The organism is Proteus sp. LHD240705 (genome assembly GCF_047921555.1).
Classification (GTDB): domain Bacteria; phylum Pseudomonadota; class Gammaproteobacteria; order Enterobacterales; family Enterobacteriaceae; genus Proteus.
In genome coordinates, this window is sequence record NZ_JBLRMI010000004.1 from 288,358 (window position 1) to 397,004 (window position 108,647).

At 36.2% G+C, this 108,647-nt stretch carries 98 protein-coding genes, 1 other RNA gene and 1 pseudogene (1 of these 100 running past the window's edge); 42 read left to right on the top strand and 58 right to left on the bottom strand.

All coding sequences use genetic code 11. The annotated features are described in order from the left end of the window. The 7 genes from ACNART_RS10400 to purL form a co-directional block, all read right to left on the bottom strand. A protein-coding gene (locus ACNART_RS10400) for a hypothetical protein (RefSeq protein WP_198629846.1) crosses the window boundary here: on the bottom strand, positions 1-532 show its 5' portion. It extends 116 nt beyond the left edge of the window; only the first 532 of its 648 coding nucleotides appear in the window; its start codon is at positions 530-532; its stop codon lies beyond the left edge, outside the window. 265 nt (positions 533-797) lie between these two features. Then, positions 798-1,136, bottom strand: a complete 339-nt coding sequence (gene glnB, locus ACNART_RS10405) for a nitrogen regulatory protein P-II (RefSeq protein ID WP_006533462.1) — start codon at positions 1,134-1,136, stop codon at positions 798-800. A 15-nt stretch (positions 1,137-1,151) separates the two neighbouring features. Next, positions 1,152-2,768, bottom strand: coding sequence for an NAD+ synthase (locus ACNART_RS10410; RefSeq protein WP_368927696.1), 1,617 nt, complete (start codon positions 2,766-2,768; stop codon positions 1,152-1,154). A gap of 73 nt (positions 2,769-2,841) precedes the next feature. Next, positions 2,842-4,179 carry a two-component system response regulator GlrR gene (glrR, locus tag ACNART_RS10415; protein WP_023581612.1) on the bottom strand — a complete coding sequence of 446 codons (1,338 nt, stop codon included), beginning with the start codon at positions 4,177-4,179 and terminating at the stop codon, positions 2,842-2,844. 11 nt (positions 4,180-4,190) lie between these two features. Beyond that, positions 4,191-5,234 (bottom strand): two-component system QseEF-associated lipoprotein QseG, encoded by a 1,044-nt coding sequence (gene qseG / locus ACNART_RS10420; protein ID WP_368927694.1) that lies wholly within the window; start codon positions 5,232-5,234, stop codon positions 4,191-4,193. Continuing rightward, positions 5,234-6,682, bottom strand: coding sequence for a sensor histidine kinase (locus ACNART_RS10425; RefSeq protein WP_196534119.1), 1,449 nt, complete (start codon positions 6,680-6,682; stop codon positions 5,234-5,236). Before ACNART_RS10425 ends, qseG begins: the two co-directional genes overlap by 1 nt. A 690-nt stretch (positions 6,683-7,372) precedes the next feature. Then, on the bottom strand, positions 7,373-11,263 hold the full coding sequence (gene purL / locus ACNART_RS10430; protein ID WP_368927692.1) for a phosphoribosylformylglycinamidine synthase: 3,891 nt from the start codon (positions 11,261-11,263) through the stop codon (positions 7,373-7,375). Between the two features lie 264 nt (positions 11,264-11,527). Between purL and mltF the strand changes: the two genes are divergently transcribed. The 6 genes from mltF (at position 11,528) to ACNART_RS10460 (ending at position 19,384) form a co-directional block, all read left to right on the top strand. Then, the gene (mltF, locus tag ACNART_RS10435; RefSeq protein WP_109370972.1) at positions 11,528-13,000 is read left to right on the top strand and encodes a membrane-bound lytic murein transglycosylase MltF; all 1,473 of its coding nucleotides are present in this window, start codon (positions 11,528-11,530) and stop codon (positions 12,998-13,000) included. Positions 13,001-13,731: 731 nt separating this feature from the next. Continuing rightward, complete coding sequence (locus tag ACNART_RS10440; RefSeq protein WP_109370973.1) at positions 13,732-14,280, top strand: fimbrial protein; 549 nt, start codon at positions 13,732-13,734, stop codon at positions 14,278-14,280. A 178-nt stretch (positions 14,281-14,458) separates the two neighbouring features. Next, complete coding sequence (locus ACNART_RS10445; RefSeq protein WP_416303591.1) at positions 14,459-16,945, top strand: fimbria/pilus outer membrane usher protein; 2,487 nt, start codon at positions 14,459-14,461, stop codon at positions 16,943-16,945. A 30-nt stretch (positions 16,946-16,975) separates the two neighbouring features. After that, positions 16,976-17,740: a molecular chaperone gene (locus ACNART_RS10450; protein WP_198619724.1), complete on the top strand. Its 765-nt coding sequence runs from the start codon at positions 16,976-16,978 to the stop codon at positions 17,738-17,740. A gap of 25 nt (positions 17,741-17,765) precedes the next feature. Next, a complete protein-coding gene (locus ACNART_RS10455) occupies positions 17,766-18,836 on the top strand; it encodes a fimbrial protein (protein WP_198619723.1) in 1,071 nt (356 codons plus the stop codon). After that, on the top strand, positions 18,836-19,384 hold the full coding sequence (locus ACNART_RS10460) for a fimbrial protein (RefSeq protein WP_109370977.1): 549 nt from the start codon (positions 18,836-18,838) through the stop codon (positions 19,382-19,384). The genes ACNART_RS10455 and ACNART_RS10460 overlap by 1 nt, the downstream gene beginning before the upstream one ends. A 7-nt stretch (positions 19,385-19,391) precedes the next feature. On the opposite strand, the gene tadA is transcribed toward ACNART_RS10460, so the two are convergent. Both tadA and ACNART_RS10470 read right to left on the bottom strand, forming a co-directional pair. Continuing rightward, the gene (gene tadA / locus ACNART_RS10465; protein ID WP_196735119.1) at positions 19,392-19,922 is read right to left on the bottom strand and encodes a tRNA adenosine(34) deaminase TadA; all 531 of its coding nucleotides are present in this window, start codon (positions 19,920-19,922) and stop codon (positions 19,392-19,394) included. 107 nt (positions 19,923-20,029) lie between these two features. Beyond that, positions 20,030-20,665: a LysE family translocator gene (locus ACNART_RS10470; RefSeq protein WP_198619722.1), complete on the bottom strand. Its 636-nt coding sequence runs from the start codon at positions 20,663-20,665 to the stop codon at positions 20,030-20,032. Positions 20,666-20,871: 206 nt separating this feature from the next. Here ACNART_RS10470 and ACNART_RS10475 point away from each other — a divergent pair, with 206 nt between their 5' ends. The 3 genes from ACNART_RS10475 to ACNART_RS10485 all read left to right on the top strand — a co-directional run bounded on the left by ACNART_RS10475 (position 20,872) and on the right by ACNART_RS10485 (position 22,004). Next, a complete protein-coding gene (locus tag ACNART_RS10475) occupies positions 20,872-21,189 on the top strand; it encodes a type II toxin-antitoxin system RelE/ParE family toxin (protein ID WP_115350077.1) in 318 nt (105 codons plus the stop codon). A 3-nt stretch (positions 21,190-21,192) separates the two neighbouring features. Beyond that, positions 21,193-21,501 (top strand): addiction module antidote protein, encoded by a 309-nt coding sequence (locus ACNART_RS10480; RefSeq protein ID WP_196569581.1) that lies wholly within the window; start codon positions 21,193-21,195, stop codon positions 21,499-21,501. A 242-nt stretch (positions 21,502-21,743) separates the two neighbouring features. After that, a complete protein-coding gene (locus ACNART_RS10485) occupies positions 21,744-22,004 on the top strand; it encodes a YfhL family 4Fe-4S dicluster ferredoxin (protein ID WP_198619721.1) in 261 nt (86 codons plus the stop codon). Between the two features lie 40 nt (positions 22,005-22,044). Here the strand turns inward: ACNART_RS10485 and acpS are convergent, their stop codons facing one another. From acpS to trmN, 12 genes are all read right to left on the bottom strand, one after another. Continuing rightward, positions 22,045-22,425: a holo-ACP synthase gene (gene acpS / locus ACNART_RS10490; RefSeq protein ID WP_069367826.1), complete on the bottom strand. Its 381-nt coding sequence runs from the start codon at positions 22,423-22,425 to the stop codon at positions 22,045-22,047. Next, complete coding sequence (gene pdxJ, locus ACNART_RS10495; protein ID WP_075673670.1) at positions 22,425-23,156, bottom strand: pyridoxine 5'-phosphate synthase; 732 nt, start codon at positions 23,154-23,156, stop codon at positions 22,425-22,427. The genes acpS and pdxJ overlap by 1 nt, the downstream gene beginning before the upstream one ends. A 69-nt stretch (positions 23,157-23,225) precedes the next feature. Continuing rightward, on the bottom strand, positions 23,226-23,966 hold the full coding sequence (gene recO / locus ACNART_RS10500; RefSeq protein ID WP_099073674.1) for a DNA repair protein RecO: 741 nt from the start codon (positions 23,964-23,966) through the stop codon (positions 23,226-23,228). Positions 23,967-23,975: 9 nt separating this feature from the next. Next, positions 23,976-24,884 carry a GTPase Era gene (era, locus tag ACNART_RS10505; protein ID WP_023581601.1) on the bottom strand — a complete coding sequence of 303 codons (909 nt, stop codon included), beginning with the start codon at positions 24,882-24,884 and terminating at the stop codon, positions 23,976-23,978. Further along, positions 24,881-25,561 carry a ribonuclease III gene (gene rnc, locus ACNART_RS10510; RefSeq protein WP_075673668.1) on the bottom strand — a complete coding sequence of 227 codons (681 nt, stop codon included), beginning with the start codon at positions 25,559-25,561 and terminating at the stop codon, positions 24,881-24,883. The genes era and rnc overlap by 4 nt, the downstream gene beginning before the upstream one ends. A 195-nt stretch (positions 25,562-25,756) precedes the next feature. Continuing rightward, entirely contained in the window at positions 25,757-26,728 is a 972-nt protein-coding gene (gene lepB / locus ACNART_RS10515; protein ID WP_198619720.1) for a signal peptidase I, read from the bottom strand. A 14-nt stretch (positions 26,729-26,742) separates the two neighbouring features. Further along, on the bottom strand, positions 26,743-28,539 hold the full coding sequence (lepA, locus tag ACNART_RS10520; protein ID WP_109370984.1) for a translation elongation factor 4: 1,797 nt from the start codon (positions 28,537-28,539) through the stop codon (positions 26,743-26,745). Positions 28,540-28,840: 301 nt separating this feature from the next. Then, complete coding sequence (gene rseC, locus ACNART_RS10525) at positions 28,841-29,305, bottom strand: SoxR-reducing system protein RseC (RefSeq protein ID WP_165122850.1); 465 nt, start codon at positions 29,303-29,305, stop codon at positions 28,841-28,843. Between the two features lie 13 nt (positions 29,306-29,318). Next, positions 29,319-30,287, bottom strand: coding sequence for a sigma-E factor regulatory protein RseB (gene rseB, locus ACNART_RS10530; RefSeq protein ID WP_198619718.1), 969 nt, complete (start codon positions 30,285-30,287; stop codon positions 29,319-29,321). A 44-nt stretch (positions 30,288-30,331) separates the two neighbouring features. Continuing rightward, the gene (gene rseA, locus ACNART_RS10535; protein ID WP_232797511.1) at positions 30,332-30,958 is read right to left on the bottom strand and encodes an anti-sigma-E factor RseA; all 627 of its coding nucleotides are present in this window, start codon (positions 30,956-30,958) and stop codon (positions 30,332-30,334) included. Between the two features lie 38 nt (positions 30,959-30,996). After that, a complete protein-coding gene (gene rpoE, locus ACNART_RS10540; RefSeq protein WP_006533574.1) occupies positions 30,997-31,575 on the bottom strand; it encodes an RNA polymerase sigma factor RpoE in 579 nt (192 codons plus the stop codon). A 296-nt stretch (positions 31,576-31,871) separates the two neighbouring features. Then, complete coding sequence (gene trmN, locus ACNART_RS10545; protein ID WP_368927684.1) at positions 31,872-32,627, bottom strand: tRNA(1)(Val) (adenine(37)-N(6))-methyltransferase TrmN; 756 nt, start codon at positions 32,625-32,627, stop codon at positions 31,872-31,874. Between the two features lie 264 nt (positions 32,628-32,891). On the opposite strand from trmN, the gene srmB reads away from it, so the two are divergent. After that, positions 32,892-34,256, top strand: coding sequence for an ATP-dependent RNA helicase SrmB (gene srmB, locus ACNART_RS10550; RefSeq protein WP_232805398.1), 1,365 nt, complete (start codon positions 32,892-32,894; stop codon positions 34,254-34,256). 137 nt (positions 34,257-34,393) lie between these two features. Here the strand turns inward: srmB and grcA are convergent, their stop codons facing one another. After that, complete coding sequence (gene grcA, locus ACNART_RS10555; RefSeq protein ID WP_023581591.1) at positions 34,394-34,777, bottom strand: autonomous glycyl radical cofactor GrcA; 384 nt, start codon at positions 34,775-34,777, stop codon at positions 34,394-34,396. 334 nt (positions 34,778-35,111) lie between these two features. On the opposite strand from grcA, the gene ung reads away from it, so the two are divergent. After that, positions 35,112-35,792 (top strand): uracil-DNA glycosylase, encoded by a 681-nt coding sequence (gene ung, locus ACNART_RS10560; RefSeq protein ID WP_196534132.1) that lies wholly within the window; start codon positions 35,112-35,114, stop codon positions 35,790-35,792. Positions 35,793-35,910: 118 nt separating this feature from the next. Here the strand turns inward: ung and grpE are convergent, their stop codons facing one another. After that, on the bottom strand, positions 35,911-36,522 hold the full coding sequence (gene grpE, locus ACNART_RS10565; protein ID WP_160230558.1) for a nucleotide exchange factor GrpE: 612 nt from the start codon (positions 36,520-36,522) through the stop codon (positions 35,911-35,913). Between the two features lie 100 nt (positions 36,523-36,622). On the opposite strand from grpE, the gene nadK reads away from it, so the two are divergent. The 3 genes from nadK to bamE all read left to right on the top strand — a co-directional run bounded on the left by nadK (position 36,623) and on the right by bamE (position 39,747). Continuing rightward, the gene (nadK, locus tag ACNART_RS10570) at positions 36,623-37,522 is read left to right on the top strand and encodes an NAD(+) kinase (protein WP_109370993.1); all 900 of its coding nucleotides are present in this window, start codon (positions 36,623-36,625) and stop codon (positions 37,520-37,522) included. 87 nt (positions 37,523-37,609) lie between these two features. Beyond that, on the top strand, positions 37,610-39,271 hold the full coding sequence (gene recN, locus ACNART_RS10575; protein ID WP_109370994.1) for a DNA repair protein RecN: 1,662 nt from the start codon (positions 37,610-37,612) through the stop codon (positions 39,269-39,271). Between the two features lie 113 nt (positions 39,272-39,384). Continuing rightward, on the top strand, positions 39,385-39,747 hold the full coding sequence (gene bamE, locus ACNART_RS10580; protein WP_198619714.1) for an outer membrane protein assembly factor BamE: 363 nt from the start codon (positions 39,385-39,387) through the stop codon (positions 39,745-39,747). Positions 39,748-39,952: 205 nt separating this feature from the next. Here the strand turns inward: bamE and ACNART_RS10585 are convergent, their stop codons facing one another. Next, positions 39,953-40,249: an RnfH family protein gene (locus ACNART_RS10585; protein WP_369961909.1), complete on the bottom strand. Its 297-nt coding sequence runs from the start codon at positions 40,247-40,249 to the stop codon at positions 39,953-39,955. Further along, positions 40,239-40,673 (bottom strand): SRPBCC family protein, encoded by a 435-nt coding sequence (locus tag ACNART_RS10590; protein WP_006533588.1) that lies wholly within the window; start codon positions 40,671-40,673, stop codon positions 40,239-40,241. Before ACNART_RS10590 ends, ACNART_RS10585 begins: the two co-directional genes overlap by 11 nt. A gap of 155 nt (positions 40,674-40,828) precedes the next feature. On the opposite strand from ACNART_RS10590, the gene smpB reads away from it, so the two are divergent. From smpB to ACNART_RS10605, 3 genes are all read left to right on the top strand, one after another. Next, positions 40,829-41,311 carry an SsrA-binding protein SmpB gene (gene smpB / locus ACNART_RS10595; RefSeq protein WP_109370996.1) on the top strand — a complete coding sequence of 161 codons (483 nt, stop codon included), beginning with the start codon at positions 40,829-40,831 and terminating at the stop codon, positions 41,309-41,311. 59 nt (positions 41,312-41,370) lie between these two features. Then, positions 41,371-41,737, top strand: a transfer-messenger RNA (tmRNA) gene (ssrA, locus tag ACNART_RS10600). A gap of 236 nt (positions 41,738-41,973) precedes the next feature. Next, positions 41,974-42,198, top strand: coding sequence for a hypothetical protein (locus tag ACNART_RS10605; protein WP_311747474.1), 225 nt, complete (start codon positions 41,974-41,976; stop codon positions 42,196-42,198). A 534-nt stretch (positions 42,199-42,732) separates the two neighbouring features. Here ACNART_RS10605 and ACNART_RS10610 read toward each other — a convergent pair. The 5 genes from ACNART_RS10610 to ACNART_RS10630 all read right to left on the bottom strand — a co-directional run bounded on the left by ACNART_RS10610 (position 42,733) and on the right by ACNART_RS10630 (position 46,829). Further along, entirely contained in the window at positions 42,733-43,341 is a 609-nt protein-coding gene (locus tag ACNART_RS10610) for a Bro-N domain-containing protein (protein WP_311747475.1), read from the bottom strand. Between the two features lie 320 nt (positions 43,342-43,661). Then, the gene (locus ACNART_RS10615; protein WP_349442977.1) at positions 43,662-45,308 is read right to left on the bottom strand and encodes a hypothetical protein; all 1,647 of its coding nucleotides are present in this window, start codon (positions 45,306-45,308) and stop codon (positions 43,662-43,664) included. Further along, entirely contained in the window at positions 45,305-45,898 is a 594-nt protein-coding gene (locus ACNART_RS10620; protein WP_368927679.1) for a hypothetical protein, read from the bottom strand. Before ACNART_RS10620 ends, ACNART_RS10615 begins: the two co-directional genes overlap by 4 nt. Positions 45,899-46,266: 368 nt before the next feature. After that, entirely contained in the window at positions 46,267-46,626 is a 360-nt protein-coding gene (locus tag ACNART_RS10625; RefSeq protein WP_198619710.1) for a hypothetical protein, read from the bottom strand. 32 nt (positions 46,627-46,658) lie between these two features. Continuing rightward, a complete protein-coding gene (locus ACNART_RS10630; RefSeq protein ID WP_156171085.1) occupies positions 46,659-46,829 on the bottom strand; it encodes a hypothetical protein in 171 nt (56 codons plus the stop codon). A 107-nt stretch (positions 46,830-46,936) separates the two neighbouring features. Here ACNART_RS10630 and ACNART_RS10635 point away from each other — a divergent pair, with 107 nt between their 5' ends. From ACNART_RS10635 to ACNART_RS10645, 3 genes are all read left to right on the top strand, one after another. Next, positions 46,937-47,248, top strand: a complete 312-nt coding sequence (locus ACNART_RS10635; RefSeq protein ID WP_198619709.1) for a helix-turn-helix domain-containing protein — start codon at positions 46,937-46,939, stop codon at positions 47,246-47,248. 460 nt (positions 47,249-47,708) lie between these two features. Beyond that, positions 47,709-48,848 (top strand): DNA cytosine methyltransferase, encoded by a 1,140-nt coding sequence (locus ACNART_RS10640; protein WP_198619708.1) that lies wholly within the window; start codon positions 47,709-47,711, stop codon positions 48,846-48,848. Beyond that, positions 48,784-49,860: a restriction endonuclease gene (locus ACNART_RS10645; protein WP_232806257.1), complete on the top strand. Its 1,077-nt coding sequence runs from the start codon at positions 48,784-48,786 to the stop codon at positions 49,858-49,860. The genes ACNART_RS10640 and ACNART_RS10645 overlap by 65 nt, the downstream gene beginning before the upstream one ends. A gap of 302 nt (positions 49,861-50,162) precedes the next feature. Here the strand turns inward: ACNART_RS10645 and ACNART_RS10650 are convergent, their stop codons facing one another. Then, complete coding sequence (locus tag ACNART_RS10650; RefSeq protein ID WP_409339351.1) at positions 50,163-52,370, bottom strand: SEC-C metal-binding domain-containing protein; 2,208 nt, start codon at positions 52,368-52,370, stop codon at positions 50,163-50,165. Positions 52,371-53,438: 1,068 nt separating this feature from the next. On the opposite strand from ACNART_RS10650, the gene hprR reads away from it, so the two are divergent. From hprR to ACNART_RS10670, 4 genes are all read left to right on the top strand, one after another. Continuing rightward, positions 53,439-54,131 (top strand): response regulator transcription factor HprR, encoded by a 693-nt coding sequence (gene hprR / locus ACNART_RS10655; protein WP_099074890.1) that lies wholly within the window; start codon positions 53,439-53,441, stop codon positions 54,129-54,131. Then, the gene (locus ACNART_RS10660) at positions 54,106-55,464 is read left to right on the top strand and encodes a heavy metal sensor histidine kinase (protein ID WP_198632673.1); all 1,359 of its coding nucleotides are present in this window, start codon (positions 54,106-54,108) and stop codon (positions 55,462-55,464) included. The genes hprR and ACNART_RS10660 overlap by 26 nt, the downstream gene beginning before the upstream one ends. A gap of 108 nt (positions 55,465-55,572) precedes the next feature. Next, entirely contained in the window at positions 55,573-56,583 is a 1,011-nt protein-coding gene (gene msrP / locus ACNART_RS10665; RefSeq protein WP_098942268.1) for a protein-methionine-sulfoxide reductase catalytic subunit MsrP, read from the top strand. After that, positions 56,583-57,194, top strand: coding sequence for a protein-methionine-sulfoxide reductase heme-binding subunit MsrQ (locus ACNART_RS10670; RefSeq protein ID WP_368927677.1), 612 nt, complete (start codon positions 56,583-56,585; stop codon positions 57,192-57,194). The genes msrP and ACNART_RS10670 overlap by 1 nt, the downstream gene beginning before the upstream one ends. A gap of 113 nt (positions 57,195-57,307) precedes the next feature. Here ACNART_RS10670 and ACNART_RS10675 read toward each other — a convergent pair whose 3' ends face one another. The 4 genes and pseudogenes from ACNART_RS10675 to ACNART_RS10690 form a co-directional block, all read right to left on the bottom strand. Continuing rightward, positions 57,308-59,545 carry a TonB-dependent hemoglobin/transferrin/lactoferrin family receptor gene (locus ACNART_RS10675; RefSeq protein WP_196534134.1) on the bottom strand — a complete coding sequence of 746 codons (2,238 nt, stop codon included), beginning with the start codon at positions 59,543-59,545 and terminating at the stop codon, positions 57,308-57,310. A 174-nt stretch (positions 59,546-59,719) separates the two neighbouring features. After that, positions 59,720-59,809 (bottom strand): annotated as a pseudogene (locus ACNART_RS10680) (hypothetical protein); the annotation flags it as partial. Positions 59,810-60,583: 774 nt separating this feature from the next. Then, complete coding sequence (locus ACNART_RS10685) at positions 60,584-61,471, bottom strand: PhzF family phenazine biosynthesis protein (protein WP_198619705.1); 888 nt, start codon at positions 61,469-61,471, stop codon at positions 60,584-60,586. Between the two features lie 67 nt (positions 61,472-61,538). Next, on the bottom strand, positions 61,539-62,120 hold the full coding sequence (locus tag ACNART_RS10690; RefSeq protein WP_198619704.1) for a histidine phosphatase family protein: 582 nt from the start codon (positions 62,118-62,120) through the stop codon (positions 61,539-61,541). A 506-nt stretch (positions 62,121-62,626) separates the two neighbouring features. Here ACNART_RS10690 and ACNART_RS10695 point away from each other — a divergent pair. Then, on the top strand, positions 62,627-64,177 hold the full coding sequence (locus ACNART_RS10695; protein WP_198632675.1) for a methyl-accepting chemotaxis protein: 1,551 nt from the start codon (positions 62,627-62,629) through the stop codon (positions 64,175-64,177). Between the two features lie 109 nt (positions 64,178-64,286). Here the strand turns inward: ACNART_RS10695 and ACNART_RS10700 are convergent, their stop codons facing one another. The 3 genes from ACNART_RS10700 to ACNART_RS10710 all read right to left on the bottom strand — a co-directional run bounded on the left by ACNART_RS10700 (position 64,287) and on the right by ACNART_RS10710 (position 66,659). After that, positions 64,287-64,865 (bottom strand): NAD(P)H-dependent oxidoreductase, encoded by a 579-nt coding sequence (locus tag ACNART_RS10700; protein ID WP_311747482.1) that lies wholly within the window; start codon positions 64,863-64,865, stop codon positions 64,287-64,289. A gap of 357 nt (positions 64,866-65,222) precedes the next feature. Further along, entirely contained in the window at positions 65,223-66,122 is a 900-nt protein-coding gene (yafC, locus tag ACNART_RS10705) for a DNA-binding transcriptional regulator YafC (RefSeq protein ID WP_349442975.1), read from the bottom strand. 246 nt (positions 66,123-66,368) lie between these two features. Further along, the gene (locus ACNART_RS10710) at positions 66,369-66,659 is read right to left on the bottom strand and encodes a putative quinol monooxygenase (RefSeq protein WP_196533439.1); all 291 of its coding nucleotides are present in this window, start codon (positions 66,657-66,659) and stop codon (positions 66,369-66,371) included. A 299-nt stretch (positions 66,660-66,958) separates the two neighbouring features. On the opposite strand from ACNART_RS10710, the gene ACNART_RS10715 reads away from it, so the two are divergent. The 5 genes from ACNART_RS10715 to ACNART_RS10735 all read left to right on the top strand — a co-directional run bounded on the left by ACNART_RS10715 (position 66,959) and on the right by ACNART_RS10735 (position 74,390). Then, complete coding sequence (locus ACNART_RS10715; protein ID WP_198619700.1) at positions 66,959-68,119, top strand: MFS transporter; 1,161 nt, start codon at positions 66,959-66,961, stop codon at positions 68,117-68,119. Positions 68,120-69,884: 1,765 nt separating this feature from the next. Beyond that, on the top strand, positions 69,885-71,411 hold the full coding sequence (locus tag ACNART_RS10720) for an L-lactate permease (protein ID WP_109371008.1): 1,527 nt from the start codon (positions 69,885-69,887) through the stop codon (positions 71,409-71,411). 119 nt (positions 71,412-71,530) lie between these two features. Further along, positions 71,531-72,250 carry a (Fe-S)-binding protein gene (locus ACNART_RS10725; RefSeq protein ID WP_099659343.1) on the top strand — a complete coding sequence of 240 codons (720 nt, stop codon included), beginning with the start codon at positions 71,531-71,533 and terminating at the stop codon, positions 72,248-72,250. Positions 72,251-72,262: 12 nt separating this feature from the next. Beyond that, the gene (locus ACNART_RS10730) at positions 72,263-73,684 is read left to right on the top strand and encodes a LutB/LldF family L-lactate oxidation iron-sulfur protein (RefSeq protein WP_198620775.1); all 1,422 of its coding nucleotides are present in this window, start codon (positions 72,263-72,265) and stop codon (positions 73,682-73,684) included. 1 nt (position 73,685) lies between these two features. Continuing rightward, a complete protein-coding gene (locus ACNART_RS10735; RefSeq protein ID WP_198620776.1) occupies positions 73,686-74,390 on the top strand; it encodes a LutC/YkgG family protein in 705 nt (234 codons plus the stop codon). 123 nt (positions 74,391-74,513) lie between these two features. Here the strand turns inward: ACNART_RS10735 and umoC are convergent, their stop codons facing one another. Beyond that, a complete protein-coding gene (umoC, locus tag ACNART_RS10740; RefSeq protein WP_100159051.1) occupies positions 74,514-74,918 on the bottom strand; it encodes a lysozyme inhibitor LprI family protein in 405 nt (134 codons plus the stop codon). 398 nt (positions 74,919-75,316) lie between these two features. On the opposite strand from umoC, the gene ACNART_RS10745 reads away from it, so the two are divergent. Then, entirely contained in the window at positions 75,317-75,661 is a 345-nt protein-coding gene (locus tag ACNART_RS10745) for a DMT family protein (protein ID WP_075670926.1), read from the top strand. Positions 75,662-76,067: 406 nt separating this feature from the next. Further along, the gene (locus tag ACNART_RS10750) at positions 76,068-76,451 is read left to right on the top strand and encodes a YkgJ family cysteine cluster protein (RefSeq protein ID WP_109371014.1); all 384 of its coding nucleotides are present in this window, start codon (positions 76,068-76,070) and stop codon (positions 76,449-76,451) included. A 476-nt stretch (positions 76,452-76,927) separates the two neighbouring features. Here ACNART_RS10750 and ACNART_RS10755 read toward each other — a convergent pair whose 3' ends face one another. From ACNART_RS10755 to galE, 10 genes are all read right to left on the bottom strand, one after another. After that, positions 76,928-77,506: a DUF1287 domain-containing protein gene (locus tag ACNART_RS10755; protein WP_232797532.1), complete on the bottom strand. Its 579-nt coding sequence runs from the start codon at positions 77,504-77,506 to the stop codon at positions 76,928-76,930. A gap of 228 nt (positions 77,507-77,734) precedes the next feature. Further along, complete coding sequence (locus ACNART_RS10760) at positions 77,735-78,901, bottom strand: MFS transporter (RefSeq protein ID WP_109371020.1); 1,167 nt, start codon at positions 78,899-78,901, stop codon at positions 77,735-77,737. Between the two features lie 398 nt (positions 78,902-79,299). Then, positions 79,300-80,157 carry an alpha/beta hydrolase gene (locus tag ACNART_RS10765; RefSeq protein ID WP_232799455.1) on the bottom strand — a complete coding sequence of 286 codons (858 nt, stop codon included), beginning with the start codon at positions 80,155-80,157 and terminating at the stop codon, positions 79,300-79,302. Positions 80,158-80,270: 113 nt separating this feature from the next. Then, positions 80,271-82,307: an IreA family TonB-dependent siderophore receptor gene (locus ACNART_RS10770; protein WP_368927673.1), complete on the bottom strand. Its 2,037-nt coding sequence runs from the start codon at positions 82,305-82,307 to the stop codon at positions 80,271-80,273. A gap of 257 nt (positions 82,308-82,564) precedes the next feature. Further along, positions 82,565-84,199, bottom strand: a complete 1,635-nt coding sequence (locus ACNART_RS10775; RefSeq protein WP_368927672.1) for a sodium/sugar symporter — start codon at positions 84,197-84,199, stop codon at positions 82,565-82,567. A gap of 322 nt (positions 84,200-84,521) precedes the next feature. Beyond that, the gene (locus tag ACNART_RS10780) at positions 84,522-85,532 is read right to left on the bottom strand and encodes a substrate-binding domain-containing protein (protein WP_198620780.1); all 1,011 of its coding nucleotides are present in this window, start codon (positions 85,530-85,532) and stop codon (positions 84,522-84,524) included. Positions 85,533-85,715: 183 nt separating this feature from the next. After that, on the bottom strand, positions 85,716-86,786 hold the full coding sequence (gene galM, locus ACNART_RS10785; RefSeq protein WP_198629859.1) for a galactose-1-epimerase: 1,071 nt from the start codon (positions 86,784-86,786) through the stop codon (positions 85,716-85,718). Beyond that, positions 86,786-87,946, bottom strand: coding sequence for a galactokinase (gene galK / locus ACNART_RS10790; protein WP_198620782.1), 1,161 nt, complete (start codon positions 87,944-87,946; stop codon positions 86,786-86,788). Before galK ends, galM begins: the two co-directional genes overlap by 1 nt. Positions 87,947-88,204: 258 nt before the next feature. Beyond that, entirely contained in the window at positions 88,205-89,260 is a 1,056-nt protein-coding gene (locus ACNART_RS10795) for a UDP-glucose--hexose-1-phosphate uridylyltransferase (RefSeq protein ID WP_198620783.1), read from the bottom strand. A 45-nt stretch (positions 89,261-89,305) separates the two neighbouring features. Then, positions 89,306-90,322 (bottom strand): UDP-glucose 4-epimerase GalE, encoded by a 1,017-nt coding sequence (gene galE / locus ACNART_RS10800; protein ID WP_368927669.1) that lies wholly within the window; start codon positions 90,320-90,322, stop codon positions 89,306-89,308. Positions 90,323-90,955: 633 nt separating this feature from the next. Here galE and ghrB point away from each other — a divergent pair. Further along, positions 90,956-91,915, top strand: coding sequence for a glyoxylate/hydroxypyruvate reductase GhrB (gene ghrB / locus ACNART_RS10805; protein WP_198620785.1), 960 nt, complete (start codon positions 90,956-90,958; stop codon positions 91,913-91,915). A gap of 82 nt (positions 91,916-91,997) precedes the next feature. On the opposite strand, the gene ACNART_RS10810 is transcribed toward ghrB, so the two are convergent. Continuing rightward, positions 91,998-92,912, bottom strand: a complete 915-nt coding sequence (locus tag ACNART_RS10810; protein ID WP_109371479.1) for a cation diffusion facilitator family transporter — start codon at positions 92,910-92,912, stop codon at positions 91,998-92,000. A gap of 534 nt (positions 92,913-93,446) precedes the next feature. On the opposite strand from ACNART_RS10810, the gene ACNART_RS10815 reads away from it, so the two are divergent. Next, a complete protein-coding gene (locus ACNART_RS10815) occupies positions 93,447-93,884 on the top strand; it encodes a universal stress protein (protein WP_151435692.1) in 438 nt (145 codons plus the stop codon). A gap of 88 nt (positions 93,885-93,972) precedes the next feature. Here the strand turns inward: ACNART_RS10815 and eco are convergent, their stop codons facing one another. Beyond that, on the bottom strand, positions 93,973-94,464 hold the full coding sequence (gene eco / locus ACNART_RS10820; protein WP_255311068.1) for a serine protease inhibitor ecotin: 492 nt from the start codon (positions 94,462-94,464) through the stop codon (positions 93,973-93,975). 252 nt (positions 94,465-94,716) lie between these two features. Between eco and ACNART_RS10825 the strand changes: the two genes are divergently transcribed. Both ACNART_RS10825 and ACNART_RS10830 read left to right on the top strand, forming a co-directional pair. Then, complete coding sequence (locus ACNART_RS10825) at positions 94,717-94,932, top strand: DUF465 domain-containing protein (RefSeq protein ID WP_416303592.1); 216 nt, start codon at positions 94,717-94,719, stop codon at positions 94,930-94,932. A 110-nt stretch (positions 94,933-95,042) separates the two neighbouring features. After that, positions 95,043-95,282: a YecH family metal-binding protein gene (locus tag ACNART_RS10830; RefSeq protein WP_023581559.1), complete on the top strand. Its 240-nt coding sequence runs from the start codon at positions 95,043-95,045 to the stop codon at positions 95,280-95,282. A 121-nt stretch (positions 95,283-95,403) separates the two neighbouring features. Here the strand turns inward: ACNART_RS10830 and ACNART_RS10835 are convergent, their stop codons facing one another. Beyond that, a complete protein-coding gene (locus ACNART_RS10835) occupies positions 95,404-95,649 on the bottom strand; it encodes a DinI-like family protein (RefSeq protein WP_036934877.1) in 246 nt (81 codons plus the stop codon). Between the two features lie 178 nt (positions 95,650-95,827). On the opposite strand from ACNART_RS10835, the gene ACNART_RS10840 reads away from it, so the two are divergent. Then, complete coding sequence (locus ACNART_RS10840; protein WP_098942243.1) at positions 95,828-96,178, top strand: nitrous oxide-stimulated promoter family protein; 351 nt, start codon at positions 95,828-95,830, stop codon at positions 96,176-96,178. Here ACNART_RS10840 and ACNART_RS10845 read toward each other — a convergent pair. Together ACNART_RS10845 and ACNART_RS10850 are read right to left on the bottom strand one after the other, a co-directional pair. Continuing rightward, a complete protein-coding gene (locus ACNART_RS10845) occupies positions 96,156-96,713 on the bottom strand; it encodes a GNAT family N-acetyltransferase (RefSeq protein ID WP_109371044.1) in 558 nt (185 codons plus the stop codon). The two genes, ACNART_RS10840 and ACNART_RS10845, sit on opposite strands and share 23 nt — an antisense overlap. Positions 96,714-96,794: 81 nt before the next feature. Then, positions 96,795-97,310, bottom strand: a complete 516-nt coding sequence (locus ACNART_RS10850) for a bactofilin family protein (RefSeq protein ID WP_232797515.1) — start codon at positions 97,308-97,310, stop codon at positions 96,795-96,797. A gap of 1,165 nt (positions 97,311-98,475) precedes the next feature. Between ACNART_RS10850 and ACNART_RS10855 the strand changes: the two genes are divergently transcribed. Together ACNART_RS10855 and ACNART_RS10860 are read left to right on the top strand one after the other, a co-directional pair. Beyond that, entirely contained in the window at positions 98,476-99,312 is an 837-nt protein-coding gene (locus ACNART_RS10855) for a helix-turn-helix transcriptional regulator (RefSeq protein ID WP_198620787.1), read from the top strand. An 84-nt stretch (positions 99,313-99,396) separates the two neighbouring features. Continuing rightward, complete coding sequence (locus ACNART_RS10860) at positions 99,397-100,272, top strand: T3SS regulon anti-activator ExsD domain-containing protein (RefSeq protein ID WP_311747757.1); 876 nt, start codon at positions 99,397-99,399, stop codon at positions 100,270-100,272. Between the two features lie 59 nt (positions 100,273-100,331). On the opposite strand, the gene ACNART_RS10865 is transcribed toward ACNART_RS10860, so the two are convergent. After that, positions 100,332-103,034 carry a sugar transporter gene (locus ACNART_RS10865; RefSeq protein ID WP_416303593.1) on the bottom strand — a complete coding sequence of 901 codons (2,703 nt, stop codon included), beginning with the start codon at positions 103,032-103,034 and terminating at the stop codon, positions 100,332-100,334. A gap of 5 nt (positions 103,035-103,039) precedes the next feature. Further along, the gene (locus ACNART_RS10870) at positions 103,040-103,531 is read right to left on the bottom strand and encodes a hypothetical protein (RefSeq protein ID WP_232797516.1); all 492 of its coding nucleotides are present in this window, start codon (positions 103,529-103,531) and stop codon (positions 103,040-103,042) included. A gap of 438 nt (positions 103,532-103,969) precedes the next feature. Between ACNART_RS10870 and ACNART_RS10875 the strand changes: the two genes are divergently transcribed. The 3 genes from ACNART_RS10875 to ACNART_RS10885 all read left to right on the top strand — a co-directional run bounded on the left by ACNART_RS10875 (position 103,970) and on the right by ACNART_RS10885 (position 105,742). Further along, entirely contained in the window at positions 103,970-104,518 is a 549-nt protein-coding gene (locus ACNART_RS10875; RefSeq protein WP_198620791.1) for an NADPH-dependent FMN reductase, read from the top strand. 501 nt (positions 104,519-105,019) lie between these two features. Continuing rightward, positions 105,020-105,229 (top strand): sigma-S stabilization anti-adapter protein IraP, encoded by a 210-nt coding sequence (locus ACNART_RS10880; protein WP_109371058.1) that lies wholly within the window; start codon positions 105,020-105,022, stop codon positions 105,227-105,229. 309 nt (positions 105,230-105,538) lie between these two features. Then, a complete protein-coding gene (locus tag ACNART_RS10885; RefSeq protein WP_198620792.1) occupies positions 105,539-105,742 on the top strand; it encodes a hypothetical protein in 204 nt (67 codons plus the stop codon). 396 nt (positions 105,743-106,138) lie between these two features. Here the strand turns inward: ACNART_RS10885 and ACNART_RS10890 are convergent, their stop codons facing one another. Both ACNART_RS10890 and ACNART_RS10895 read right to left on the bottom strand, forming a co-directional pair. Next, a complete protein-coding gene (locus ACNART_RS10890) occupies positions 106,139-107,689 on the bottom strand; it encodes a methyl-accepting chemotaxis protein (protein ID WP_198620793.1) in 1,551 nt (516 codons plus the stop codon). Between the two features lie 347 nt (positions 107,690-108,036). Beyond that, on the bottom strand, positions 108,037-108,438 hold the full coding sequence (locus tag ACNART_RS10895; protein WP_232797517.1) for a GNAT family N-acetyltransferase: 402 nt from the start codon (positions 108,436-108,438) through the stop codon (positions 108,037-108,039). Positions 108,439-108,647: the final 209 nt, after the last annotated feature.

Genomic DNA, 108,647 nt, shown 5'->3' on the forward strand with positions numbered 1-108,647 from the left:
CCACCATGTTTTTAACAGCACGGTTATAATCCTCACCCAATAGTTTATGCCAAAGTATTCCCATGCCAAATAAACGAGAGAACAGTAAAACACATAATAGACCAGCAACTAACATTCCATGGCTTGGATGAGTAATAAAGTGAATTAAGCCTTTTAACGTTCTTTTGCCTTCTCTAATTGCAATAGCAATACAAATAAACGTGACCGTTAGAGCAAACCAAACCCAAGAGCCGTGTGCAATCTGATCAAATACACCATCTAACTCACGAATTAAAATACATAGAAAAAAGCCCAGAATAAGTGTGAATGCTCCCTGTTGTTCACATCCTTGGCACGCTTTAACGAAAAAGAATAAACAGACAATGGCAACGATAATTTCTTGACCTAATTCAGTTACCGACGTTTCAGAAATACCATTATCAAGAACCAAAATATCAAGAAAAATAAATCCCGTAGTGATAGCGATTAACACTGCTGCACATAAAAATAAAGCGAGACGCTTTAATAAATAATTAAACACTATTTTGCCCATACCTTAATGATTTTTTAATATTGATGATAATAACTTTCCTTAAAAGTTATTGAATAACATTTTGTGCCTTAAAGTTTATAAAAAATAGTAAAATAAATTGCTCAGTATCATCAATAGACTTGTATAAGATATAAATAGCATTATAGGCAAAACATTAAAAAATTAATTATGCGCAAAAAAAGAAAAAGCCCGATATCTTGATTAAAAAATATCGGGCTTTAATAAAAATGAAAAATATAATTATTTGGCTTAAATTAATTAATAACTAAATAGCCTCTTCGTCTTGTTCGCCAGTACGAATACGAATAACGCGATTCACATCAAAGACAAAAATCTTACCATCACCAATTTTACCTGTTTGTGCCGTTGTCATAATTGTATCTACACAGGTTTCAACAATTTCATCAGAGACAACAATTTCAATCTTCACTTTAGGTAAAAAATCGACCATGTATTCAGCACCGCGGTAAAGCTCAGTATGCCCTTTTTGGCGACCAAAGCCTTTCACTTCTGTTACAGTCATTCCCGTGATACCCACTTCGCCGAGCGCTTCTCTTACATCATCTAATTTAAACGGCTTAATTATCGCTTCAATTTTTTTCATCGTATTATCCTGCTATTACCAGTTGTGGCGACCAAAACCGCTTGTAATTGGGTATCTGCGATCTTTACCAAAATTACGACTTGTAATACGTGGCCCTACAGGGGCTTGACGTCGCTTGTATTCATTAATATCGACTAATTTTATCACTTTACGGACTGTCGCTTCATCAAATCCTGCTGCAACTAAATCAAATACAGATTTATCTTGCTCAACATAACCTTCAAGAATAGCATCCAGAATGTCATAAGGAGGTAAATTATCTTGGTCTGTTTGCCCCGGTGCAAGTTCTGCTGATGGTGGTCTATCAATAACACGCTGAGGAATAGCAGGTGAAAGTGTATTACGATATTTAGAAAGCTCGAAAACTAATGTTTTAGGTACATCTTTTAGTACATCAAAACCACCCGCCATATCGCCATACAATGTGGAATACCCCACTGCTGATTCACTTTTATTGCTTGTGGTTAACACTAAACGACGGCGTTTATTCGACATTGCCATCAAAATAACAGCGCGGCAACGTGCTTGTAGATTTTCTTCTGTGGTATCTGCGGCAGTATCTTTAAACATAGGCGCAAGCTGAGCCATAAAAGCATCAAACATAGGTTCAATAGAAACCGTATCAAACTCAACACCTAATAAATCAGCCTGTTCTTTTGCGTCATGAATGCTCATTTCTGAAGTATAACGAAATGGCATCATAACAGCCTGAACACTCTCTTTGCCTAAGGCATCAACTGCGATAGCAACTGTTAGTCCAGAGTCAATACCACCAGATAACCCTAGAATTGCCCCTTTAAAGCCGTTTTTAATTACATAATCACGCGTTGCAAGCACTAACGCTTGATAAACTTGCGCTAAAGGCGAAAGTTCCGGAGCAGGATCTGCCATCGGAATAATATTTAATTCATCGAACTCAACGATAGTGGTTTGTTCATCAAATGCAGCTAGACGATGCGTAATAGTACCGCGTTCATCAAATACTTTTGAACAACCATCAAATACCAACTCATCTTGGCCACCAATTTGGTTAAGATAAATCACGGGAAGATGTGTTCTTTGGCAATGTTCTTTAATTAGCTGTGTACGAACATGAGGTTTTTCACGGTTATAAGGTGATGCATTAATAGATAGAACAAGATCAGCACCCGCTTGTTTTAATGCATCGATAGGTTCATTGATCCAGATATCTTCACAAATTAACAAGCCTAAGTGGTAACCTTTAAATGGCACCACACAGCGCTCATTTCCTTGTTGGAAATAACGCTTTTCATCAAACACACCATAATTAGGCAATTGCTGTTTGAAATAACGCGCTTGTAATTCACCTTTATAGAAAAATGAAAGTGCGTTGTAAATTTTGCCGTTTTGCCACCAAGGATGCCCAACAACAATCGCCGTTTTTTTACTTGCTTGTTCTAAACGCGTAAGTTGTGTTTCACAACGCTGTTGGAAATCAGGACGAAATAGCAGATCTTCAGGAGAGTAACCGCATAAAGCCAACTCAGAAAACATGACCAAATCGGTATCTTCTTGTGCTTTTACGGTAGATAACATGCGTTCGCAGTTACCTTCAATATCGCCAACAACCCAATTAAGTTGAGCCATGGTGAGTTTTAGTTTACGACTCATAAAAATTAGTCTCTCCGCTATCTTCCGCATAAAAGGAAAGTTAGTTTAAAAATATATTCGTTATCTGAAAAGGTTATTCTTTAAAATCATTCGCATCTAGCTCATGACGAGATAACAATTTATAAAACTCAGTTCGATTGCGCCCAGCCATACGTGCGGCTTGGGTCACATTGCCTTTTGTCATTTGCAAAAGCTTTCTCAAATAGGTCATTTCAAAATGCCCTCTCGCTTCTGCAAATGTGGGCAGTGCCGTATTTTCACCTTGTAATGCCTGTGTTACAAGCGCTTCACTGATCACAGGTGCTGTTGTTAACGCAACACATTGCTCAATAACGTTAACCAATTGACGCACATTACCCGGCCAACTTGCTGTCATTAAGCATTTCATCGCATCGGTTGAAAAACTTCGAACAAAAGGTTTATGGCGTTTAGCAGACTCTCTCAATAAGTGATTAGCAAGAATAGGAATATCTTCTGCTCTCTCACTTAATGTCGGAATACGTAAGTTAACCACATTTAAACGATAGAACAGATCTTCTCGAAATTCATTACGTTCCATCGCTTTAGGTAAATCACGATGCGTTGCAGAAAGAATTCGTACATCAATATCAATATCGCGATTACTGCCTAATGGGCGAACTTTTCGCTCTTGTAAAACACGTAATAACTTAACTTGCAATGCCATTGGCATATCGCCAATTTCATCTAAAAATAATGTGCCGCCTTCAGCTGCCTGAAATAGACCTTCACGGCTACTCACCGCGCCTGTAAAAGCGCCTTTCGCATGGCCAAATAATTCAGACTCTAGAAGTTGCTCAGGTAAAGCACCACAGTTAATGGCAATAAAAGGTTTTTTCGCTCTAGGGCTTGCGCGATGGATAGCTTGAGCAAGGACTTCTTTACCCGTACCACTTTGGCCATTGATAAGTACACTGACATCAGATTGGGCGACTAGCTTTGCTTGCTCTAATAAACGTAGCATTTGCGGGCTACGTGTCACGATATCTTTTGACCACTCTTCATCTGAAACAATAGTCACAAGCTCAAGTGCTTCATCAATCGCTTTATAAAGTGCGTCTCTATCAACGGGTTTGGTTAAAAAGCTAAATACGCCTTGCTGTGTTGCGGCCACTGCATCAGGAATAGAGCCATGAGCCGTAAGAATGATAACGGGCATGCCCGGCTGCTGACGTTGTATTTCAGCAAACAGCGCCATACCATCCATTTCATCCATTCGGAGATCACTAATAACAAGGTCTATTTTTTCTTTTAAGAGAAGTTTTAGTGCTTCTTGTCCACTTTCAGCGGTGAAGATATGAAAACCCTCACTTGTTAATCGCATACCAAGTAACTTTAATAACCCAGGATCGTCATCGACAAGTAAAAGATTTGCTGATTTATGGCCAGCCATGCACATTCTCCTTATTTAGAACCTGCTTCAGTCGGTTTTGAGCCTTGTGTGTCAGTATCTGTTTTGACAGGTTCTGGTTTTACCGCCTCAGTTTTCGTAGATTCGGTTTTTGTAGATTCTGGTTTGGAAGGCTCTGGTTTAACCACTATTGCAGGCGGTTGTTTTTCCTCACCTTTTGACTTCTCTGTTATCGATTGCGTCGAAACGGGTTTTTCATTCGTTTTTTCAACGGCTGGTTTTTCAGCAGCAGGTTTCTCTGCATTCACTTTTTCTGTTTCCGTTACGCTCTCAGCTAAATCTTCATTTTGCGATAGCGAATCAACAGAGCCACTCTGTTTTCTATTCGATAACTGCCGTTCAATTTGGGTAAGACTTTCAAGCTTTTTCAGGGTGAGACTCAGTTCATGCTGTAACGCATTATTCTCTTTTCTTAGTGCATCAATTCTATTATCTGTATCTGTGATTAAACGGCGATAACGACTCTTTTCTTCTGCTAAAGAGAGAATAAGCGTTTGGTTCTCAATCCATGTTGATAATAGAACTCGCATAGAACTTGGAAATTGTAATTGATAGCTTTCTAATAATACTAATTGTGTTCGACGATCGGCAATCGTCATTCCAGCACGCTCTAATAGAATACTTTTATAAAATGCATCATCCCAACCAGTGACGACAACACTGCTGGCTTGGCGTTGTGCTTCGGTCGTCATTATGCGGTTTGTACATTCAATGGCACGTAACCAATAAAGCGCGTTATTGATGCCTTCATCATAAAATGAGCTTAATGTTTTACATTCAGCCCAACGATAATCAATCGTTTTTTGCTTAACAACGGGGATTTCTGGCTCAGGCTCTTGTGTCTCAGTGAGCGACTTTGGTGTACACCCTGAAAGAACCAGTGGAAACATAATAAACAAGAAACACTGCTTCCAATTTAATGCAATTTTTCTAGTTGATGCAGGGGCCATAGATAACAATTCAATACCAAGCATCTTCTTATTTATTTTTTTATACTCATGATGAGGAGATGCTTGTTTTTGTGACCTGATTTGCATTATTTAATCTCAGAAAGTAGCGGTAATTCAATACGAAAACAGACATCGGCATAGTCAGAAGGAACAACACTTAGTTCACCTTCCATTCTTTTGATACAGTCATGAGCAATACTTAAACCTAAACCACTTCCTTTGACAGCCCCTTTGCGTAGCAAAGATCCTTGGAAAAAGGGTTCAAAAATCATTTTTTGTTCAGATTCAGGAATAGGTGTTCCTTTATTGGCTATATCAATAACTATTTTCTGTTCAACTTGATAACTAGAGATCCAGATATTACCTGATTCAGCACCATAGTGCACCGCATTCGAGTAGAGATTGTCGATAACTCGCGATAATAACGTCGCTTCTGCTCGACATGTGGTTAGATTAAGTGAAATTATCGTTTTAATATCTTTTGCTCTCGCGGGTAAACTGTGGGCTAATACCACATCATTTACTAAATCAGTCAAGTTAATTTCTTCGATTTGTTGAGGAACTTCAGAAAGTTTTCGATTGTAATCAAGTAGTTGTTCAATTAATAACTGTAACTGCTTACTGCTATTATCGAGAATTGAAACGACTTCTTTTTGATCAAGAGTTAAAGGACCCGCAACTTCATCAGCTAATAATTCCGTACCTTCTCGCATACTCGCTAACGGTGTTTTTAACTCATGAGAAATATGACGCAAAAATTCATGTCGTTGTGACTCAAGCCATGCTAAACGCTCACTTAACCAAATAATACGTTGTGCTAATGAACGAAGTTCTCGCGGCCCTTGAAAAGTATCTAGATTATTACTCAGTGTTCGACCTTCACCTAATCGATTGATCATCTTCTCAATCCCTTTAACAGGGCCAATAATCATTCGAGTAAATAGCGCAATGAGGATCAAACTGAAAACAAAAACGATAAGACTTTGCCAACCAAAATAGCGCCCTTTCTCAGCGATTGCCATTTGAAGTTGTTCACCACGGCTAAAAATAATCTCTTTAGTTAATACAACGATACGGTTATTGGCATAAGAGAATTGCTCTAAAGCTTGTTGCATCTCTTTTGTGGGTTCACTGCTTTCACATTGAATCGATTTTAGTTTTTCAAGTGAGGTATTAAGTACATCGGCTTCTTTAGATGCCGAAAGAGGAATAATGGTTTGCTGTAATGTTGAGAAGAGTTTGGTGTATTGCTGGTAGCGTTGCTGATACATATCATCATCAGTTTTATCTCTTAAAACACAATACCGACGATAGTTTCCTTCCATTTCAATCGCAAGATTTCGCATTACTTCACTGCGTTCAGTATCTGCGAGTGCATTTTTATTGGTAATAGCAGCCTGATTACTTAATTGATCGAGACTTTGATAAGCCTGATAAGCAAGCACAAGTAAAGGTAATAGCACCATCCAAAATGCCATTATCACGAGCTGTCTTAAAGAACGGGGGAAAACACGCCACTTTTTCAATGAAATCATCTCAACACCTATTAGAGTAATGCGATGCTACATGACTTGATAACAAGAAAAAAGTCCGACATTGGGAAAATTAGGTAAGAGAACAAACACAAACGAGGAAATGCGACAGGCTCTAGAAGTGGGAGAGCGGAATATCTTATTGAGATATTCCGCTCGTCAATATTTCATCTCTTTTTTCTCTAAAAGAGAATGAAGGTGGTGCCTCACTCCACGTGTCGCCCTGTGTTTGATAAGGTCCGAAGACGAGTATCATGATGTTGGACGGTAGGCACCTTACTCTGGCGTCATTCCTGGCTTATGTGGTATGTTCCCACCCATATTGTGGACCGACATAAAAAGTTGAATGAGCAACTGATTTATATAATGCACAAGGCGTGCCAACTTTTCAAAAAATCCTCTAACAAACTGAAAATAAACAAAAAATAAAAATACCTCTCTGATATTTTATTTATAACTCTTTTTTATCTAGTTATAAAACAACCAAGCTGTCTCCATATCCAGACAGAGTTACCCTAAATTTAATAATTACTTATATTTCAATAAATTAAATGTCGCCAAAAAGAGACAAGCAAACTAGTAAGTGTCGCCGTTTTTACACAACAAAAAATAATTCTTTTATTATCAATAAAATAAAGCCTCTAACAATGTAGAGGCTTTATGTATTTATCTCTAAGATAATATTACATTTGATTAATCAAATTGTTTTCTTGCATTGCGGAATAAACGCATCCAAGGGCTGTCTTCACCCCAATTATCTGGATGCCAAGAATTACTGACTGTTCTAAACACACGTTCTGGGTGAGGCATCATAATGGTTGAGCGACCATCTTTTGTAGTGACAGCCGTGATCCCTTTTACAGAGCCATTAGGATTTAATGGATATTGTTCTGTTGGATTACCGTAGTGATCCACAAAACGTAATCCCACTAAATTTTGTGCTTCTAGTTGTGCTAGTTGCTCAGCATTACGGAATTCAGCAAAACCCTCACCATGAGAAACTGCGATAGGCATTTGTGAACCCACCATACCTTGTAGTAATAATGATGGGCTTTCTGTCACTTTCACTAAACTAAAGCGCGCTTCAAAACGCTCAGAACGATTGCGAACAAAACGAGGCCACAAATCTGCACCTGGAATAAGTTCTGATAATGTCGACATCATTTGGCAACCATTACAGACCCCGAGAGATAAGGTATCTTGACGTTCAAAGAATTGAGCAAATTCATCGCGTAAGCGAGAATTAAATAAGATGGACTTCGCCCAGCCTTCCCCCGCACCTAATACGTCACCGTAAGAGAATCCACCACAAGCCACCAGCACATCAAAATCACTGAGTGAACGTCGTGATGAATGTAAGTCACTCATATGAACGTCGATAGCATCAAAACCAGCCCTGTCAAAAGCAGCCGCCATTTCAACATGAGAGTTAACACCTTGCTCTCTTAAAACTGCAATACGAGGGCGACTCCCTGTTGCAATATAAGGTGCAGCAATATCTTCATTTGGATCAAAGGTTAACTTCACATTTAACCCAGGATCGTTGAGATCTTGTTTTGCTTGATGCTCTTCATCCGCACACTCTGGATTATCACGTAAGCGTTGCATTTGCCATGTTGTTTCTGCCCACCAAAGACGCAATGTGCTGCGTTTTTCGTTGTAAACTTCCGTTTCACGGCTTTGGATAATAATGGCATCATTTTCTGTTGCTTGACCTAAATAATGTAAACAATCCGATAAACCATATTCGGCAAATAATGCTTCGACAACTTCTTGATGTTCAGCACGAATTTGGATCACACCACCGAGCTCTTCATTAAAGAGTCCAGCTAAAATATCTTCATCATAAGCACTGATATCAACGTGTAAGCCACAATGGCCTGTAAATGCCATTTCTGCAAGAGTGACAAATAACCCACCATCAGAGCGATCGTGATAGGCCAACAATTTGCCTTCATTGACCAATTGTTGCATCACATTGAAGAACTGTTTCAACTGTTCAACATCTCGAAGATCAGCCGCTTTTTGACCTAATTGGCGATAAACTTGCGCTAGTGCCGTTGCACCTAATGCATTATGACCATTACCCAAATCAATTAAATACAAGCGGTTTCCAGCTTGTGTTGATAATTCAGGCGTCACTGTTTTACGCACATCTTCAACACGAGAGAATGCTGTAATAACTAAAGATAGTGGAGAAGTAACCTCTTTGGTTTTCCCATCTTTATCTTGCCAGCGCGTCTTCATTGACATCGAATCTTTGCCCACAGGAATAGTAATACCTAGCTTTGGACATAACTCTTCACCAATGGCTTTCACTGCGTCATATAAACCTGCATCTTCACCCGGATGACCTGCTGCTGACATCCAGTTAGCCGAAAGCTTAATGCGATTAAGTGCTTCTACATCACAACCCGCCATATTTGTTAGTGCTTCACCGACAGCCATACGTGCAGAGGCAGCAAAATCTAACAGTGCGATAGGTGCTCGTTCACCAATAGACATCGCTTCACCATAATAGCTATCTAATGTTGCTGTGGTAACGGCACAATTGGCAACAGGAATTTGCCAAGGCCCGACCATTTGATCACGCGCAACCATTCCCGTTACAGTACGGTCACCAATGGTAATTAAGAAGGTTTTTTCAGCAACGGCTGGTAAATGAAGAACACGATAGACGGCATCTTTTAAATCGATATCTTTACGGGAGAGATACTCACCTTCTGTTTTAAGTGATTTTACATCACGCAACATTTTAGGTGCTTTACCTAATAATATGTCTAATGGCATATCAATCGGCTTATTATCAAAGTGTGTATCATTGAGCACTAATTCACGCTCTTGCGTTGCTTCACCGATCACAGCATAAGGTGCTCTTTCACGCTGACATAACGCATCAAAAAGAGGCATTTTTTCAGGCGATACCGCCAATACATAACGCTCTTGAGATTCATTACACCAGATCTCAAGTGGGCTCATACCCGGTTCATCATTAAGAACATCACGTAATTCAAAACGACCACCACGACCGCCATCATTAACTAATTCAGGCATTGCATTAGAAAGACCACCAGCACCAACATCATGAATAAATAAGATCGGGTTATCGTCACCTAATTGCCAACAACGGTCGATAACTTCTTGGCAACGGCGTTCCATTTCTGGGTTATCACGCTGAACAGAGGCGAAATCTAAATCAGCATCTGATTGACCTGATGTCATAGAAGAAGCGGCACCACCACCAAGACCGATGTTCATAGAGGGTCCACCAAGTACAATTAACTTAGCGCCAACAGTGATTTCGCCTTTTTGTACGTGATCTTCACGAATATTACCGATACCCCCAGCTAACATGATGGGTTTATGGTAACCGCGAATTTCAACACCATTGTGGCTATTTACTTGTTCTTCATAGGTTCTGAAATAACCTAATAATGCCGGACGACCGAATTCATTATTAAATGCCGCACCACCTAGTGGACCTTCAGTCATAATGTCTAATGCATTAACAATACGCTCTGGTTTGCCAAAATCTTCTTCCCAAGGCTGTTCAAATCCCGGAATACGTAAGTTAGAAACCGAAAATCCAACTAGACCAGCTTTAGGTTTTGCACCACGCCCCGTTGCGCCTTCATCTCGAATTTCACCGCCTGAACCCGTTGCAGCCCCTGGCCAAGGTGAAATTGCTGTTGGGTGGTTATGTGTTTCTACTTTCATCAAGATATGTACGGGCTCTTGATGATAGTGATAATGCCCTTTTTCTGTATCAGGATAAAAACGCCCCGCCACAGAGCCTTCCATTACTGCCGCATTATCTTTATAAGCTGACATGACATAATCAGGCGTTTGCTCAAACGTATTTTTAATCATTTTAAATAATGATTTATCTTGAGCTTTACCATCAATTATCCAATCAGCATTAAATATTTTGTGGCGACAGTGTTCAGAGTTAGCTTGTGCAAACATATAAAGCTCAACATCTGTTGGATTACGCTGTAAGCGGCTAAAAGCATCGACTAAGTAATCAACTTCATCGTCTGCCAGCGCTAATCCCATTTCGATATTCGCTTTTACTAGTGCATCTTTGCCTTTTGCAAGCACATCAATCGTTTTTAGTGGTGCTGGCGTTTGCTCGGCAAAAAGTGCATTTACATCTTGATAATTTAAGAAGATGGTTTCCATCATTCGATCATGAATAAAACCATAAAGCTGTTGCCACTGATTGTCTGTCATCGTATCGCACTCAATAAAGTAGGCGATACCACGTTCAATTCGGACAACCTTGGCTAAACCACAGTTATGTGCAATATCTGTCGCTTTAGAAGACCAAGGTGAAATTGTTCCCGGGCGAGGTGTAACAACTCGCATTTCCCCAACAGGCTCATGTTCTGTTAATGAAGGTCCATAATGCAGTAGTTGACGTAATTTAGTTTGATCATCTTCAGATAACTGCCCTTCCACTTTCGCGAAATGGACAAATTCCGCGTATATACCTTGTACAGGAAGATCATTTTCCTGACATAGAGTGAGTAATTTATTAATACGAAACGCGGATAAAGCGGGGGAGCCACGCAGGATTTCCATAGTATTGAGTTCTCTCTTTTAGCAGCTAACCTGACCAATCATTCAGGGGAAACGCGCCTAGTATAATAGAATAACCGTTCAGACGAAACCGTTTGCGTGAACAAAATAACGGCATTTAACTTAGAGTGTTTTAATGATTAATTGGTGTAATCAAGTTGCGTCTTGCCAATATGTTAAGCAAAATGCTCGATTACTGGAAATTTATCCATGTTAAAATGACGATTTTACACACAACAATAAACAACGTTAACGAGAACCAACCTATTGAATAATATAAGGATAAACTATTTCGTTATCGTTATCATAGCGCTCTTTTCAGCGGCTATTATCGCGTTGAATATTACATGGCCAGATAGGCAAAAAGCGCAGATAAATAAGATTTTATCTCGTGGTGAGTTAAGAATTAGTACGATACCTTCACCATTGATAACGATGAACGATAAAAAGGACCCCGTAGGTTTCGATTATGAATTAGTGAAACGCTTTGCAGATTACCTAGGCGTGAAACTTGTCGTTAATATGCGGACAAATATCAACCAAATGTTTGATGATCTGGAGAATAATAAAGCTGACTTTATCGCCGCCGGATTACTTTATAATAAAGAGAGATTAGATACGACACGCAGTGGCCCTGCTTATTTTTCAGTTTCTCAACAGCTGATTTACCGTAAAGGGACATTAAGACCACGTAGTTTTGATTCGTTAGATGGGCGGCTTGTTGTCACTGCTGGCTCAGCTCATGCAAGTTTATTGCGAACATTAAAAGAGACGCAATACCCCGAGCTTGAATGGGAAGAATCAGATAATCAGACGACCTCGCAACTGCTAGAAGCATTATCAGAAGGTAAAATAACCTATGTTTTAGCAGATTCCATCAGTGTTGCAGTACAACAACGCATTCATCCTAATGTTGCCGTAGGGTTTGAAGTCACTGAAAGCCGTCCACTAACGTGGTATTTGCCAGATGGTGAAGATAATAGCTTATATGCAGCGATGCTCGATTACTTTAATCAATTATCTCAAGAAGATGTGTTAGCAAGACTTGAAGAAAAATATTTTGGCCATGTAGGTACATTTGATTACTTCGATACTATCTCTTTTATTACGGCGATAGATTCTATTTTGCCAAACTATCAACCTCTTTTTGAAAAGTATGCAGATACTTTCGATTGGCGGTTATTGGCAGCTATGGCATGGCAAGAATCACATTGGGACCCTCATGCTACATCACCAACTGGAGTTAGAGGATTGATGATGTTAACTCGCCCTACTGCATCAAGTATGGGCGTTACTGACAGGCTTGATCCCGAAGAGAGTGTTCGAGGAGGAGCACAATATCTTAAGCATCTCCTTTCGCGCTTACCAGATTCTATTCCAGAAGATGAAAAAATTTGGTTTGCATTGGCAGCATATAATATGGGATTTGGTCATATGCTTGATGCCAGAAGGCTTACGGAGCAACAAAATGCCGATCCTGATAGTTGGCTAGATGTAAAATCAAGATTACCTCTACTTAGCCAAAAGAAATATTATGCAGACCTCCCTTATGGCTATGCCAGAGGCCATGAGGCTTATCGCTACGTTGAAAACATTCGACGATATCAACTTAGCCTTGTCGGTTACCTTCAAGCCAAAGAGAGCAAAAATAAAATATTATCTAAAGATAAAGAGAATGATAACGATGAAGAGCAAGAAAGCTCATCATTATCATTGACTCAAGATATGGCTTATCAATAATTTTTGTACTTAAAAACAGCCTATTAAACAACATAGCCTCTTTTATAGAGGCTTATTTATTTCATTTCTACTATTCAAAAATCACTCCAACCAATTAAAGCAATCCCTAAATTAATATTTTCTTAATATTAAAAATTGTTACATTTTGTCATGCCATTTTTTACCCAAAATAGGGAAAATTCATGTGTTAAAAAATGTAACACTCATTAGCCAAAACACTCACCCAATGAGTAAACTGTGTTTAAAATGATCCAATTAGTCATTTTATGATTGTTATTTTTGGAGAAACTTTTTTCACGATAAAAATTAACCTAAAGGTGTCATTATTAACATCTAACTTATTGAATTATATATATTGCGATAATCTATAATTGATTTTATTAATTTTTCTAACCTAATGTTAATAACATTACTTTTTGTAAAGTTAAAATAATGTTAATTGCATTGTCTATTAAATTTATCTGCCTGATAAACTTTTTCACCCATAAATTGAGTAATAAAAAGAATAAACCTACATAAAACTCTATTAATATGGAATAGGCAAGATTAAATATGAAAATTGAGTAAATCAACAAAATGTTATATCAAATAGAATGCCTTTGTTGATATCATATAAACCAGTCATTATTCGAAACAACTCGAAATATAATGCAAATCAATTTTTATATTCCGACACTAATATTATTTTTCTATAAATAATAATACGCACGATCTTCAAGGGATTATCTATAATGAAACTGAGTAAAATTGCTTTAGCTGCTGCTTTAGTATTTGGTATTAATTCTGTTGCAACTGCTGAAACTTCTGCACCAAAAGTTGGCGCAACTAAAGGCGAAATTCAATTAAAAGGTGAAATTGTTAATTCAGCTTGTGGATTAGCAGCTTCTTCAAGTCCTGTTATTGTTGATTTCAGTGAAATCCCAACTTCTGCATTAGCAAATATGCAGAAAGCAGGTAACGTTAAAAAAGATATCGAATTACAAGACTGTGATACTACCGTAGCAAAAACAGCTACTGTTAGCTATACACCAAGTGTTGTTAATGCAACAAATAAAGACTTAGCATCTTTCGTATCTGGCTCAGCTTCTGGTGCAGGTATCGGCTTAATGGATGCTGGCAGCAAATCAGTAAAATGGAACACAGCAACAACACCAGTACAATTAGTTAATGGTGTTTCTAAGATCCCATTCGTTGCTTACGTTCAAGCTGAATCAGCAGACGCAACTGTAACTCCAGGTGAATTCCAAGCCGTAATCAACTTCCAAGTTGATTATCAGTAATCGTTTTATTTATTTAAATTAATTAAATAATAAATTAATTACTGCATTAACGCAGGGGACTTCCTCTGCGTTAAATTTGATAAAACACTTCAATTTAATAAGAATAAAATAAAAAGTAATAAAATAAATATTCATTATTTAATTACTTTTTATTTTATTAATAATTAGGCGTTTATTCATGTTAATTTCTTTTTTTCACAGCACAATATGGAAAAACATTTGTGCCATTTTGCTATTGTGCTTAGCGCTTTTCGCTCAAGCCGAGCCTGATGATTCTGTGGAATTTAACATTCATATGCTAGATGCCGAAGACAGAGATAATGTCGATTTATCTCGTTTTGCAACCTCTAACTACATTATTCCGGGTATGTACTACTTAGATATCCGTATAAATGGTCGTGACTTCCCTCGCCAAAACATTAATTATGTTGAAGTAAAACCCAATTACTCCATCGCTTGTATTGACCCTACTCTTCTAAAAAAGTTAACAGTTAACGAAGAAAATCAAAAATTTATCGAAGAAATCTCACCAGATTGTTTCAATATTAGTCAATTACCAGGTATCTCTATCAAAAATGATGGCGGTATTCTCGATATTGTTATGCCTCGCTCACTAATGAAATATGAAGATGCGGATTGGACACCACCTGAATTGTGGGACCCAGGTGTATCTGGGTTATTAGTTGACTATACCCTAACAGGTATATCAACTCGCCCAAATCAAGGCAATAATAACAACTCATTAACAGGATATGGGCAAGCTGGAATTAACCTTGGTGAATGGCGACTACGTGCTGAATATCAAGGAAACTATTCATCTGAATATTCATCAAATAATAGCTTTGATTGGAATCAGATATACGCCTATAAACCATTACCTAGCCTAGCTGCAAAATTAACGCTTGGTGAAACTTATTTAAACTCTCAAGTTTTTGATAGTTTTCGTTTTACAGGTGCCAATATACAAAGTGATGAAAGAATGTTGCCCCCTTCTTTGCAAGGTTATGCACCTGAAATTCATGGCATCGCAAACACTAATGCCAAAGTGACTGTAACGCAAAACGGTCGCTTAATTTATGAAACTACGGTACCTGCGGGCCCTTTTGCTATTAAACATTTACAAGATACAGTACAAGGCCAATTAAATGTCAGAGTCGAAGAGCAAAACGGTAAAGTAAGCGAATTCCAAGTACAAACAGCCAATCTACCTTATATGACTCGCCCAGGTTCAGTGCGTTATAACACATCAATGGGTCAGTCGTCGCTCAACAACCATAAAATGCAAGGCCCTGTTTTTTATCAAGGCGATTTTTCATGGGGTATGAACAACACATGGTCGCTGTATGGTGGGGTTTTGTTGACAGCTAAAGATTACAATGCGTGGTCATTAGGTTTAGGTCACGATATAGGGCGTTTAGGTACGCTTTCAGGTGATATTACTCAGTCTTATAGCAAAACCTATGATAATGAAAATATCAATGGTATGTCCTTCAAACTGAACTACGCTAAAACCTTTGATGAGTACCATAGTACGATTACTTTTGCAGGTTATCGCTTTTCAGAGAAAACATTCCGATCTTTCTCTCAATATATGGATGAGCGTTACAACGATATTAATAACAATGGTTATGAAAAAGAGATGTATACCATTACAGGTAACAAAACTTTTTGGGCTGATGATATTGAAAAATCGACAACACTTTATCTCTCTTATCGACACCAAAACTATTGGGATAAAAAGACACAAGAACAGTATGGTGTTACGGTAAGCCGTAATTTTTCTATTATGGGTATAGAGCAGATTAATACTAACTTATCTGCCTTCCGTACTCAGCATAAAGATAATACTGATGACAGTATTTCTTTTAATATTTCAGTTCCATTAGGAAGTGGTAAAAGCATTGGTTATAGCTTGCAAGACAGTAACGGAAAAGTGAACCAAATGGCCTCTTATTCTGATAATAGCAATTATAATAATCTATGGCGTGTCCGTGCAGGTTTAAGCTCAGACAATAAAGCCAATACTGATGGTTATTATCAACACCGTTCGCAATATGCAGAAATTAATGCCAATGCGAGCTATCAACAAGATAATTATGTTGCACTAGGTGCAACAGTTAAAGGCGGATTTACTGCAACACGCCACGGCGCTGCATTACATAGCAGTAGCATGACATCAAGTACTGCTCGCATGATGGTTGATACTGATGGCGTTGCAGGCGTACCATTTAATAATCAAAGCACAACGACAAACCTATTCGGTATTGGGGTATTAACTGACTTAACTAGTTATAACAATGTTGATGCTCGTATTGATGTTGATAAAATGGATTCAGATATTGAAACACACAAAGCCATTACTTCTGCCACATTAACTGAAGGCGCAATTGGCTACTATAAATTCCCTGTTCGCCAAGGTGAGCGCCTAATGGCCATCTTACAAACAGTCGATCAAAAACACCCACCATTTGGTGCCGAAATCACCAATAAAAACGGTGAAAATATGGGAATGGTGATGGAAGATGGTTTAGTTTATATCGCCGGTGTTAACCTTAATGAATCATTAAACGTGATCTGGGGTGGTAAAACCCAGTGTACGATTACAATCCCAGCTGCAATTAACGATCCACTAAAACATGAATTGTTATTATGTCAGGGATTTTAATGAATAAAATGAATTACTAGAGATAATTGTATGAACTCATTCAACACACTTAAAACGCTTTTTTGTGGCTCATTAATTGCACTTAGCATTGTGAGTACGACTCAAGCGGGCGTGTCATTAGATAGAACTCGCATTGTACTAATGGGCAACGAAAACTCAGCTAGCGTAAACCTAAAAAATACTAGCCCTGATATTCCTTTCTTAGCACAATCATGGGTTGAAAATGAACACGGACAAAAAATCGCTTCTCCTTTAGTCGCATTGCCACCTTTACAGCGTCTTGATGGTGATCAAAAAGGCGTGGTTAGAATTACCAAAACAGCAGAAATTGGTCTTTTGCCACAAGATAGAGAATCACTGTTTTATTTAAATGTGCGTGAAATTCCACCAGCACCAAAACAAGCTAACGTGTTGCAAATGGCAATGCAGTCTCGCATTAAATTATTCTACCGCCCAACAGCCATTATTCCTGAAAAGCCAGGCATGGTTTGGCAAGATCAATTAGTGTTTAAAAAACAAGGCAATCAATTTATTGCAGAAAATCCGACACCTTATTACATCACAATTATCGGGCTTTCTAATAAGTTGAATGGTGAGGATAGCGATAAGTTAACTACCTTCCCTGGTTTAATGGTTGCGCCTAAAGCATCACTGGAAATTCCAGTTAAAAGCAGTAACGTCAATCAATTTTACATGATGTATGTAAATGATTACGGCGGACATCCAGAATTAAAATTTGCTTGCCAACAAAATAGCTGTAAAGCAGCACCTAAAGAACAACAACCCAAATATTAATTAACTTGACGCCGGTAGGAATAAAATGAAATTAACAACAGCAAATTTTTATTTCAATACGCTAAAATTACTTTTTACTGGCGCAATGTTATGTACTCCAGTTGTGGCATCTGCTTATATTCATGGTGAAGTTCGCACTGTTGGAGGCCCTAATATTTTTAGAGTTGCATTAAATAACGCAACATTTCCTAATAACCGACCTGGCGAAACGGCCACAGTAAACTTTTCTTTGCCTGACAGATATTTAGCAACGGTTTATTGTCCTAAAGATCCTTTAGTTCCGAATTCTCGCACTTATTATATGGCAAATTCTGACCTACGCTATTTAGGCAATAATTACTATGAACTGAATGAATATGTCGATGTTCAGATCAAGTTTTCTATTTGGGGTCCTGAATCACTTCCTACTGTTCCTTTTATTGAAAAACCGAACAATCGAAATGGGCAACAAGGCTGCAGTGTCCCTGAATCACCAAAACCCAACATGTCATCAGGAAGTAGTGGTGTATTAGTCTTTCGCTTGAAAAAACCGATTATTAATGGGGTTTCATTAACAGGACAAGCTGTAGCTCAAATGTATGCACGTGTAGGTAATGGCTTATATCAAGAATATGGCCCTGAGCCAATTTCAAAATTAGTGATTAGTTCAGGAATATTAACCACGGAAGATAGATGTACATTTAATAATGGCTCTCCAATTACCTTTGATTTTGGCAATGTCGGTAATACCTCTGACTATTTAAATGGTCAAAACTACAAGATCACGCGCAATATTCCCATCAAGTGTGAAGGTGGTAGTTTTACTAACCCTAACAGTAGAATTATGTTCAAAATTCAAACTGGGAGCTCAGGTATCGCTAGTTTTAACCCTAATTATCTTGGCACAACAGGACCTGTAGATAGAACTAATTTAGGTATTGTTTTAAGAGACAAATCAGGAGCGATTGTGCCACCTAATCAATATTTTTCTGTCGGGAAACTGAATAATTTTAAAGGAAACTGGGAAGTCACAGCAGCTCCTATCGCAAAAACAGGTAGCAAAATTACAGAAGGTGAATTTTCAGCACATGCCACATTAGTTGCGGAGTTTATGTAATGGAAAACCCAATAACAAAATCTGCTATTTCTCTTTTATTATTACTTTCACCTTCCGCTTTTGCTGTGACCGAGCTTATTGGTGGTGATATGGAATTTAAAGGTGTTGTGGTTGCACATGGTTGTACTATTGTTGCTGGTGATGAAAATAAAGTAATTGATTTCAAACAGATATCAGCAAAAGATCTCTATACTTTTCAAAAAAGTGAACCTGTTGCTTTTAGTATTAGTTTAGAAAATTGCAGTCAGGATATTTATAAAAGCGTCACGATTACGTTAGATGGGAAAGAGCATCCTACAATGCCCGATCACCTTGCTGTTGTTGGCACAGGATCTGAAGATCCTAAAAGTATCGGGATTGTATTTACAGATGTTCAACGCAATGTTATTCAATTAAAAAAGCCGAGCTCAACTCGACTTCTTAATAATAAACGTATTCAGTTTAATTTTATGACATATGTTGAGGCATCACCCTCTGCACTGAAAAATCAAACATTGCTCACTGGCCCATTCCAAGCACAAGCAACGTATACCCTTAATTATCAGTAAACAGGTATTATTCTTTTATGGCTGGTTCAGTATTGATTATAACTGGACTGGTTTTTTGCTTTTTAAGTTGTTTCTTTTCAGCCCTTCTCATTTTAAAAAATTGGCTTAAAAGCTGTGAACACTCCTCACCTAATACACCTGATGTTATCTCAACTTTATGGTTCATTCCGGGGTGCTGTAAAATATCAATAAATGAACCAGCTGCACCTGTTTTTAAATCTGAGGCGCCATAAACTACGCGTTTTACCCGACTATGCACAATCGCTCCTGCACACATCACACAAGGTTCTAGGGTAATATAAAGAGTTGCATCGAGTAGACGATAATTTTGTAAATGCTTTCCCCCTTTGCGTAATGCCATAATTTCTGCATGTGCAGTGGGGTCGTTATCGATAATTGAATGATTCCATCCTTTAGCAATGATTTTATTATCAACGACTAATACTGCGCCCACTGGTATTTCACCGATTTCTTGTGCTTTTTGCGCTTGCTCAATCGCTTTATGCATCCAATAAATATCATCTTTAACTTTATTCACAAGGATATCTCTTCATGATCATATAGCGGGATATTGTACCCTGTTTTCTATTGATAACTAAAGAGATTGTCTTGAATTGTTTATGACAAAGATAGCAAGATGAAACTTTAGTTTACGCGCGCTTCTGTGGCTAATTTGATAGCTAAAGCCCCTAAGATTGTTGCCATAAACCAACGTTGAATGAGTGCCCAACGAGGCCTTTGCATAAAGAACCCTGCAATAGAGCCAGCGGCAATAACAATCAATGCATTTACTGCGATGCTAATAATAATTTGAATACTCCCTAACACTAATGATTGATTTAAAACGCTGCCATTTTGAATGCTAATAAATTGAGGCAACAGTGATAAATACATCAATGCAATCTTAGGATTCAATAGATTGGTAACAAACCCCATAACAAAGAGCTTTGTTGTATTACCTGAAAGCAATTTTTTGGGATGAAAGATAGAACGCCCACCAGGTTTAATAGATTGCCAAGCTATATAAAAAAGGTAAATCGCACCACAAATCTTCAACGCATCATAAGCATAAGGTACAGCCATAAAAATGGCCGTAATACCAAATGCCGCTAATAACATATAAAAAATATAGCCGACAGCCACACCGATTAGTGAAATAAATCCGGCTTTTTTCCCTTGAGAGATTGAACGTGAAATCAGGTAAATCATATTAGGACCTGGAGTTAATACTAATCCCAAAGATAAAAGCGCAAACGTCCACATATTAAACAGTGTTGGCATAGAATACCCCTTATGTTATTGCATTATTTAACATCAATAACAGAGTATTAGGTGTGCGGAATACCACAAAACATACTCTTTATAATTAATATTTACTCGCTTCTACCTAGGATTTTTGATTTTTATATATATTACTGATAAATTATCGTAGCTTATAAGCTACAAATATAGTTGTTGATTCGTAGCTTTTAAGCTACATTTTGCCAATGAAAACGATCAAACATTACTTAACAATAGATGGCAAAGACTTATATGCTGACTATTTCAAAAAAATACGCGATCCTGTTGCTAAAGCAAAAATTGCATCAAGAGTAAATAGAATGGCAAGTGAGCATTTTGGCGATCATAAACCTTGCCGTGATAGTGTTTGGGAATTACGAATTGATCAAGGAGCTGGATATCGGGTTTACTATAGTTTAATCGATGGCGAAATTATATTGCTACTTCTAGCTGGAGATAAGCGAACTCAGGATACTGATATTAATAAAGCTATCCTATGTCTAAAAGATTATTTGAAGAGGTAGATTATGCCAAATTCTCGTTTGCATGATGATGCAATGGTCGAAATTTTACGTGAAGACCCCGATTTTGCTAAAGCTTATTTACATCAAGCCTTCCTTGATATAGATGAAGATGGTGGGCAAGAAGCTTTTCTTATGGCATTACGCCATGTCGTAGAAGCCCGTGGAGGCATGGCAACCATTGCAAAAAAAGCAGGTGTTTCACGTGAAACACTTTACCGAACACTATCACCAACAGGTAACCCTACATTAAAAACACTACGCCATGTCATTAATGCTACTGGTTTTCATTTCTCCTCATTGGCAAGCGCTTAATATTTTATTTATATAATCTGATAAGCCATTTGAGTGATGTTACTTTAGGAAATGTCATATAAATGGTAATCTTACCCTCCCTTGCTTATCTCTCATCAAGCAAGAAGATTTGGGCGATATCCCCATTTGAATGATAAAACGCTATTTTATCGGATATAGCTACATAAAACTGATAGATGGTAACATATAAGTGCAAGATATAAGTTACTGAAATTTAATAATTTATATATTAAGTGACTGATATGGCTTTACTAATTACGAAGAAATGCATCAACTGTGATATGTGTGAACCCGAATGTCCTAATGATGCTATTTCAATGGGGGATGAAATTTATGAAATTAATCCTGATCTTTGCACTGAATGCGTAGGACATTACGATAAACCGACTTGCCAATCGGTTTGTCCGATTACTAACACGATCATCACTGATCCTACTCATACTGAATCTCAAGATGAATTATGGGAAAAATTTGTGTTGATCCACCATGCAGATAAGCTCTAAACCTTAGTCAATGATTTTGTGGGTGATAAATCTAAGAGAGCTATTTTTCTAAAATAACTGTCGCACAGGCATAACGCTGTTCATCAGCAAGTGTTACGTGAATAGAGTTTATCCCCGCTTTCTCTGCCATCTCTTTTGCAACCGCTAAAAAATGCAGTGTAGGTTTGCCTAACTCATCATTACGCACTTCAAAATGATTAAAAGCCAATCCTAAACGGATCCCTGTTCCTAATGCTTTTGCCGCCGCCTCTTTTACTGCAAACCGTTTAGCTAAAAAGCGTATTGGCTGTTTATGGGATTGATAGATTTCCCATTCGGTATCAGTAAGAATGCGACGAGCAAGGCGTTCACCAGAACGCCCTATAATATCTTCGATACGCGATATCTCGACGATATCCATACCTAAGCCAACAATAGCCATTAGCGACGCGCTTCTCGCATTAAGCGTTTCATTTCTTCAACCGCTGGTGCTAATCCACTAAATACGGCTCTACCAATAATTGCATGACCAATATTCAGTTCATAAAGTTCAGGTAATGCGGCAATACGTTGTACGTTGTGGTAATGCAAACCATGTCCCGCATTCACTTTTAAGCCTTTAGATGCGGCGTAAGTCACTGCATCACGAATACGGACAAACTCTTTTTCTTGAGCCATTTCATCTTCAGCGTCAGCATAAGCACCAGTGTGGATCTCAATAAAAGGTGCACCAACACGATCGGCTGCGTTAATTTGCTCATGGTCAGGGTCAATAAACAGAGAAACTTTGATACCCGCTAAAGATAAGCGTTTAATTGCATCAGCAACTTTTGCTTCATTGCCAACAACGTCTAAACCACCTTCCGTTGTCACTTCTTGGCGTTTTTCAGGTACTAAGCAGCAAAAATCAGGCTGAGTTTGACAAGCTATCTCAATCATCTCTTCAGTAACTGCCATTTCCAGATTTAATCTTGTCTGAACCGTTTGGCTTATCAACATTAAATCGCGATCAGTGATATGACGCCTATCTTCACGTAAATGGATAGTAATACCATCAGCACCAGCTTGTTCTGCAATAAAAGCCGCTTGAACAGGATCGGGATACGTTGTGCCTCGGGCATTACGAAGGGTGGCGATATGGTCAATATTAACGCCAAGTAGAATATCAGACATGCTCTTCTCCTGAAAAATAACGTTGCATTACCTTAGTTTACACATTCCATAGAGAAGAAAAAGACAATATTACTGTTCTGCCATCAATGCTCTTTTCTTTGGGGATTTTTTAATAGCAAATTGTCTAAAAAGTTCTCTACTTTTTAATGGTTTTCCGCCTAAATAGGGCTTCAATGCCATTCGAGTAAACCTTTTCGCCGCTTTTAATGTTTCAACAGTAGGAAATTCGCGACTGGCTAAGGATTTTAATTCAAATCCCGTAAAACTATTATGATCAACCACTAAACTCGCAATAAAACCTTTTTCTTCCCGATAACGATAGGTCATCGAATCTGAAACAGGCTCTCCACTTCCGGCACAATGCAGAAAATCTAATCCATAGCCAAGTTGTGTTAATAACGCAAGTTCAAAGCGTCTTAGTGCCGCTTCGGGTGTGGTATCGCTAGCAGCAAGAATTTGCAAACAGGAGAGGTATTCAAAAAAAAGTACACTATAAGACGTACCATTTTCTAAAACGCGAGACAATAACTCATTAAGATACAAGCCACTGTATAGTACAGAGCCTGTCAGTGGTAATGCTAAAGAGATAGGTTCAGCATCACGAAGTGTTTTAACTTCTCCTCGCCCACTCCAACGAATGAGCAAAGGAGTAAAAGGTTGAAGTGCCCCTTTTAAGGGTGAACGACGGCCTCGCGCACCTTTTGACAATATGCGTACTCGCCCTTCATTTTCAGTGAAAAAATCGAGTAATAAACTCGTTTCACTGTAAGGTCGAGCATGGATAACGAATGCACGTTGCCAGCCATCCACTTCAGTTACCTACTTTAAATCGTCCACATAGCCAAGGCTACGTAAAGCACGTTCATCATCAGCCCAGCCCGCTTTGACTTTCACCCAAAGTTCTAAGTGAACTTTGTTTTCAAATAAGTCTTCCATATCCATACGGGCTTCAGTACCAATTTTCTTGATTTTCGCACCTTTATTACCAATAACCATTTTCTTCTGGCCTTCACGTTCAACCAGAATTAATCCGTGGATATCATAGCCACCACGCTCATTGGTAACGAATTGCTCAATTTCAACAGTGACAGAATAAGGTAATTCTTCACCTAAAAAGCGCATCAATTTTTCACGAATAATTTCTGATGCCATAAAACGCTGAGAGCGATCAGTAATATAATCTTCAGGGAAATGATGAGTCGCTTCTGGTAAACATTTACGTACGATTTTCGCTATCGTATCTATATTCATGTCTTTTTCAGCACTAATTGGCACAACATCAAGAAAATCCATTTGTTGGCTTAAAAAGCCAATATGTGGAAGTAACTTGGTTTTATCAGTCACGTTATCCACTTTATTAATTGCTAATAAAACAGGGCAACGTAATGATTTTAATTTATTTAACACCATTTCGTCATCAGGCGTCCAATTGGTGCCTTCAACAACGAAAATAACCAATTCAACATCACCAATTGAACTGCTTGCTGCGCGATTCATTAGTCTGTTGATTGCTCGCTTTTCTTCGATATGCAAGCCCGGTGTATCCACATAAATCGCTTGGTAAGCACCATCTGTATCAATACCCATGATACGGTGACGCGTAGTTTGCGGTTTACGTGATGTAATAGAAACTTTCTGCCCCAGTAATTGGTTCAGTAGTGTTGATTTTCCCACATTTGGGCGACCGACTATCGCAATAAATCCGCAATAGGTTTGTTCTTCGCTCATTCAAGCTCCAGTTGTATTAATGCCTGTTCAGCAGCGGCCTGTTCAGCTTTACGACGGCTTGTACCCATCCCTTTGACAGGTTGTTCGATACCGCTTATCTGACAATGGATCGTAAACTCTTGATCATGGGCTTCGCCACGAACCTGTACCACAATATAAGAAGGTAATGGTAAATGACGGCCTTGCAGATACTCTTGCAAACGAGTTTTAGGATCTTTTTGCTTATCGCCTGGACTAATTTCAGCCAAACGATTCTCATACCAGTTTAAAATAATTTTTTCGATATTTTGAATATCACTATCGAGGAAAATTGCACCAATTAAAGCTTCCACCGTATCCGCTAAAATTGATTCGCGACGAAAGCCACCGCTTTTTAATTCCCCTGGGCCTAAACGTAGACATTCACCTAATTCAAATTCACGCGCTAATTCAGCGAGTGTATTTCCACGAACAAGTGTTGCTCTCATTCGGCTCATATCACCTTCATCAACACGAGGAAAGCGATGATAAAGTGCGTTAGCAATTACATAGCTTAGAATTGAATCACCTAAAAATTCTAAACGTTCATTATGTTTACTGCTGGCACTGCGATGCGTTAAAGCCTGTAGTAATAATTCATTTTGCGTAAAAGTATAGCCCAGTTTCTTTTGTAACTGGTTTATTAATAAAGTATTCATGTGCGATCAATTTCCATAACTTAATTTGAAGCACACGCAACAAATCTGTTTAAGACAACGAGAAATTATCGAGTTGGATAACAGAACTGTTGCGTTTGCACTGGCTCCTGTCAATAACAGGAGCCAATCATATTTAAAGAAGCGACACATTCTACACTTAGATAAGAAGGAATGCTGTCGCTATTTTGTTAATAATTACTTAATGCCACCGATACGGCTAAAACGAACGCCTGTTGGCCATTCATTCTCTACTTTTTCAAAGCTCATCCAAATTGTTGTCGCTTTACCTACTAAATTTTTCTCAGGAACAAAGCCCCAGAAGCGACTATCTGAACTACCGTCTCGATTATCACCCATCATAAAGTAATGACCTTCAGGAACAATCCACGTACCGACAGGTAATCCAGGTTGGATAAACTCAGGCATCGTCATATCACCAGGTATTGTCATAATACGGTGAGAGACTTTATCAATAGTTTCTACTCTTTCTTCTTCACGTAATTGAGTTGCTGTTGAAATAGGCTCCTCAATTGGAATAGATTTCATACCATTAATACGCTGACCACCCGGTACATTTTGTAATAATAACGTCCATTCACTTGGATAAGCAGTACCATAATTTACTGATATTTCCTCATTACAAATGGCTTTATCACAATTTGGATAGATATGAAGTTTTTTCGACACCATATCATAAACAATTTTATCGCCCGGTAATCCAATAACACGTTTAATAAAGTCAGTAGAAGGATCACGAGGATATTTAAATACAGCGATATCGCCTCGTTTAGGTTTCCCTGTATTAATTAACGTGGTTTGTGTAATTGGATCTTTTAATCCATAAGCAAACTTTTCAACCAAGATAAAATCACCAACCAACAAAGTTGGCATCATGGAGCGAGAAGGTATTTGAAACGGCTCATACACAAATGAACGCAGAACCAAAACAATAATCAAAACTGGGAATAAAGAGCCTAATGTCTCTGCCCAGCTTGGTTTATTAATTGATTTTGCTAACTCTTGCTGATCCTCGGTCCCTTGCGTCATCTCTTGAAGACGCTTTAGTTTTGCTTTTCGGGCTGGCTTGAGCTTAAAGCGCTCAATTCCCCAAAAAACTCCCGTTATTAGCGTTGCCAGCGTTAGGATCAAGGCAAACGTGTTAGCCATGTTTTCTCCTTAAATTATTTATCTTTACCAACATGAAGAATGGCTAAAAACGCTTCTTGTGGTAGCTCTACGTTACCAATTTGCTTCATACGTTTTTTACCATCTTTCTGTTTCTGTAACAGTTTTTTCTTACGGCTAACGTCACCGCCATAACATTTGGCTAATACGTTTTTACGTAACTGTTTAACAGTTGAACGAGCAATAATATGGTTACCAATTGCCGCTTGGATAGCGATATCAAACTGTTGGCGTGGAATAAATTCTTTCATTTTTTCCACCAGCTCACGACCACGATAAGGTGCATTATCGTTATGTGTAATCAATGCTAAAGCATCAACGCGATCACCATTAATCAAGACATCGACACGTACCATGTTAGAGCCTTGGAAACGAATAAAGTTATAGTCTAAAGAAGCATAACCGCGTGATGTTGATTTTAAACGGTCAAAGAAATCTAATACTACTTCAGCCATCGGAATTTCATAAGTTAATGAAACCTGATTACCATGATAGACCATATTGGTTTGAACGCCGCGTTTTTCGATACATAAAGTAATTACGTTACCTAAGTATTCTTGCGGTAATAACATATGACATTCAGCAATAGGTTCTCTGATTTCTTCGATATTATTCAGTGGTGGTAATTTAGACGGGCTATCCACTAACACAATATCACCGTTAGTCATTTCAACTTCATAAACTACGGTTGGAGCTGTTGTGATCAGGTCGAGGTCATATTCACGTTCTAAACGTTCTTGAATAATCTCCATATGAAGAAGACCCAAGAAACCACAACGGAAACCGAAACCTAACGCTGTTGAGCTTTCTGGCTCATAGAATAATGAAGCATCGTTCAGGCTTAATTTGCCTAATGCATCACGGAATGATTCATAGTCGTCAGAGCTAATTGGGAATAAACCTGCATAAACTTGTGGCTTAACTTTTTTAAAGCCAGGCAATGGCTTATCTGCTGGTTTTTGCGCTGCTGTTAAAGTATCCCCAACAGGTGCACCTAAAATATCTTTAATACCACAAACAACCCAGCCTACTTCACCACAATTAAGCGTGGTTGTATCAATTTGTTTTGGCGTAAAAATACCAATACGGTCAATGTTATAAACCTGTCCCGTACTCATTACCTTGATTTTATCGTTTTTGCTGACTTTACCGTTTTTAACACGGATCAGTGAAACAACACCAAGGTAATTATCAAACCAAGAGTCAATAATCAGTGCTTGTAATGGAGCGTCTGCATCACCTTCAGGTGCTGGAATTTCTTTAACAAGACGTTCGATAACTTCTTTAACACCAATACCTGTTTTTGCCGAGCAACGCACTGCATCTGTGGCATCGATGCCCACAATGTCTTCAATCTCTTCAGCAACACGCTCAGGCTCTGCTGCTGGTAAGTCTATTTTATTTAAAACAGGAACGACGGTGAGATCCATATCCATCGCGGTATAGCAGTTTGCTAATGTTTGCGCTTCAACCCCTTGCCCAGCATCTACGACCAATAACGCGCCTTCACACGCAGCGAGTGAACGAGATACTTCATAAGAGAAGTCAACGTGTCCTGGGGTATCGATAAAGTTAAGCTGATAAACTTCACCGTCATCAGCGGTGTAATTCAAGGTTACGCTTTGCGCTTTGATTGTAATACCACGTTCACGCTCAAGATCCATAGAATCAAGAACCTGCGCAGCCATTTCACGATCTGATAAGCCACCACAAATTTGAATAATTCGATCTGATAACGTCGATTTACCGTGGTCAATATGTGCGATAATGGAAAAGTTACGTATGTTTTTCATTCTGAAATTATTTTTCTCTATTGCTTTGCTCTATAAATCTGGCTTTGGCGTCATTCATGGACACAAAGCGAAAACTCTATATTGCAGGAGTTATTATTGATGACGCATTCTACACACTAGAGACATTATACTCAAAGAAACGTTCATCAAACACAAACATTTATGCTAAGACTTGCATTTATTTGTAATTTTTTGCGGGTAATTTCCAGATATAGAAACGTGTTAATTTAAGATAGATATTATTACAAAAGCAGCATGACAAGAATAATGGGGCTGATGCCCCATTATTTTTATCAACTCATTATTCTTGAAACTGAACTTTAAGTTCATGAGGAGGAAGCCCTATTTGCAATACAATAGGTTCAAAACCTTCATCTTTGCTCCACCAAGTCGCCACTTTTTTGGCAAATAAAAAACCAAGAGCCCCCCCCACAAGTCCACTGCAAAAAATAGCAAATTCACTCGAAAGCCAAAGGCTCGCAATGCCTGCGACAATAAATAAGCCAATAAGTGGCGTTAAATACACTAGCATTGCGGAAAGAAGTAGATTATTTTCAGGAATACCGACTTCCACTTTTTGCCCTTCAACTAAAGGTTGTGCAACGGGAAGTTCGAGTTGATGAACTGTCTCTGGCCCTATTTTATTTAATAAATAAGAGCCACACGCAGCGCGAGCTTGGCAACTACCACAGCCAGAAGAAGATCCGTAGCGTAATAACGCCCGTCCTTCATGCCAATGTATAACTGTTGCCCACTCTTTAACCATAACTTATACCCTTTTACTTTTTCGTAAATACAACACTATTAACTATTGCTTGTGCCGTAGGAAATGGTAGCTGACCAATAAAGGTAATTTCATTACCTTCTTTGTCATAGGTATAAATTGTATTACGACCATACCTCAACATTTTATCGCGTTCGGGCGAATTAACGTGTTGACCACTTTTATTAACATAAATAGAGAAGTCAAATAATCCATCACTAAATAAAATAGACTGACTAAACTCAGTCTCAGAAATTTGATGATTACTGCGTTTTACCTCTTTAAAACCTTCAGGCAATTGGCTAACCGACCAGTTATAAACCAAGGGCTTAGCTTTTGGTACAAGTAATAAAGGTGGCATATTGACGGTACGTAACGAATTAAGTTCTGCTCCGACTTCACTCCCTTCATTAACTGTAATCACTCGAAATTGTTCAATGATGTCATTATTCTTATCTAGTAGATCGACTCTTAAAGGTAGATATCTTTCTTCATCTATAAACAAGACATAATCATAACGGTCATTATTTTTTGATAGCACGCGAACAACTCGGCTTGGAATATCACCAATATGCGTTCTACCTGCATCAATAAAATTATAATAACCTGATAATTCATTGAAATCTTGGTAAATGATAGAAGGGATATAATCAACGATATGATCATTTCTTAAGCTGAAAGCATCTAAGCCCGGCTCAAAATAGCTGATCTCATCACCACGTTGAACTATTTCACGGCGAGTACTATCCATTTGCATTAATTGTGCAAGCGGTTTGCCATCGATAAGAGTGTGGCGGTAGCGAATAGGAACAATACCTTGAGAATTGATATTGATAAAAGATAATTCATAGGTAGAGCTTTGACTTGTCTGACCCATCTTTTGCAACAAAGCCTCGACACTACCTGTTTGAGGTTGCGCCAAGGCTTGTATCGGCATTGACAGGCTGCCCACCAGCAATAAGGTGGATAACCATGATTTTTTCATTACGACTATTTCATTCCCACACGTTATTTATACATTCACATCTATTACTGTGCAGCTACGGGTTGAGTTTCACCTTGAGCGCTAACTGGCGCTTCATTTTGTGGTGCATTATAAATGCGACGATCTAACTCATACTGTTGCAACATTAATCCAAGGCGCTGATTACGCTCTTGTAAACGTGTTTGCTGGTCTTTACCTAAAGTATCATTTTGAAGATTTAAGCTTACTGGTGAACCTGAACCCATAATAGGTTGAGTATTAAATACAGGTGTATCTACTTGGAAATCTTCAGAACCACTTTTTCCATTATATTGCTGAACACCAACAATAACAGCTAATGAAACACAAGCCGCGACACCGATTTGAGTTAACTGACTTGCCCAAGGACGTAACGTTTGTAAGAAAGAGTGCTGACGCCATTGTGATGGCGCAGGTTGCTGCTCTTGTTGTTGTTCAGGACTTATGCGAACAGGTTCATTCTCTAAAGCGAGCGCAACGCGACTTGCGATATCGAAGTGGACTACTTCACCTACATCACCACGCATTGTGTCACGAATTAAATGGTAGCGTTGCCATGTCTCTTTCATGGAGTCATCACGAGCAATTGTACCCATTAATTCTTTATCAAGAACTTCGCCATCCATAAATGCAGAAAGTTTTTCTTTTTGCATGTAAAAGTACCCTTCAGTCAATGATGGTTCACCCACAATTAAAACTCTTGTATTAATGGTTGAACCTTATTATCAATAGCTTCTCGCGCCCTAAAAATACGTGAACGTACTGTTCCGACAGGGCAATCCATAATGACCGCTATCTCTTCATAGCTTAGCCCGTCAAGTTCCCGAAGTGTAATAGCAACCCTTAAATCTTCAGGTAATGACTCTATGGTGTGAAAAACCACTCTCCGTAACTCTTCAGACAACATTAAATTCTCAGGGTTCGAAATTTCTTTTAGTGCATTGGGTGATTCGAAATTTTCAACATCACTCGCATCTAAATCATTCGAAGGCGGACGTCGCCCCTGTGCGACCAGATAATTTTTTGCTGTATTCACAGCAATGCGATAAAGCCATGTATAAAAAGCACTATCTCCACGGAAAGAACCGATGGCACGATAAGCTTTAATAAAGGCTTCTTGCGAAACATCTGGTACATCGCCCTGTGGTACATAACGGGAAATCAGGCTTGCTACCTTGTGTTGATAGCGGATAACCAGCAAATTAAAGGCTTTCTGGTCACCATTTTGTACCTTTTCAACCAACATTTGGTCCGTTAACTGCTCGCTCATTAGAGATGGACTCTCCCGAAGTCAAGCTTCGCACTATTTTTAAATGACTCCGTCATATTTACTCTCGTTATTCCTTCTCGTTTTTATGAGCTACAAGACTTAGAGCGCAAAAATAGTATGAAGTTCAATTCAATCATTATTTTAAGAGATGAATCACAAAAAAATCATCATGATGATCACCCAACCAAAATGCAATCTGCCAATAAAAAAACGATAACACAATGATATTATTTGAATATATACGATTACTTACAACAATATATATTATCTTAAACAAGATATTATTAAATATAGATTTAATAATATAAATAAAAGTCAGTCACCCAAGATTGGAACTTGTCGGTATAGTGCCCTTCATTATTACGAATAATAAGTTCATCTATACTACATGCAACACTGCCTTGATTTTGTCTTTGAAATGCTAACAAAACTCGATGATAAGGCTTATCTGCACTGTCTTTAATATTAACGCGTTTCGCAACATTCCACTCTTTTTTTTCTGCAATTTCAATAAATTGCTCACCAATAGAATAAGGTAATACAACACAGAACAAACCATCTTCGGTGATAAGTGATTGCGCACTATTCAGTAATCCCTCATGCGTTAAAGTTTTGGTATAACGCGCTTGCTCACGAACATCATTACGACAAGCAATTGCTGGCTCAAAATAAGGAGGATTACTAACAATCAAATCATACTTATTTTGCGTTTGCTCTGCATAATGATGAATATCACTATGATGGATATGAATAAATGAATGCCATTGTGACTCCTGAGCATTTTCCGTCGCTTGTAATGCGGCTTTCTCATCAAGTTCAATGCCATCAATACACTCAATTTTAGTCACTCGTTGAGCTAGCATTAATGCAATTAGTCCACTTCCTGTACCAATATCAAGTGCTCTTTTTACATTATCGATAGGCGCCCAAGCCCCTAATAAAACACCATCTGTACCCACTTTCATTTCACACTTATCATGAGCAACAAAAAATTGTTTAAATGTAAAACCACCTTTGCGTAATCCTGCTTTTTTCACTTTCTTTTGATTCATCTATTGGCTCTATTGATTTGTACAGCAATCTCTTTTTTATTGCTTATCAATCATGTCACGGAAAAAGAGATATATGATAAGATAACGTTTCTACAACCCCTATCTTAACATTAAACTATTTGTATACGATGCACGCTTATTTAGATTAAGCCTAAAAACAACGAATACCTTCGTCTATCGGTAATATATAATGTGATAGCGGTAAATCCTCTGGCTTTTAGCGGGGGATAATGTCAAAATCCGCGCCCTAAACAGAGGTATACAATGACAGCCACGACATTTTCCAGTCTTGAACTTGATGAAAGTTTATTGACCGCATTAGAAGAAAAAGGATATCAACGTCCTACAGCTATTCAAGCAGATGCAATTCCTGCTGCAATGGATGGACGCGATATTTTAGGCTCTGCGCCAACAGGCACAGGGAAAACTGCGGCCTTTTTGCTTCCGGCAATTCAACACTTGCTTGATTATCCACGTAAAAAATCAGGCCCGCCGCGTATTCTTATCCTGACACCAACACGCGAACTTGCTATGCAAGTTGCCGAGCAGGCAAAAGAATTATGTGCGCACACACATTTAGATATCGCCACAATCACGGGCGGTGTTGCTTATATGAATCACGCTGAAGTCTTCAGTGAGAACCAAGATATCGTTGTTGCGACAACAGGTCGTTTATTACAGTACATCAAAGAAGAAAACTTTGACTGCCGCGCAGTGGAAATGCTGATTTTAGATGAAGCAGACCGTATGTTAGATATGGGTTTCGCTAACGATATCGAAACTATTGCAGGCGAAACTCGCTGGCGCAAACAGACATTACTGTTCTCTGCAACACTGGAAGGTAATGCGGTTATTGATTTTGCACAGCGCATCCTCAACGAACCTGTTGAGCTTAATGCCGATCCTTCTCGCCGTGAACGTAAAAAAATTCAGCAGTTCTATTATCATGCTGATAATCTTGAACATAAAACAGCGTTACTTGCTGCATTACTTAAGCAAGACGATGTTAAAAAATCGATTGTCTTTGTTCGTAAAAGAGAGCGTGTAAGAGAGCTTGTCACTGCGTTAGAAAAACAAGGTATTAAATGCAGCTACCTTGAAGGTGAAATGGCGCAAACACAGCGTAACGATGCAATCAAACGTTTAGAATCAGGCAAAATGAATGTGCTTGTTGCCACAGACGTTGCTTCTCGTGGTCTTGATCTAGATGATATCACACACGTTTTCAACTTTGACTTACCTCGTACTGCGGATGTTTACTTGCATCGTATTGGTCGTACAGGACGTGCGGGCCGTAAAGGTATCGCAATTTCATTAGTTGAAGCTCATGATCACCCATTATTAGGGAAAATTGGCCGTTACGTTCAAGAGCCAATTAAATATCGTGTTGTTGCTGAACTACGTCCAGAAACCAAAGCACCAAGCCTGAAAGCAACATTCAAACCTTCTAAAAAAGTACTTGCTAAACGCAAAGCGAAAAAAGAAGAAGAGAAAAAAGCAGTTAAAGAAAAAGTGCGAACTCGCGATCGTAAAAATATTGGTAAACGTCGCAAAGCAGTTGCTGAACATACAGAAAAAAATGTTGCACCTACTGCACCAGTAAAAGAAACGAATACTAATAACGAATAATCTGTGCTCTTTCTGAACCTATAAAAAAACCGTAGCTATATAATATAGTTACGGTTTTTTATTTTTTTCTTTTGTATAGAAAAAAAGCCCGATATTTTCATATCGAGCTTATTATTAACTTATTACTTTAGTGAAAATTACAGACTTTCTGTGAAAGTACGAGTAATAACATCACGTTGTTGTTCTGGAGTCAGTGAGTTAAAACGCACAGCATAACCAGAAACACGAATAGTTAATTGAGGATATTTCTCAGGATTGTTAACAGCATCTTCCAGTGTTTCACGGCTTAATACGTTAACGTTAAGGTGTTGACCACCTTCTACACGAACAACCGGTTTAGATTCTACAGGCACTTCACGATATTCGATATTGCCTAACTCTTTACGGTTAATCACTTGGCCTTCTTCAAAACCTTTTTTAGCACAGATGCAACGAGCTTCGCCGTTTTCATCATCTAATAACCAGAAAGAGTGTAATAAATCGTCGTTATCAGCTTTAGTAATTTGGATACCAGTAATCATTTCGACCTCCAATTTGGGCACAAAATCAAATTCCAATCTCATATCAGAACTTGGGTATTTGGTCTAACCAATGTTTCTGTTTACTTATATACCAGTATAAATGGCGCCATTCTTTGATAAATATCAACAAAATTCATAAGCACTTTATCCAAGAGGGTGCAAAGTGTTGTTTTAAATCAATAATCATTCATCACTGATTTGCAATTTTTTTTGTAAATTTTCAAATAAAAGTTGATGGCTCAATTAATTTTTATTTTTAGCCCGTAATATTTTCATTCCCTTGATGAAATCGGTAAGCTTAGACACTATAAGATATCAACAAGGATTTTAGGTTATGACTACACCATTAACTTGGCATGATGTGATAGGCGCTGAAAAAGAAAAGCCTTACTTTCATCAAATTATGTTTCAAGTCGCACAACAAAGAGCCGCTGGTAAAATTGTTTATCCTCCTCAAGAAGATATTTTTAATGCTTTTCGTTTTACGCCTTTTGATAATGTGAATGTAGTTATTTTGGGGCAAGATCCTTATCACGGCCCTAATCAAGCACATGGACTCTCTTTTTCAGTACGACCAGGCGTGCCAGCACCACCTTCATTAGTCAATATGTATAAAGAACTAGAAAAAGAATACCCTGATTTTAAACGCCCTAACCACGGCTATTTAGAAAGCTGGGCAAAACAAGGTGTTTTATTACTTAATACCGTATTGACGGTAGAGAAAGGCCAAGCACATTCTCACGCTAACTATGGTTGGGAGATCTTTACTGACGCAGTAATCGAACAGATCAATCAGCGTAGAGATGGGGTTATTTTCTTACTTTGGGGCGCTCATGCTCAGAAAAAAGGACGTTTTATTGATACAAATAAACACGTTATTTTAAAAGCACCTCATCCATCCCCGCTTTCTGCTCATAGAGGCTTTTTAGGTTGTGGTCATTTTAAACAAGCCAACGATATTTTACAGCAGCAAGGCCGCAAACCAATCAATTGGCATCTTGATCCCATTGAATAAAATTCCCCTATAAAACATAAAACCGCACAATAACAAGAATATTGAATAATCTTCGTATTGTGCGGTTTACTTTATCTACATGTAATAACTCATGTGATAACGAATGTTTTAATCAATGTTATTTAGAAACGATAACCATAGCTGGGCGCAGTAAACGGCCGTTTAAGGTGTATCCTTTTTGCATAACATCAACAACATGATTAGAGTCATGTGCTGGGCTATCAATTAATGTCATCGCTTGGTGAACTTCAGGGTTAAATACCACATTTTTTTCTTCAACCACTTCAATGCCAAATTTATGAACAGCATCTAAGAATGATTTCAGCGTTAACTCTAACCCTTCAATCATAGGTTTTAGCGATTCATTTTCATGATCAGCCGCAGATAAAGCACGCTCTAAATTATCAAGTACAGGCAGTAACTCATTAGAAAATTTCTCAAGCGCAAATTTATGTGCTTTCTCAACATCTTGTTGAGTACGGCGACGAATGTTCTCAACTTCAGCTTGAGCGCGGATCATTGCTTCACGCTCTGTCTTTTGAGATTGCTCAAGTTGTTTTTCAAGAGAATCAACACGCGCTAATGCTTCCACTAATTCAGCTTGAGCATTAAAGTCCGCTTGTGCTTCTTCGGTCATTGTTGGCTCTTGAGACTCATTCATTGCAGATCCCATTCCTTCTTTTTCTTTTGAGGCTTGCTCTTCATGTACATTTTGTTCTTTACTACTCATGAACATCTCCGCGTAGTTTTGGTATTCATCTTCATATTTAGTTTATTATGGGGATCAATAAACGGGTTTCAAGGAATTGGCGCAAAACGAGGGTAAAAAAATGCCAGATAATACCGTAACAGAAGAAAAACACTTTAAATGCATTGGCATTGTCGGCCATCCCCGTCATCCTGAAGCAATTTCAACGCATGAAATGCTCTATCATTGGCTATTGGCTCAAGGTTATGACGTTATTATTGATACACAAGTTGCTCAAGAACTAAAACTAGAAAATGCACAAACAGGTGATTTAACACAAGTGGGCAAAGTTGCTGATCTTGTCATTGTTGTTGGTGGTGATGGCAATATGCTTGGCGCTGCGCGCGTTTTATCTCGCTATAACATTAAAGTAATTGGCGTTAACCGAGGTAATTTAGGTTTTCTTACCGATCTCGACCCTGATAATGCCTTACAGCAATTAACCAATGTGTTAGCTGGGCACTATCATGAAGAAAAGCGTTTTTTACTTGAAGCACGCGTCTATGCTGAAGGTCAAAGAAATCGCATTGGTACAGCAATCAATGAAGTCGTGCTTCATCCTGGCAAAGTTGCTCATATGATCGAGTTTGAAGTTTACATTGATGATCGTTTTGCTTTCTCTCAACGTTCTGATGGCTTAATTATCGCAACACCAACAGGATCAACGGCCTATTCACTCTCTGCCGGTGGTCCTATTTTAACACCCAATCTTGATGCTATTGCGCTTGTGCCTATGTTTCCACATACCTTGTCAGCACGCCCTTTGGTTATCAGCAGTGATAGCCAAATTCGCTTAAAATTCTCACAAACAAATATCGATTATGAAGTCAGTTGCGATAGCCAATTAGTGTTACCCATTAAAGAAGGTGATGAAGTTATTATTAAGAGAAGTCGTCAAAAACTCAATTTAGTTCATCCGACTGATTACAATTATTTTAATACGCTCAGCTCAAAATTAGGTTGGTCGAAAAAAATGTTTTAATTTTTGTGCCTCACTACTTTACTGTATAAAAAACCAGTTTATACTGTATGTAATTACAGATATGTTTTTATACACAGGAGAGGCACTATGCTGACTCAATTAACCATTAGTCATTTTGCCATAGTCCGTGAACTTGAAATCGATTTTTCTGGTGGCATGACCACCATTACAGGCGAAACTGGCGCAGGTAAGTCTATTGCAATTGATGCACTAGGTTTATGTTTAGGTAACCGTGGTGATGCCAATATGGTGCGCCCAGGTGCAACTAGAGCCGATTTATGTGCACGATTCTCACTCTCTGACACGCCATCAGCACAACGTTGGCTTGAAGAACATCATCTTGATGATCATAATGAATGCCTATTAAGAAGAACTATCTCTGCTGATGGGCGTTCTCGTGGTTTTATCAACGGCACTTCCGTACCACTTTCACAATTAAGAGAGCTTGGTTCTTTACTTATCCAGATCCATGGACAACATGCTCACCAACAACTTCTAGAGCCTCGCTATCAAAAACAACTGCTTGATATCTATGCCCATGAACCGGCTTTATTAAAAAGCATGAAGTCGGCTTATCAAACATGGCATCAAAGTTGCCAAACTTTAGCCGCTTTTCAACAACTCTCTTTAGAACGAGAAGCAAGACAGCAACTGGTTGATTACCATTTAAAAGAACTCAATGAATTTCAGCCAGTACAAGGCGAATACCCAGAATTAGATCAAGAATATAAACGTCTTTCTAACTGCGGGCAATTTTTGACTTTAAGCCAAAATAGCTTACAAATTTTAAGCGATAACGAAGAGCAAAATATTTTAAGTATGCTCAATGTGGCTAAACATGAAATTGCTGAACTGACCTCTATGGAAAGTCAGTTCAATTCACTATTAGAGATGCTGGAAGAAGCTACTATTCAAATCAGTGAGGTGAGTGATGAACTTCGTCATTATAGCGATCGCTTAGAGATGGATCCTAATCGCTTATTTGAAGTTGAAAAACGCATGTCTAAGTACATTAGTTTGTCACGTAAACATCGCGTTGCACCTGAAGAATTATACGATCTTCATCAGCAATTAATTGAAGAAAAAAATGCCCTACTTCGTCAAAATGATGATTGTGACGCTTTAATAGAACAAGTTAAAGCTGACCATTTAATTGCATTAGATGTCGCAAAACAGTTACATCAGGTTCGCCAGCAGTATGCGAATGAATTAAGCCAGCTTATCACCAACAGTATGCATCAATTATCAATGCCTCATGGCTATTTTACTGTTGATACTCATTTTGATGATAGCTCACTGCAAATCGATGGTGCCACAAAAGTTGAATTTAATGTCACTACAAACCCAGGACAACCGCATCAAGCCCTTTCTAAAGTTGCTTCTGGTGGTGAATTATCACGTATTGCACTTGCAATCCAAGTGATCACGGCGAAGAAAATGGATACGCCTGCTCTTATTTTCGATGAAGTTGATGTTGGTATCAGTGGTCCTACTGCTGCTATTGTGGGTAAATTATTACGCGAATTGGGTGAATCAACTCAAGTAATGTGTGTCACTCACTTACCTCAAGTCGCGGGTTGTGGTCATCAACACTATTTTGTCAATAAAGAGACAAATGGTGAAGAAACTGAAACAACCATGAAACTATTATCGAAAAAAGAACGTCTACAAGAGCTCGCTCGTTTATTAGCAGGTAGTGAAGTCACCAAAAATACCTTAGCAAATGCGAAAGATTTGTTGGCTGCATAACGATTAACAAACTTTTATTGATATTTAGGGTCATAGGCAGAGTGTGAAAGGTTTTCAATTGCTGCGTTGTCGATTATCATCGTCACTATGACCCTAAAAGGAATGTAATAACCATGCGTTTTAAACTGTTAAAAGTTGCCGCCTTATCTTTAGTCGTAATGACTTCAGGTTGCTCTATGTTCGAGAGACTGGTTTATCACCCAGATATCAATCAGGGAAATTATTTAACGCCAGCCGAAGTCGCAAAAGTTCAGCAAGGAATGACACAGCAGCAAGTTCAATTTGCCCTTGGTACGCCAATGCTAAAAGATCCTTTCGGAAGCCAGACTTGGTATTATGTTTTCCGTGAAGAGCCTGGTCATCAGAAAGTACGTCAAGAGACTCTTACCCTGACTTTTGATAGCAATGGCATACTGACTAAGATTGATAAACAAGGCAATATGCCTAACTTCTCAGCACCTGAAACAAAATCGTAATGCGATAACAGCGCTAAGAAAGCTTAGTTTTGTATAGATTGGCAAAAACGAATTGCACCCCATACGTTAGATTTGACGTTGGGGTGTGTTTTTATAAAGAGAAATTGCTTTATAACAGTGTTGTCTTGTATTGTGTCTGTCTGTAATCAAACGGCCTATCAATGCAATATATGATGCTCACCCCTATTGGGCAAAAAGCATAATATTAATCCGCTTTTTGTCGTGCTTTCTCAGCACGTTTACGACGCATTTCTTTAGGATCGGCAATTAAAGGTCGATAAATTTCAACTCTATCACCGTCTCGCACATTATCGCTTAACTTTGCTGGTCGACTATAAATACCCACTTTATTCTTAGTCAAATCAATATCATTACAAATCGTTAAGATATTTGAAGCAATAATGGCTTGTTCAACAGTATCCCCTAATGTTAGTTCCACAGGGATAAGGTACTGTTTGTCAGGTAACGCATAGGTTACCTCTACCCATATTTTAGTCACGATAGATCTCTTTCGCTCTGTGAGTAAACGCCTGCACCATATTGTTCGTTAAATCCTTAAAAATACGACCAAAGGCTAACTCAATTAATTTATTGGTAAACTCAAAGTCTAGCTGAAACTCTATCTTACACGCATTATCATCAAGTGCGGTAAACACCCATCCCCCAGTTAATTTACGAAAGGGACCATCAACAAGACGCATATCCACACGTTCATTTGTCTTTAAAAAATTATGGGTAGTAAATGTTTTACTGATCCCTGCTTTAGAGACATTTATTGATGCAATCATTTCTTCTGGTGTGCTTTTGATCAGTTTACTTCCAACGCATCCTGGTAGAAAATCAGGATAAGTAAGAACATCATTAACCAGTTTAAACATTTGCTCTGTACTAAAAGGGACAAGAGCAGATCGACTAATCTGAGGCATAGTTATTCCTGTACGACAACACTGCGCGGATCATATCATTGAACAGTGACTAATTAAAAATCTAATGGAATATAGCTTAAGTTTTATGCAATTGAAAAGAAAACAGTCGGTTAAATGATTTCTTTCTATTGCTCATACAGTATAATGTGGACATTATGACAAAGAAAAAATCACACAAACCTGGTTCTGCGACCATTGCGTTAAACAAACGTGCTCGCCATGAATATTTCATCGAAGATGAGATAGAAGCGGGCTTGGCGCTCCAAGGCTGGGAAGTTAAATCACTGCGAGCCGGTAAAGCAAACATCAGTGATAGCTATGTTATCATGCGTGATGGCGAAGCTTATCTTTTTGGTGCAACTATTACTCCTTTAAATGTTGCATCAAGCCATGTCGTTTGTGATCCGACACGTACCCGTAAACTATTATTAAAACAGCGTGAACTTGATAACCTTTATGGTCAAATCAACCGTGATGGTTATACCGTTGTTGCACTTTCTCTTTATTGGAAAAACGCTTGGTGCAAAATCAAAATTGGTGTTGCAAAAGGTAAAAAAGATCACGATAAACGTGAAACCATTAAAGATCGTGAGTGGAAATTAGACAAAGCACGTATTATGAAAAATGCTAACCGCTAAATTGCGTTAAGTACTAGCAATGACAAGTATTTTTCTGATATACTCGCTGTCAACAACTTGGGGCTGATTCTGGATTCGACGGGATTTGCGAAACCCAAGGTGCATGCCGAGGGGCGGTTGGCCTCGTAAAAAGCCGCAAAAAAGATAGTCGCAAACGACAATCAATATAAAGCACTAGCAGCTTAATAACCTGCTTTGAGCCCTCTCTCCCTAGCTTCCGCTCTTAAGACGGGGATAAAGAGAGGTCAAACCCAAAAGAGATCGCGTGGATGCCTAGCTTGGGGTTGAAGCGTTAAACTTAATCAAGCTAGCTTATTCATGGCGCGTCTGTCCGCAGTGGGTAAGTGAAATTAAAGATAGACTAAGCATGTAGTACCGAGGATGTAGAAATTTCGGACGCGGGTTCAACTCCCGCCAGCTCCACCAAATAAAACAAGGGGTTACGTGAAAACGTAGCCCCCTTAATTTTTAGAATGTCCACATTACGTCCACACAGAAAATCTTCACATCGATATCAGTTACTGTTTCATTTCCGTTCTAACAAATATTATTTAATTCTTCTTAAGTAATCTATTTTCTTTTGTTGGCAAATTGAAATATCATTTTTATACTTATAGCAAAAGACTTATTTAATTATTCAAAAATAAACTGAGGATAGGATAATGAGAAAAGTTATTATTATTAAATCAGATAGCACAACAGAAACCATGATGGTCGATAAAGAGATCACCGCACTGGCAATACCTGATATTACTTTAGTTCCTAAAGATATTAGAGTAAGACCTATTGAAGAATTTCTATATAAAGATAAATTGTATTTTTTCGTGCGTGATTGTGAGCTAGTCAGTGATGATAGAGTTTTATGTGTTATTTCTGGCATCGACTAAATTTTCTGAATCATTTCAATTTCAAAAATCTATAACTCACTGAAAAATAAATATTCTCTAAAATGCTCTCGCGTAAAATGTGGATCATCAATCCCACGTAAAGTATGAAATTTCTTTTACTATCAATGCATTAAGTTTTTATCGAGATCCTTTTTCTATCCCTCAAACTGAAATAACCTGAAATCTTTTACAATCATTTCAGTTTGACGCCTACGCAAAGAACCCAATCCCCGCGCGCCCTCACGATATGTTTTGTAAAAATTTCAAACTGAAATATTTTTTTGATCTAAATTGTGCAGGCGGGTGCGGATTAGTGCGTTTTACGTGGTGAATGATTTTATTTCGTGGGGATTATGCGCCCGCAGTCGCACGCTATCGATGCGATCCATTTTGAGCTATGCAGGGGATGTATTATGAGAATTGAACGCCTTAGAATGGCGTAGAGATGGGAATTTATAGGTACAAAAAAGCCAACTGGTAAGGTTGGCCTTTTACGATTTGATATTCTCATTCAACTAACATTAGTAATATAGACTAATCAGATAATAACTCAATCAAAGCTAATCGTTTTTTATATGATAGTTTATCTAAAACCCCTTTATTATCTCTTTCTATTTTATCTTTTAACTCAATGTAGTATGAGAAATTTAAATCATATTTTAAAGCATCTTGCTGACAAGCATGGCTATTACATATAGCGATTATTTCAGTGTGATGTCTATGATGCTGATGTATTTTTATTACTTCTAAGGGTTTATGGCAACAAGGGCAAGAAAGGGGAATATTCGTGGTTATATTTCGTTTTGATAATTGATACCCACCTGTTTTACGAATAGATGGTAATACCTCGTTTGTAACCCACTTTCTAAACCTGTGAGCAATAGAACCATTTTTAATGGCATCACGGCAACGTAGTATCAATGTATACATTCCAGACTCATTGATAATATTGACCTTCCCTTGACGCCCTAAGTTTAACTTAGACCGTTCGTCATCATCTAAAGATTTTAATGACATTGTAGGATTACTTAGATTTAGAGCACTACAAACATCTTCCGCTACAAACCACGGCATGTCTTTTATTGTTAGTGTTCTTATTGAAAATGATTCAAAAGCGAATGGTACAACAGAATATTTAGCCATTACTGACCCCTTGTATTTTTTTGAGATTTTGATGTCACCATAAAATGGTGTCAGGAGGCTCAAAACGGCTACAAGAGACCGCGGACTTATTTCCCTTTCGGGTGTTGTATTCGTCGCCCTCCCGACATTATTCGGGGTATGGTCGCGCAATGCGCCCACTAAATGATAGGCATAAAAAATCCAACACTGACGGGGTTGGTCTGACCGCTTGTATGAGGTTTTGAGTCCTCGTGAGTAAGACAATAATTAATAATGATTTAAAGGTCAACAAGATAATATAAAAAAGCCCGCAATCGCGGGCAAGGATGGTAACAATTTTATCACCCAATGACAGGTGAATACTTCTGCTTAAGTCCTGTTGATTTAGTGCCTGTGTTGCTAATGGCTGAGGCATTTAATGGACTGCCCGTGTTGTTATGAGTATGGTTTGCCGTGAGTGTAGCCAACTCATTCACCACATCTAGCGTATCTAACATGCACTGCATCACATTCAATTGTTCATTACCCAAATAAACAACGGGTGCCATGATTTTTTGCATCGCGCCTGCAATACTCGAACGCACTGCCCCGATTTTTTCCTCCAGTTTCTGACCAACATCAATCGTCATATTTTGCCCCACAGCAATAACTCTATTGGCTTGCGTCGCTTGGCTAAAGTCACCTTCAGCAATTTGCATAATGGCACCCGCCATTAACGTGCTTGTGCCAATGACTGTCGTTTTATCGGTAGCTTGTACAGTGGTTTCTCTGGCGATAACGGTGCGATTTTCCGTATTAGTTTTCACCTCACGATGCATCGACTCTTCAATGATTTTTTGGTCAGTTTGCCGATGCCATGTGCCGTCCTGCGTAACCCGTTGTGATACCTCTTGACGTTGCTGTTGCAGTTGTTCGCCTGGCTTAATATCGGGCAAGGTATTGCCATGACTTAACACTTGACGAATAAAGGGCTTATCTGCACGGCCATTTTCAAATGCAATTTCAACCATTGAACCCACAGGCGGATATTGAAACATCCCCGACTCATTGCCTGCCATCGGCAACGGTAACGGCACCGCGTGATAAACGGGTGCCACATCATTGCCGTCGGCATCAACCATTTGCACATCAACCGCATATTTTGGTCTGAATGGATCAGAAATATCCCCCGCGGTAGTATTTTCGGTGGGTGCTTCAACACGGGCAAATTTCGGCAAGTGCAATCCTGCCGAAAGCTCGGGGTAAGCATTATCAATGTGTTGCTGGGCTATGGTGCGGTTTTCGGCTCGCCCTGTAATCGCATCGGGGCTGATCCACGTTAACGTCATATTGTCGTTATCCAGCGCCACACGCTCTAAGCGTTTATCATTCACTTTCACACCAGGGCGTAAACTTTGCACCATCGGGATGGTCATTTGATTACCGGCACGTTGTTCAGAAGAAAACTGATTGTCTATTTCAATCTCTTTATCTTTCCAAAATGAATCATTCCAGCTTCCTACGAACACGTCACCGTCTGGCGTTTGATACCAAACATAATCGGGAATATTGAAGACTTTTCCCAGGCTATTTAATAATTGATAACCCGTACCGTTATGAGTGTAATGTGGAATAGGGGTATTCACATATTCGGCATCCGGTAACACAAAATGTAATCCGCTGTGCTCTTTTAGATAATCGGTGATCTGTTTTAAGGTGGGATGCTGAAAAGAGCATGGCCACATTCTGTCGAATACGCCAACCAATTCGCGCACGAACAATTTTTGAAAACCATTTTGTGACGGTTGCGAGCGCTCCACGTAACCCGTGAAATACCGTAATAGTAAATCCGTGTAGCCAATATCAAGACGCACCAATTTACCTGTGTAATCAGTATCGGTTTTAGCAGTAATAAATCCACGTCCACATTGGGATAATTCCAGCACCATTTTCACGTCAACAAGGTGCGTTTCATCACCCGATAAATAAAGTCGATTAATTGATTTCATTTAAATACCCCACCGAGTCCGTCGTTAATTGGTTTTAACACTTCTTTTTCAAACCGACTCAATTCCTGCTCTTGTTCTGGCGTTCCTTCGCCATTGGCTTTTGGCTTATCACTCATACTTTGTATTTTGGCTTTAACTTGCCCTGCTGAACGACTTTCGCGTTTTTCGGGCACCGATAAATGCTCACGTAAGGTAAAGGTGACTTGCCAGGCTTGTTTACCGTCCATCTTTGACGCATCAATGCCGTTAGTGAATGTGCCAAGACGAAAATTAATCGCGCTAGCCATGCGGTTGGCGACACGGTAGCGTTTTAGTAGTCCGTTCTCTTTGGCTTCTGCCAAGGCAAATAAACGGGTTAGCGTTTTTTCTTCGGTGAAAGGAATCGTGCCCGTGATGCGTAGCTCTTTGGGTTTAATCCCCTGCTCACTGTTTACCGTGCTTGATGACTGCCCCGACTGGTCTTTGTCTTGATACATCATCGAGGGTGTGACGGTCAGGTTTTTTAATAAGATAGCTTCACCATCCAGCGCCAACGTAATGATTTGACTGACTTGAGGTGTGTTATTTTCGTTGAGTGGTGTCTGTGTCATGCATCATTCCTTTGATTGCATCATTTACTTGTTTACAAAGAGGTTATGTTTTTGACTCTCAAAAAACTTGGAAATCAGTTATTCTGTCCAGTAATTTTTTTGAGTTGTTCTTAAGCTATGAAAAGTATGATGGAACGAGTAGAACAGTTTTTGGGCGAACAATTTCAAAGATAGGAATAGGTAAATCTATACTATTTGGCAATCCACCAAATAGATTTAGAGCTTTTAAATTAAAACCACTAGATGAGGCAAGATTAATATTCGCAACGAATGTACTAAATAATGTTAATTACAATTGGAATTAAAAACTCACTATATGGGATTTATTATTGCATAGCATATATTATAAATCCCATTGGAACAGCGCATTAAATATCATAATCCATTGCTAAATATGCTCCAACAAGTGATGGTAAACAATATAAAGCAGCGATTCTTTCTCCTAGCTGCCAATTAAAAATAAATAAGCCAGCTAACACGACGATACCAATATAGAACAATATTTTACCTACTCTTTCTTTGTTACTTGGTGCTATTAGTTTTCCTACAGAAACAAACGTAGCCCCCATCACCACAGAAGTAGCCAGCTCTATATAGAAAGGTAATGGTTCTTCCCCCCTGTAATTAAAAAAACCTATATTTGTTAGAACTCTCAACAGTACAGGCAAAGCTATAGCTGATACAAAAGCTATAGGAAGGAGCCCTACCCATCTAAAAAAATTATTCATTTAGTGACATCTCCATATAAAAGCTATAATTATCAATCCTCTGATTTATTTTCATCAGGAACGCCATAACACCTAACAAAACTTCCTGATACAGCCGCTGAAATTGGGTCGGCATCCGCAATACAGCTTTGCCCTTTATCATTTGTATAGCTAATGCACCCGCTTAACATTATGGCGACAATAGTTAATAGTAACGGTTTCATGTAAAACTCCTTATAAATTATTACACTCATACAATACTACGTTATTCGTAGTATCCAGAGCAAGCTAAAACTACGATTCTCGTAACTCCATATTACTGAGAGTTATTATGAATCCTATTGAAAATCACAAAGATATCTTTTGCAGACGCTTAAAAGAAGCCAGATTAGCTGCTGGGTTATCACAAAAGAACTTAGGTATCGCAGCGGGAATCGACGAGTTTGTAGCTAGTACACGTATCAATCGTTATGAAAAAGGTGTTCATGAGGTAGATATTGGCACGGCTCAAAAGTTAGCTGATGTGCTAGATATCCCGTTAGCTTATTTTTATGCTCAAGATGACCAGTTAGCTTGTCTGATTAAATGTTTTCACAAACTGCCAAGAGCACTACAAGAAGAACTCATATTAAAAATAAAATAGTAATACAACCTTAATTTAATTAGATAGCGCCATCTATATAGCGATTCTGTTAAAATTTCAGTGTTCCTCCCCCCTCTCCTCTCTCGGATTGACTTTGCTGGTTTTCGCTTTTCATTTAGTAGCTGTAAAGAGTTTTTAACAACGAAACAGTGCAAAAGATCATATTGGGGCGATGATTCATCACTCAAAAAATTATCTTCCTTATACCACATCGTATATTGAATTCTCATTTAGCATAGGAATATCTATAGTTTATAATCCTTAATTAAATAAGTGATAAATAGTGTTTAAAAAACATATGATTAAATAAAATTCTTATCATCTAATTTCGCTATTTTACTCTTTTTATTTTTTACTAATATACCGCCATAGCTAATCCGAGATCCGTTGCAATAGCCCCCTCATCTGTTAAGATATGGTGGAATTTCCGCATAACCCAATGATTGATAATAGGTAAAAAATGTCCACACTTAAACCCGCCATCTTCTCTTTCTTTTCTGGCTCTGGATTCTTAGACCTTGGCTTTGAAAATTCTGGCTACGAAGTGGTTTTTGTGAATGAATATCACCCGCCATTTATGGATGCTTACAAACACTCTCGAAAGGTTATGAACAAAGCTATACCTCGCTTTGGCTATGCTGAAAAGAGTATCGAGACAATCGATCATAAACACTTGAAAGATTCAATTAAAACTCTAAAAAAAGAACACAGACTTGTCGGTTTCATTGGAGGACCTCCTTGCCCAGACTTTTCAGTTGCAGGTAAGAATAAAGGGCGCGATGGAGAAAACGGTAAGCTATCTCAAAGCTATATAAATATTATTGTAGAGATGAAACCTGATTTCTTCTTATTTGAGAACGTCAAGGGGTTATATCGCACACTTAAACACCGAGAATTTTTTGAGCATCTAAAAGAACAGTTGGTAACTGCTGGTTATAACCTACATGAAAAATTAATAAATTCAATTGAATATAGTGCACCACAAGATCGAGAGCGCATCATTTTGCTCGGTTTCAAAAGTAAAGAATTATCTAAGAACTTTATCTGGAGCGGTAGAACTTACCCAGATCGTAGTGCTTTTGAATATAAATGGCCGACAACTAATGAATTTGCCGAAAATTCAATATTGGATATACCCAAGCATCTTCCTGAAGAGCTAACAGTTGATTACTGGTTTACTAAAAATGATGTTTCTGCACATGTAAATTCAAAACATGTATTCACTCCCAGAGCAGGATTAACTCGCTTCAAAACTGTTGAAGAAGGTGACGACAGTAAAAAATCTTACAAGCGCCTCCATCGTTGGAGGTATTCCCCAACGGCAGCTTATGGTAATAATGAAGTACACTTACATCCATATAAACCGCGCAGAATAACGGTTGCAGAAGCACTTGCTATTCAATCTCTACCAAAAGAATTTGAACTACCTAGTTATATGACCCTTTCAAACATGTTCAAAACTGTTGGTAATGGTGTCCCTTATCTTGCCGCATTAGGAATAGCAGCATCTATATTAGAGCATTTAGGAATAAAAGATGAATTTAACAGCAATGAATCTGGTGAATGCAATAGCGAACCTACCCAAAAACAGGCAATTTGATTATGTAAATGGCAGAAATGCTGGCAAAATAGTTATCGACTCGATTACTCAACCAGAAGGTCCTATTCGTATAAAACGTTTCAACCCAACAAAGGGAGAAACGTTAAAAGCCGCTCGAACAGAAAGTATATCTAGTCAAATGATTTGGCGTCTAGCAAATGCGATTCAAGAGGATTCCCCGATCAATTTAGATCGAGTATTTGGTGCAAGCTATAATACCCGTTCCGTTATTGAAAGTTTACTTGCTCATACTCCTCTATTTTACTGGTGTAAACTTGACCGTTTAGAAGTTATTAATACTAAACAAACAATCACTAAAGGTCACAAACATCTTATCTATTTACCTAATTCACCACATGAAAACGGAATTCTTTCTGAATATAAAACTAATATTGTTATTTCGGAGATGAAAACTGAAGTTATTTACCAAAGTGTTGATTTAGATACCATCCGCGCAGTTGATGGGTTATCGATTGAAGAAAAAAGAAGACATGCGCAGATCCAAATAGCATTAGTAAAAATTGGTAACTACTTAGGCTATAGAACATGGGTTGCAGCAAATGATCGAGGGCTTAAGTATAACGGAAAAGCTATTGCGCAAATGGATGGTGTAATCGATAGCCTTTCCAATGAAAAGGTCTTAAGTTCATACAGTGAAGCTATCAATGGCGCAAAATTAATAGACTGTATATGGTTCAGAAATGGTAAGTTAATGCCAGCAGTAATGGAAATTGAACACAGTACTGGAATAATAAGTGGCTTAACTCGTATGAAAAATTTTTGTGATTATGCCCCCCGCTTACAAGATATCAGATGGACAATTGTTGCTCCTGATGAATATCGAGCAAAAGTTATTGAATTTGCAAATAGACCACAATTTCGCGAGTTAGATGCAAAATTTTTTCCTTACTCGGCAGTAGAAGAATTATATTCTCTTTGTGAACGCCGTAAGCCAAAAGGAATTACAGATCAGTTTCTTGATTCATTTATGGAAAATTGTGTAACTCACTAACCACTAATTTAAGAATCATGCCGAGTTAATCTCGGCTATTTTAATCTTCATGATAAAAAATAGCTCCTTTTAACTTGAGCTGATTACATATGATATTTTTTCATTTTATATCACAATAATCGCCAACAAAAAATCATCATATCTTATTGATTCTACTTCTGTATGTAGCCAGCTGTTATCAGTAGATTACTCTTATGCAAATGCAAAAGCCCAAGAAACAACAAAAACAATATAGAATCAGCCCCTCATTGATGAAGAAGCCCATAACCTGATGAATTATTATTACTAAATCTAAGTTAAATTTATAAGGCGCAACAGCGTTTATATTTCTTACCACTACCGCATGAACATGGTTCATTTCTTCCAATTTTATTTCGTTTTATTTGCGGTTTTTCACCAAACGAAAACGTTTTTGCATCTTTTATATGATTACTCGACGAAATAGGTTTTAAACTAGCCGTTAGTCTGTCCATTCTATCCGATTGTTTCCACTTACTTTCATGATATGAAGCAAATCGGAGTTTACCTTTAGTTGGACTAATACAGCATCCTACCCAATTCTCTGCTTGGGTTGTATATTTTCTTTTTTCACAATGTGCAACCAGTTTGTTATAGGCCGTATCATTATCATCTTCATTGCAGTGAATAGTTAAACCCGTTTTTTCCTTTAGCAAGGGAAGAGTTATATCATGGTGTTGATTATCTATTTTAAACTGAGCAATCATCTTTGAAATCGCGTCATTGAGTAGATCTATACTTTCACCATCCAATGATAAAAGGTGTAATCCTAGTTTCTGAAGACAAAAATCTGCTGAAAACTCAATATCATTGATAATATCACCAACAAAACCTTTTTTGTGAGAAGTTATAAACCCCTCAGGTGTTTTCTCTCCATCGTAACCATCCCTTCTGGCTAACATTGCTAATTCAAGATCTGTAGATATATCATCATCAAGCATAACTAATGTCGATTCTTCCCCAAAATATAAGTTTTGCATGATGTAAGCTGAAAGAATTACTAGCTCATGATTAGAAAGAATTGAATCACCATAGTCACTCCGTTTAACAAGATAGTCTAAGACTCGTAAAGGTGATGGCAGCATTTCGGTAATCATATCTATTAAAAACACATCCATTACATAAGGATGTTTTATTACATTAGTCGTTTGATATTGAAGAAAATGTCGAGCTTGAGCAGCAAGAGCAGGAAAATAGTCTGATACTATACAAATAGGTAATATCGTCTTGAAATTAGATTGAATTTTAACTTCATTGCCAAATTCATTTTTAAAAATACACCCTTCTTTTTGTAGTAGTTGGCTACATAAATAAGCTTGATCATAGGCATCTTGAATTGCTTTTTTAAAATCTCCTTCTAATTGTTTACTATTACCCTTACGAGCCTCGATAGTGAGTTTTTTAGACTTAGCTTGTACGACTATCGCAAAAACGCCGAATGTGACCAAAACATCAATTTCACCTGCTTTATTTTTACCATCGAAAATATCAATATTGGTTAAAACATTATCGTCACCAAACACTAGAGCTAAGCGTTCAGCTGTAAAGTTTTCTGTAAAAGCACCTCGATGCTTACTTGCTATAACCTTATATGTTCTGTCTTCGTTAAACCAAAAAAATGGGCTTTCATAAAGTGCCTCCCATAAGCTGTAACCTTGAAAACTGACGAATGCCCCCTCTACAGTTTTTATTATTGGAAACGCATTTTTATGATTAAAATCATCCACAGATTTAAAACAGCTCATTCCGTCTTCGGGCTTAGCTGATAACGCCGCAATCACAGCCTCTACAACCTTTTCATTTAAACTACTTTGTGCCACGACTTCAGAAATAGTAAACATGAACATAGGCAAATGATATGGCAATGGCAGGAACTTTACTGAAGATACTAATTGATTGGCTTTCTCTAGTTGAATTTGTTCTATGGCCGAAATAACTTCAGCTGCTTGAGAAACGTTAAAGCCTTTATTTGCTTCAATCCAACCATCATCAAGAGAATAGCGACGTTTGGCTAAGTCCCTATATTGATGCTTGAAAACTCCATCCCCGCCATAAAAGATAGCTTCTCGCATAAAATAATTTTTATCGCTACTTGGAATTACTTCTCGAATAAATTCACTAAAACTAGGGATGTCATTACTATTTTTAGGATCAAATTTTTTCAACAATAGAGCACTGTCTAATGGCGGGCAAAAACTATAATGTAGCTCTTCAAAAAGTTGCCAGACACGATCTGCTATTTTTTTTAATTCTTCTAATTCTAATTGCCTATTATTAAATCCACTTTTACACGCTAAACCAATAAGTGTTGAAAGCTCAGTTCTGGATAAACGCGTCCGATCAAATGCTTGTGCAAATGATTCCTTATCCAATTTTTCACCTGAAAAGTGAATAAAGGTATCTTTCCAACAGAAAAATGCTACAACTTCCCAAAAACCTTCTACACAACTAAGTTTCTCTAGTTCATCAAAAATTTCTTGCTCGGTTCTCATAATATTCACTATTATTCAAGATTGTTTATACTCAACTTAACACACTCTAAGTTGCATCAACTAGCAACAAATCTTGCTTCGCGACTTAACTATTGATTATCCCATAATAAAGTTAGTCATGTAGTTAGTGATAATAATTTACTATCTCTATTAATAATGTCATACGATTAATAGCTAGATTGTATGTTGTATTTTTCTAAAAAATTTTAACCCACTTCTTTCCTATTTACCCAAGGTATTAGCTAGGTACTCAAAAGTCACTAGTCCAGACCCTACCCCCTATGTGAAATTTTATTACTACATTAAATGTGACACTAAAATTACTCTTGTCATAAAGTGTGACTCAAAAAAGTAATCTAACATATTGATATTAAATAGCATAACGTGAGTGACACTTGTGACGCATATTTTTATTTAATACATTATTTTTATTTGCATGCTTCTTGGGTTGCTAAATACTTAGATATAACCACATCTATTACTCCAGCTTAATGGCACTCATCAATTACTCAATTTAATAAATATTCATTAAATACAGATAAATACACAACCAATTCAGACTCCGCCAGCTTGGGTCAGTGATAGGACAACGGTTTCAAAAACAAGAAGTTAGCGAAATCATCAAGACTACACACTGACAACAAAAGGACTATAAATGACACGCAAATGACACGCGGATCATTTAAAGTATAGAAAAGCTCACTTAGGTGGGCTTTTTTAGTTTCAATGACCAAGCAAATACATTCTTCCTCTTCAACTTTTATAGCATATTCATCATAAATTATTGCTAAACCCTAGCCGCATACATATAAGTTTTACAATTTTTTCTTAAGAATGAAAATACAAAAACGAGTGAATCTACTGACATAAAAAATTTCTGGAATAAAATTAGTTACTTACTCTTTTACATAAAAGCTATTTAATAACAATGTTATGAATCTCTAAAATCTATTATTACAAGGTCATTTTTAGTAAAAACTATCATATTTAATTAGCTCTATTAATCCTATATATGACTGGTTTAAAATAATACAAAATACCTATTCTAAAGAGTTTAAGAGGATCATAATGAAAATACTCTTAATTGAAGATCACGAAAAAACAGCCAATTGGGTTAAAAAAGGGCTAGAAGAAGCTGGATATACTATTGATATTACGAATGATGGTCGTGATGGCCTCTATTTAGCATTAGAAAATGATTACAAATTGATTATTCTTGATATCATGCTTCCCGGAATGAACGGTTGGAATATTTTAAAAATATTACGCACATCAAAGTCAGTCCCTGTGATTTGTTTAACAGCAAGGGATGCTATAGATGACCGAGTTAAAGGATTAGAATTAGGTGCAAACGATTATTTAGTAAAACCTTTCTCATTTTCAGAATTATTGGCAAGGGTCAAAAATCAATTAAGAGTTCAAAAAAATATTTCAACAATTATTGAAATTGCTGACTTAAAAATCAATTTATCTCGTCATGAAGTGGAGCGTAATAATATACAGATCCCAATGACTCGCCAAGAATATTCTTTATTACTTTTTTTTGCTTTACATATTAATGAAATATTACCAAGGACATTAATTGCAAGCGAGATTTGGGGAATTAACTTTGATAGTGATACTAATATTGTAGATGTTGCTATCCGTCGTTTACGAAAAAAAATTGATGATGGATTTGAAATCAAATTAATCGAAACGGTTAGAGGAATGGGATATAGGTTAAATGGAGTCAATAATGAAAACAAAATCACTGAGATTTAAAATTATCTTTTTATTTATCATATTGATGATTGCAAATGCAGGTTTTATGTCTTTAACGCTTTATCAATCGCTTAAAAATGAATTAATATCTCGTGATAATAACTTACTTGTAAATCGTGCAGACCAATTAGTAAAGTTAATTAATAGTGGAATTGATATCAAAACATTACCTATCTATTTTCAACGTATGATGGATATGCAACAAGATATTATTTATATTACGGATGCTAATAATAAAATTTTAGTTGATACTAATTCAGATATTTTATTTGCAGATCATCTAAAAACCACTGATACAAAGAATATAGATTTAAACATGATTACCTCCTGGGAAACAGAATCAGGTATTCCTGTTTCGGCTATTAACTTTACAATAGAATCACCAATAGGTGTGCTAAATGTAGTGATTGCCAAAGCATCCTTTGTGCGCATCAGTATGCTAAGCGAATATTTAAGTAAAATATTGATTATCTCATTAGCTTCTATTTTATTTATGGGAATATTAAGTTTTTGGTTAATTAAACATGGATTGAGGGATATCCGTTTTCTTAGCCAAATTACGGCTAAAACAGACATACATACTCTTAGCCAAACCATAAATATCTCACAACTTCCCAATGAACTGAAAAGTTTAGGTGACTCATTAAATATAATGAGAAAAAGGTTAAAAAATGATTTTGTAAAGCTAACTCAATTAGCCGATGACTTGGCTCATGAACTCAGAACCCCCATTAACGCTATAAAAGTTCAAAATGAAATTATGTTACAACGCTCTCGTAGCGTAGAAGAATATGAATCAATTATTATTAGTAATATTGAAGAACTGGATAAACTTGCAAAAATAATTGAAAATATTTTATTTATCGCTCGTGCTGAAAATAAAAATATCATTTTAAATAGAGAAAGCTTGGATTTATCGGATCTAATTGATGAAATTTATAACCTATTTTCATTTTATGCAGAAGAAAAACAGATTACCTTATTAAAAGAGCCTACAACATTAACAGTTAGTGCAGATCACTTACTTTTTACTCGCATATTAATGAACCTCATATCAAATGCAATTAAATATTCTCCCGCTAATACACAAGTCGTCACTCAATGTAAAAAAGAAAAAAATCAGTTACTGATTTGTATCAGTAATATTGGTGATGAATTGAATCAACATGAACAAATATTTACTCGTTTTTGGCGTGGTGATAATGCAAGAACAACAGATGGAAATGGCTTAGGCTTATCAATTGTGCAAGCGATTATGACATTACATGAGGGTAAAGTCAGTTACGAGCGTATTGGAAAACATAATGTATTTATTTTAACCTTTCCATGCTAATTACGCGATATGACAAAATTGTCATCTTTTTGTCAGCTTTTTTATAAAACATCTCTGCATAATTAATTTATCAATCAAATATCTTCTTAATTATGTAGAGGTAACATCATGAAAAAAAACAGGAAAAATAACCTATCAGAAATTACACCTGAATCTGTTTTTATGATGAAACGACGTAATTTACTAAAATTATTAGGCATCGGCGCTGCTGGAATAGCGGTTTCATCCACTGTAAAAGCCGATTTATTTTCATGGCTTACTGAAGATAACAAACCAACAACACCAAAATCATCCCGTAAAGAATTACAATTTATTCAACCTGAAGAATATCAATCTTCATTACAATTAACTCATGAAGATAAGGTAATTGGATATAACAATTTCTATGAATTTGGCCTTAATAAATCCGATCCTGCTAAGTATGCACACACAATGAAAACAGAAGAATGGACATTAACTATTGATGGTGAAGTTAATCGCCCACTTACTTTAAACTTAGACGATATTAATCATAAATTTCAATTAGAAGAACGTATCTATCGTATGCGTTGTGTTGAAGCATGGTCGATGGTCATTCCCTGGGTCGGTTTTCCATTAGCGAGCTTACTTTCTTTGGTTGAGCCCAATAGTCGTGCAAAATATGTTGCCTTTGAAACGCGTTATGCACCACAGGAGATGCGCGGACAAGATAGTCGCTTCATTGGCGGCGGTTTACAATACCCGTATGTCGAGGGATTAAGACTCGATGAAGCGATGAATCCACTCACATTATTGGCGACAGGGGTATATGGAAAATCCTTGCCAAACCAAAATGGTGCACCTATTCGCCTTGTTGTTCCGTGGAAATATGGATTTAAGGGGATCAAATCCATTGTCAAAATTCGTTTAACTGAGTCAATCCCACCAACAACGTGGAATCTTTCAGCACCGCATGAATATGGTTTTTATGCAAATGTTAATCCAGATGTTAGCCATCCTCGTTGGTCACAAGCAACAGAACGCTTTATAGGCACAGGTGGATTAGGTCAAGTTACAAGACAACCAACATTATTGTTCAATGGCTATGGCGACCAAGTCGCACATTTATATAAAGATTTAGATTTGCGGAGAAATTTTTAATGCAACCAATATATGGAATAAAAGTTAAGTTATTAAAAACCATATTCCATCTTATTGGTTTATTGGCTTTCACTTGGCTTATTTATACAATTTATACGCAAAATTTCAGCGCAGATCCTTCAAAAGATATTCAGCATTTTACTGGAATTACAACGTTACGTTTATTAATTATATTAGCTCTGATCCCTATGGTTGCCTTTTACTTAAAATTAAACACATTATTTCAAGTAAGAAAACTATTAGGATTATGGTGTTTTTTTTGGGCTAATTTACATTTAGCAAGTTATCTGCTACTTGAAATAGGTTGGGGAAATATTACTTTCTTTTTTAGCGAAGTTTTTTCCCATATTTATCTTATTATAGGCGCTTTATGTTGGATAATTTTATTATTGATGGCTATAAGTTCATTTGATTGGTTAAAAAATAAATTTAATCAAGAATGGAAAAGAATACATAATCTGTTTTATCCACTCTTATTATTAGTCTGTATTCATTATTTTTTATCATTAAAATCGCCAACACCAGAGCCTATTATTTATCTAATTATTATTGGATTAACTTACCTTTTTCGCTTTTGGCAACAGAAAAAAAACAAATCAACTAATATATAAAATAGCCTACCCACCAATTTAATTCTAATATTATATAAATGATCTTGTTAAAGCCTCATTTAAGAGGCTTTAACAAATTGTAATAAACTAAATAGTTGCCTATCAATTCAGTATTAGAAATACAATGATATATCCATAGAAAAATTACGCCCAGGAGCAGTAAAACGTTGTAAACCAAGACGATCACGATCTATTTGATTTGTTGTACCAAATTCTGGCAGACTTCTTAATGCATCCCAAGTACTATATTTTCTATTAAATAAATTAAAAACCCCAGCACGTAATACAATATTTTTATTTACATTATAGTAAGCTGTTGTGTCAAATATAGTATAAGAATCACTAAGATATGGCCATTCACGACCATTCCGTATTGCTTGATTACCTTCTTTTCGTGCTGAATAAGTCATAAATATCCCTGCACCATATTTTTTATCCGCATTATCATAAGATAAGGAAGAAACCCATTTAAAAGGTTGTACAGAAAGTAATGAATCTCCAGAAGCATCTTTTCCGCGTGTATAATTAAATGTATTACGCAATATATATGTATTATCTAAGCCGAATATTTTAGAAAGCCGAATTTCATTCGTTAGCTCAAAACCATAAACGTATGCTGAGGCAACATTACTATATTGAAGATGATTTTGTGGTAATGTTGGCTTATTCCAATAACTATCGCCCATATTAGGATCATACCACGGATTAGGAACTTGTTTTTCGCTCTGCTTAAGATCAATAAAGTTATTGTATTTAGTATAATATACATTTACTTTATTAAATAATTTATCATTATTATAACTTAATGATATTTCATTACTTAATCCTTTTTCTTGCTTTAAATTAGGGTTAGGCTCTAAGCGATTACGAGCATCATTACCTCCATAATCAAAATAAAGCTCTTGAGCTGTTGGAATACGAAAACCCTGCCCAATTTTATATTGGAAAGTATAATTTGGTGTTATGTTATAACTGGTTGATAATGCCAAAGATAAAGCCTGATAATGATTATCAGTGAGATCGCTATCTTTCGCTAAAGATAATTTAGCATTATCTGTATGATGAGAAACATTATCATATCTACTGCCTAAAACTACATTTAATTTGTCATCAAACATTTTTATTTCATCAACAAAAGCAATACTAATATCTTGAGTATATACAGGTCTGATGATGCTATAATTAGATTGATAAGGAACTTTAGGCTTTCCTAGATATTTAGTATCTATATTTTTATTGTTAAGTGTTTTTGTAGAATATGAAGTTCGTAGTGCTAATGAGTGCGTTGTATTAAATAAAGATAATGGCATTAATACTATTTCATTATTAATAAACCTACCATATTGAATGATATTCCTACTATTTTCTTCAAAAATATCATAATAATGACCATTATAATGTTCATCAAACGTAGAGCTAAATGCTTTTTGTTCTATTTTTTGCCAATTAAAGCTTGTCGTCATACTGTCAATATATCTTTCTGGAGTCCACGTATCAGAGAGTGTATATCTAATTCTTTTTGATAAATCATCACCAGTACGATAATAGGAAGAAAATAAGTACCAAGATTTTTCATCTGTATATGTTTTACCCTCACTGTATTCAAAAGTAGCACCTATTTTATGGTTTTGAATACCTAATAGATTAATTTTTGATAGTAAAGAATGACGCGTTTTTTCTTGAGGATCTGGTGTTCCCCTAGCAGAACCGAATATATCATTTTCATGTTTATAATTATTAGTTTCATGCCCATTACGATAAACATATAAGAGCATCCCTTCTACATCTTGTTGGGAAGTTGCAATACCTATCGTTTGCATTTTTTCATTATTTTTAGAAGTATAAACACTACGAGAAACAAATCCCCAATTACCTTCACTAATCAAATCAGCAGGATCTTTAGTAACGTATTTTACAGCCCCTCCTAATGCTCCACTACCTGAAAATATAGAATCAGCACCCTTAGATATAATTACAGACTTTAAATGTTCTGTTTCGATATCATTCATACTTCCATTAAAATAACCATAACCTTTATAAATGGTATTATCGAAGGTTTCTGCTTGAGGGATATCATCAACCTGTATAGCAACACGATCTTTATCAACACCTCTTATTGCATATCCATTATTACCAAAACGTCCTTCGGATGAGACACCGACACCAGGAAGATGGCGAACAATATCTTCCATGCTAAATATTAAATTTTTTTCCAATTGTTCTGAATTTAATGTTTTTTCATTAATTTTTTCTTCTTTTTTTTCAATCACATAAAGAACATCTTCAGATATAGCTTTATTATTAAAAAAAACTATCGAGGTAACAACTAGATAGAGTAACGTTTTTTTCATAAACACTCCTTAATTAATGTATTGAATGATAATTATAATCATTATCATTCAATTCAATAAAAGGAATTGTAATACAATTGAAAATTTAGTTGTTTTATCTAATTAATAACAAATTAATTATATTTATGTTTACATATATTAATTTAAATGCATTCTTTAAGAATAAAAAAGCACAAAATCATAAGTTGCAGTCTTAACCTCAATTGCCTCTTCCATACCTTTAATAATTAAATCAGCTAATTCACTCCAACTCATATGGCGTAGCCATTATATATCGCCATTACTTTTAACTATCTGTTTATGTTGTTTTATGAAAATCACTGGTAAGCCTATTACAAACGTCAAGATATGTCTGATAAACGGGCTTATCATCGAACAACTCTCTATCACCATCATTGAAACCATCAATCTCATTACTTGCGAAAAGGAGAGAACTGGTAATCAACAATATATACCCCCATAGACCCTGTTTTTACTGTTACCCATACTGTTCCTTGGTTTTCGATTTTGAATTGCTAATACAAAGTAATTTCCACCGTTCTGTAGAAATTTCTTTTATCCATATACCGTAGTCACATCGGCCAAATTGGTTAGTGCTAAAGCCCGGTGATGTGATCTCATATTCAGTTTGAATATCAAAATACCCACAATGATATTTCTTTATGGCAGAAAAATAGGTACTGCAAAGGTAATGTAACGACATCTAAAGCTAATGTCACAGGAAGTAATACTCGGGCAATTTTTTCCCCAAACGAGTTTAATTTAGTATGATTAATTTAACACAACTCACCAAACTAGATTTACGTTGGAACAACTTCACCAAAGAACCATCAATAATAAAAAAATTAAGAAATAATGGATGTATTGTTTTTATATAAAAATTAACTAATTAATTATATATCTATTCTCGACTATAAAAATAATTTTCCAGTGCTTCTTCCTATTTTAGGATAGATACACTGGATTTATTTTATAGCTAGGATCAAATCGGATTTCAATTTTAAATAAGTTTTCGAAATTAAAAATCTTTTATTTTCTCTAAAGAGTAATAATCTTCGTGCCTATCATTGTCGCTTTTCCACCTACTCTCACTCGACTAATCGTATTTTCTGTTGAATCAATAATAACGTGAATAAGAGAGGAACATTGCATTGCACGCCCTTGCTCTAATAAAAAATGTGTTTGATGAGGGAAAACATGCTTAACAAGATAGCAGCCTAAAGCGCCACTAGAACTCCCTGTCGCAGATTCTTCATTGATGCCATATAAAGGTGCAAAATTACGGCAATGAGCAGTAATTTCTTTATCTTGACTAAGTTCAAAAACATGAAAACCGATAGTATTAAATTCACGGCTTAAGTTTGCAATCGCTTCAAAATTAGGTTTTAGCGTATCTAATTTCCCAAATTGTACAGGGATCAAAATATCAGGTAGTCCCGTTGAAAATATCTCAATGGGTAAGCCTGTTTCTGAAATAGTTTCGCAATTTATTCCCAGTGCTGCAGCCACTGCATCGATATTTGGAGCTTGACGTGAAACAGGTAGTGTTTGCTCCATAACGATATTTTCAGCATTAATTGCGACACTTAGAATACCTGCTTTCGTTTTTTGTGTGTAATGACCAGAAGCCAATAAGTTGAGTGAAGATAAAGTGAAAAATACCGCTAATGTCGCATGACCGCAAAAATCGACCTCACCTTCAGGAGTGAAAAAATCAACCTTAAAATCCGTCTCTTCACCTTGATAAACAAAAGCTGTTTCAGAAAATCCGACTTCTTTAGCGATGGTAATTTTCTGTTCATCACTTAATTTAGGAGGATTAAGTACCACGCCAGCAGGATTGCCACCTTTATTATTTCGAGTAAATGAGTTTATAAGGTGTACTTTGATCTCGTGCTCTACTGAGCGTATAGCTTCATTTTGCATATATTTCCCGCATTGCTTCGAATAGCATTAAATCTGTGTGTAAAAATAGAGTGTTATAAAATACGCATTAATTAGGGCAAACTTCTGACACGCCATCTAGCCCTTGTTGTCTTTGTTCAAATACGACGTTTTTTTTATCCCCTTCTCGGATAATTTTTAAGATATAAATACTATCAAAATCACTACTTTTCCATTTAGGAATTAATTTAGGATCGCCTCCCTCTTGTTTCATAATATCTCGCGCAACCTTGGTTAAATTATCATGCTCCCAGGCAATAAAAATAACCGAGTTTTCATACTGTCGACTTAACAGTTCCTCTCGTAATGCTTTTATCTCTTTAGCGTGATATTGAAGATGAATAGGCAATGAGGTTTTAATAGCGATAGGTGAAATCGTTTGGAGTGAACGCAATGAATTCCCTAACTTACTCTGTTTAGGTGCCGCGGCGAATAATGCATCAGGTTTGCCAAATTGATTTATAAGCACATCGGGTAGGGCTAATGCTCTATTTAACCCTTTACAGGTCAGTTGCCCACTATCATTATCAGGTTTTTCACCATGTCTTATAAAAACCAGTGTTTGATCGGAATACGCCATATGACTAAATCCTAGAATAAATACGCTCAAAAATATAAATACACTGCGCATACAGCGTTACCTTTAAGTCAATTGAGTATAAGAAATATGGGAAATTAAAACACATCTAATATTAACCATAAACTCACTGAGTTTAAGTCACTCAGTCTATCATAGCCAAAAGTGTTTCAGCGGTGAGCAAATCTTAGATAGCGCATATTTAGCCACTTTTATACTCTATTGACCTTTATTCTACCTTCTAAACGCCTCAAAACTAATTAACAAATATTAAAATCAATCAAACAATTGTTAACAAAAAATAAAGGATTTTTTTAATTTTTCATTACTTTACACCCAATTTTATAAAGCTAAATGAAACTTAAATACTCAGTACATTTAGATAAAAAATGGAAGAGATCTCTTTTTAATAGAAAAAATAATGTATTAAAAATCAATACAAGCCTTTTTATCTCCCTCTATTTAGTTTAATGACTAAAGTTCTTCCTCTGCTTACCGATACTGTTTGTTCTTAAATAAGTTACCAATACTTATTAATTATTATTTATCCAGGGTTAAGCATGTTCTTTAAAAACTTTAAAATTCGTACAAAGTTAACCATCGCATTTACAACTTTTGTGATGCTAATTATGTTGGGTTCCAGTTTCGCATTAATGGGTTTAAATAGTGCGAATCAAGATATTCATGATGTCGTTGATGATATCTATCCAGCCACAGTCAGAGCCAACTTACTGATTAATAATTTCAATGAATTTATTATATTTCAGCAACTTACTATGCTTGATGAGCAAGGAAGTTTAGCGGCTGAGCAAGAGAGCAAAAAAGCAGAGATCACCGCTAAAGTTGCGCAATTACTGAAAGAATTAGACGAAACCACACACGATGCTGAATCAAAAAAAATCTTAGCTGAGGTTTATGAGATCCGTCAGCAATATATAAACTCTCAAAACTTTGTGGTGAAGGCATTTAATGAAAATAACAAACACGCCGCTGTCAATGAACTGATCACAAAAACTTCCGCTATTCAGTTAAAGTATCGCGATAAAATATTAGAGTTTATCAAATTACAAGACAAAAAAATGGAAGAGGCAGGTGACGCTGTTGAACGTGATTTTATTGAGAAAAGGATCTTTTTAGTCTTATTAACCCTCATCAGTATTATTGTGGGTAGTATTTTAGGATGGTTTATTACTAAAGGCATTACTCTTCCATTAGAGAAAGCAATAAATTTTGCTAAAGCGATTGCCAATGGTGATTTAACACAAGAAGTGAATATTGATTATCATGATGAAGCAGGAATATTATTACAAGCCCTTGCTGAAATGAAAACGCACCTATTAGAAGTTGTGCAAAATGTACAAAACAGCGCTGAAAATATTTCGTCAGCAGCAGAGCAAATTACAGCTGGTAGCCAAAATTTAGCAGCAAGAACAGAAGAACAAGCAACATCAGTAGAAGAAACGGCAAGCTCAATGGAGCAAATGACATCAACTGTTAAAAACACCGCAGATCATACTCATGATGCGATTAATGTTGCTGAAAAAACTGAAATCGCCGTACATCATAATGGCGAAATAATGCTTCAGCTAACTGAAAAAATGAGAGCCATTAATAGCTCATCATCTCAAATGACAGATATTATTAACTTAATTAATGCCATTGCATTCCAAACTAATATTCTTGCACTAAATGCCGCTGTTGAAGCCGCTAGAGCGGGTGAACATGGTAAAGGTTTTGCAGTTGTTGCTGGTGAAGTCAGACTACTGGCACAAAAAAGTGCAGACTCCGCTAATGATATACGCACTCTTATCGATAATTCATCAACTCAAACACAAGAAGGAATGGAATTAGTTGAACAAGCTGGCTCACAAATCCAAAAAATGATCGCTGATGTCGAAGAGATCAGTGCGCTATTGCGTGAAATTGGGCAGGCAAGTAATGAACAAAGTGATGGTATATCGCAAATCAATAACGCTATAAGTCAGCTTGATTCAACAACTCAACAGAATGCGGGATTAGTTGAGGAATCGGTAGCTGCTGCAAGTTCACTTAATGAACAAGCACTTAATCTGAATAAATTAGTGAATTACTTTCAGATTAAAAGTATCTAATATTTAGTTGAATAAGTTTATTGAAAAAATAAAGGTCACTAGTCTTCTATCATAGTGACCTTTAAACGTGTTTTATGTATGTTCCAAACGGCTATACGAATAAATAAACTCAACCAAAGACGTGAGTTAAATGTGCTTTATATTCAGCAATATCATTCTCAACCGTTGGCTCTTTAATAACATCATTGACCATAAAAGTCGGTAATTGAGATAATCCTAAAAATTGTTGTGACTTGTGGAAAGCGAAATAAACACCATCAACACCTCTGCCATCAAAAAAATTACCAAATTCATTAAAGGCTTCAACAGGCGCATTCCACGTTACAGAGATCATGTATTTCTTACCTTGTAACAGCCCCCCTGTACCGTATTGCTTTTTAGGATCACGACGCGTACGCCCATCGTTCTCATATAACTTGCCATGACCAAATGTATACACATCATCCATATATTTTTTTACTTTCCACGGCATCATCATCCACCAGCCAGGCATTTGATAAATAATGGTGTCTGCCCATAGAAATTTCTCGATTTCGTCGTCAATATCATAGCCATCTTCTATTTGGGTTTCTTTAACGCTATGACCTAATGTAACTAAATGCTCAGCAGCAACATCATGTAGTGTACGGTTTAATTGACCAGCAGAATGACCGAAGCTTTGACCACCATTAATCAATAAAATATTCATGCCAACTCCTAAATTTTCTCTTGCGATACGTTTAATAGAGTTAATTTAACAGGAAATAAAAAAATTCGCACGCAACACTAAAATCTATAAAAAATTAAAATTCAGGATTATTTTCTTAATATTAAATATTATCAAAGATAATTAAGAATAAAAAACTAAAATAGACCACTTTTACGATTGGGTATATTAATAATAGAGATTATTGCTTTTTAGGCAAAAGTCTATTGTTGCTCAGGCTATTTTGTTAAACCGTTGGCTGTTATAACATTAATAAGAATATCTTCTAATCTGATAGGATCGTCTTACTATCACACTAAGATAAACTGTAAGAAATTAAGGACATTAGTGCGCTAAAAGTTACAGCTTTAATGTGTCAGATAAATATTGAGTTAAACTATCAATAAAAACGCGGATACGTTGGCTCACCACGCGATCACTATAATAAACAGCATGAAAAGGTAATGGTATAGATTGTAATTTATCGCTAAATAGCTCAACTAGTTTGCCTTCTTGAATATCTTTATTCACCATAAAATCAGATAAACAAGCAATCCCTTCACCACTCACGCATAATTGCCTTAATGTTTCGCCACTGTTTGAAGATATCCCTTCTGTTACCGTAATTAATGCATTTTTTTCGATTTCTAAAGGCCATGTATTTAATGAAACTGGCTCAGTAAATGTTAAACAAGTATGTTCGCTCAATGCTTGCGCTGTTGTCGGAATTCCTTTTCGCTCTATATATTTTGGCGAAGCAATAATTTTACGATAGCTATTAAATAAAGGGCGAGCACGTAAACTTGAGTCTGTTAAATGGCCAACTCGTATGGCCACATCCACTTTACGCTCAATTAAATTCACAAAAGTTTCTGATGAGACTAATGACAAAATAATATCAGGGTATTGTTGGCGAAAAATAGAAATAAAAGGGATCAACAAATGTAATACAACAGGAGTTGCCGCATCGATACGCAGTAAACCTTTAGGTGAATTTTGTGTGCCATATAACTCATTTTCAGCGGCTTGCATTTCCTGCAAAATAACTTTCATTCGCTGAAAATAAAGTTCACCTTCTACGGTAAGATCAATTTGGCGGGTCGTTCTATTCAGTAAATTAACACCTAATTTATCTTCTAATTTCTTCACTGTTCGGCTGACGGCTGAATTAGCCAGATTCAGTTTATCAGCTGCTTTTGTAAAGCTTTTATGTTCAACAACTTCAACGAATACTCTCGCTTCTTCTGACGTTGCTTTCATACAATAAGTCCCAGTGCTATTAGGTAGTATATTGGGATTTAAGGATACGGACATTTTTTTATTATTGCAATTAAGTTAATAATCAGGGGAGAATAGTGAGTTATTGTAAATAGTGTGAATGGTATAAATAAGCGTTACTACTTAAAAAATAAGCAGATATACATAATGTACATCTGCTTAAATCATGGTTTAAACATAAAATTTTTATTTAAAATAATAAGACACATTAACGGAGGGTAAATAAAATCAGGCTAATTTTTCAATAAATTTGATATCTAATAATTCAATTTTATCTTTTAGGTTTTCAACAAACGCTTTCATATGTGCTGTTTCATTGTGTTTATCGATAGCGCTCTGGTTTTCCCATATTTCAAAGAAAATAAAGGTTCTTGGTTGAGTGGTATCCTTATGAAGTTCATACTGGATACATCCTTCATCTTTATGGCTTGGTTTTATCATTGCTTTGCAAGCAGATAACACTTCATTTTCATGATTTTCTTTTGCCACAATTGTGGCAATTAATCTGACATTATTCATATGAAATCCTATATTCCAACATAAGTGTAAATGACAAATAAATAACAACCTGAAATTACTCTAGCATAATTCTTTATTTCATTATTTACATTTAGGCAAAAATAAGTTGCTGAGATTGTTATTGTCATAATGATTATTATTTTTATTAAAAAGCAATTCAATAATATAAACACCACAATCATTATTGCCATTAAAGCAATAGTCTATTGTTTTTTTCATTATTTATTGCATTTTTTTACTTCATTACACTAGCACCCTATTAAATTTCAAATTTATTATTCACCTTATTAGGATGCGCTATGAAAACCTTTCTCCCTTTATTAGCTCTGGCTACTGGGGCATTTGCAATAGGAGCCTCTGAATTTACACCAATGGGATTACTACCTAATATTGCTTCAGGGCTAGATATCTCGATCACAACAGCAGGTGGCCTCATTACAGGTTATGCTGTCGGTGTTATGGTTGGCGCTCCTATTATGACATTGGGCTTAGGTCGATTAACAAAACGACATGCTTTAATTTTCCTATTATTGCTCTTTATTGCAGGCAATTTATTCGCCTCACAATCTGATAGCTATTGGGGATTAATGGTTGCAAGGCTAATAACGAGTCTTAATCATGGTGCTTTTTTTGGTATTGGATCAGTAGTAGCCGCAAGTCTTGTTGAAAAACATAAACAAGCTGCTGCCGTTGCCGCTATGTTTATGGGATTAACTCTTTCAAACTTGATCGGTGTTCCTTTTATTACTTGGATTGGTCAAGTTTATGGCTGGCGTTTAGCCTTTGTTCTTATTTCTGGATTAGGTGTTGTGACACTGATGGGTTTATTAATGCTGCTCCCTACGATCCCTAAAGGAAACAAGCCTAATATCAAGTATGAATTAAAAGTACTCACTCGTTTACCTGTTGTGTTAGCACTACTGACTACCGTATTTGGCGCCTCTGCTCTTTTTGCTCTTTATACATACATCGCCCCTTTCCTTATTAATATTGTTCATATCAGCGAAAGCGATGTCGCAATGCTACTTGTTGTGATTGGATTAGGATTTACCGTAGGTAATTACTTAGGGGGTAAGTTATCGGCAAAAGGAATTGATAGAACATTAGTGATGTTTTTTATATTACTGATTTTATCAATGATCCTTTTACCCTTAGTTTCAAATCATTTGTTCTTAACGATTATCACTCTTTTTATTTGGAGTGTGGCGAGCTTCGCCCTTGTTCCACCACTGCAAATAAAAACAATGCAGATAGCCCATGATGCGCCGGGTTTAGTTTCATCAGTAAATATCGGTGCATTTAATTTAGGCAACGCTATTGGAGCCGTTATTGGCGGAGTTGCTTTAAAATACAGTTACAACATTGTCCCTTTAAGTGCGGCCTTAGTTGGGATCATTGGTTTATTACTGGTTTTTGCTCAATATAAAGTGAAAAGAGAACCACAAAGAAGCTTGGCTTAGTCTTTAACGCCCTATTCATACTCACTAAAAAATGAACCTAGTTCACACTTTGGTTCTTTTTTTTCATGTGTAACAACGTCGACAATAAAATGTAAACAATTTTACCAATATCAGACAAACTGTTTGTTTTTGCCAACTTATTTCAACGTTTATGGATGGCGTCAAATGTTAAATCCTAAAACATCGCTAACATAATCGCTGATTTCCATTATCAAAACAGAGCTATTTAATGATGAAAATAATCTTTTCACTATTAATACTCCCATAATAATCTCAGGATAATGTCACTTATTGTGAGATAAGCTTATAGAGCTAAAACAGGCAGCAACACATTTACACACTAAAGAAAATATTCCGTTAGAGATTATTACGTAGCTGAATCGAAAATAATTATCTGTAAACTCACTTTTCAATCACCTTTTTTACTTTGAATATTTGTATGACAATTATCTAGATGAAATTAATATTTCACCTAAAAATGAGACTATTACTTCAAAAATATTTCATATCTTATCTTTGTTCTATAACAGTCAACTTAAACACTTTTAAAAAGGTAAGAAATCCCCTTAAATAAATATTTTCCTATTATTAAATAGAATTTATTTCACGTTTTCTTATTTATAAAGAATAAAAAAAATAGACTTTTTACTTTTATCAATACGATCAAGATCACTTCAATCATATCTTTAATTGAGGAACATTAGGAAGAACCATTCTCATTTATTATTTACTTTTCTTATCATGGTTCCATTATCCCACTGATTTGTATTACAATTAAATATAGTTTGAAAGCGAGTAATTGTGCGCCTCTGGATACAAAAAGAAGTTAATCATTGATGAGAAAATCATATTAAAGTCCATTTAAACAGTTAATATAATAATATTAATTTTGTATAATTAAAATTATTATATTAAGAATAAATAAAAACAAATCAATGATAACAATTTATTTTCACACTAGATAAAAATAGATATAAATTAGAAATAAAAAAATAAATATATTTTAATAAATAAAAAACACGTAAAGAATAGGCAAGAAATAAAAAAAACAAAATAAAGAAAACACTAAACATTAAAACAAGATAGAAAAAACAAAATAAAATAAAATATTAAAAATACAAAGTAAAATATTATTGATAATGAAATAAAGTATTATAAAAATAAAAAAACGATAATTTAAATTATTAAGACAACAAAATTTATAACAATAAAATATCGAAATAAAAAATTTTTAGTTTATTTGTTAATAAAATAGGTAAAAAAGTAATTCATTAATTTAATTTATGTTTATTTTGGGGGTTGATGGTCTTTTTTTACCCTAAAAATGGCATTTTAGACTTCAATTTATCTTTTTATTACATAGCTAAAACCATCAATATCGTTCTTTTTTTCATCAAAAACCAATTTTACAACAACATTAGCAATGCAATTACATTGATGAGCGTCAAAAAACACGACAATTAACAAGCAAATAATGAGAAAAAAGGAATTTTTTTATATTTGTCACACAATTGATTTTATTCTATTACATATCAATAAATATTCCCTACAATAGCCAACTAATCTAACCTGACAATTTCCTAAGTGATGATATCTTTCATTGTTTAGGTTAGTAACTATCTTTTTTTATTTATGATTTATCGTTTCAGCAAAGTAGAGCATTAATAAAACCTAGTACCCTACACAATTATATAATGACCAACTTATAGGTTTGCCAACGCAGTTATAAACGATAACAATTGCAAACTTAAGGATAAAAATAATCATGTCAGACTATCTATCATTCTTATTAGGCATTGTGCCTTTAGCGGTTTTGATTTTTATGATTTTAAAAATGAAATCAGCCGTTCACCATGCCGTGCTTGTATCTTTAGTGATAACTGTTGCACTTGCTATTTTCCATTGGAACAACACCATTCAATTTGCTTCAGTCTCTGTCCTTTATGGCGCAGTTAAAGGATTGTGGCCAATCATCATCGTTATTCTTGCTGCCATTTATAGCTATAACTTAATGCTAAAAACAGGTGGCATGGATGTCCTTAAAGATGTACTGGCTGGCATAAGTGATGATAAGCGAGTGCAAGTTCTGCTTATCTCATGGTGTTTTGGTGGCTTTCTTGAAGCTGTTGCGGGTTATGGTACTGCGGTTGCCATTCCTATCGGTATTTTAATTGCACTTGGATTTGATCCTTTTAAAGCAGCAGTTGCCTCTTTAGTTGCCAATACAGTTCCTACTGCTTTTGGTGCAGTCGGTATTCCAGTTTCAATTTTGGCGCAAAATACTGGGCTTGATGTATTAGTACTGAGTAAAACGATTATTATTCAGTTGGGATTATTTAATATCGTATTGCCTTTTGTCATCGTTGCCATTGCTGGTGGCGGAATTAAAGCGATTAAAGGTGTCGGATTTATTACCTTAATGTGTGGTATCAGTACACTGATCCCTCAATATATCGTTGCAGCTAATTTAGGTGCTGAATTACCAGCGTTTGCAGGTAGCTTAGTCAGCTTAATTGTGGTTATTTTCCTTGCTAAACGCATGAAAAATAGTGGTGATAAACAGAAAAATGTCAAAAAACATACTGGCAAAGAGTTGTTAGTAGCAAGTTCTATTTATCTGTTTACTTTTATATTTATTTTAGCGTGTTCACCTTTATTCCCTACGCTCCAAAGCATGGCGAGTGCGATTTCCACAAAGATCCCATTTGTATTAAGTGAAACACAAACGGAATATCAAACCATTGCTTGGTTAAGTACACCGGGGGTATTAATTATTCTCGCCAGCTTTGTGGGGGGAACCATTCAAGGCGCAAGTGTTTCAACACTTATCTCTGTTCTGGTTAAAACGACTATCCAACTGAAAAACTCAATTATTGCCATCACAGCAATCGTAGCGATGGCAACTGTCATGGATTTCAGTGGCATGATTGGCAGTATCGCTGAAACCTTAGTCGATTTCACAGGTGCAGGATTTATCTTTATTGCCCCAGTGATCGGTGCGTTAGGAACGTTCGTAACAGGTAGTGACACCAACTCTAACGTACTGTTTGGTAAGTTACAAACCAGTGCAGCCGCTAAACTTAATATTGACCCATTCATTCTGGCCGCTGCCAATACCTCTGGTGCAACGGGCGGTAAAATGATTTCACCTCAAAGTATCGCCATTGCTGTTTCAGCGACAAAAATGGATGGACAAAGCAGTGCCATTATGCGTGAAACCTTAAAATACTGTATTGCCTACATTGTTATTCTTGGGGCGAAGATCGGTATTATTTATCATCTAATGAACTAATTAATAAGGAGAAGTGAGCGTGTTTATTCCATTCACTTCTCCTCTTATAACGAAGCAATAAAAGAATTTTATCTTTAGTAAAAATAATAACATCTGAGCGATGTTTTGGAGTTCGATTAATGAAAGTTAATTTTTATGCGACCTGTCTTGGTGATGTGCTGAAAGCAGATTCAGCCCGAGACACCGTCTTGTTACTTGAAAAATTAGGCTGCGAAGTCTTATTTCAGGAACGCCAAGGTTGCTGTGGTCAGCCTGCGCTTAATAGCGGTTATGTTAATAACGCAAAACCCGCCATGAAATCGTTAATTGAAACATTGGAAGTGAACGACTATCCCATTATTTCACCCGCAGGCTCCTGTACTTATGCCATTAAAGGTTACCCAACTTATCTTGCTGATGAACCACAATGGGCATTACGGGCACAAGGTGTTGCCGATCGCCTTATTGATTTAACCAGCTTTATTGTTAACACCCTTGGTGTTGTCGATGTTGGGGCTCGTCTGCCAGGTAAAGCGGTTTATCACCCATCTTGCAGTTTAACCAGAAAATTAGGTGTCGTAAGTGAGCCTTTAACGCTGTTAAAACATGTTGAAGGTCTTGAAATGTTACCTTTTGCAAACTCAGAAACCTGCTGTGGCTTTGGGGGAACTTTCTCCGTGAAGATGTCTGAAATTTCAGGCGAAATGGTGACTGAAAAAGTCAAACATATTATGGATGTGAGTCCTGATTATGTCATTGGTGCCGATACAAGCTGCTTAATCAACATTCAAGGTCGTTTAAGTCGTGAAAAACGTCCTGTAAAAGTGTTGCATATTGCACAAGTTTTAATGAGCCAATAAGGGAGCCTGCTTATGTCTATCAAAACCAGTGATATAGATTTCAGACCTCGTCTAGAACATGAAATGAAAGACACAATCATGCGTAATGCGGTTGTTATGGCGCAAGAACGCATTGGGGCTAACCGTCAAATCATGGTGAAGGAGCTAGGTAATTGGGAAGAGTGGCGTGATCGCGCTGAACAAATCCGTAACCATGTTCTTGAAAACTTAGATGCTTATCTCTATCAATTATCCGAAAAAGTGACTGAAAACGGAGGCCATGTTTATTTTGCTAAAACAGCAGAAGATGCCTCTCGTTATATTTGTGAAGTTGCCAAAAAGAAAAATGCGAAGAAGATTGTAAAATCTAAATCGATGGTCACCGAAGAAATTGGGATGAATAAAGCCTTACAAAATGAAGGCATTGAAATCATCGAAACTGACCTTGGTGAATATATTCTTCAGTTAGATAATGATCCACCGTCTCATATCGTGGTTCCAGCGATCCACAAAGATCGTTATCAAATTCGCAAAGTCTTAAATGAAAAACTCAATTATGAAGGCAGTGAAACGCCAGAAGATATGACGCTTTTCATTAGACAACGTATAAGACAAGATTTCCTTTCTGCTGATATTGGTATCACTGGCTGTAACTTTGCCGTGGCTGAAACAGGTACTGTCTGTTTAGTCACCAATGAAGGTAATGCAAGAATGACCACAACACTACCTAAAACCCATATAGCGGTTATGGGTATGGAACGTGTGGCTCCTACCTTTGAAGAAGTTGATCCGTTGATAACCATGTTATGTCGTAGTGCCGTTGGCTCACGTTTAACCAGTTATAACACTTGGGTGACAGGTCCACGTGAAGCAGGCAATGTTGATGGCCCTGAAGAGTTCCATTTAGTAATTGTCGATAATGGTCGTTCTGAAATTTTAGGCTCACAATTTAAAGATATTTTACGTTGTATTCGTTGTGGTGCTTGCCTAAATACATGCCCTGCTTATCGTAATATTGGTGGTCATGCTTATGGATCAATTTATCCTGGTCCAATTGGTGCGGTAATTTCACCATTATTAGGGGGTTATAAAGATTTCCACGATCTCCCTTATGCATGTTCGCTATGTAACGCTTGTAATGTAGTTTGCCCAGTCAAAATTCCTTTAGCACAACTGATTTTAAAACATCGCCGTGTGATGGCAGAAACAGGCCTTACACCAAAAGCAGAACGTCGAGTGACAGGTATGTTTAACTACCTCAATTCACACCCTGCCCTTTGGAAAGTGGGTATGAATGTCGGTGCAAAAATGGCGGGATTAATGATCAAAAATGGTTCTACACCAATCAAAATTAGTGTTCTTAATGATTGGATGGAATCACGTGATCTCCCTAAACCAGATGGTTATAGCTTCCGTAGTTGGTTTAAACGCCATAAAGCAGAAGGAAAAAAATAATATGTTAAACGAACAAAATCGTAATGAATTTCTGCAAACTATTGCTGAAAAATTAGGACGTCCTATTGCGCATAAGCCACAGCCGCAGCCTACACCAGTGAATGATTTGGCGAAAACACGCTTAACTAATTTAACTCAAGATGAACTGTGCAAAGAGTTTACGGACTTTGCACAGACTCAAATGGTGAAATGTGTTGTTAGCAAACCGAATGAAGTTATTAATAGCCTAATTGAGCTATGTGAAAGTTATGATTGTAAAGGCTCGGTGGTAATAAGTGGTGATGAGCGTTTAGATGCACTTGGCATCACAAAAGCGGTTAGCGAAAAATACGAAACTTATATTTGGGATCCTACACTTGGGCGTGAAAATATTGTTCATGCTGAACGCTCTCAAATCGGAATTGTTTTTGCTGAAGCGGGATTAACGGAATCTGGTGGAATTGTTTTATTTTCGTCTCCAGAGAAAGGACGTGCCGTGAGTTTATTACCTGAAACCTCAATTGTGATCCTACGTAAAAGCGATATTTTGCCTCGTGTGGCTCAAATTGCTGAGCGTTTACATAAGATGGCTCAAGAAGGTGTGAGAATGCCGTCTTGTATCAATTTAATTGGTGGTGCAAGTTCCACTGCTGACATTGAATTGATTAAAGTATGGGGGGTTCATGGCCCTGTTCATGCAGCTTATCTTATTATTGAAGATTGCTAATTCAAGATAAAATAACGTTAAAACGATAACAAAATAGCTAACAGTCAGAGTCGATCATCGACGCCTAAATCAAACCCAAAAGATAAGTTAATGGCTTTTGGGTTTTTCTCTATTATTTACCAATTAATTATTTAATAAAACTTTTGCTCTCCATTGATTTAATTTTATTTCACATGCGAGTAAAACATCTCCTGCCCCAGAACCGCCCATTAATAATGCGGATTGTCGTTGACATTCAGCGCTTCTAAATTGAATAAAATGCTGCTGAGAACTGGCTAATGCATCAATGGCACTTTTCGCTGCAACAGAATCAGTATCTTCAAGATCACTCTTACTTTTGTCATAAATGACATTCATTTGCTGTTCTGTCAGTTTTAACTCATCCAATAAACAAGCTTGCACAGCGGTTCTTGGCTCGTTTGCGGTCACTTCATAACATTTCGCTAAAGGATCGTATTTACCTTGTGCTGAAGAAAAAAAGCTCACTGTAAGTAAACTACAAGAGATCAGAAATAAACTTATCTTCACGCGAATTCCTTATAGATATTTATAATAAAATTTATGTTTAACATAATGTATAAAATAACTAATATCATATCTATTAGTGCGAATAGCTTCATTTTAGGACATATCGCATCTTACTTGATAAATTTAAATTTCAATCGATTAATAATAAGAAAATATTATTTAACACAATATCAATAGATTGAAATTCAGCCAATAATTTTAAAAATAGCCATTTACTACTTTAACTTTGCATTTAATTGATAAAATAACAAACTTTCTTATATCGAAAAAAGTCTGCCATTTTAGTTTTCACTATTTTTTTTCTTAGCATAGCAATAGAAAACCCTCTTTTTTTGCAGTAATCTCATACTATTCTTATTGGCAATTTTTGCCTAAAAACGACCAGTGGTACCACTAATATGTTCTACAAATTTACCCCTATTATTCTTCTTATAATTTCCAACGTTTTTATGACATTTGCTTGGTATGGACATCTAAAATATGGCAATAAACCCCTTATTGTTGTCATTATTTTAAGCTGGTTGATTGCATTTGTTGAATACTGCTTTGCTGTACCCGCAAATCGCATTGGTCATAATTATTACAGTGCAGCAGAATTAAAAACCATACAAGAAGTGATCACATTAACTATTTTCGCTATTTTTTCTGTCACTTACTTGGGAGAAAATTTTACATTAAATCATTTTATTGGTTTTCTTTTAATTGGTGCAGGTGCTTTATTTATTTTTAAAGGCCCTTTTTAGAAAAACCGATTAGTAGATATCATTAGCTCATTTTTACAGCATGTTATCTACGCTTATTTTGTTATCGCCTTATCAAAACTGATAAGGCTTTTTTTATTCGAAATCTCATTTTCTGATTACTTTTAATACTATTTATAGTGTGATTTTTACGGAGGATTAAATAACATCATCACTTACCATTAAGTTATATAGTCTACTCAGATTTTTTTTCCAAAATAATAGTCTGTTTTGTAATAAAAATATTCTATATATAGAAACATTTCTCTTGAAAAATATTTTTCATTCGGCGCATAATGATTGCTCTAAGAGAAGCATCGTTTCTCTGTCTTTTTTTGCCTCTCTTAAACTACCGCACCCTTAAAACGTGCGTTTTGTCACTTTAACGTCAGATAAAATGGTATCTGGTATGAGCAAACATTCTAACGATTTTATTTATATGCAGGATAATCCCTGTATGCATTGTGGTGCTTGTTGCGCCTATTTTAGAGTTTCGTTCTATTGGGCTGAAATGGTAAGTGGTGGCGGTGTGGTTCCAGATGAATTAACAGAACCATTAACGCCTTTTCTCTCTTGCATGAAAGGAACAAATTCTAAAAAACCACGCTGTGACAAACTGATTGGTGAAGTTGGAGAGTGTGTAAGCTGTTCTATCTACGAACAACGTCCTTCTCCTTGTCGTGAGTTTCAACAATCTTGGGTAAATGGCATTCCTAATGAAGCTTGTGATCGTGCGAGAGCGGCTTATGGTTTACCGCCATTAACTCATATCACCTTACCTCACAGCGCGTAAGACATCAGAGGGGTTAAGCCCCTCCTGATTATTTAGTAATACCCAACACGCTTTTTTATAAAAAATAAAATAACAGTGCAAAAAATTGTTATTAAATAATACGTTAGTTTGACTTTATTTTTAAATAACCTAGTATATAAGGTAATGAATTAATAACGTGTGTTTAGCGAGGTTTTTTATTTAAAAATAGCGATATATTTGGAGGGTATTATGATCAGTAGCTCTTTTTTTATCCTTTTCCTTTCTTTTATCTGTTCTACTGCTGTCGTTAGTATGTTACTCGGTGGCTTAGAGGAATGATTATGAATATTTCTGATGAAAATATTCTTCCCCAGAAATAATGCCCATACTTTACATAAAATCAGTATGGGCATTATTTTACTTGTCGTTTAAATTCTAGATTTATTTTTCCTGTTATTATTTTTATTCTATTTTTTATAAAAAACCAGATACCCAAACTTTCCTCGTTTATCTATTTAGTAAGTAAAATGCCCCGTTATTTTCCATGAAAATAAGACATCCTCTGCGACTTGTCCAAACCCAATATTATGCATAACTAGATAGCGTTGGTTATCCCCGCTTTTCTTATTTACTACAATTCCAATATGAGGCCGCCCATTATCTAAACGCCAGCTAACAATATCGCCTGGCACATAATCTTCGGCATTTTTTGTAATCGGTTTTACTTTTCCTTTTCGTGTGAAAAAGACCTCTAAATTGGGAACTCTACGGTGATCAATATTCGTATCGGGTTTATTCAATCCCCACATTCGTTTACTTGGGTAAGCAGAAAAATTTGCTTTAATATCTTCATGTAATAATTTTTGTAAATCGATATCAATCCCACGATAACTACGAATAATCACATCACTACAGACTCCTTTATAAGCAGGCACGTCCCCCATTGGGTAGTCTATTTTACGATAATCAGAGTCGTAAAATACGGCTCTTGGTAAGTTAGCCGCATACTCCACCAGCTTTTTATTTTGTTCTGAAGTTAGCGCTTGTGCACTTGAAAAGGGAGTAATGAGTAAGAGTAAAACAGTAATTCCCATTATTTTCACTGTATGTTCTCCATGAAAAAGTTAAATCCATTATTTAAGAAAGAAATAACATTATCTGTTTATACTGATAAAGCACAGCATAAAAATATCAGGGAAGTCTTAATTCGTTTTTAGAGCCGTTTTTAGAGTAGAGATAAAAAAACCGAGCCACCTTTAGGGTAAGCTCGGCTGATAAATAAGGGAAAAAAATAAGAAAGAGAAAAAGTAAGAGAATACAGTTTAGTTCAACACAATATGACTTTTACGGCGTAAACTTGCAAACAGCATGTAAACTGCCGTCACTAATAACACCACAAAGAAGAAATTCATAATGCCGTTATTGGCTTGCGCCATAAACATTCCCGCCCCTAAAGGCCCAATAGCGGAGCCAATGCTATAACTTAATAGCATCACTTGTGTAATAGCGACAATGTAACTCGCGTTCACATGATCGCATGCCAATGTAATAGCGATAGGATAAAGTGCAAAAGAAGACATTCCCAATAGCGCTAGTGCAATAATAAGCACCATATAATCGCTAGAAAGATAAGTCAGTCCCATGGCAAAAACGCCCACTAAACACATCATCGCTAATAACAGTGTCTTGCTGATCATCACAGACAATTTGCTAATAATAGGCTGGATCACCATTCCGCCTAAAATAATTGCTGCCATCAACACACCTATTTGGTCTGTTGTAAATTGCCCTTGATTTAAAGCCAATGGCATCATGCCATAAATACTACCCATCACAACGCCAGATACCATACAGCCCACTAAAGCGGCTTTATTTAATCGGCTCATCTGCTTGAGTGATAAACTTTTATGAGAGTGCCCTTGTGGTTGCCCTTGTTTAAAAAGTAGAGGCGGTAATACGGCAATGAGTAATAAAACTAATATCGCCATAAACGGGATAGCGCCTTGCGTACCAATTGCACCAATCGCCAATTGTCCTAATGTTGTGCCGCCATAAAGCGAGGTCATATAAAAACCTAAGCGTTTAGCTCGCTCTTTAGGATTATCGCCAATTAATAACCATGACTCGACAACAACAAATATACCTGCAACCGCCATACCACCAATAAAACGGAAAACCATCCATGCTGATAAATAAGGCATTAAAGGCAACACACCGACAGTCACTGCCAACAATAATAAAAATACAACGAAAGAAAGACTGTGACCTATTCTTGCAATAATAGGTTCTATCATGACTGAACCTATTAATAATCCAATAAAATAAATACTTGCTAACCAACTGGCATAGAGCGTATCCATTCCAAAACTGCTCATAGACAGTGGAATTAAACTCATTAAATAGCCTGACGCGATAGCAAATACCGTTAACCCAGCCACAGGTACTAATGTACTGTCGCCTTTGCGTACCAAAGTAGTGTTCTGTTTCACTACCCTCGTCTCCACAGTCAAAACGGTTGATGATGCGCTGTTTTCTCGATGCCTGATAGAGGCGGTTCTTTTATCTAGGAAAGATAAAAGAAACAAAGGTGAAAACAGTGGATGGCGTTCCTAAATTCAGGAGACGCGAATATAGCGTTTAAATGATGATAAATAAAATTATAAAATCTAATGTCAGAAAACAATTTTATTTATATCAATCATGATTATCGTCTTTTTCCACCAAAAAGAAATAGCGCTAATCTAATATTTATTTTTATTAAATGATAAGTATTTTTTATTAAGAAGACTATGAGTAAATACGTGCTAAATAAAATAAAAATAATAAACATTCATTACTATCCTATCGTTACTCGATAGGATAGCTAAAAATGAAGAGATACTTTTGTTTATTCCACACTTTTCTCTAAAGCAATTTTAATGGCATCAGGAATTGAACCACCGTGACCTTTGCCCTCAAACAGATAAAACTCACACTGTTTTCCCGCTTCCGATAAATATTGACATAACTGACGTTGCGTTAACCAGCTACTACGCTTTTGATAATTTTTCTGTTGTTCTTCACTTAATTGGCTTAAATCTGGTTTTTCTTCTTTTTCCCCCAAGGTTATTGCAATAGAAATATCATTAGGAATAGCTTGCCATTGCTCTTGTTTCACCCATTCGCCTTTTCCCCACCATAATGATGGGCTTGCTGCGATATAACGTTGAAATGTTTCTGGATGATTGAATAAAACATAGAGGGTAAACACGCCACCAAAGGAGTGACCAAACAAAGATTGCTGAGTGATCGAAACGTGTTCTTTAGCGAGTTGCTCTAACGCATAAGGCCTTACTTGCGTTAAGAAGAATTGATAAAAATTTTCTGCATTTCCACCTCGGCTAAATGCCTCTCCTTTTACACTCGGCGTGTAGTCATGCGTTCTCTCTGTAATAAAATAAGCTTTATCCCCCACATACCCCACACTGATAATCGCAGGCAACGGTTTGTTTTTCTGCTTTATGGCTTCGTTTATCATCAACGGAAACTGGGCATTTCCATCAACACTATAAATTAGCGTTGTCTTAGTGGCGTTTTTAGGAATAGCAAGAAAGAGGCGATATTGTTTTCCTTCATATGCCACTTCTTTATTTGTAATTTGATAATAAGAGTGAGCCTGAGACTCAATTTCAGGAACTTCTTGGTTAGGTCTAGCTTGAGCCACCGCAGATAACATAATCATTCCACATAACATTAGTATTCGCATAAATCAGATACTCTGTCGGTAATTTAAAAAGTGAGCCATTAAGATGAAAATAATAGAGAGGCATAAAAAAATAAACCCCATACTTAACGGGGTTTATTTAAATTTGGGCTCGATTAGAAGCTATATTTAATATTTGCCCAATAACGACGACCTTCATCGACAACCCAGTTGCCGCCTTTATCATTTACAGCAGGACCTGTTTCATCTGTAATATTTAATACTGCAAAATTAAACATCGTGTTTTTATTAAAGTTGTAGGTCATTCCTAAATCAAAGGTTGTGTACCCACTACGATAACGTGCCCCAGTGTAACCATTACGTTGTGCCGCCCAAACTTGCTTACCAGTATAAGCGGTATTGGCATAAAAACTGGTTGCTTCGTCAAACTGCCAATCAACTCGTGCATTGGCGCTGTGTTTTGGTGTTAAATCTAATGGATAGCCTTTTAAGGATTCACCTGATGCTAATTTTTCATCATCACTTTTACGTTCTGAATCGATATAGGTGTAGTTTGCATTGACATGCCAACTTTCCGTAATTGGGAAACCAACCGCGGTTTCAATCCCTTTAATATTCGCTTTACCGACATTATCGTATTGATACAGTTTTAAACCCGTAATTGGGTCTATTTCGCCTGTGTCGTAGTTAGTTAGCTTATCTTTAAAATCAGTATTAAAGAACGTCACACTTGCAGTAACACCATCTCCATTATCATAGCCAATACCAATTTCTTGGCTAACAGACGTTTCAGGTTTTAAATCACGATTACCGTACATAATCGCGCGACCTTTCTCTGTTGAAGTGCCATATTCTGGGCTAATTTCACGTAAGCTTGGTGCTTTAAAGGCTTTAGCTACACCACCTTTTAAGGTGAATTCATCCGTTAAATGATAAACGGCGTACGCTCTTGGGCTCCAGTGATTACCGTAATATTCGTGATCATCAAGACGCACACCGCCAGTTAATGCGAGGTTGTCTGTTACGCTATATTCATCTTCAAGGAATAACGCTTTTTGATCTGCGGTAATGGTGGATTGTTTAATACCAGAGCCAGTGGATGATTCATCTTTTAAACGTGAATATTGATATTGACCACCAAAAGTCATCACGTTATCAGGCAAGAATGCAGTAAATTTCGCATCAAAAACAGTATTGGTAATTTCAGGGCGGCGATCTTCATAATACTTCTCGCGCTCTTTTGTCACCTTATCAATCATTTCTGTTTTGGTGATGCGTTTAGTCTGTTCTTGATAAACACTTAATTCTGAATGCAGAATATCAAACTGATTTTTATAGGTTAATGCCCAGTGATTACGGTCATTATTGGTTTCCAGCATTTTATTTTCATCCGCTTTTCCACCACGGATAGTAAATTCACTCATGGATTTACCTGGTGTCGTTGTACGTTGTAACGTATTGCGACCCGCTTCTAATAAAATGGTTTGATTATCAGTCGGTGTGAAAGCCAATTTTGCCGTAATATTTTTATTGTCATTACGACCTTGGCCATAAGTGATTTTATCTTCAGCACGTAAATAGCTACTGCCATAAAGCTGTAAGCCTAATTTATCTTCAATTAAAGGTCCTGAAAGATAAAAATCACCATTAATGGAATCGCCTGCATCACGGTTATGTTGCAATGTACCGCCAAGTGCAACAGAGCCATGCCACTCTTTTGTTACTGGCTTCGTGATGATATTGATAACACCACCCATTGCATCGGAACCATACAGAGATGACATTGGTCCACGAATAACTTCTATGCGTTCAATCGCATCTGCTGGTGGAATAAAACCACCTTCATAACCACCACTCCCATTAGGGCGCGACTCACGGCTATTTTGGCGACGACCATCAACAAGAATAAGTGTGTATTCACCAGGCAAACCACGCATGGTGATTTCTTGTTTATTAGCATTACCATTAATGCTAACACCTTCAACACCTTTTACGGCGTCAGCTAAATCATGAACGGGCTTTTTAGCGAGTTGTTCTTTGCTGATCACGGTGATACTTGCTGGTGCATCTGTAATTTGTTGAGCAAACCCTGATGCTGATACTACAAGTTTTTCTTCTTTGTTTTCTTGTGCATACAGCGGATAAGAGGCAGATAAAATACAGGCTGTTAAAACACCCATTTTAAAGTTCATAGCAGTTCCCTGAATTAATAACGGTTATAGTAATGAGAATGATTAATATTATCTTAATCAAATATTCATGAGAATGATTTTCTTTTCATATTTAGTGTTTTTTTTTAATCTGCATCAAAGCAAATTAGTGCTATTCCGATTAAGTACAGAAATAGCGGATCTTGAGCACAAAAAAAGCAGATGGCATAACCATCTGCTTTGTATCGTTTTGTAGGGTATTTTTAGATTTAGAAAATTAACAAATTACACTCTTGCTATTACCAGAATACGGCGTAAAGCACACACAAAATGACCATAATGGCGTAAGAAGCAATATTGAATCCGCTTTGTGTTTTAAAGGTTTTATCTGTTAATGCAATCGCCCCTACACTGTCATCAGTTTTAGTCGAGGTTAAACTCACTAAACCAATCACAACAGTAGTAAACATAAAGGTGTACATCATTTGATCAAGGAATGGCATACCTAATGGCATTAATTTTAGAAATAATGCAAACGGTATAGATAAAACCACACCAATGATTGCGCCTTTTGCATTCGTTTTTTTCCAGAACAAACCTAACAGGAATACCGCTAAAATTCCTGGGCTGACTAAGCCTGTATATTCTTGAATATATTGGAATGCCTGATCGATACCACCTAATAATGGTGCAATAAAGCAAGCAATAATTAAAGCAACAACTGCACTAATACGACCCACGTTCACTAAACGGGTTTCAGAAGCTTTTGGCTCAATATACTCTTTATAGATATCCATCGTGAAAATAGTCGCAATAGAGTTAAGCATAGATGCCAAAGATGAAACTATTGCAGCGGCAAGTGCAGCAAAAACAACACCTTTTGCACCTACTGGTAAGAACTGAGTTAACCAAGGATAAGCTTTATCTGCTTGTGATAACGTTGGAATATGCTGTTGTGCCATTGTACCTAAACCTGCCATTAATTCAGGGTTAGTCGTAATAACAAATGCAGCAATACCCGGCACAACCACAAGAACAGGCACTATCAGTTTTAAGAATGCAGCAAACACTAACCCTTTTTGTGCTTCATTAATGGATTTAGCTGCTAAAGCACGCTGAATAATGTATTGGTTAAAGCCCCAATAATAAAGATTAGCCACCCATAAGCCACCAATCAGCACCGCGATACCCGGCAAGTTCATAAACTGCGGATTATCTTTTTCTAAGATCATTTTAAAGTGATCAGGTGCGGCTTGTGTCATTTTGCTCAAACCTTCCATAATCCCGCCATCTCCACCGATATAGCTGACTGCTAATACAGTGGTAAATAAGCCACCAAGGATAAGGAAAAATACTTGTACCACGTCTGTCCACGCAACAGCAGAGAGTCCGCCATAGAGTGAATAGACAACAGCAAATAATGCTAAACCAATAATGGCATACATCATTGGTACACCAAGGATGGTTTCTAATGCCAATGAACCTAAATATAGTACCGATGTTAAGTTAACAAAGATAAATAATGCCAGCCAGAATACGGCAAGAATGGTTTTTAAGTTACGGCTTTTAAAACGATTCTCGACAAATTCTGGAATGGTATAAATACCTTTTTCGATAAAAACAGGTAAAAAGTATTTAGCAACAATAATTAATGTCAGTGCAGCCATCCATTCATAAGAAGCGATAGCAAGACCAATGGAAAAACCAGAACCAGACATACCAATGAATTGTTCTGCTGAAATATTAGCAGCAATAAGCGAAGAACCAATTGCCCACCAAGGAAGGGTTTTACCTGCTAAGAAATAGTCCTTTGTTCCTTTTTTCTCACCATCCTTTGAACGAGAAACCCATAATCCTAGACTAATAATGATGACGACATAGAGGGCAAAAATTGCATAGTCTATTGTGCTTAACCCAACACCTTCTGTATGCATAATATTTTCCTTTCAGACCCATAGAGAGAATAGGATTTTAATGTAAACGTTTTCACAATCTTTTTCCGTTACTCTGTTCACAAATTTATCGCTTATGTTACGTAAATGGATCATAAAACAGGAAAACGAACAATTAGCATAACGAGCAAAGCAAAATTTAAGCTTAAAATACGATGATAGTTTTATTTTATAAATTTCAGATATTAAAATAATCGTTGAAAAAACCCTACAAATGATAACGATTACACAAATTAATTAAGTATGACCTCTTAATGTAAAAACCATTAAGAGGATCGATTAAATTAAAAAGCAAATGAGGTAATTAAGAGAGGTGACTAAGATTAAAAACGGAATTACGTTGAACTAATGTTGGCGAAAAAATACGTTGTTTTTGTTCAAGCACTTCACCTTTAGAAAGCCTGATAGCGAGTGTTGCGGCTTGTTCTGCCATCATTTGTACGGGATAACGCACCGTGGTTAAACGAGGGTGAATATAGCGTGCAATTAATACGTCATCAAAGCCAATAACTGAGATTTTTTCAGGCACAGGGATTTCATTTTCATCAAGAACAGATAAAGCCCCAGCGGCCATAAAATCGTTGTAAGTCACTACGGCTGTAAAATCGATAGATTTCGTTAGTAGATGCATCATTGCTTTTTCACCGCCTTCACCTTCAGGCTCACCATACTCAATATAGCTTTCTGGCAATGAGATATTATTAGCATCTAAAGCAGCTTTATAACCAGCAAGACGCTGAGTTGTATCTTCAATATGATGAGTAGATGAAATATATGCGATTTTAGTATGACCTTGGCGAATAAGATGCTCTGTTGCCATCCATGCCCCTTTATAATTATCTAAAGCGACACAACGTTCGGCAATTTCAGGAATAAAACGGTTAATCAATACCATGCTTTTAACTTCTTGAGCATAAGCCAGCAACTCTTCATCAGAGAGTGCTTTTGAATGGATCACCAGACCATCACAGCGACTATTAATCAATAACTCGATAGATTGTCGCTCATCTTGAGCATCATGATAACCATTACAGACCAAGATGTGTTTCCCTGATTGTCTTGCAACGTTATCAACCGCTTTAACGAGTGTACCAAAAAAGGGATCAGAAACGTCATGCACTAAAACACCCAAAGTTTGCGTACTTTGGCTAACCAAAGCCCTTGCTGCTGCATTAGGTCGATAGCCTAGCTTTTGCATCGCAGCATTAACGGTTTCAATAGATGTCTGACTTGCTTTCGGCGAGTTATTAATGACTCTAGATACAGTCGCGACAGAAACACCCGCTTCTTTCGCTACATCTTTGATAGTCGCCATATCCACCCCTTATGGATCACCTTTATTCATGGTTAAGAAATAACGAACCGTTAATCTACAAACAAAGAAAAAAGAGAGTAATAGAATTTAAGTGGCTTGATTATCAGCGAAGAAGGGAAATTTAAAAAGTAAAAAGATCAAATAAATAGTGAAAAGGAAAGCGTTTACACTTTCCTTTTGTTGTTACGAATAAAACTTATAGATTGTTTGGCTATTCCACGAAGTATTTGCAGGTAAAATACCTTGGTTTTCATGCCATTCTGGATGATTAGGACCATCTGGGAAATATTGTGTTTCTAATGCCAACCCTGAGTAATTGCCGTAATGACGACTCTTTCCTCTTGTTCCTACCAGAAAGTTACCTGTATAGAACTGCACAGAAGGCATGGTTGTAAAAACATCCATTTTAAGTTCGCCTTCAGGAGCAATCACCGTCGCAACAGGGGTTTTATCATCAATCGCTTTCTTATCTAAAATAAACGCATGATCGTAACCATTTGCGGCTTTTTGGCACTCACCTGCCATAAAATCAAGGCCAACACGCTTTAATTTACGAAAATCAAACCCTGTCCCTATGACGCTTGCAAACTCACCTGTAGGAATATTGCCTTTACCATTTTTTAAATAATGAGTCGCACAGATTTTTAAATCATGCTCAAGTGCAGTGCGCGCAGTATGTTCACCCGCAAGATTGAAATAAGCATGATTAGTTAAACTTAATGGTGTCGTTTTATCACTCATCGCCTGATAATCAATACACACTTCATTATTATCTGTCAGTGTATAGGTCACGCTTACTTTTACAGTGCCGGGAAAACCTTGGTCACCATCATTTGAAATTAGTGAAAAAGTGACAGATTGAGAAGATTGCGCGGTGATCCCCCAGCGAAGATGGCTAAAGTTTTGCTTACCACCATGTAAGGTATTTTTACCTTCATTCGCGCTAATTTTATATTCTTGCCCCTCTAATACAAACTTTGCCCCGGCAATGCGATTAGCAAAACGCCCAACCGTTGCACCTAAATATGCAGTTTGTTGTTTATGGGCATTCATATCCGCCGAGCCTAATAACACATCTCGACGATATCCATTAACTGGTACAATACAGGTTAACCAAGTCGCACCAATATCCATTAAAGAGATAGACATACCAAAACGATTTTTAAGCACTACTATTTGCGCAGGTTTTCCATCTGATGCGGGTTGTGCTGTCATTTGTTCAGGTTCAAGAAAACGAAGCTCATTAGTCGCCATTATTTTGCCTCCGAATAGCCCGCTCCTTGGCTTGCAGAGCAGACATAGATAGTTTCTTTTAATCCCGTTTTAGCTTCGTATTGCGCCTTAACAGAGTCAATGACTTTATCAACTAAATCTGGTGTCACTAATGCTACGACACAACCGCCAAATCCACCACCAGTCATTCTTACACCACCACGATCACCAATCACCGATTTAACAATTTCAACCAATGAATCAACCTCCTTGACTGTAATTTCAAAATCATCACGCATTGAGTGATGTGATTGCATCATCAGTTGACTTAATGTTGTTAAATCCCCTTCACGCAAGGCGTCAGCCGCTTCTAATGTACGGCTATTTTCAGTAATAACATGGCGTGCCCGACGATAAACCACGTCGCTCATTAATGCTTTTTTTGCAAGTAGATCCTCTAATGTGGCATCTCTTAATGCAGTCACATTTAAAATCTGAGCGGCTTCTTCACACTGTTGGCGACGAGTATTGTACTCACTATCAACTAACCCACGCTTTTTATTAGTATTGATAATCATCACAACCATATTTTCGGGCATTGTCACTGCCGACGTTTCTAATGAACGACAATCAATTAATAGTGCATGATTCTCTTCACCACAAGCCGAAATAAGCTGATCCATAATGCCGCAGTTACAACCAACAAATTGGTTTTCTGCTTTTTGACCATTTAATGCAATCTCTTTTTGGCTAATAGGTAATTGATAAAGTGTTTTAAGCGTTTGACCAATGGCGACTTCTAACGCAGCAGAAGAACTTAACCCTGCGCCTTGAGGGACATTTCCGGATATCGCAATATCCATACCATGAAAAGAATAGTTATCTTGTTGTAGAAAATGAATAACACCCCGAACGTAGTTAGCCCACATTTTATTAGGTAAAAACTCAATGGTATTATCGAGGCTAAATTCATCAACTTCATTTTGGTAATCAACAGCAATGACACGAATAATATTATCTTCTCGTTTTGCTGCGGCAACGACCATTTGATAGTTAATTGCACAAGGTAAAACAAACCCATCATTATAATCAGTGTGTTCGCCAATAAGATTTACCCTACCAGGCGCTTGAATAAAATGTGTAGGTGCGTAACCAAAAATAGATGAAAATGAACGAGTCACATTATTAATAAGTGCCTGCATAATAAATCCTTAGCTTAAAATTAAGTAATATATTCTAAATCATTTGAGTTGCAGGTAGGCGGCAAGCAAAGATATCCCAATGAGAATACTCATGTATGTGATTCGGGTAGCTGAGCGTAGCCAATACCTCTGCAACTTGAAGGATGAGGAGTATAAAAAACCCACCACATCATTATGTAAATAATAAGATGCTTGATTTAATTTATTTCGTGCGCAAAAAGCAGATTAATTAAAATACCTTGCTATATTGCATGGCCATTAACGTTGCTCTTTATAATGAATGTCACTTACTTGACGTAAATTATTCGCGGCTTGTTCTGGCGTTAGATCTCTTTGCGATTCTGCCAGCATTTCATATCCCACCATAAATTTACGCACAGTGGCTGAACGTAATAATGGCGGATAATAAAGCGCATGTAATTGCCAATGATCGATATTTCTATCATCTTTAAAAGAAGGCGCAAAATGCCATCCCATTGAATAAGGGAAAGAACAGTGGAATAAATTATCATAACGACTTGTTAATTTTTTCATTGCAATAGCAAGATCATCTCGCTGAGCACTATTTAATTCACTCATTCTTCGAATATGCGCTTTAGGTAATAACATCGTTTCATAAGGCCAAGAAGCCCAATAAGGTACTACCGCCAGCCAATGCTCAGTTTCAACTACGGTACGACTTGCATCTTTACATTCAGCATCGACATAATCGATTAATAGATTGCGCCCGTATTTTTCAAAATAAGCTTTTAATTGCGCATCTTTTCGCGCTAATTCATTAGGTAAAAAATCACTCGCCCAAATTTGCCCATGAGGATGAGGTTGAGAACATCCCATCGTTTCGCCTTTATTCTCAAATACTTGAACCCAAAGATATTCTTTGCTGAGTTCTTCTATTTGATTATCCCAAGTATCAACGATTTTACGTAAGCTACTGACGGATAATTCAGGAATAGTTTTTCCATGATCAGGTGAGAAACAGACAACTCGACTAATTCCTCTTACTGCTTGAGTTTGAAATAAAGGATTTGATGAAGGCTCAATATGATATTCGTCTTGCAACAACGCAGAATGGTCATTATTAAAGACATACGTTCCTGTGTAATCTGGATTTTTATCGCCAGAGACACGGGTGTTATTTGGACACAAATAACAGTGAGGATCATAAGAGGGAAGTGTCGCAATCTGAGGCTTTTCATCTTTGCCATTCCAAGGTCGTTTCGCTCTATGTGGTGAAACTAAAATCCACTGGCCAGTTAGCGGATTATAACGACGATGAGGATGTTCAACAGGATCAAAAATCAGTTTCGACATAGCCTTCTCTCTTATTTATTCAAGATTATCTGAATACTTTACGTCTTATTTCAGATAACCATTTGGGTTTTGTAACTGCCAACGCCAAGCATCCGCAGCCATATCATCAATTGAACGAATGGCTTTCCAGTGTAAATCTTTCTCTGCTTTTGCAGGGCTTGACCAACATTCTGCAATATCACCAGGACGACGAGCTTGTAATTGATAAGGAATAGGTTTACCGCTAGCTTTACGAAATGCTTCAATCATTTCAATCACGCTAGTACCGTTACCTGTTCCCAAATTATAAATATGTAAGCCCGCTTTTTTACCTAATGCATTTAATGCTGCGATATGACCATCTGCCAGATCCATAACATGGATATAATCACGAACACCGGTACCGTCTTTTGTTGAGTAATCATCGCCAAAAACAGCCACTTGTTCACGACGACCAATTGCCACTTGAGCAATATAAGGGGTTAAGTTATTTGGAATACCTTTAGGATCTTCCCCCATCGTACCTGATGGATGCGCCCCTACTGGGTTAAAATAACGCAACAAACTAATAGACCAACTTTCATCAGCAATAAATAAGTCAGATAAAATGCGCTCAACCATATATTTACTGGTGCCATAAGGGTTAGTCGTGCCCCCTACTGGCGAATCTTCAGTGATAGGAACCGCTTGCGGATCACCATAAACAGTTGCAGATGAGCTAAAAATAATGCTTTTTACGCCCGCATCACGCATACAACGTACGAGCACCAATGTGCCATTAACATTGTTGTCATAATATTCAATTGGCTTCTGGACGGATTCACCAACCGCTTTTAATCCCGCGAAATGAATAACAGACTGAATAGAATGCTTAGCAAAAATTGATGCTAATAGCTGCTCATCACGAATATCACCGTTATAAAACAGAGGGCGTTTACCTGTTAGGGCTTCAACACGATTAAGTACTTCTTCATTCGCATTGCTAAGATTATCGTAAATAATCGGTGTCATGCCTGCTTCAATCATTTGTACGCAAGTATGACTACCGATATATCCCATACCACCTGTCACTAATATTTCCACATTCACCTCTTTTGATTCAAAGGAAAAGCGCAAGACGGTTTCTGTTCACTGACACAGAGTTTAGCAAGATCAACAAAATCATTTCGTGATCAAACCGACATTTAGTGTAAACGTTTACACTCTTTTTGTGCGCTTTAAATTTTTATACAACATCCTAATTTAGAATTGTATTACAGTAATTCAATAGAATAAGTAACACTATATCTCGCCTTAACACTAAAAATAACACACATTAAAAGTAAACGATTACATCTCATTTAATGCGCTAATTATATGATAAAACTGACATTCAATGGGTTTTATCATACCTTATTAACTTCCTCGCTAATATGTTTAAGCGTAGTAAGAACACTCTCAATAATTCTACGAAAAGTGAGCCTACACTACATCTACTTGAGTAAATGCTATAAACATCTTATTAAATAGATATTCTAATGATTAAATAGATATTCTAAATAATTCAAGGCACAGCTAGGCGACAAGTAAATGAGTCGCTAGGAGCATACATTAGTATGTGACTAGTGCGAATGAACGCAGTCAACAACGCTGTGGTTTGAAGTATGTGACTAATGCGAGTGAACCAAGTCAACAACGCTGTGGTTTGAAGTATGACGAGTATATAAGGAAAATATAATGAAACCGATTGTCGTGCTATATCAAGATCTTCCTGAAAAACTGTACAAAAAATTAGCTGATTTTGCTGATATCAAACAATTTAAAACGCTCTCTTTAGACTCTAATGACTTTCGTTCAGCACTTGCCAATGCCTCTGGATTACTAGGTGCTGGTGGCAACATCGATGAAAATTTTATTAACCAAGCACCTCATTTAAAAGCCGTTTCAACGGTTTCTGTTGGCTATGACAATGTTGACGTTAATGCACTCACTAAACGTAATATTAAACTAATGCATACTCCAACCGTATTAACAGACACCGTCGCAGATACCATGATGGGATTAGTACTTGCCGTAGCAAGACGCATTCCTGAACTTGCTGATAATATTAAACAAGGCTTATGGATTAAAGGTATCACACCTGATTGGTATGGTACTGATGTTCATCATAAAACCATGGGTATTATTGGAATGGGGCGAATAGGAAAAGCTTTAGCACAGCGCGCACACTTTGGTTTTAATATGAATATTCTTTATCACTCACGTACAGAATATACAGAAGTAAATGATAAATTTACTGCAAAGCATTGCACTTTAGAGACCTTATTACAGCAATCTGATTTCGTCTGTATCACGTTACCATTAACACCAGAAACGCATCATTTAATGGGACAGAAACAATTTTCGATGATGAAACCTGACGCTTATTTAATTAATGCAGGGCGCGGAGCTGTGGTGGACGAATTGGCACTAATCCATGCATTAGAACAAAAAGAGATCGCAGGTGCTGGACTTGATGTTTTTGAAAAAGAACCTCTATCTTCATCTTCACCTTTATTAACGATGAAGAATGTCGTTGCTGTTCCACATATAGGCTCTGCAACAAAAGAGACTCGCTATGCGATGGCTGAATGCGCAGTAGATAATCTGATTGCGGCGCTAAGTGATCACGTAAAAGAAAACTGCGTCAATTTCTAAAATAGTAAATAGCGTTTTTTTAGATACAAAAAAAGGTAATGAAAATCTATCATTACCTTTTTTATTAGATGTGCAAATCAGTTTAAGCAGGATCAACGTGAGCCATCACACTCAAGATCTGTTTATTTTGCAAAACCTTATTACGTGCATTAACAACAATCTCGTGACTTTCATTAACGGTGAGATCACCTTTAATTTCAAGATGTACATCTACGAGTAAATAATCACCTGAACGACGCGTCTTTAAATCATGAACGCCTTGCACGCCTGGTGTTGAAACCAGCATCTGTTTAATCTCTTCCAGCGTCTCTTTATCAGCCCCTCTGTCCATTAAATCCTGTAGAGCTTGATAAGTAAAACGCCATCCCATACGACCGACAAATAATCCGACAATTAATGCTGCTAATGGGTCAAAAAATTTAAATCCAGCCAAACTTCCGATAATACCAATTGCAACAACTAATGAAGAAGCTGCATCAGAACGCGCATGCCAAGCATTTGCGACTAACATATTTGAGTCCACTTTTTTTGCAACAGCAAGCATATAGCGAAATAATCCTTCTTTAGCAGCTAATGCAAGTAAAGCCACATATAAAGCAACACTATGAACTTCAGGAATAGTAGAGGGATCTAAAATTTTATGAATGGCAGAAAACACCATTCCTAAACCAACAATTAATAAAATCGTCCCAAGAATAAGTGATGCCGCATTTTCATAACGAAAATGCCCATAAGGATGATCAGCATCAGGTTGTTTCTGACTACCTTTATTGGCAATTAAAACAACAAAGTCAGCAATAAGATCAGAGAGTGAGTGAATGCCATCGGCAATTAAACCTTGAGAGTGTGAAAAAAAGCCCACTGTAATTTGCCAAATGGATAAAATGATATTGACAAAAACACTCACTAACGTGCTTTTCTTAGCTGCCTTAAATTTTTCAGACTGCTTATTATCAGCCCGATCCAACTCAATATCATCAATGTGATTATGTGTCATAATAATAATCTTATTTGGTTTTAAATAGCCTACTCTATTGCCATAAATAAATAGAGTTCCATAGGTTATTTCAGGTTCCATAACTCATTGGTGAGGATAAAGGACGACTCTGAATAACAATCCAGTTTAGGGACTAAGATTGCTGTCCAGACATCATATTGAGATGTCATTGTCTATTAATATGCCATATTTAAATCTTTCTGTCTCTTATTTTTATCAATAAAATCTTATAGATACAGAACAATAATATAATTGATAATCATTCTTTTATGCATTTTCTATTTTTAATGAGAAAAAGAGAAATTTATTTTTAACATGACATTATTAATTGCTTCCCTGTCAACGAGTTAAGGTATATAACTTATTTTCATTATATTGTTAATATTATTTCAGCCTGTTTTTAATTTTTAATGCTTAATAATGTAAAGTAGTAAATAATCATTCTCACTCTTATTTAAAACACAGATCACAGCTATTTTTTACTATTAGGCGATAATGGTAAATATTTTAAACTAACGCTAAGTGAGGTTTGTAATGTATAAGAAAATCCTAGTTCCCATTGATATTTTAGAAGATGAACTTTCTCAGGAACTAATCGCTCACATTGAACAAATAGCAAAGGTGGGTAAACCTGAGATCCACTTCCTCACCGTTATTCCTAATGCTGAACTTTTCTTTGGTATCGAGTTTGCTGCTATTCCTGAAAAATTCAAAGACTCGTCAGAACGTACTCGTCTTGCTTTTGTTGCACTACAAGACATGATTAAAGATGCAAAAATTCCTGATGAGCAAATTATATGTAATGTTGGTGTTGGTAACGCAAAAGATGAAATTTTAGAATATGCCCGCCACATTGATGCTGATTTAATTGCGATTGCGTCACATAGACCTAATGTTTCCTCTTATTTATTAGGCTCAACAGCATCATCAATTGTACGCCATGCCAAAATGTCAGTTTTAGTTATACGCTAATATTTAGCTTAAATAACAACAAAGCCCTTTATCTCAACAACAAAGGGCTTTTTAGCAAATGATGGTTTATTTTAAATCAGGTTGACTGTTATTTTTTAACTGAATCTTGAGTAGTCTCAGCCGCTGACCAAATACGATATTTCACATCAACATCTTTTGGTGCATAAACAACGATAGGTAATTTGCTGTTATAGCGGATAAAGGCATCTGATCCTATATTTGCCTGTACAAAGGCATCTTTTTTCGTATTGTCAGCACATCCCATCATTGTTGACATTGGACCATTTAAATCGCCAACAACATAATAGCTATAACCCCAACCTTCTAAATTCTTTTCATCTAAATCCGCACCAAACCACTGATGGTTGCAATCTACTTTAAGTTCTTTACCAATAATTAATTCAACTTGGTAATTGCTTTCATTATCTTTTTTCTCTAATTCGATAACATGACGAACTTGATTTTCTTGAGCCTTAGGATAAGGTGCAACTTTATCTAAACTGTCAGTAGCTTGTGCACACGCAGATAAAGACATTGCTGCTACTAAAGATAATATTACTTTGTTCATCACTCTCTCCATTTTTACAGCGAACACTTCGCCGTTAACAAAATTAGTCAGATGTTTTTATTGCTCATTATCTGAATACTAATATTTTTAGTGATTGAATGCTAACATCTTAGTAAATAGTACTATGAGTGGATAATTCTGAATGTTTTAAAAAGAAAAATCACGTTTTTTCATGAAATGTAAATTTGTGATACATCACCGTGCAGATAAGCTATCTATGATTATACTGAAATAGAGACCCAATTTCTTTTCATAGGAGGTTATATGTTCTCAGATCAACAAGCCCTTGTTTCTCAATTAAGAAATAGTGATCACCGCTTTGAAGCTCTCTACGATAAACATCATCGACTCGATCAAGAAATTGCTAAATTAGAAGGCCCTAACGGAGCTGGCTATAACGATGAAGTTGCCAAACTAAAAAAAGAAAAGCTTCATCTTAAAGATGAAATGCAAAAAATACTTCAACGAAGTGAAAAATAAGGCTCTTTTTAAGCGATGATAATCTGTCATCGCTTTTTATGATTAAAAACAAAGATACTACCCCATAAAGATGCATAATTAATGTATCTTTTATTTTTTAGGGGCTCAATATGTCATCAATACATGGTCATGAAGTTTTGCAAATGATCCTTTCTTCAGAGACTGCATTTACTAAAACATCGCTAATTGATGCTATCCATAAACAATTCGGCAATGACTCACGTTTTCATACTTGTTCAGCTGAAAATATGACAGCGACTGAATTAGTTGATTTCTTAGAAAGGAAAGGTAAATTTATTCCAGCAGAAGGTGGATTTACAACGAGTGAAAATAAGATTTGTCATCATTGATAGATATACAGTTTTAAAGCTCGATTGCCAGTGATTTCCTTTTCTATGTCATTGGCTTTTTATATAAACAAATAAAAAGCCAATTCGTTCTGACAATCGTAATTACTTTATTTACTACATTTTATTCATCGTCTGTTTGCAACCAGCCATCATCTTCCCAAACACTTTGAATAAGTTCCATTATGTGTTCATGCTTAGTTTCATCTTTTATGCCTGTAACTTGAATCGAATTCATGCTACTAAAGGCGATACGAAACTGCATATCTGGATATTCTGGAATGATCTTTTTTCTCAGTTCGTGTTCTAAGAGCGGAAATAATGAGTCGGTTATCTTAGATTGTTTATTAAATAAAATTTCCACACGCATTGGTTTCACCATTTAAAGGCAAATAAACTGTATATAAATACAGTAGTATATTCTAAGAAAAAAGAAAAGTCTTTTTAGTAAAATTTTTATTATTACGCATTAAATAATATTTTAGCGTCTCTATCTGCTTAATGATAAGATGCATAATAAATGCAACATACAGCTAAGAGAGAAAGGTATGTCAGGAAAAAGAATAAATCGTGAAAAAAAAACCATTCAAAAAATGGTTCACCTTTATGCTCATTCACATCCTGAAGCTGACTCAGATTATTATCAACAATTAATCAATTATTCCTATAACCGATTAGATAAATGTCGTTATGGTGAAGATAAACCCGCTTGTAAACAATGCCCTATTCATTGTTACCAACCAGCAAAACGAGAAACGATGAAACAAATCATGCGTTGGGCTGGTCCACGAATGTTAATTTATCATCCAATCTTAGCAATACGCCATCTTATTGACGATAAAAAACCTGTTCCTCCACTTCCTGAAAAAAAACGCACTATTCGTTCGACTGAAAAGTAAAGTCGGATTTCTTCAAGCGGTATAAAACATGCTCAGCGAGAGGATGGGTTTTATCTAATGCTGGATGAAAGAAATTATCAGACTGATGCATACCTAGTTTTTGCATTACACCTTGAGATGGAAGGTTTGAAACTGCGGTAAAAGCAACAACTTCCTCTAACTCCAAAGTCTCAAAAGCAAATTTAAATACAGCTAAAGCCGCTTCATAAGTATAACCTTTTCGCCAAAACTTTTTCGCAATACGCCAACCAATCTCTATGCAGGGATTAAATGGCAAAGGCGCGGCTGGAATATTTAATCCAACAAAACCAATAAACTCTTGAGTCTCTTTTAATTCAACTGCCCACATTCCCCATCCATTTTGTTGAACAAATTTTTCACGGATAACCTCAACCATATTATCACTTTCTAATTGAGATAAAGTGCAAGGAAAATAGCGCATCACTTCAGGTGAAGAGTTGATTTCAGAAAAAAATGGCGCTTTATCACTCTCACGCCATTCTCTTAGGTGTAGTCTGGGAGTATCTAAATTCATCGTTATTCTCTGTTTATATAAAATTAAGACAATAGCGATAAAATAGGATAAACAACGAACAATGAAAAGAAAAATGGTACTTTATTTTTTGTTTTCTTTTAGTTGGTTTTCTACTGGAGCAACAACTTTATCTTTATTTGCATTAGCGCTTTCTTTTATTGAAACAACGCGTTGTTGAGCAACTGATTTTGCTTGATGTTCAACTTGCTCTGATTGCCCAGTAAATATACCGCCACGCTTAATAGACATACTGCCACAACGGCTCGTACCACGTAATTCACCATGCTCTAAGATATCTAGGTTATTAGCAGCACAAATTCCTTTTACAAAACCGTCAATAATAATATCTGGTGCTGTTAATTCGCCTTCAACTTGCCCCGCATGCATAACACGAATAACGCCATCTTTGACATTAATATTACCAGCTACTTTCCCCCAAATTTGGATATCGCCTTCAACATTAATATCGCCTTGGAATACCGTTCCTTTTGCAATAATCGTGTATAGTTTTTGCTCTGGCATCGGTTTTTTCTCTTCTGTTATTACTGGTGCAACAGGCTCTGCTGCTTTTGGTGTTTCAGTTTTACGACTAAACATAGCGGCTTTTTTTAACCTCAACGTCATATAATAAATAATAATGCTAAAAATTAGGATTAGAATAATCAAAAATTCGCCTGCCATCTGATAACGCCAAAAAGCAATTAAGGCAAGAGTCCAAATTATCCATATCCCGCTGAATATAATATTTCGCAGTGTTCGCTTATTCTCCATAATTAGCTATATCCTTACCTCCCTGACAATAAATACACTTATGCATTCACCATTCTAATAAACAGATGGCAAGCATAATGCCAGCAATAAGCCTATTATTACCTTTTAGTTTTTTGATTTGTTCCTTAGGCTAAAAAATATTTAATTAAACACAAAGATTATCTATTTTAATCACCAAACTTTAATGTAAATAAATTATGAGTAGCAAACACTTATCTAGACAAATATTTCGCATTAAAAATTAACATTTTATACTTATATTCTTTTTTATAAAAATATTGTTCAAAAATATTTATTTTAAAACCGCAGAACAATCTAATTTTTCAAAAATAAAAATATGAGACATCAGTCACAGTAAAAATAGAAATGAAAAATCACCAAGAAAAAATTAGATTTAAATGTGAGATTTGTGTTTATTTTTTGTTAAAACTAATCTTTATTTATCTATTTTTATAACTTATGTTAATATAACAGGGAAAACTAGTTTTCTTTTTTAGTTTTAACTTTCATTTTATGAACTTTATCTTTTCAAATAAAACACAACAATAAAATAACAAAACAACCACAATAAAAAAACAATGATTATACCTATCTTTTAAATGCATCTATTATTTATTTACACTGTAAAGAAAACTAAGTAAGAATAACTCCATGTTATATATAAACTTTAACACTTGAAAAAATAAGTGTAAATTATTGATTACACAAATGCACTTACCATTCTTTATGGTCTCAAATAAAAATTTTTTCTTATTTAATTTTCTTTTGCAATTTATACCAAACCCCATTAAATTAACAAAATGACTTATCTTAAATTAGCAAAACAAAATGCAGTGTCTAATATCTAAAAAAAAACATCATCAAATTAAAGAAAATAGTCTCCTTTTTATTTTTAATAGCACTCAATAATAAAGAAGTGTTTTTATAAATGTACTTATATTTATCATTATAAAAATACAGTGATACTCATATAATAATTTTTGGGCGAATTATGAATACAATGCAATGTGACAAAAATAATCAAAACAATTGTGCGATTCAAAAAAAATCTTTTTTCTATCCACAATATCAAATACTAGAAAATGAACAAAAAGCTCTCTTCCTTATTCGGAAAAATGCACTTATTTTGCAAAACTGTACGGATACAATCACAGCAAACCAAGATCAAGTTCTTTTTTTACAACAGGGCAATTACACATTAAAAACACAAGGCGCCGATCCTGTAGAGATTATTGCGATACCCCTTTCAGATGATTTCTTAAGAGATTTCATGTCAAAATACAACGATATTTTGTGTAATATAGAAAGGGATGAAGAATTTTCTAGTGCCTTTATTTGTTTTCAAAACTCTCCTCTTATTCACTTTTGTAGCAATGGTTTTGAATATCTCACCGCCCAATCCTGCCCTGAAGCGTTCACACGGTTACGAATTGAAGAGCTTTTAATTCTGTTACTGTCAACGGAACAAGGTTCAGATTTAATGGCATTATTGCGTCAACTCAGTCATCGCCAAGTTGATCGCTTGAAAATATTTATGGAAAAAAACCATTTAAAAAGTTGGAAGCTAAAACAATTTGCCCGTGAATTTGGTATGGGGTTAACAACATTTAAAGAGCTTTTTAACCACGTCTATGGCACATCACCAAGAACATGGATCTGCGAAAGAAGAATTATTTACGCACATCAACTATTGCTGACTACTGAAATGAGTATTGTTGATATTTCAATGGAGTCAGGCTTTTCAAGCCAATCTTACTTTACACAAAGTTACCATCGTCGTTTTAATATGACACCAAGTAAAGCGAGAAACATCAGATTAAAATTATAAAAAATCCGACCGAATATCATAATATCTAAAAGTCATTCATAGTTAGAATACTTGAAATTTATTCTTATGAGTGAGTTCTATATCGTGATCAAAGAAAATAAACATACCCCACAAGCCCATTATTATGACTATTTAGCTTTACTAAAAAAAATGATGGCAACCAGTGATAAAAAAACTGTAGATGATTTGTTTGATCTACAGTTTTCTTTGCAGTCTAATAAAAACGGCGACACTGAATGTGATGTTAATGCACATCAGATAAAAATATTATCTCGAGTATTATGTCGTGAAAGCTTAGACAATTTATTGCAATCCACTTGGTTTTTACGAAAAAAATACTGTTTTGTTGATATCACTAAAGAAGAAATTCGTGATGTTGTTGGCTTAGCAAGTTCATTTCATACGCAACAAGCAAATTCTACGTTAACCCCAATGGATTGGGATAAATCATTGAGAGCTACTGTCAATATCAATGAACATATGCGCTTAATTCAAGCTGTTATAAAGCCTCTATTTATTTGGTGGGTTCAGCATCTTGCCCCTCAACTATTCACACTTTATAAAACTAAAAGAGAGCTAGAGTCTCAAATTAAGCAGTGTGAAAATATTAAGTCATTCGAAAGAAAACAGCTATCAAATACAAGTGATTCTTTTTTATCTTTAGATGACATTAATATCAAACTAAATTCAGATAAAGTCCGACTCATTGTGATTAATGATCTACTACAAAAAGATATTAAGTTACTTTTAGAGAATTGGAAAAATGAACCAGTATTTAATTTTGAAATAAATAACACACTAGATTACATCCAAGGTGTAACACCACGTTCAGAATTGATAAAACCGCTATGGAAGATTTTAAACAGTATTCCAAAAAATCCTGAAAATTGTCAAAATTTAAAAATTTGGTTATTAGAAAGAGATCTTTGCTTAAAGAACGATGAATTTTTATGGCGATAATAAAATTTCAGCTCTTCTCTAAATAAAAAGAGAAGAGCTGATGTTAACTTTTAATTATTCTATTTAATATCTAAGATCTCAATTGTAACGATAGACATGGACTCTGGAGGCACTTGCCCTGGAACACCATTTTTCCCATAACCACCACCTGGTTTTATATAAATTTTAGCTTTACCATTGATACCTGCTTTGGCAATAAAGGTATTCAATGGTAGTGGTAATTGGCGATAAGGTAAAATAAGAGGCTTAGCTTTATCATAATTAAGCGTCACAGTACCATCCATTAGCTCTTCATGCATAGTAAATACAACTGTTTTGCCCGCAATTGATGTAACGGGTTTACCCTGTTTTAAAATTTTAAAATAGGTATTGTCGTCATATTGTACGTAATTCTGTTTTTGGATCTCAGATAAAATGGATTTATTACGCTGGGCATTATCTTTTCCAATAATCGAATAAGCATAAGCAAGTTGTCCTGCAATCATTTGCCCTTCGCCCGCCATTTTCTCAAGCTGCTCTTTTAGCGTTTTATTTTCTTTTAAAATATTACTAGTATCTGTATTAACTTTCGCTAATTCAGCATCTTTTGCTTTAATTTGCTCATTTAATTTAGCAATAGATTCTGTTTGCTGTTGCTTTAATGTACTAATTTGCTGTGTACTTTCTGTATTTTGTTTTTCTAATTGTACTTTCGCTTCAGCTAATTGAGCGCTCAATTTATCTGTCGTATTTTGCTTTTCAGAGAGTTGTTTTTCTAGCAATGCTAACGTTTTCTCACTTTCTGTTTTGCTCGTGGTGACTTGAGCTAATGCGATATTATTCTCTTTAAATTGTGTATCTAATGTTTGATATTTATTCGATAGCTCACTTTGCGCTTTCTCTAACTTAGCTATCAGATTATTTTTATCAGTAATTAAACTATCAACGGCTTTTTCACCCGCAGATAAGCTCTTTTTCAGATCAGCTAATTCAGTTATTTTATTATCTAACTGTAATTTTAATTCTGGAATTGCTTTTAGTTTTTCATCTGCCTGCTCTTTTTGTTGCTGGACAGCTAAAAGCGTTTTATTAAGTTGAGTTTGTTCCTGATTATTTTTTTCAACCTGTGTTTGTAATTGTGCTATTTCTTTACGTTGTTCCTCAACAAGTTTGCTATTAGCATCTTGTTGCTTTTCTGCTTCTGCCACTTTTAATGCAAGTTCTTTAGATAAATCTTCACGTTCTGACGTGATCTTCAATAATGTGCTTTGTAATTTATCTATCTCTTTTTTCGCAGAGTCATCTTTTAGCAAAAGTTGAGCCTGTGCAAATTGAGTCTGCACATCTTCTTTCTCTTTCTTTATTGTTGCTAATTGATTTTGTACATCTGTGAGTTGTTTCGTTAATTTATCTTGCTCAGTCGTTATTGTTGATAACGAATTTTCTAATGTTGCTATCTCTTTATTTTTTGCTGCTTCTAAATTAGCTAATTCTTGTTCTTTTTGCTCATTGTTACTATTTAGCAATTGCTGAGATTCGACATACTGAGCTTGTATAGCTTCTTTTTCTTGTTCAATTTTAGCGAGTAGTGTCTGCTTTTCATTTAATTGGCTAATTAACTTCTCTTGCTCTAATTTTATGCTTTCAAGTGAACTTTGTAATTTATCAATCTCTTTTTTGGCGCTATCATCTTTTAACAGAGCCTGAGCCTGTTGATACTGAGATTCTAATTGCTCTTTGTCTTGCTCAAGCTGAGTATATTTCGCCTCTAAGCTTTTAAGTATCCCTGCTTGTTTTTCAAAATCTTGTTGCTGTTTTGCTAATTCTGTATTTTTTACTGTTGTAGCCTGTAATACGTTCTCTTTTTCAGCTAATTGCTTAACTAATAAGTCACGCTCTTTTTTTATTGTTTCCAAATCACTTTGTAGCTTGGAAACAGCTTGTTTTAACGTGTCATCAGTAAGTAAGTTATTCGCCGTAGCTAATTTTTCTTCTGTTTCAGCCAGCGTCAATTCGAGTTGTTTAATTTGGTTATTGGCATTTTGAAGTTTTTCCAAATGCTCTTTTGTTATAGCTGCCTGTTCAGTGTATTTTTGATACAACGTTTGGTATTTATTTCTCGTATCAGCTAAACGATTTAATAGCTCTTTATTAAAAAGAGGTTGTTTATGATCGAGTACAGAGCGATTGAACTGATATGCAAAGTGAAAAGGGATGGCCGTAACAGAATAAAATGTTCCTGGAATAATATCTAACAAGAAGTTGTCATTACGTTGAGGCCTTGTATAACTCTCTTTTGAATAAAGAGCTAACGGGTTATAAACCGTTACATTATTTCGGTAGCTATAACGATTAAGATCCTCTGGTGTAAATTGTGGTTTAATCGGAACAAATGAAAGCAACGGCGTTAAATAACGAGTGTAATCACTCTTTAATTTTGAATAACTGGCGGGTAACACAGGGCAATTTTCTGCCAGCGTGATATCAGGAGTCTTAACAGGTTCGACTGCCTGATTATCTATTTTAGCTGGCGTAGAAGGTTTAACTCGTTGCTCTGGTTTTGTTTGTTGAGTCGCTGTTGTGGTGCGGTTTACTCCACGATTAGCCTGACCAGCTCTCGTTGACGATGAAATTGTAGCAGATGTTTTAGGCTCAATTTTAATTGGCTCTTGCGTTTCAAAATAACGGTCAAAATCTTCAATAACAGAATTAAACTCATTATTGGCAAACGATAGTGTTGGAAACAGCATAAAAGCGAGACAAACACTCTGCTTTAATTTCATAGTAATTATTCACCTAATTTTTTTAATGTCGAATTAACTGACATAATCGACAAATAGCGAACTTTTGCACATAAAACTTCTGTTTTTGATTCAATACTCATTTTCAATAAATCTAAGCTATCTTTACTTGCTGTACCTTGAACACTACGGTACATCGCATTGATTTCGCTAATTTCTTTAAATGAACTCATCATGGATTGATAGTCAGATGGAGAAAAAGTTTTCAAAGAATCAAGTTGTTTAATGCAAGCACTTTGTGGTGCTAGCCCCAATTTTCTTGCATCTACGCCACTATCAGCAGGCTCTGCTGCAGGTGCCATAGAAAGCGGTTGTGCAACAGCCACTGGTTGAGTAGTTGCTACAGGCTGTGTGGTTTGTGTTGGCGCTGGCGTTTCAATTGGACGAGTGTGATCAGTCCACGCACACCCAGATAGGGCGAGGACGCTGGTTGCCATAAATACAGCGAGGACATTCTTTTTATTTTGTAATAAGGACATCATTTTTCCTTAATTCCGATCAGACTTAAATAAGAGCATATGAGTTGTCGCATTTTAAGCCATTTTATTATAATTTTCTATTACCTACTGTATACTAAATAAATAGGCTAACACCCTTGGTTGCAATGAGTGTTCCTATCATTTCATTTATTTTTTCTTAAAACACTACTTACATCACACTAAATACATCAAATATTGAATATCGGATTTATTTAGTAAAAATGTTGTCATATAAACTGATCGTTTTTTATATTGATGGAATAATACCAGATAATAATAAAAATAATAATACTAATTTTATCATTTATTTACGTAATTTACGTGTAAAAAATACCCTTATATTTTGTTGCTGTTTTTTAATACCGAGATAAAATCAAAAAATGAATATCTAATATCGGTATTGATATTCATTTTATCCTTCCAAATAGGAGAACTAAGATGAGTCATTTTAAAATTGGTATCGTTGTCGGTAGTTTAAGAAAAGATTCGTTTAATAGACAAACAGCACATGCTTTAATTAAGTTATTTCCTCAAGAATTTACCTGTCAGTTTATCGATATTAGTGCTCTTCCTCTCTATAACCAAGATGATGACAGTCATACCCCTTCTTCTGTTATCGATTTCAAACAACAAATAAAAGCGTGCCAAGGTATCATCTTTGTCACACCAGAATATAACCGCTCAATACCTGGTGTACTTAAAAATGCGATTGACCAAGCTTCTCGCCCTTATGGAACGAATGCTTGGAATGAAATTCCAGCCGGTATTATTGGTGTTTCAATTGGTAATATTAGTACGGCAATAGCTCAACAGCATTTACGTAATTCATTAGCCTTCTTAAATATGCCGACGCTAAATCAACCTGAATGTTATCTAAAATGGTATGACGGAATGGTTGAGAATGGGCAGTTTTCAGAGAAAACAGCAACTTTTATGCAAAACTGGGTTGATGCCTACGTGGCTTTTGTGAAGCAAAATAATCAATAATCAAATAGACTAAAAAGAGCTTTATGTGAAAAACATAAGCTCTTTTTTTGAACATCAAAGTTAATTTAATTTATTTGGTTATAATATCTCTACTGACAAATAAAAGTTTTAACATTTTATAGATAAAAAGTGATAATAATCTTGCTCACTTCAACATTTAATAACAAAAGACAAAAATAGATTATCTTTAAGAGATATACTTTATTATTACAATTAAAAACTGTTTGTTATATAACCAAAAATAAAGTGATTTAAATAGAATCGGGCTTGAGATCAAATTTAATCATTTATCTTATTCGTTCTAAAGTCAGAAAATATCAATAGACTTCAATCTACTACCACATATAAAACTTAAAATTTGATAATTATTTTTAATAATTTATATTAGGTAAGAACGTTAGCCATAATGTGCGATACATATCTAAATAATATGCTTCTATAATTGTGATAAACAAAAAAATTATCTATATTATTCATCCATTAAATACTGGCAGGTAAGTCATGGATAAAAATTTAAAAGAAATTGAATGTGAAATCGCTGCTCTAAAAATTGTTATCAAATCTTTACTTTCCACGCTAAATGATAAACAACGAAGAGATATGTTGGGCAATATATCTATAGTGCTTGAGGATACATCTAACAAATACCCTCAGCTTAATGAAGTTATTAACTTAACTGAGCAATATGTGAAAAAGCTTATTCAAACCTAATGAAAACGATATTTTCTATTGCTATTAAATTTATCCCCTAATTCTTATAGGGTACTAATAGTATCCTATTGATTATTTTGTATAGGATATACTGTGATTTTTCTTTCATTCACACAACGCTAAGTTAAATTTACTGAGTGTCTATTTCCTACATCTCAAATATCCTCACAGTTACTGTTCTAACGAAAAATGCGATAAAGTTGTATATTCTTTTATCAATTTAATTTTTTCTTGGATTTAAATAAACAATTAATTAATATAAAAATAATTTATCACACAGCAATAAATTGTCGTTCTTTTGAGGATCTTATGGAAAAAAAAGTTGTCAATATAGAGTATGAAATTGCAGCAGTAAAAGTAGTTCTAAAAGCCTTGTTATTGACTTTGACAGATAAACAAAAAGAAATAGTGATCCACGATATAAATAAGACCATCAATGATGCTTATATCGATCATCCTCAATACCAAAATATTATAAGCAAGACCGAACAGTATATAAAAAAAATACTCTAAACATTAAAGCTACATTCTTCATCGCCCTCTCTATTATTATTTATATTAGAGAGGATTTATATCTATATCTTTAAAAATCAAATCGATTTAAACTTTAACATAATCACTGATTGATTATGAAAGTTGAAATAAAAAGTACTTTTTAATTGATTGAGTATAAACGAAATAATATTATTATTTATGGCTCACTTAATTTGAATAATGATTTTCTGTTCCTTATGAAAAAAATTATAAACCATTACTGTTTCAATACTCGAACAATGATTAAGTTAAACTTATTTCTAATTTTAAATAAAAGCACGAATAATAAGAATTTAAACTTTAGATTTATTATGTTTATGCGTCTAAAGAGTAAAAACTTACCACCTTAGACACACTTTATGAATATTCTCTATATCAACGATGAGCAAGATTGAATTTTTGTACCGATAACTGTAATTCTTCGGTTTGTCTTTCTAATGAAATAGCTGCCGCTGAAACTTGTTCAACTAAAGAAGCATTCTGTTGTGTTACACCATCCATTTGAGTAATAGCTACACTCACTTGACCAATACCTTTACTTTGCTCTTCAGATGCAATAGTGATTTCTTTCATTATTGACGTTACCTGCTTAACTCCCATCAAAATGTCTTCCATCGTGTTTTCCATATCACTCACTAATTTTGCACCTTTTTTTACACGCGCAGTGGAATCAGCAATAAGGACTTCAATCTCTTTAGCTGCTTTGGCACTATCTCCTGCTAAATTACGCACTTCATTAGCGACAACCATAAATCCTCGACCATGAGCCCCTGCTCTTGCCGCTTCCACTGACGCATTTAAGGCGAGTATATTTGTTTGAAACGCAATGTTGTTAATGACATTGATGATATCTGCAATCTTACTTGAACTATTAGATATCCCGTCCATTGTTGTCACAACAGATTCAGCTAATTCATTGCCTTTTTCAACAGTCACTGATGCAACTTCAGCCAACTCTCTCGCTTGATAAGCGTGTTCCATATTCTGGTTAACGGCAGCTGTTATCTCTTCCATACTTGCTGCTGTTTGCTCTAATGCTGTTGCTTGCTCTTCTGTACGAGAAGCTAAATCGTTATTCCCTTTGGCTATTTCAGATGCGCCACGATAAATACTATCACTTCCCATTCGGATCGTACTTACCGCTTCATGCAAACTATTTTGCATATCATTTAATAACGGTATTAATCGCCCAGCACAGTTATTACCAAAAGGTTCTAGTGACTGACTCAGATCACCTTCTGTAATTTTCACAAAATGTTGGCGAATATTTTCGAGTGGTTTTTGTAACATAGCGACTAAATAACGATCAGTGAGGAGCAGAATAATTCCTCCTAAAATGACACTAATAATAATAACAATTTGTGTCACCTCAATAAGGTTATCCACTTCTTCAATCGTACTATCAATTTTTATATTTGCGGCATTATTAAAGTTTTCACTTACATTACCTAATTCGCGACTCAACGCAGGTGTTACATTTTTTGCATGATGTACATATTGCTCGATAGTGCCATTGAGCGCTAATTCCATCTGCTTTTTTACGCCTTGTTCAAAAAGTGCTTGCCATACGTCCATTAGTTCTTTTGATACTTTTTCATCCATCGGCCCTGGAGAAACAGATTTCATATACGTGATCTGTTTTTCCATATTTTCCATCGCCAATTGTACTTGTGTAAAATCGACGTCTTTGCCTTCTGCTTTTTCCTCAACGAGACGATTTAATCGAGAAGTGAATCGAAAATACTGATCATTTCCCTGACTGAGTGCAGCCATTTGTTTTATTATTTGATTATCAGATTGATTACCTTTGGATATTTGCTCTAGCGCCCATGCGCTATAAAGACTGACACCGCCAAATAGCACACATAAAGTCCCCAGTATGACTAACATCATCAGACGAATAGTAATGTTACGAAGTTTCCGCATCGAATTTCTCAACTAACAAGATAAAGTAAGCCCAATAGGGCGTAATGTACTTTTATCGACACTTTTTCAATTTATTTTAATTTTTTACTAAAGTTTTTTATAAATTGGTTTTTTATTTTCTATACATAAAAAGAGTTAGATGAAGGAAGCAAAAATGTTACTTATCTATCATTTTTTATAATTTGACATGAGAATAACAAATTCATTTAAAATCAACAAACTATAAAATTAGTGACTTGAAAAACAAATAAGAAGTATTAAAGAGATAAAAGGATAATTGAAGGGGAAAATAAGGTTTGGAATATTCTTAAATTAGCTAAAAGTAGAGCAAGGATAGAATGACGCAATTAACTTTCAATCAACGTAAACAAATCAATAAACATAATTGGGTGATCTGCACTCTTATTTTCTTCAGTATCAAGCAATTCCATTCCCTTTTTAGAATAAAATTCCATAGCACTTTTTTTAGCATCTGTTATCAAAAACCTACATCCAACCATAGGACGAATATCATCCAGTGACATTAACAATGCATATTCAAAAAGCATTGAACCAATTCCTGAAGTCCGATTATTAGAATCAACAGCTAAACGTGCGATTTTAACAGCTGGTAAAAATTCATATGAACTAGCACGAACACAATCACCTAAATCATATTCTTTAAGGTTAACCTGACTACAAGTTAATGTAATGTAGCCTAGTATTTTAAAAGGAAAAGTGTCGATAGGCTTATTTTTGTCTTCTCGCATATTGTCATCAGCTACAATATATGTTTGAGCGATACAACCATCTTGGAATAATAAGGCATCTTTTTGAATGAAAGATTTTAGCGGTTGATATTCTTTTGAACCACCACTAAAATTTTTATGTTTATGATATTGATTTAAAGGAAGGATGATTAGGTTAGGTTAGGTTAGGTTAGGTTAGGTTAGGTTAGGTTAGGTTAGGTTAGGTTAGG

Bases quoted from the DNA above. Each gene is read 5' to 3' on its own strand.
- glnB (WP_006533462.1), bottom strand. From the start codon at position 1,136: ATGAAAAAAATTGAAGCGATAATTAAGCCGTTTAAATTAGATGATGTA.
- ACNART_RS10410 (WP_368927696.1), bottom strand. From the start codon at position 2,768: ATGAGTCGTAAACTAAAACTCACCATGGCTCAACTTAATTGGGTTGTT.
- glrR (WP_023581612.1), bottom strand. From the start codon at position 4,179: ATGGCTGGCCATAAATCAGCAAATCTTTTACTTGTCGATGACGATCCT.
- qseG (WP_368927694.1), bottom strand. From the start codon at position 5,234: ATGCAAATCAGGTCACAAAAACAAGCATCTCCTCATCATGAGTATAAA.
- ACNART_RS10425 (WP_196534119.1), bottom strand. From the start codon at position 6,682: ATGATTTCATTGAAAAAGTGGCGTGTTTTCCCCCGTTCTTTAAGACAG.
- purL (WP_368927692.1), bottom strand. From the start codon at position 11,263: ATGGAAATCCTGCGTGGCTCCCCCGCTTTATCCGCGTTTCGTATTAAT.
- ACNART_RS10440 (WP_109370973.1), top strand. From the start codon at position 13,732: ATGAAACTGAGTAAAATTGCTTTAGCTGCTGCTTTAGTATTTGGTATT.
- ACNART_RS10445 (WP_416303591.1), top strand. From the start codon at position 14,459: ATGTTAATTTCTTTTTTTCACAGCACAATATGGAAAAACATTTGTGCC.
- ACNART_RS10450 (WP_198619724.1), top strand. From the start codon at position 16,976: ATGAACTCATTCAACACACTTAAAACGCTTTTTTGTGGCTCATTAATT.
- ACNART_RS10455 (WP_198619723.1), top strand. From the start codon at position 17,766: ATGAAATTAACAACAGCAAATTTTTATTTCAATACGCTAAAATTACTT.
- ACNART_RS10460 (WP_109370977.1), top strand. From the start codon at position 18,836: ATGGAAAACCCAATAACAAAATCTGCTATTTCTCTTTTATTATTACTT.
- ACNART_RS10470 (WP_198619722.1), bottom strand. From the start codon at position 20,665: ATGCCAACACTGTTTAATATGTGGACGTTTGCGCTTTTATCTTTGGGA.
- ACNART_RS10475 (WP_115350077.1), top strand. From the start codon at position 20,872: ATGAAAACGATCAAACATTACTTAACAATAGATGGCAAAGACTTATAT.
- ACNART_RS10480 (WP_196569581.1), top strand. From the start codon at position 21,193: ATGCCAAATTCTCGTTTGCATGATGATGCAATGGTCGAAATTTTACGT.
- ACNART_RS10485 (WP_198619721.1), top strand. From the start codon at position 21,744: ATGGCTTTACTAATTACGAAGAAATGCATCAACTGTGATATGTGTGAA.
- acpS (WP_069367826.1), bottom strand. From the start codon at position 22,425: ATGGCTATTGTTGGCTTAGGTATGGATATCGTCGAGATATCGCGTATC.
- pdxJ (WP_075673670.1), bottom strand. From the start codon at position 23,156: ATGTCTGATATTCTACTTGGCGTTAATATTGACCATATCGCCACCCTT.
- era (WP_023581601.1), bottom strand. From the start codon at position 24,884: ATGAGCGAAGAACAAACCTATTGCGGATTTATTGCGATAGTCGGTCGC.
- rnc (WP_075673668.1), bottom strand. From the start codon at position 25,561: ATGAATACTTTATTAATAAACCAGTTACAAAAGAAACTGGGCTATACT.
- lepB (WP_198619720.1), bottom strand. From the start codon at position 26,728: ATGGCTAACACGTTTGCCTTGATCCTAACGCTGGCAACGCTAATAACG.
- lepA (WP_109370984.1), bottom strand. From the start codon at position 28,539: ATGAAAAACATACGTAACTTTTCCATTATCGCACATATTGACCACGGT.
- rseC (WP_165122850.1), bottom strand. From the start codon at position 29,305: ATGGTTAAAGAGTGGGCAACAGTTATACATTGGCATGAAGGACGGGCG.
- rseB (WP_198619718.1), bottom strand. From the start codon at position 30,287: ATGAAAAAATCATGGTTATCCACCTTATTGCTGGTGGGCAGCCTGTCA.
- rseA (WP_232797511.1), bottom strand. From the start codon at position 30,958: ATGCAAAAAGAAAAACTTTCTGCATTTATGGATGGCGAAGTTCTTGAT.
- rpoE (WP_006533574.1), bottom strand. From the start codon at position 31,575: ATGAGCGAGCAGTTAACGGACCAAATGTTGGTTGAAAAGGTACAAAAT.
- trmN (WP_368927684.1), bottom strand. From the start codon at position 32,627: ATGAATCAAAAGAAAGTGAAAAAAGCAGGATTACGCAAAGGTGGTTTT.
- srmB (WP_232805398.1), top strand. From the start codon at position 32,892: ATGACAGCCACGACATTTTCCAGTCTTGAACTTGATGAAAGTTTATTG.
- grcA (WP_023581591.1), bottom strand. From the start codon at position 34,777: ATGATTACTGGTATCCAAATTACTAAAGCTGATAACGACGATTTATTA.
- ung (WP_196534132.1), top strand. From the start codon at position 35,112: ATGACTACACCATTAACTTGGCATGATGTGATAGGCGCTGAAAAAGAA.
- grpE (WP_160230558.1), bottom strand. From the start codon at position 36,522: ATGAGTAGTAAAGAACAAAATGTACATGAAGAGCAAGCCTCAAAAGAA.
- nadK (WP_109370993.1), top strand. From the start codon at position 36,623: ATGCCAGATAATACCGTAACAGAAGAAAAACACTTTAAATGCATTGGC.
- recN (WP_109370994.1), top strand. From the start codon at position 37,610: ATGCTGACTCAATTAACCATTAGTCATTTTGCCATAGTCCGTGAACTT.
- bamE (WP_198619714.1), top strand. From the start codon at position 39,385: ATGCGTTTTAAACTGTTAAAAGTTGCCGCCTTATCTTTAGTCGTAATG.
- ACNART_RS10590 (WP_006533588.1), bottom strand. From the start codon at position 40,673: ATGCCTCAGATTAGTCGATCTGCTCTTGTCCCTTTTAGTACAGAGCAA.
- smpB (WP_109370996.1), top strand. From the start codon at position 40,829: ATGACAAAGAAAAAATCACACAAACCTGGTTCTGCGACCATTGCGTTA.
- ACNART_RS10605 (WP_311747474.1), top strand. From the start codon at position 41,974: ATGAGAAAAGTTATTATTATTAAATCAGATAGCACAACAGAAACCATG.
- ACNART_RS10610 (WP_311747475.1), bottom strand. From the start codon at position 43,341: ATGGCTAAATATTCTGTTGTACCATTCGCTTTTGAATCATTTTCAATA.
- ACNART_RS10615 (WP_349442977.1), bottom strand. From the start codon at position 45,308: ATGAAATCAATTAATCGACTTTATTTATCGGGTGATGAAACGCACCTT.
- ACNART_RS10620 (WP_368927679.1), bottom strand. From the start codon at position 45,898: ATGACACAGACACCACTCAACGAAAATAACACACCTCAAGTCAGTCAA.
- ACNART_RS10625 (WP_198619710.1), bottom strand. From the start codon at position 46,626: ATGAATAATTTTTTTAGATGGGTAGGGCTCCTTCCTATAGCTTTTGTA.
- ACNART_RS10630 (WP_156171085.1), bottom strand. From the start codon at position 46,829: ATGAAACCGTTACTATTAACTATTGTCGCCATAATGTTAAGCGGGTGC.
- ACNART_RS10635 (WP_198619709.1), top strand. From the start codon at position 46,937: ATGAATCCTATTGAAAATCACAAAGATATCTTTTGCAGACGCTTAAAA.
- ACNART_RS10640 (WP_198619708.1), top strand. From the start codon at position 47,709: ATGTCCACACTTAAACCCGCCATCTTCTCTTTCTTTTCTGGCTCTGGA.
- ACNART_RS10645 (WP_232806257.1), top strand. From the start codon at position 48,784: ATGAATTTAACAGCAATGAATCTGGTGAATGCAATAGCGAACCTACCC.
- ACNART_RS10650 (WP_409339351.1), bottom strand. From the start codon at position 52,370: ATGAGAACCGAGCAAGAAATTTTTGATGAACTAGAGAAACTTAGTTGT.
- hprR (WP_099074890.1), top strand. From the start codon at position 53,439: ATGAAAATACTCTTAATTGAAGATCACGAAAAAACAGCCAATTGGGTT.
- ACNART_RS10660 (WP_198632673.1), top strand. From the start codon at position 54,106: ATGAAAACAAAATCACTGAGATTTAAAATTATCTTTTTATTTATCATA.
- msrP (WP_098942268.1), top strand. From the start codon at position 55,573: ATGAAAAAAAACAGGAAAAATAACCTATCAGAAATTACACCTGAATCT.
- ACNART_RS10670 (WP_368927677.1), top strand. From the start codon at position 56,583: ATGCAACCAATATATGGAATAAAAGTTAAGTTATTAAAAACCATATTC.
- ACNART_RS10675 (WP_196534134.1), bottom strand. From the start codon at position 59,545: ATGAAAAAAACGTTACTCTATCTAGTTGTTACCTCGATAGTTTTTTTT.
- ACNART_RS10685 (WP_198619705.1), bottom strand. From the start codon at position 61,471: ATGCAAAATGAAGCTATACGCTCAGTAGAGCACGAGATCAAAGTACAC.
- ACNART_RS10690 (WP_198619704.1), bottom strand. From the start codon at position 62,120: ATGCGCAGTGTATTTATATTTTTGAGCGTATTTATTCTAGGATTTAGT.
- ACNART_RS10695 (WP_198632675.1), top strand. From the start codon at position 62,627: ATGTTCTTTAAAAACTTTAAAATTCGTACAAAGTTAACCATCGCATTT.
- ACNART_RS10700 (WP_311747482.1), bottom strand. From the start codon at position 64,865: ATGAATATTTTATTGATTAATGGTGGTCAAAGCTTCGGTCATTCTGCT.
- yafC (WP_349442975.1), bottom strand. From the start codon at position 66,122: ATGAAAGCAACGTCAGAAGAAGCGAGAGTATTCGTTGAAGTTGTTGAA.
- ACNART_RS10710 (WP_196533439.1), bottom strand. From the start codon at position 66,659: ATGAATAATGTCAGATTAATTGCCACAATTGTGGCAAAAGAAAATCAT.
- ACNART_RS10715 (WP_198619700.1), top strand. From the start codon at position 66,959: ATGAAAACCTTTCTCCCTTTATTAGCTCTGGCTACTGGGGCATTTGCA.
- ACNART_RS10720 (WP_109371008.1), top strand. From the start codon at position 69,885: ATGTCAGACTATCTATCATTCTTATTAGGCATTGTGCCTTTAGCGGTT.
- ACNART_RS10725 (WP_099659343.1), top strand. From the start codon at position 71,531: ATGAAAGTTAATTTTTATGCGACCTGTCTTGGTGATGTGCTGAAAGCA.
- ACNART_RS10730 (WP_198620775.1), top strand. From the start codon at position 72,263: ATGTCTATCAAAACCAGTGATATAGATTTCAGACCTCGTCTAGAACAT.
- ACNART_RS10735 (WP_198620776.1), top strand. From the start codon at position 73,686: ATGTTAAACGAACAAAATCGTAATGAATTTCTGCAAACTATTGCTGAA.
- ACNART_RS10745 (WP_075670926.1), top strand. From the start codon at position 75,317: ATGTTCTACAAATTTACCCCTATTATTCTTCTTATAATTTCCAACGTT.
- ACNART_RS10750 (WP_109371014.1), top strand. From the start codon at position 76,068: ATGAGCAAACATTCTAACGATTTTATTTATATGCAGGATAATCCCTGT.
- ACNART_RS10755 (WP_232797532.1), bottom strand. From the start codon at position 77,506: ATGGGAATTACTGTTTTACTCTTACTCATTACTCCCTTTTCAAGTGCA.
- ACNART_RS10765 (WP_232799455.1), bottom strand. From the start codon at position 80,157: ATGCGAATACTAATGTTATGTGGAATGATTATGTTATCTGCGGTGGCT.
- ACNART_RS10770 (WP_368927673.1), bottom strand. From the start codon at position 82,307: ATGAACTTTAAAATGGGTGTTTTAACAGCCTGTATTTTATCTGCCTCT.
- ACNART_RS10775 (WP_368927672.1), bottom strand. From the start codon at position 84,199: ATGCATACAGAAGGTGTTGGGTTAAGCACAATAGACTATGCAATTTTT.
- ACNART_RS10780 (WP_198620780.1), bottom strand. From the start codon at position 85,532: ATGGCGACTATCAAAGATGTAGCGAAAGAAGCGGGTGTTTCTGTCGCG.
- galM (WP_198629859.1), bottom strand. From the start codon at position 86,786: ATGGCGACTAATGAGCTTCGTTTTCTTGAACCTGAACAAATGACAGCA.
- galK (WP_198620782.1), bottom strand. From the start codon at position 87,946: ATGCAGGCACTTATTAATAATGTGACTCGTTCATTTTCATCTATTTTT.
- ACNART_RS10795 (WP_198620783.1), bottom strand. From the start codon at position 89,260: ATGTCGAAACTGATTTTTGATCCTGTTGAACATCCTCATCGTCGTTAT.
- ghrB (WP_198620785.1), top strand. From the start codon at position 90,956: ATGAAACCGATTGTCGTGCTATATCAAGATCTTCCTGAAAAACTGTAC.
- ACNART_RS10810 (WP_109371479.1), bottom strand. From the start codon at position 92,912: ATGACACATAATCACATTGATGATATTGAGTTGGATCGGGCTGATAAT.
- ACNART_RS10815 (WP_151435692.1), top strand. From the start codon at position 93,447: ATGTATAAGAAAATCCTAGTTCCCATTGATATTTTAGAAGATGAACTT.
- eco (WP_255311068.1), bottom strand. From the start codon at position 94,464: ATGGAGAGAGTGATGAACAAAGTAATATTATCTTTAGTAGCAGCAATG.
- ACNART_RS10825 (WP_416303592.1), top strand. From the start codon at position 94,717: ATGTTCTCAGATCAACAAGCCCTTGTTTCTCAATTAAGAAATAGTGAT.
- ACNART_RS10830 (WP_023581559.1), top strand. From the start codon at position 95,043: ATGTCATCAATACATGGTCATGAAGTTTTGCAAATGATCCTTTCTTCA.
- ACNART_RS10835 (WP_036934877.1), bottom strand. From the start codon at position 95,649: ATGCGTGTGGAAATTTTATTTAATAAACAATCTAAGATAACCGACTCA.
- ACNART_RS10840 (WP_098942243.1), top strand. From the start codon at position 95,828: ATGTCAGGAAAAAGAATAAATCGTGAAAAAAAAACCATTCAAAAAATG.
- ACNART_RS10845 (WP_109371044.1), bottom strand. From the start codon at position 96,713: ATGAATTTAGATACTCCCAGACTACACCTAAGAGAATGGCGTGAGAGT.
- ACNART_RS10850 (WP_232797515.1), bottom strand. From the start codon at position 97,310: ATGTTTAGTCGTAAAACTGAAACACCAAAAGCAGCAGAGCCTGTTGCA.
- ACNART_RS10855 (WP_198620787.1), top strand. From the start codon at position 98,476: ATGAATACAATGCAATGTGACAAAAATAATCAAAACAATTGTGCGATT.
- ACNART_RS10865 (WP_416303593.1), bottom strand. From the start codon at position 103,034: ATGAAATTAAAGCAGAGTGTTTGTCTCGCTTTTATGCTGTTTCCAACA.
- ACNART_RS10870 (WP_232797516.1), bottom strand. From the start codon at position 103,531: ATGTCCTTATTACAAAATAAAAAGAATGTCCTCGCTGTATTTATGGCA.
- ACNART_RS10875 (WP_198620791.1), top strand. From the start codon at position 103,970: ATGAGTCATTTTAAAATTGGTATCGTTGTCGGTAGTTTAAGAAAAGAT.
- ACNART_RS10880 (WP_109371058.1), top strand. From the start codon at position 105,020: ATGGATAAAAATTTAAAAGAAATTGAATGTGAAATCGCTGCTCTAAAA.
- ACNART_RS10885 (WP_198620792.1), top strand. From the start codon at position 105,539: ATGGAAAAAAAAGTTGTCAATATAGAGTATGAAATTGCAGCAGTAAAA.
- ACNART_RS10890 (WP_198620793.1), bottom strand. From the start codon at position 107,689: ATGCGGAAACTTCGTAACATTACTATTCGTCTGATGATGTTAGTCATA.
- ACNART_RS10895 (WP_232797517.1), bottom strand. From the start codon at position 108,438: ATGCGAGAAGACAAAAATAAGCCTATCGACACTTTTCCTTTTAAAATA.